The following is a 115,343-nucleotide window of genomic DNA, read 5'->3' as shown; positions in this document are numbered from 1 at the left end:
GCGTCAGATAACCGTCATAGCACAACACTTGCTGTAACTGACTGAGTATGGGCGTAGTGGGAATATGCGAGACTTGCCCGCGCACCGCAGACAGCGGCAGATGGCGAGTTTGTTCCCATTCGGTCAGGCGGTGACCTGTGGCCAGCACTACCGTGGCATGCATTCTGGCCTCTTGTGGTTGTTGGAAGATTAATTGCCAGCGCCCATCAATGCGCTCTAGCTGACAGAGCTCGTGCTGGTAGTGGCAGGTCATGCCTTGTTGTTGTGCTAACGCCATTAGCGCGGTGGTGAGGTCTGAGGGGCAAAGCCAACCGCCCGCAGGATAGTGAATACCATCGTGCGCGCAATCTAATCCTGCCAGCGCGCTGAGCTGTTCACGGCTCATGGCTTCGGCAAGCTGCACCGGCCAGCTTATTTGCAGCATTTTATCAATTTTGCCGCGGCTTTTATCGTCAAACGCCAATTGGCTAACGCCGCACCACTGATGATCAAATTGAATATCTTGCGCGATTAATTGGTCATATTGACGGCGAGCAAAAGTAAAAGCGCTGGTGAAGAAGGTTTCCAGGGCATCATTTTTACCATTAAGCAGCGGGTAGAGCGCCCCTTGCCGATTACCTGAGGCCCCTTGTGCGGGCTGCGCGTCGGCACAGTAAAGTGTGACTTTGGCACCACGGCGCAGCAGCGCCAATGCCGTCAATGCACTGGCAATCCCGCCGCCGATAATTGCGATGTCATCGCAGTGAGCTGCTGCCGGTCGGTGATACCAGGGCTCTGACTGGCTACCAAGACTTTGTGGCAAGGTGCCGGTCAGCATTTCACGTTTTTGTCCGAACCCTTTGACTTTCGCGACATCAAACCCTGCCTGTTGCAAACCACGGCGCACAAATCCGGCGGCGGTGAAAGTGGCAAATGTCCCTCCTGGTCTTGCCATTCGCGCCATCGCATTAAACAGCGTGTCATTCCACATGTCGGGATTTTTCGCGGGGGCAAAACCATCAAGAAACCAGGCATCCACTTGATTATTAAGGCTGGAATCTAACTGTGGTAGCAAGGTGTTGACATCACCAAACCACAAATCCAGGGTAATAGCGCCTTGCGCCAATAAAATCCGGTGGCACCCAGCAAGCGGTAATGGCCACTGCGCGCGCAGTTGTTCAGCAAAAGAGGCCAGTTCTGGCCAGCGGTCATGGGCCGCCGCTAAATCAGCAACCTGTAGCGGGTATTTTTCAAAGCTAATGTAATGCAATCGCTGGAGTTTGGCGGTGGGATGCTGTTGTCTAAATAGGGCGAAATCACGCCATAAGGTGAGGAAATTCAGTCCAGTACCAAAACCGGTCTCGGCAAAAATACAGTTTTCGCGCGGGTGTTGAGCAAAGCGCTCAGGAAAGCCATTGCCATTAAGAAAAACGTAGTGAGTTTCTTCCAGCCCATCTTCATTGGAAAAATAGATATCATCAAACTGTTCCGATACAGGTGTACCTTGTTCATTCCAGCTTAACTTTGCCGTTTGGATTGGGGGATTACTCACGTTTAAAGACTCGTATCTCAAGGGGTAGGGCGATTCTAACTATGTGACTCGCCGCGTGCAAATTGGAAAATTATCTGGGTATATTACGCTGATCGGACTTGTTCGGCGTACAACTGTACGCTAAAGTGCGTTGCAAAATCCCGAATGTAAAATAAGTGGAAGAGGTATTGAATGAAGCGTGCAGTAATTACTGGCTTGGGTATTGTCTCCAGCATTGGTAATAACCAGCAGGAAGTTCTGGCAGCTTTGCAGGAAGGCCGCTCTGGCATTACTTTCGCTCAGGAATTTAAAGACGCAGGAATGCGCAGCCATGTATGGGGCGATGTCAAACTTGCCTCAGAGCCGAAAGATCTCATTGACCGCAAAGTGCTGCGTTTTATGAGCGACGCCTCAATTTATGCTTACCTTGCAATGCAAGAAGCCATTGCAGACTCTGGCCTGGCTGAAGATCAGGTTTCTAACTTCCGTAGTGGGTTGGTGGTGGGTTCCGGTGGTGGTTCACCACGTAACCAGGTTGCCGGCTCCGATGCCATGCGCACCCCTCGTGGTTTGAAAGGCGTTGGCCCTTATATGGTGACCAAAGCTATGGCATCCGGTGTATCCGCATGTCTGGCAACGCCATTTAAAATCAAAGGCGTTAACTATTCTATCAGCTCCGCATGTGCAACTTCCGCGCACTGTATTGGCCATGCATTGGAATTGATCCAACTGGGCAAGCAAGACGTGGTCTTTGCGGGTGGCGGTGAAGAACTCTGTTGGGAAATGGCCTGTGAGTTCGACGCAATGGGCGCATTGTCTACCAAATACAATGAAACCCCAGCGAAAGCATCCCGTACTTACGACCAAGACCGCGATGGCTTTGTCATTGCTGGCGGCGGCGGTATGGTAGTGGTTGAAGAACTGGAACATGCTCTGGCCCGTGGTGCACATATCTATGCTGAAATTGTTGGCTACGGCGCAACTTCAGATGGTGCTGATATGGTTGCCCCATCAGGTGAAGGCGCGGTGCGTTGCATGCAGATGGCAATGGCCGGTGTTGATACTCCAATCGACTATATGAACGTACACGGCACTTCTACACCGGTTGGTGATGTGAAAGAGCTGGGCGCGATCCGTGAAGTCTTTGGTAATGACACGCCAGCTATCTCCTCAACTAAAGCCATGACCGGTCACTCTCTGGGGGCCGCAGGTGTGCACGAGGCTATCTTCAGCCTGTTAATGGTTGAGCACGGCTTTATTGCACCAAGTATCAATATTGATAATCTGGACGAGCAGGCTAAAGGGATGAATATCATCACTGAGCCAACCAAACGTGAACTGACCACTGTGATGTCTAACAGCTTCGGTTTCGGTGGCACTAACGCCACATTGGTGATGCGTAAATACCAGAAATAAAATCAGCCGCAGATTTTTCTGCTGATTGAGACTTAATGATTAGGCCCGCGAGTGATCGCGGGCTTTTTATGCGCTATAAAATAAAAACTAATCCCAGAGAAATAAGTGTAATTATCAGAAAAATAGCTCTTTTTTGTTAATTTCGTCTTTTTGTATAAAAGAGTGCTGGCGGATCACTTGTTTTTGATAAAAATATCTTATACTCAACAACTGAAGTTAATAACGGTACAGAATGTAGGTAATTGAATAATAACACATTGGTATAAGTCAGTTCTATTTCGTAGCCGTTATATTCTTTTAACGTTAAGTTTATAATTTAAAATTCCTTGCCGATCTAAAAGTGTTAATTCACAATATTAAAATAATAATTAAACCAGCTTATTTTGTTTTTTTAATTTATCTACACAGCAGGATAGTTCAATGAGCCATAATCAAAGTGATCAGAAATTTAAGATTGCCGATTTAAACGAGCGCGTTGTTCATGAAATTCTTGAAGTGATAAGTGATGGTATCTGGGATTGGAATGCAAACAGCGGTTTTGTTTATCGCAATACTGGTTGGTATGAAATGCTAGGTTATCCAGCCCATGCTTTTGAAAATACAGTACATGTCTGGGAGAAGATTATTCATCCAGAGGATTACGAAAGGGTCATGTTTCAGTTCGATGCCTATATTAATAATCAGGCTGAAAGATACCAGGTTGAATATCGTTGCCGAACTTATGGGGGCGCCTATATCTGGATTGAGGATCGCGGCAAGGTGGTTGAACGTAACCATGATGGCTCGGTATCAAGAATGATAGGAGCTCACCGTAATATCCATGATAGAAAGAATCGCCTGGAAAAATTGGAGCTAAAGAATAAGTCATTAGAAGCATTAGTTGAGGAGCGAACTGCCGAGTTACGTGAAACTAACTTTCAGCTCAAACAACAATTAGATATTAAAAAAGTTCTCTCAGAAACGGATGTATTAACCTCCGCTGCTAATCGATATTTGCTAGAAAAAGTACTCAAACATGAATATAACCGCTCAAAACGTTTTTGCCAGCCGCTATCATTACTCTCGTTGGATTTAGATAACTTTAAATCAATTAATGACAAATACGGCCATTCGGTTGGAGATTCAACATTGACACATATTGTTGATGTGATTAGGAATAATATTAGGGAGATTGACATTTTAGGCCGTTGGGGCGGGGATGAATTTATGATTGTTTTGCCCAATACGCAATTATCAGAAGCCAAAAGCATTGCTGAGAAAATCAGACAACGAATTGAGATAATGCCGGTAGATGGCACTATAAATGTGACAATGAGTTTAGGAGTGGTCGAGTTGGAGCCAAACGAAGCACAGGAGCAATTATTACTCCGTGCGGATAGAATGCTCTACAACTCAAAAGCAGCCGGTAAGAATATTATTAGCGGCTGATATTTTTGGTTTTTATGCGGCGAAAATGATTATTTATTGAATTTTAGTGCATATTCCGCGGCAGTTTTGGCGTGTATTGCCGTGGTATCAAACACCGGTACCTGGGCATCTTGTGCATTAACCAATAGGGTAATTTCAGTGCAACCAAAGATAATTCCCTGCACCCCTTGTTGCTCTAATTTGCCAATGATGCGGCGATATTCCTGGCGAGATGTTTCTGTGATAATGCCCAGACAAAGTTCTTCATAAATAATGCGGTTAATAATTTCACGGTCAATGCTGTCAGGTGTAATCACTTCAATATCATGTTGTTCCGCTAAGCGGCCACGATAGAAATCTTGCTCCATAGTATAGCGGGTGCCTAATAGACCGATTTTATTTATCCCTTGTTGCTTAATTTGCGCGGCCGTGGCGTCTGCAATATGTAATAAAGGTAATCCACAGGCGGCTTCAATATCATCTGCTACTTTGTGCATGGTATTGGTACACACCACAATGACCTCGGCACCGGCACGTTTTAATGACACCGCAGCATCAGACAGCACCTTTGCTGCGGTGTGCCAGTCACCTTTGGCCTGTAACTGTTCAATTTCATGGAAGTCCACACTGTAGAGAATAATTTTGGCGCTGTGCAATCCACCTAATTGCTCTTTAACCTGCTGATTAATCATTCGGTAATAGGGAATGGTTGATTCCCAACTCATGCCGCCAATCAGTCCTAAAATTTTCATTGTTATTCCTATCCAGTATCAGTGGCCGGTGAAGATATTATTTCATGTGAATATCAAGATAACAGCCAGATATGCAGTTAGACAACCAGGGCGTATAACTGTTGGATAGGATTTATTTGAGGTGATATTGCCTCAGGATAACCGCCAAAGCGGCTATCCTGAGCGAGCAAGATTAGAACCAGGCTTCCCACATGGCCCCAATGTTGAAGGAGTCCAGACGGGTATTTTCTGTGTCGGTAGTTGTGGCGGTATGTTTGTTGTCGACTTCACCACCGGTGACATAGAAGCGCAGCATTGGTCTGAATTCGGCACCCATATCAATAGAGATATTTTGAGACAGTGTCAGCTTCCAACCTTTGTTGTCGCCGCCAGTATCGTAATCTACCCGCTGATAACCCGCTTCAAGCCAGGTTGAATGGACACTGTTCCAGAAATGCATCGGGCGAATAATCAAACCATAGTTACGGCGGTTATCTTCGGTATGATTGCTGCGGTCGTAATCATGGAATGCCGCAAGATAGGTGACGGATGTCAGCGGAGTGAACTTATAGGTGCCCTCAAGGCTAGTATAAACTGTGCGGAGATCGCTGGTTTTGTTATAGACACTGTTATCTGAGTTGTCTGAATAACGGGTAACCCATTTGTTTTCACTATTTTCATCTTTATGACTTAGCACTACAGCAGTCTGCCAGGCTTTGAGTTTTTCATCACTCTCAATAGCTTTAGAATCAAAGCCATAGTTGGTATACAGCTCAAAATCTATCGGCCCCATCTTCACGCCGTGGATTTTTGATGTCAGAGCATAGTGGCCGCTATCACCCGTCCCAGAACCGCCAGTACAGGTAATGCGTGATGGGTTAGTTTGGTCTGCGACGACTTGCGGATTACAAGAACTTACTGAGGCAACCGTAGCGGCATCAAGTTTAAGGACACCAAGATCCAGGTCTTTAATCCCTGCGCCTTGCCCATCATGGGTCATCCAGAAGTAGTCGTTAATACCCTGTTGTGGGCGCTGATGGAAATCACGGCCAGCCCATAAATAGGCATTAGGCTGAGACTCAAACAGATTGGTGACACCGGCGTAAGCTTTTTTCAGGTTAACTTCATCGCCCCAATGGTCAAGCATGACCACCACGTCCCATAATGCGCCATTGTTGCCTTTAAACGCCTTAGAAAGCTGGAATTCCCCGCCGTTACCTTCGTTCCCCAGACGGCCAATGGCTGAAGAGCCATTATAGGAGCCATCCACACTAATATATTTTTGATCACCCGCCTGATAATGCGCGCCGTAGCGAGCATAAGCATTGAATTTTAGACCATAAGGAATTTCGGTCTCTGGCGAAGGTTTAATTGCTGAGGTATCAACAATATCGACATTTTTCTTTTTAACCAATGCTGCATCTATTTTATCCTGACGTTCTGCCAGTGCTTTTTCCACTGCCTGCGCAACAATCTTATTTAATTGTTCAGGTGTGATTAATTCCTGTGTTGTTTGGGTCTTTCCTTGAGCAAATACGGAAATTGGGCAAAGCGCAGCGATAACCGCCAATGTTAATGGGAGTTTTTTATATGTTTTCATTGCTATCTCATTTAATAATATAATATTTAAGCAATAACTATCCTGTTCGGATTTGACAGGATAATCATGCCATTACCAAAATAAATTTTTTATAATGAAATCGGAATTGGATTTATTTAAATTATCTGCGTAATAATTTCTCCGTTAAATATAAATAATATTGTTTTATTTTTGTGTGATATTAATTTTTATATATTCTAGAAATCATTGGGGCATGGCTAATGCCCCTGGAATTTCAAGCGCGAGAGTAAAGATGAATAATTTCTTCTGATAATTCACGTGCCAGTAACGAGGTCATTAAATGATCCTGAGCATGAACCATAATTAATGTCATGGGTTGTCTGGCTTCACCGGCATCCTGCTCAATCAGCTTGGTTTGCATATGGTGGGCTTGACGGGCGTAGCCATCAGCCTCTTGCAACAAACTTTTTGCGCGATCAAGCTCACCTTTGCGTGCTGCCTGTAATGCTTCAAAGCAGAGGCTACGTGACTGCCCAGCATTAACAATAATTTCCATTACTGCTTCTTCTAATTCAACCATTATTTATTCCCACATTGTTCATAGCTATTGGTGTTATTCAACGTCATTTTTCAATTAAATATCTTTAATAAAAACAGTTATTGCTAATCAAAATAATGATTGTTAATCAAAAACATTATTAGCTGAGGTAGTACCAAACCATTCTCCGCTTTTTTTGATTGTGCGTTTTTGACTGGCTAAATCTAATTGAACAAAACCATAGCGATTTTTATAACCATTACACCATGACCAGTTATCAATAAATGTCCACATATGGTAACCAAGGCAGTTGCAGCCCTCTGAAATACCTTTATGCAGCCATTTTAGATGGTCGGAAACAAAATCTATCCGATACTGGTCATTGATTTTTCCATCCTGTATAAAGCGCTCTTCATTTTCAACACCCATGCCATTCTCAGAAATAAAGCAGCGCGGGTTACCATAATTAAGGCGCAAATTAGTCAGGATGTCGTAAATGCCCGCTTCATATATTTCCCAGCCACGGTAAGGGTTCATTTTCCGGCCAGGCATTTCATAAGCATCAAACAACCATTCGGGCATAAAAGGTGACCGTGGATTTACCGCACTGTCACGACATTTTACTCGGCGCGGTTGATAGTAATTAATCCCCAACAGATCAATTTTACCTTCCGCAATCAGAGCCTTATCCCCTTGCTGACGTATTGGCATTTGGTCGTAATCACACAATAAATCAATCAGTTCCTGTGGATACTCACCGCGCAATGCCGGGTCAAGAAAACTGCGGTTAAACAGCAAATCTGCATACTCCGCGGCCTTCAAATCTGCTGGATTTTGCGAACGCGGGTAAGATGGCGTTAAATTAAGCACAATGCCAATCTCACCTTTATACTGGCCGGCACGATAGGCTTTCACAGCGGTCGCATGTGCTAATACGGTGTGATATGCCACTGTTGCCGCGCGTCTAAAATCCACCACATTGGGGTAATGAAAATCATATAGATAGCCGCCTTCTACCGGGACAATCGGCTCATTGAAAGTAAACCAATGCTTAACCCGATCGCCAAACAGTTCAAAGCACACTTGCGCGTAATGCTTCCAGGCATCAATGACTTCACGGTTTTCCCAGCCACCTATTTCCTGCATCGCCATCGGCATATCAAAGTGGAACAAGGTAATAAATGGTGTAATACCTTGGGCTAACAGTTCATCGATAACATTGTTATAGAAGGTCACAGCCTCTGGATTGACATCACCGACTCCATTAGGAATCAGGCGCGACCAACTTAACGAGGTACGAAAGCTGTTGTGATTGAGCTGCTTGAGCAACGCAATATCCTGACGCCAGTTGCGATAAAATGTTGATGTATCATTCGGGCCAATCTGCTGGTGAAAGCGCGAAGGTTGGCTGGCGTACCAGGCATCCCAAGTGGTGGGACTTTTGCCACCTTGCAGACTTTCACCTTCAGTTTGCAGCGCTGAACTGGCACTGCCCCACCAGAAGTTATCTGGAAATTGGTATTTCATCAGTCTGGTCTCTTATCGTTATCAGTTGCTACGAACGGTGCCTGCAAGTGCTGGCGCTTCATTAAGGTTCTTTTCCGCTTCGGTTTTTGACAGTGAATGCTCATAAGCACGCAGGAATGGCAGATAGATAAGAGCAGAAACAGCCATACATATCAGGCACATAACAACAGGGCTAAAGGCCCAGTTTGCCGCCCAGGAGGCACCAATAGGAGCTGGTGTTGTCCACGGTGTTAAGGAAACCACTTGCGCCAACCAGCCAAATTTGGTGGCGGTGTAAGCCAGAATGGCATTAATCATTGGCACCGTAATGAAAGGTATGAACATAATTGGGTTCATAATGATTGGTGCGCCAAACAAAATAGGTTCGTTGATATTAAAGAAGCTCGGCACAATACCCAATTTACCAATAGTCCGTAAGTGAGTAACTTTGCTACGTAGCAGCAGGAAAGCCAGTGGCAATGTAGAACCCACGCCGCCAATCAGCAAATAGTGATCCCAAAAACCTTGTAGATAGATATGTGGTAAGGCGGCCCCAGCAGCCAATGCTGCCTGATTTGCTGCCAGGTTGGTCATCCAGAATGGGCTCATAATACCAGTGACAATCATTGAGCCGTGAATACCTGAGAACCAGAAAATCTGGCACAGTAATACTGACAATAACATCGCAGGCAGAGAATCTGATGCTGATACCAGTGGTGCCAGTAAATGCATAATGGCTTCTGGAATAATCATGCCAGTTTGCGATTCAATAAATAAATTAAGTGGGTGCAGCGTGCCAATAATAACTAATACTGGGATCAGTATTTCAAAAGAGCGCGCCACGCCGGTAGGAACTTCTTTCGGCAGACGAATGGTAATATTGTGTTGTTTAAGTGCGGCATAAACACGGGTGGAATAGATAGCGGTAATCAGCGCAGTAAAGATCCCTTGGCCAGAAAGATACTGGGTAGATATTTTGCCATCAGCATAAGGCGCAGCGACGAGCATAAACGCCATGAATGCCAGAAGACCTGTCATCACGGGATCAAGATTAAACTGCCGCCCCAGACTCGCCCCAACCCCGACAGAAATGAATAATGTCATCACCCCCATACTCAGGTTAAAAGGCAGCATCAATTGTGCGCGATAGGTCTGAGAAAAATCCAGCCAGGCTCGGGCGAATCCTACTGTTGTGTCGGCAGAGAAAGGTGGGAAAATAAACACCAGCATAAATGAGCCGATTATCATGAAAGGCAGTGCAGCGGTAAAACCATCACGGATAGCAATAACATATTTTTGCTGTCCCAGACGTCCGGCTAACGGAGTAATAGATTGCTCAATCACAGCAACCATTGATTGATATAAAGAACTCATGTGGATACCTTATTAGTGGGTCGCGTTAATAAGCGACAGAGCATAGTCCAGGACTTTATCGGCACGCTGCATGCCGTAGTCCATCATATCGATGGGTTGAACGGGAATACCGTGAACCGCAGCCTTTTCTGAGAGCATACCTAACATGTATTTCACTTGCGGCCCGAGTAGAACGACCTGATAGCGCGGAAACTGAATATCAAATTCAGAGACACCAAACGCATCAATCTCTACAGGAATTCCTTTTTCTTCGGCAACAATCCGCATTTTCCTGACCAGCATGCTGGTGGACATACCGGCCGAGCAACACAACATAATCTTGAACATCTACCACCATCCTCAAAAGATAAAAATCATTGCGAATTACATTTTGCTACTTGATTAAGCATATACTGACATCTTATGGAAACCGTTTTCCATTTCGGTGCAGCAGATGTTTCGGCAATGATTGGATATCATACGGAAACCGTTTTCCATCCAAAGTGAATGGAAGTGTGATAGCCATCAAAGTCCAGTGGATATAGGGATTATTTATTTGATGGGCATCACAGGTTTAATGGTTTGGTGACTATTTTGGATAGTGACGGAAATTCGGTTTCCATGCCAAATGGAAACGACTATACTCAATGGATTGCAATAGGTGGGTTAGAGCTTTATTGCGTAATAACAGGCAAGGACTAAAGCCTGCAAGGAGAGAATCATGTCTACAATCAACGATGTATCGCGTTTAGCTGGGGTTTCTAAAGCCACAGTGTCACGGGTGTTGAGTGGTTCGCGCGGCGTTAAGGAAGCCAGCCGTCTTGCCGTACTAAAAGCGGCAGAGGAGCTAAGTTATCGGCCGAATGTTATCGCGCAATCATTATTAAGTCAGTCAACTGGCTGTATTGGCGTCATCTGTGCACAAGAAAATATTAACCAAACGACGGGTTATTTGTATGCACTTGAAAAACACCTCAGCCAGCATCAAAAGCATTTGTTATTGCGCTTTGCCAACAACAGAGCTGAAGTTATGCAGGCACTTGATGAATTGACTTGTGGGCTGTGTGATGACGTGCTGATTATTGGTGCCCGTTTTCCTCTTAATCTCTCGGATGAAAGCATCATCTTGGTTGACTGCATGGATGCAGATGCTATTAACAGTATCCAGTTTGACCATGCCTTTGCCGCAGAAACTGCCTGTAATTATTTGATTAAACAGGGCAGAAGAAAAATTGCTTTAATTAACCCGAATACCAGCGGTTATGTAGAAGATGTGCTGTTAGGTTATAAACGCGCCCTGGAAAATAACTTTTTGCCTTTTAACCGCGACCTGATTTTTATGGGCTCATCTTCATCATCGGTTGCGTTGCAAGAATTGCTTAATAACAGTGCTACGCTCAATTTTAATGCTTTGCTGGTAGCGGATGAACAGGAAGCCCAGAATGTTATTCCACAGCTACAAGCATTTAATAAATCTGTTCCCGATGACATTATGGTATTTAGTCTTGCCGGATCATTACATTATCCGGGGATCCCAACTATTCCGGCGATCGAATATTCTATGGATGCAATGGCGGCGAAAATAGTGACATGGCTTAATGAGAAAACCAAAGATGTGCTGGGATCCTATGCATTACGTGGGGATTTGATCATTCCTAATATGCCCGGCAGGAAGTAATTACTGAATTGTTTGGGTAGGGTTAATTTAATAAAACGCTACCCAACAGACAACCGCGTTAGCACTGAAAATGAGCCAGTGGCAACCAAGGTTGAATATCAAAATCTGCGTAATACCCAGATTAATCGACATAAAGTCAGTTAGCTTATATTAAGTAATAAGTGGAAATGTGATGGGCCTCCACTTTTATCTCTCCTCGCCGTCTATTATCTCTGTTGTAACAAATCTGTAGCAATTGAAAATCCACTGATTCTTATACCTAGAAATTGTTGGAGTTGCGGGTGGTAGCCAGCAAACATTATTCCGATAAGCACCGAATGGTTGGTGATTCGGGCCAGTGAATGCAGCTTATAATCCCACAGCTTCAAACTTGAAGGGTATATACCACCAACGGATGATGGAGTTTGGGATGATAAAAGTAAAGACGGCATATACCCTGACCTTATTAGCAATACTCCTGCCTGCTTCGGCCACTGTTTCGGCTCAAGATAAGGTAGTGGCTCAGGATAAAAACAATAATTATAAGCTTGAACAAGTTTTAGTGATGAGCCGTCATGGTATACGGGCTCCTCTGGTGAATTATGGTGATATGCTTTCCAGTGCAACGCCGGATAAATGGCCAGAATGGAGTACTCCAGGCGGGTATTTGACGCCCAAAGGTGCAGAGCTTGAGGCGATGATGGGCGGATATTTCCGCGAGTGGTTGGCAGAAACCAAGTTACTCAAATCTACAGGATGCCCGACACCTACTTCCGTATTTACCTATGCCAACAGTTTGCCAAGAACAATAGGCACTGCGCAGCATTTCTTATTTGGTGCTTTCCCTGGTTGTAATGTTGCGGTTACTCACCAAAAAGAAATCGGCAAGATGGACCCGGTGTTTAACCCAATTATTACCCTGGATGTCACCCCAGAATTTAAAGAAAAAGCCTTGGCTTCTATTAATCAACATGCCGGGCCGGGTGGGGTAGAGGGCTTGAATAAACGCCTACAGCCAAATTATGATCTACTGTCTAACGTGTTGGATTATAAAAATTCACCTGCTTGTCTGGTAGATAAAAAATGTGATTGGAGCACCCAGCCGACTGCGATTGTATTAGTGCAGAATAAAGAACCGGGTATTACCGGCCCACTAAAATTAGGGACAGGTGCATCGGATGCTTTCATGCTGCAATATTACGAGGGTTTCCCGGCCAAAGATGTTGCTTGGGGACGAATCCAGACCTCAGAAGAGTGGCGTAAATTAATCGATATTAAGAACCTCTACCATGAAACATTATTCGGCTCCCCTGCTATTGCCGATAATGCGGCCGAGAAATTAGTCGGTTTTATCAGCTCGGCTCTTTCACCTACGGGTGATAAAACACCGAATGAATTAGCGGCACAAAAAGCCAAACTGGCGGTATTGGTCGGTCATGACTCCAATATTGCGTCATTATTGGCCGCACTTAAGACCAAAGAATACCAACTACCCGATCAATATGAGAGAACGCCGATCAGCGGTAAAGTCGTCTTTGAGCGCTGGAAAGACATTAAACAGAACAAAGATATGATGAAGATTGAATATATCTATCTGTCGACCGAGCAAATTAGGAATAAAACACCGCTGTCACTACAGGCACCGCCTAAACGTGTGACACTGGAAATTGAAGGTTGCCCGATTGATACCAACGGGTTCTGTTCAATGGATGATTTTAGAAAGGCTGTAAAACAAAATACTCAGATGTAGTTAGATGTAGTTTGAAGCCGCTGAATCTGAGGTTGGGTGGCTAACGGATAATGGGGCTGGCATAAAATGATAGGCTGCGTTAACGTGACCTTTCTTTGTCAGCCCTTATTATTTGTAGATTTCCTGATGACACTATTCGCTACCACTCATCGCGCAGTAAAAACGGTTTTTAGACCTTTTTTGCAAGACCGCTTATTACATATTTTATTGATTCTTGGTATTGGCCTAACCGCATTGATGCCAGCAAAAATTGCTGCTTTTCCACAGTTTATTGACTGGACGACCATTGTTACTTTATTAGGATTAATGCTACTAACGAAGGGGGTTGAGGTCAGTGGCTATTTTGATTTTATTGGTCGGAAAATTATTAATACATTGCACACAGAGCGGCATTTAGCCCTGTTTTTAGTCTTGTCAGCTGCGCTGCTTTCGTCCTTTCTAACCAATGATGTGGCGTTGTTTATCATTGTCCCATTGATTTTGACATTGAAAAAAATATCGTCTTTACCGGTTTCTCGCCTGATTATTTTCTCCGCACTGGCAGTGAATGCTGGCTCACTCTTAACGCCAATCGGTAATCCGCAAAATATTTTGTTATGGAGCCGTTCTGAACTCTCCTTTATTGGTTTTACCCGCCAGATGGCTCCCCTGGCCGCGGTTATTTTATTCACCTTATTAGTGGTGACCTGGTGGCGCTTTCCTGCACGAAAAATCCAGAAGCAAGCCTCTAGCCCCATTTATCCCTATCAATTTCGGTTGCTACTCAGCTGTTTAGCGCTGTATGTGATTTTTATTATTTGTGTAGATTTAGGTTTGGCAAATTATGGCTTACTGATTGTTTTTTCAGGGTTATTACTATTGGCGCGGCGGGTTTTACTGGCAATAGATTGGAGCCTGATTGTAGTATTTATCGCGATGTTTATTGATGTTCGTTTACTGACGGAATTACCCGGTTTACAGTCGTTGTTTGCTGAAATCAAAACGTTATCTACTGGTGCTGCTTATCTCTTGGGTATTGGTTTATCCCAAATCATCAGTAATGTTCCTGCCACGATTTTATTGCTTAATTATCTTCCTTCCAGTGCCTTGGTTGCCTATGCCGTCAATATTGGTGGCTTTGGTTTTGCGCTGGGTTCTATGGCTAATTTAATTGCGCTCAGAATGGCCGGTGAACCGGCCATTTGGTTAAAATTCCATGCTTACTCGCTGCCATTTTTATTCTGGAGTGCATTGGTGGGCTGGGGATTATTGCGAGTCGTTAATTAAAGAAAAATCATCATTCAAAGGAAAATAGCCAATAAAAAAGCCATCACAATAATTAGTGCGACAAATGCCAGTGATGGTTTTTGCAACAAAGGCTGTAATGCTTGTGGTAGTGAAGCGATGAGCGGGTTAATTAATGGCTGAATAGTTTTTTGATCTTCAATCAGGCGCTGAGCTGCATTGGCTCGGTCTAATCGGGCGGTAAACAGGATATTAATGATGTCGTTCAACTGCGCTTGTGTTAGCGGCGTGGTGGGGCTGGCCTGAAAGCGATTCTGGCTGTAATCAATTAATAGCTGTTGTTCCTGTGCATCTGCGGGCTGCTTCAGTGCCGTTTGCAGATGAATCAGAGTCGGGGCGGTTTGCTGGCTAAGGGCGACTTTGGTCTGCAAAAATTGGCTGAGTATCTGGAAATGACGAGCGGGCAGCGGGTCATTACTTTTCACCCCCACTAAATCAAATAGAGCTTGCCAAATTTTAGCCGGTTGCTCGCCCGTTGCCGCACTGAGTTTCGCCACCAGTGATTGAATATTTTGATGTTCAGCCGGGAGCAATGGCCGGTCTGTTATTGTGGTCAATTGCGGCTGCGGAATAGTCAGTGTGCCGGATTGCAGCAGCACTAATACTTGTTGCAACTCGGCATGGCTTAACTGACTTAGCACCGTGTGACCAAATTGCTGGCGGATAAAGTCACTGACAGCTTGTCGGTTATTGCCCAAGGGCAGCAACTCGGTCAGTTGCTGACGCAATTGATGATTAGCATGATTTTCTTGGGCTTGTGACAAGCGGGTTTGCAGCAATTGCTCTGCCGGTTGGAAGTGGCGAGCCAATAAATCCTGGTTGCGGCTAAGGGTTAAATCATGGCGTAACCCAGCCCAGATTTCGGCGGATTTTATCGGGCTAAGGGCCATAATCCGCACAATCAACTTTTCCAGTGTAGTGCGCTGCGCAGGGGTAAGTGCCTTGTCATCCACTTGTCCCGGAGAGGGTATTTTGCTCGGTGCGACATTGCGATCATTGGCAATAGGGGCACCTGGGCCGTTCAAAGGTTGCATATAACCCGTCCTTCGCAGTGGGGCAATTGGGTGAAGATTCATCAGTGACCCGGTGCGAGACGCAGGCTGCGGGTATAATACCTGTAAATATCAGTAACCAATATATTCTTATTTGTTTTGGTTTATTTTAATGTTCTGACATCAGCATTGAGTGACAATTGGCAGTCAACCGAAGCTGATCATTAATAACCTTGACCAAATGTTTACGCACCAAACATTGATAATGATAATTATATGGTTAAGATGAAGCCCTATCACTGCATGGGATTATTAACTTACCGTCATGTTTAAACGACAACGCGCCGCAAAATGGTTTCTCTGTCTGGCTTGCCTGGTCATATTGGTTTGTATGACTCAACGCATTGCCAGCCTGCACGCGTTAGAACAAAACTTGATCCAGACATCTTCATCAGCGGTTGTTGCCGATAATAACGAATCGCCGACACCTTGTGAACTCAGTGCCAAATCCTTGCTGGCGTCACCGCCAGTGCTGTTCGAATTAGCCATTTTCTCTCTGGGCTTATTACTGCTGTTGCTTGCGCCCATGGTGCCAACCAGAATGCGGTTCCCGCCGCCCAGAGTCATCTCACCCAGTGGTTTAAGGGTGCATCTGCGATTGTGTATTTTCCGAGAATAACGCCATTCTTTGAATAACTGCATTTCGTGAATAGTTGTGTTTATAACTTATTATTTTAATGGGTAATGGTTCATAACAAACAGTTTTCACGAATAACCATAGCGACACAAAGTGCTGCTGTGATTAATTTATTCATGGAGAGATTAATGCGTAACTTAAGCAAGATAGCCTTGTGCTGTCTATTGCTGCTGTGGATGCCAACCCTTTGGGCGGCGGACAGCGGCTGGCTGGTGAGCCCGCAAAATGATCATGCCAAAGTTCGGATTCGTGCCGAGCAGTCAAATGGTGGCGAAACTCGCCTGCTACTTGACGTCCAGCTAGAAAAAGGCTGGAAAACCTATTGGCGTTCACCGGGGGAAGGCGGCATTGCTCCGGCCATAACCTGGAAATCACCGGTTGAGCGGGTGCAATGGTACTGGCCTGTACCGCAACGTTTTGATGTGTCTGGGATTTCTACTCAGGGCTATCATGAGCAAGTGGCGTTGCCGATAGTGATTTTCGGCAAAATACCCAACACATTGAGCGGCGTTCTGACGCTGTCGACCTGTAGCAATGTCTGTATTTTGACTGACTACCGGTTTAGTCTCGATCTGGCCGCTGCCGTCAGCGCTGAAAACCAGCAGCAATTCGAACATGACTTTGCACAGGCGATGGGGCAGGTGCCGATTGCCAACGCCTTAACCCAGCAAATTCAAGCCGGTTTTAGTCAAGGCGAGGTGCAAATTCTTGCCGAACGAGACAGCGGTTGGCAACGCCCGGAGCTATTTTTTGATACGCTGGAAGAGGTGGATCTCGGCAAGCCGGTTATAAATGTGCACGGCAATCAGTTATCGGTGCGAGTGCCGGCAACTGATGGCTGGGGAGAGGGCACGGCAGATCTGCGTGGCAAGCAGCTGAGCATGGTGATTACCGATGCCGGTTTGGCGCAAGACGTTTTGGTTACTCTCGGGCCAGCCTTGACGTTACCGCAATCTGCCACTCATTTCTGGTCTTGGTTATTAATTGCGCTGGCAGGGGGCTTGATTCTCAATCTGATGCCTTGTGTGCTGCCGGTGTTGGCGATGAAACTCAGCTCGATTTTGCAAACGGAGCATCAAACTCGTCGTCAGGTTCGATGGCAGTTTTTGGCTTCATCTGCCGGGATAATCACTTCATTTTGGTTATTGGCCTTGTTGATGACAGCCTTGCGCTTAGGCAACCATGCAGTGGGTTGGGGAATCCAGTTCCAAAGCCCGTGGTTTATCGGTTTTATGGTGTTGGTTACCGCACTCTTTACTGCCAATCTGTTCGGTTTGTTCGATATTCGGCTCTCTTCGTCACTTAATACTCGAATTGCGGCTCCTCGCATTGAAAAAACAGGTGCGCGTGGGCTGGCTGGCCACTTTGGGCAGGGCGCACTGGCGACCTTATTGGCAACGCCTTGCTCAGCCCCGTTCCTCGGCACTGCGGTGGCTTTTGCTCTGGTTGCGCCTTTGCCCGCACTGTGGGGGATTTTTACTGCCCTGGGAGTGGGGATGAGTTTGCCGTGGCTGGCCGTTGCCGCGTGGCCCAAATTGGCATTGTGTTTACCGCGCCCTGGCCGCTGGATGAACCTATTGCGCATTGGGATGGGCGTGCTGATGTTGGCGTCCAGTTTGTGGTTATTGAGTCTGATGGTCAGCCATCTTGGCCTGCAAATGGTAATGATAATTGCCGGAATATTATTGCTGGCACTGATACTGGCTATTGGCAGGCATTATGGTGTGCGGATTGCGGCTATTGTTATTTTAATCAGTGGGTTGCTCTTTGGCGGCATGTTGCTGGCAGGGGCACTGACGGCAGATATATGGCGCAAGCCGCTGCATGACAATATTGCGTGGCAGCCATTAACTGAATCCGCCATTACACAGGCACTGGCCGAGCATAAAATCGTATTTGTTGATGTTACCGCTGATTGGTGCGTGACCTGTAAAGTCAATAAAATCAATGTGCTGATGCGCGATGATGTGCAACAGGCTTTACAGGCACCAGACGTAGTTGCGCTGCGCGGTGACTGGACGCAACCTTCTGCTGAAATAACCCGCTTTCTGCGCCAACGCGGCAGTGCCGCCATTCCATTCAACCAAATTTATGGGCCACAACAGCCACAGGGCATCGTGCTTTCTCCCTTACTGGATCGCGATGTTTTATTGACTGTGTTGGCCGACGCTAGAGGAAATAAAAAATGAAAATATTAACTGTATGGTTTTTGATGCTGTTTTCGATGCCATTATGGGCTGCCGCACCTTTTACGCCACAACAAGAAGTGCGCATTAAAGAACTGATCCGCGAAACGTTGATAGCAAATCCGGATATTTTGGAGCAATCAGTTAATGCCTGGCAACAGCAAGCTAATGAAGCACAAGGGCAACAACTGAGCCAGTTTATTACCGCCAATCAGCAAGCGCTGTATCAGGATGCCGGTAGCCCAAGATTGGGTACCGCAAAACCGCAATTGACCCTGGTGTCATTTACGGATTACAACTGCCCATTCTGCAAAACCTTCGATCCGCTGCTGGAAAAATTAGTGAAAGATTATCCGCAGGTGGCAGTGGTGATAAAACCCTTGCCATTTAAAGGTGAAAGCTCAGTAACCAGTGCCCGTCTGGCACTGACTCTATGGCAACAGCATCCGGAGCAGTTTCTGGCTTTTCATCAGCGTTTAATGGCGAAAAAAGGCAATCTTGACGCCAACAGTATTGCTGCAGCGCAGGAAAAAACCGGTGTGACGCCGGTGGAGCCAAGTGCGCAAAGTTTGGATGTATTGCGCACTAACTTGAAACTGGCAGACCAACTGGGTATTCAGGGCACTCCCGCTACGTTAATTGGCGACCAATTAGTATCAGGGGCCATTACTTATCCGCAATTGGAGGAGATCGTAAAACAGCAATTGGCACAGGCGGGTAAATGAACCGCTTAAAGCGCTGGAGCAAAGAACTGGCGGTGTTATTGCTGCTGGTGGCGGTGGTTTCATTTACCCTGGATTGGCTGCGCAGCCCGCAGCCGCCCGCAGACTGGCCGGATACCGCATTGCAAACCCTGTCAGGGGAAAGGGTTTCCTTGCAGGAAATGAGTCAGGAAAAGCCGTTGCTGCTCTACTTCTGGGCGACATGGTGCGGGGTGTGTAAATTCACCACCCCCAGTGTCAATCAGCTGGTGGAGGAGGGGGAAAATGTCCTGACTCTGGCGCTGCGTTCTGGCGATGCTGCACAGGTAGAGCGCTGGTTGAGTAAAAGCGGCTATCAGTTGCCAGTCATTAATGATCCGCAAGGCCAAGTAGCCGGGCAATGGCAAGTCAATGTCACTCCCACGGTGGTGATTCTCTATCAGGGGAAAATGGTGCAGCACACCAGCGGATGGAGCAGTTATTGGGGCATGAAACTGCGTTTGTGGCTGGCATTCTTCTGATATAAAACGGTGTTATTTTTACAGCCCGGCGCAATTATGCCGGGCTTTTTTGTGTCTGACATTGGCGAATTGCTGCACTCAAGCGAGTGATTCCCAGGTTTATCAGCTCTGGCGAATTAGCGGCAAAATTCAAACGCAGGGTAAATTCGCCATAGGATTCTTGCGGGTAAAAACCACCGCCTTTGGCGAAAGTAACCCCCGCCTGCCAGGCCAGAGGCATTAACTGTGAGACGGGCACATTGTCGGGTAATTGCAACCAAATGAATAACCCGCCATCCGGTATTTCAAACTGGCAACCTAATGGCAAGGTTTGTTTGAGTGCTTCGGTCATCGCATCGCGGTGTTGGCGGTACAGGCGGCAGGCGCGGCGTAATTGTTTGTCATAACGCCCGACAGTGACAAACGCATCCAGCGCCCGTTGGATTAAATTCGAACTGGTAAAACTGTCGACATGCTTTAGCTGTGCCAATTGGGTGTAGTGGGGTTGGTCTGCCACCAGATAACCAATCCGCATGCTTGGCAGCAACATTTTGGAAAAAGTACTGACATAGATAACCTCGCCGGGTTTGGCCAGCGAACGCAACGACGGCAGTTTTTTGCCGCTGTAGCGCAGGTCGCCCACATAATCATCCTCAAGGATAACCACACCAGCGGTGCGGGCTATCTGCAACAGCTGATGGCGGCGGCTTTCACTCAAACAGCGGCCAGTGGGGTTATTGAAGTTGGGGATGCAATAAATAAGTTTGGGTTGATGCGCAGCCAACAGCGCGGGCAGCGTGGCCAGATTCATGCCCTGCTGGTCGCTGGGCAAAGCCACAACATTCACTTTATGCAGGCGAAACAGGGCCAGTGCTTCAGCATAAGTCGGTTCCTCCACCACCACCGTATCGCCGGGGGCCAACAGTGATTGGCTGACCAGACTGATAGCATGTTGCGAACCATTGGTTATCAATAATTGCTCTGGTCGCGTCAAAATACCTTGCGCGCACAGAATGCGGCTGAGGGTATCGCGCAGCGGATAATAGCCGCAGTAATCGCCGTAACTGAAGGCCTCTTCAGCATGACGTCGCAAAATAGATTGCAAGATATGGCGAAATTCATCCAGTGGGAAAATCTTCGGGCTGCCAATACCGGCGGCAAAATTAATGGTCTCTGGCGGTAATGGGATATCCGCAAAACCGTCTAACCGCGATGTCACTGTGGTAAAACGGTCGAGTGGAAATTCGCCGGGTAATAAAGGAAGTGGTTGGCTGGGCGGTGGCGGAAGGTGGCGCACATAAGCCCCACTGCCACGGCGCTGCTGTAACAAACCTTTGGCTGCCAGCTCGGCATAGGCGTTATCGACCGTCAGGCGACTCACTGACAATTCTGCTGCCAAGGTGCGAGTAGAGGGCAATTTGTCACCATCAGCAAACACACCACTGAGGATAGCCCGGCGCAGGGCTTCTTCAATTTGCAGATACAGCGGGATATGTTGTTGCCGGTCTAACGGAATATGCATGAGAAAATAGCCTAAAGTGGCTTGCTACAGAAGTATTCCTTTCACTATACCCAATGCTAACAAGGCTTCAAGTAAGAAAAAGTGGCCTGCATCAATCAGCAGGTAAGTGGCTCTGGTGGACAAAAAACCTTAGCGTAGAATTGCATCCTATTAATTGATGTTGTGAATCTAATGAGGTTGTGATGGCTATACCGGCGGGATTGCTCCCATCAATGATCCGCAGGCCACTGACGGGCAGTGGTTATTTTACCGGTAAACGGCAAGGCTATTTGCTGGCAATTATCAGCGCCATGCTATTAGGTTTCACTGGGATTATTATCCGCATTTTGACCGTGCATTATCATTTGCCAACCTCTGTTTTGGCTTTCTGGCGAGCTGCTCTGGTGGCTGCTGTATTATTGCCGATTTTATTAGTGACTAAGCCGCAGTGGGCTAAATTACGCCGTGACCAAGTCAAATTCTATCTGGCTTATGGTTTGTTACTGGCGGTATTCAATGGATTATGGACAGAATCTGTAGCATTAAATGGGGCGTCCATATCCACTATTTTATCTTATTGCTCAGTGGGTTTTACGGTTTTTCTGGGATGGGTTTTTTATAACGAATATATGGGCTGGCGGGAGTTACTGGTTATTATTATCAGTTTATTCGGTTGTTTTTTGGTCAGTAATGGCCTGAATATCGCGGCGGCAGATTTTAATTTTATTGGTTTGTTGATCGGATTAGCCTCCGGGGTTGGTTACAGCTTTTATACGTTGGCAGGGCGACTTGCCACTGATCGTCAATATCCAGTGTGGAATACCATTTTATATGTGTTTGGTTTTTCTGCGGTCTACCAATTGATATTTAATCAACTGATGTTGTGGTTCCCGGTGCAAGGAATGCAGCAAATGGTGGGGAATCTGTGGTTTTTATCTCACGGGGCTGAGGGCATTCAATGGTCTGGCTGGTGGTTATTACTGATTTTGGCGGCAGGCCCGACGCTACTGGGTTTTGGGCTGTTTAATCTCAGTTTGAAAACCCTGCCGCTGGCCGTCGCCAGTTTACTGTTAACACTGGAATTAGTGTTCACCGCCGTGATTGCTTATTTCTTGCTGGGGGAAACTTTGTCGGCTTCTCAATTGCTCGGCAGTGCCTTGGTGCTATTGGGCGTATTAATGCTGCACAGAAAAGATAATGCCCCGATGGGCAGAGAGATAGCGCCGAAAAATAACGCCACTCTCTCACCTTGATATTTTATTGCACCGTTTTTCGGCGCAGTGGTATACGCAGGCGTTGAGCCAGTATCACCCCTGCTAAAGTAATTCCGCCCCCAATCAGGTGATAACTGTGCAATTGCTCATGCAGGAAAGTTACGGCGATAATTGCAGTAAATACCGGTGTCAGATTCATAAATATCGAGGCGGTATTTGCCCCGAGGCGCATCACCCCGTGGATCCATAAATAAGGCGCAATAATGGATGCGGGAATACCGGCAAACAACACTAACGGGATATTTTGCGCAGTTAATTGTACATCCGGTGCCAGCAGGAAATTAGGCAGCAAGAGCACCACGCCGAAGGCGATTTGCATATAAAGAGATTGCCAATTGGGTAACTGAATCGACCAGCGTTTGGTCAATACCCCATATAGCGCATAAGATACCGAGGCGGCCAGCATCATTAATTCACCCTTACCAATCCCCTGATGCAGCAATTGCCCCGGATTACCCGCACTGACCAGCCACACTAAGCCGGCTAATGACAACAGGCTACCCAGCGCAATCCCGACGGTGGGTGCTACCCGTAACAGGAAAATGCTGATTATGACGGTTAGCAGTGGAATTAATGAGCTGAGGATCCCCATAAACAGGGCGCTGACACTGTGGGCCGCGTAATACGCCAGGCTTTGGTACAGCACCATGCCCAGTAACCCCAGAATCATCAATTTCCACCAATAGACGCGAATGGCTGACCAATTACGGATAACCCCCAGCAATAAAAAGGGCGTTAAGGTCAGAAAGGCCAGTACCCAGCGATAGAAAGAAATGGCCGCCGGATCAATAGCTGTGGCTGATATTTTGCTGACGACAGCATTGACCGACCAAATAATCACGGCAAATAAGGGGAATAACATATTCATGCTGATAATTCTCATTCATATACTAATGTGATGTAGTCTACAGTTGTCTGATTTATTCTATATACTGATAACCAGACAATAGTTGCAGTGATTAAGACAATAGTGACTGTGATTAAGACAATTTCAGCAGTTGGCTATCTGACTGGCGGAGGTCATTGACGATGAGTAAACCTGATTCCCCGGTGGTGGCGACCACTGCGCCACAGAATTTGTCTTTTCGCTGCGAGATATATAATGCTAATACTGAATTCCTGCCGCATACCCATGCTTACGGGCAATTGATATGTGTCAAATCAGGTGTGCTGGCAATGAATATCGGAGGGCAGCGCTTTTTGGCCCCCCCTGAGTTCAGTGTCTGGGTGCCTGCTGGGGTAGAGCATTCCAGCTATAACCGCAAACCCATGCACTTTCGTGCCATTGATATCGCGTTGGAATTTTGTCAGGAACTGCCGGATGCGGCTTGTTTGCTGCATGTCAGCCCGATTTTTAATGCCATTGTCGGGGATTGTTTCTCTCGTGGTTTATTGAGGCCGGAAACTGAACAAGATATGCGGTTAGCGCGCGTATTAATTGACCAGCTCAATAGCTCGCCGGTGCAGCGCACCTATCTACCCACCTCGCAAGATAAGTTATTGTCACCGGTATTGACGGCATTGGAGCGCTGCCCGTCGGATAACACCTCACTGGCACTCTGGGCTAAGCGAGTGTATACCACGGAAAGAACCCTCTCGCGCCGGTGTCAGCAAGAGCTGGGAATGGCCTTTAGTGAATGGCGGCAAAGGTTGCGATTTTTACATGCTATCTCTTTGTTAGAACAAGGAAAAACAGTCCAGAATGTGGCGCTGGATGTGGGGTATAGCTCGGCGTCTGCCTTTATTGCCATGTTCCAGCAGATTGCTGGCACCACACCTGAACGTTTTCGCAGAACCTGAGGCCGGCGAGTTAACTGCAACGCCTCATTTTTTGGGTATATACTAACGCCCTGTTTTGTAGGGCAGTGAGCTGGCGGAGAACAACGTGAAAATTCTGGTTGATGAGAATATGCCGTACGCGGAAACACTATTTCAGCGTTTAGGTCAGGTGCAAGCAGTACCGGGGCGGCCTATCCCTCTGGAAGCACTGGCGGGCGCAGATGCGCTGATGGTGCGCTCGGTGACCAAAGTGAATGAGGCGCTTTTGCAGGGCACCTCAATTGGTTTTGTGGGCACGGCGACCGCCGGAACGGATCATGTCGATGATAACTGGTTGAAGCAACAGGGTATTGGCTTCTCCGCAGCCCCCGGCTGTAATGCTATTGCCGTGGTGGAATATGTTTTTTCCGCCTTGCTAATGATGGCCGAACGCGATGGCTTCCAATTACGTGATAAAACGGTGGGAATCATCGGCGTCGGTAATGTCGGCTCACGGCTGAATGCCCGCTTGCAAGCGCTGGGCGTTCGCACTTTATTGTGTGACCCACCGCGTGCCGACAGTGGCGACAACGCGCCTTTCTGGCCACTGGAAAAACTGGTACGTGAGGCCGATATCCTCACCTTCCACACACCGCTGAATAAAACGGGCCCTTATCAAAGCTGGCATATGGCTGACGAAGAGTTATTGGCAGCCCTACCGGATGGCCGCATTTTAATTAATGCCTGCAGGGGAGCAGTGGTGGATAACGCCGCATTACTGCGCGCGCTGGAAAAAGGCAAGCAACTCAGTGTGGTGCTGGATGTGTGGGAGCCGGAACCCGAATTATCTTTACCGCTACTGGCCCGGGTTGATATTGGCACACCGCATATTGCCGGATATACCCTGGAAGGCAAAGCGCGTGGCACCACCCAAGTATTCGAAGCATTCAGCCAACATCTGGGCCAACCGCAATCGATAGAGCTTGCCACCTTATTGCCACAACCTGAATTCAGCCATTTACGGCTAAATGGCCCGTTGGATGAAGGCAAATTAAAACGATTGATACACTTAGTGTATGATGTGCGCCGCGATGATGCGCCGTTGCGCCGGGTTGCGGGTCAGCCAGGTGAGTTCGACCGCCTGCGCAAGCACTATCAAGAGCGGCGCGAATGGTCATCACTTTGTGTGCAGTGCGATGACGCGGCCAGTGCGGAGCTGTTGCAGAAATTAGGGTTTACCACCCAGCAACTCTAAACCCCTACATTAATAGTGAGTTTATTTACGGTCAGAGGCGGGATTTACCGCCTTTGTCTTTGAGGAAACTGGCTATTTGTATATATCCAATATTTGTATAAAAACGTATTTAAATCCTTGTAATTTAATGAATGAAAGTGGAGAAAACCAACATGTCTGACGGCTGGAATATTGCTCTATTAGGAGCAACGGGCGCAGTAGGTGAAGCCTTGCTGGAGCTGTTAAATGAGCGCCAGTTCCCGGTTGGTGAATTGTATCCTCTGGCCAGTGAGCGCAGTGCTGGTGCTACCGTGCGCTTTAACGGTAAAAGTATATTGGTTGAAAACGTGGCTGAATTTGACTGGTCACAGGCGCAGTTGGCTTTCTTTGTTGCAGGCCCTGAGGCCTCGGCACAATATGCTGAAGAAGCCGGGAATGCCGGTTGTCTGGTCATCGACAGCAGCGGCTTGTTCGCGATGGAGCCAGATGTGCCGCTGGTGGTGCCGAGTGTTAACCCGCAAGTGCTGGCAGATTACCGTAATCGTAATATTGTGGCAGTAGCCGATAGCCTGACCAGCCAACTGCTGACGGCGATTAAGCCCTTGACGGAGCAGGCCGGTTTATCTCGTCTGCATGTCACCGCATTGCTTTCTGCTTCTGCGCACGGTAAAGCTGCCGTAGATGACCTTGCCGGTCAAAGTGCTAAGTTGCTCAATGGTATTCCCGCCGAGCCGGGCGTATTCGCCAAACAACTGGCATTTAACGTCTTACCGCTGCTGGCTGATGACGAGGGCAGTGTGCGCGAAGAGCGCCGTTTGGTCGATCAGGTGCGTAAAGTCCTGCAAGACGAGGGTTTGCCTATTTCCGTGACCTGCATCCAATCACCGGTATTCTATGGCCAGGCTCAGGTGGTTCATCTGGAGGCTTTACGTCCAATGTCTGCCGATGAAGCCCGCAGCGAACTAGAAAATTGTGAAGATATTCAGCTGTCTGAAGAAGATGATTATCCAACTCAGGTGAGTGATGCCTCTGGCAGTGATGCATTGAGTATTGGTTGTGTCCGTAATGACTATGGCATTCCCGAAGTATTGCAGTTCTGGTCAGTGGCCGACAACATTCGGTTTGGTGGCGCATTGATGGCAATTGAAACGGCGGAGCGCCTGTTGCAGGAGCAACTTTACTGATGTCCGAACTTGAGTTAGCCCAGCAAGAAACCGTCGCAGCACCCGCTGCCGGGATAAAAATTGCGCTGGGTATTGAATACAACGGCAGCCGCTATTTTGGTTGGCAGCGCCAGCAAGAAGTTACCAGCGTTCAGGCTTGCCTTGAAGCGGCTGTATCGAAGGTCGCCAATGAACCCATTGGCGTATTTTGTGCTGGCCGGACAGATGCCGGTGTGCATGCCACCGGTCAGGTGGTGCATTTTCTCACCACCGCAGAGCGCAAAGATGCGGCATGGACGATGGGGGTTAACAGCCATTTACCCCCAGATATTGCCGTGCGTTGGGTAAAAACCGTTGATGAAGATTTTCATGCCCGCTTTAGCGCGACGGCCCGGCGCTACCGCTACATTATTTTTAACCATCGCTATCGCCCGGCGGTCTTGGCACAGGGGGTTACCCATTGCTATTTGCCGTTGGATGCCGAGAAAATGGAACAAGCAGCACAATGTTTACTTGGCGAGCATGATTTTACCTCGTTTCGTGCGGTACAGTGCCAATCCCGCACGCCTTGGCGAAATGTAAAACATGTCAAAGTTACCCGACATGGCGCGTATATCGTGGTAGATATCAAGGCCAATGCTTTTGTGCATCATATGGTGCGCAATATTGTCGGTAGCTTAATAGAGATTGGTTGCGGTAATCAGGATGTGACCTGGATGGCTGAATTGTTAGCGCTAAAAAACCGGGCACTGGCGGCGGCAACTGCGAAAGCGGAAGGGTTGTATTTGGTTTCGGTCGACTATCCTGAACGTTTTGCTCTACCACGGTTGCCGATGGGGCCACTTTTTTTAGCGGACGACTAATTTCAGATTGTTTTTCATACAATAATGTAAGTTTGGCAGCAGATTACTTAGGCTAAGGAATATCTAAGGAAGTTCAGCTAAACTCGCTCAATCAAAGATTAGGCTTATTTACCTCTCGAGAGTATTTATGGAATTTATACATTTCGTTATTGATTTTATTTTGCATATTGATGTCCATCTGGCGGAGCTGGTGGCACAGTATGGCGTCTGGGTTTATGGAATTTTATTCCTGATCTTGTTTTGCGAAACCGGTCTGGTGGTTACGCCATTCCTGCCTGGGGATTCCTTACTGTTTGTGGCGGGCGCATTAGCCTCATTGCCTTCCAATGATCTTAATGTCCATACCATGGTTGCTCTGATGGTGACGGCGGCTATTTTGGGCGACGCCATTAACTACACCATTGGCCGGGTGTTCGGTGAGAAGCTCTTCAGTAATCCCGATTCCAAAATTTTCCGTCGCAGTTATCTGGATAAAACCCATCAGTTTTATGAAAAACATGGTGGTAAAGCGATTATCCTGGCGCGATTTGTGCCGATAATTCGTACTTTTGCGCCTTTTGTCGCCGGTATGGGTAAAATGTCTTATCGTCATTTTGCTGCTTATAACGTGATTGGGGCGTTGATATGGGTGCTGTTATTCACCTATGCTGGCTACCTGTTTGGTAATGTGCCAATCGTGCAGAACAATCTGAAATTGCTGATTGTCATCATTATTGTGGTGTCAATTCTGCCCGGTGTATTTGAGGTTTGGCGGCATCGGCGGGCGCAAGCACGTCAAAAAAATCAGTAAAAACGTTACTCAAGCCAAGGGCCGACCAGTTTTTTATCTACACTGTCGAGCCAATATGGTTTAATGAGTGACATTTATGGTCTGTTCCTGCGGACAATCTGAATATTGGTGCCTTAGTTACGCTGTTCCAGTGTTTATCTTTGGCATTTTTTATTGGGGTGTTTTCAGGGAGATGGTTAAAGCATGAACAGCGGACTGGCAACAGCCAGGTTCAAACAGAAAGGTCATCGATGAGCTGGATTGAACGAATTCTTAACAAAAGCCATATCACACAAACCCGTAGAGCGAGTATTCCTGAAGGGGTGTGGACTAAATGTGACAGTTGCGGTCAGGTACTTTATCGTGCTGAGCTAGAACGCAATTTGGAAGTTTGTCCTAAGTGTGATCATCATATGCGTATGTCGGCCCGTGCGCGGTTGCATATGTTGCTGGATGCTGGCAGCGAAGTTGAATTGGGTAGCGAGCTGGAGCCGAAGGACATCCTGAAATTCAAGGATTCCAAGAAGTATAAAGACCGCATTTCTGCTGCACAAAAAGACACTGGCGAGAAAGACGCGCTGGTTGTTATGAAAGGCACCTTGCAAGGTATGCCTATTGTTGCGGCCTCATTTGAATTTGCCTTTATGGGCGGTTCAATGGCGTCAGTGGTCGGCGCTCGCTTTGTTCGTGCGGTAGAACAGGCACTGGAAGACAATTGCCCACTGGTGTGTTTCTCCTCTAGTGGCGGTGCCCGTATGCAGGAAGCCTTGATGTCTCTGATGCAGATGGCAAAAACCAGTGCTGCTTTGGCTAAAATGCAAGAGCGCGGTTTGCCTTATATCTCCGTGCTGACTGACCCCACTATGGGCGGTGTTTCCGCCAGTTTGGCCATGTTGGGCGACATCAATATTGCAGAACCAAAAGCATTGATTGGCTTTGCTGGCCCTCGGGTTATCGAGCAAACCGTGCGTGAGAAACTGCCGCCGGGCTTCCAGCGCAGTGAGTTCTTGATTGAAAAAGGCGCTATCGACATGATAGTTCGCCGGCCAGTTATGCGCCAAACACTGGCCAGTATCTTGTCTAAATTGACACATCAGCCGCAACCTAGTGTGGTTGAAGTTAAGACCGATGCTGCTACGACTGATAATCAGGTAGATGCCTGATTATCCCAACGGGCATCACCCTGATAAGGTGGTGCCCGGTTATAGCGCATAGTTTTAAGTAAGCAAAAAAAAGGCCAGTGACGGGACTCATGAACAATCATCTCATTCCCCAAGCCACGTCGCCTTTGGCCGCGTGGCTTTACTATCTTGAGCGTTTGCATTCTCAGCCCATTGAGCTGGGTCTGGAACGTATTAAACAGGTTGCTGAGCGTTTGGATTTGCTTAAACCTGCCCCTAAAGTATTTACCATTGCCGGCACCAATGGCAAAGGCACCACTTGTTGTACCCTTGAATCAATTCTGCTGGCCGCGGGTCTGCGGGTCGGGGTTTACAGCTCACCTCATCTATTGCGTTACACCGAGCGCGTGCGTATTCAGGGCCAGGAACTGCCTGAAGCTGCACACAGCCACTCTTTTGCTCAAATTGAAGCTGGTCGCGGTGATATCTCACTGACTTATTTCGAGTTTGGCACTTTATCTGCACTGCAACTCTTTAAGCAGGCTAATCTTGATGTGGTTATTCTGGAAGTCGGGCTGGGTGGGCGATTGGATGCAACCAATATTGTCGATTCTGATGTTGCGGCTATTACCAGTATTGCGATAGACCATACTGATTGGCTGGGATTCGACAGGGAAAGCATTGGCCGTGAGAAAGCCGGTGTATTTCGTGCAGGAAAACCGGCTGTTGTCGGTGAACCTGATATGCCTAAAACCATCGCCGAGGTTGCCACAACATTAGGCGCGCAGCTGTATCAGCGCAATGTCGCCTGGCAGTTTAGCCAGCATGAACACAGCTGGAACTGGCAGTGTGGTGAACATCAGTGGTGCAATTTACCGCTACCCAATGTGCCTTTGGCGAATGCTGCCACCGCCTTGGCGGTACTGCATTATTCCGGATTGCCATTGAGCGAAGAGGCGATTCACCAAGGGTTACAGACCGCCAGTTTACCTGGGCGTTTTCAAGTTGTGAGTGAACAGCCCTTGCTGATTTTAGATGTTGCCCATAACCCTCATGCCGCACGATATCTCACTGACAAACTAGCTCAATTACCAAAACAAGGTAAAGTGCGGGCGGTAGTCGGGATGCTATCAGATAAAGATATTGGCGGTACGCTGACCTGTTTATCTGAGCAAGTTGATGAGTGGTACTGTGCACCATTAGAGGGGCCTCGTGGGGCCAGTGCAGAGCAGTTAGCTGAGCATCTGGCATCATCACGCCAATTTAGTGATGTCACCACGGCCTGGCGTCAAGCCATGCAAGATGCAGCACCACAAGATGTGGTCATTGTGTGTGGCTCTTTCCACACAGTTGCTCATGTGATGGCGGCATTGAATCTGTGACAGCATGGGTTTTGCAAAGGAATTGAAGGAGAGCGAGTGGCAAGTAAGTTCCAGAACCGTTTAGTCGGAACCATCATTCTGGTGGCCTTGGGTGTGATTGTGCTGCCGGGGCTATTGGATGGTAAAAAGAAGCATTATGAGGATGAGTTTGCGGCCATCCCATTAGTGCCCAAACCCGGTGACAGCCAGGAGATTGATGCGGTTCCTCCGGCCAGTCAGCCTTTGCCTATTGCGCCACCGGAAGGTGCTGCGCAAGCCGCGGGCATCGCTGATGATGATTCTGTCTCTCAGGCGGCTAATGACGCCGGTAACTTGCCATCAGAACCCACCATAGTGGCACCGCCGGCAATACAGACTAAGCCGGTAGAGGTAAAACCTGTTGAGAAGAAACCGGTTGAACCTAAGCCTGTAATTGAATCTAAGCCAGTGGTTGAACCGAAACAAGTTGTTGAACCTAAAGCCATTCCGGTAGAGAAAAAACCGCAGGAAGCGACACCAAAACCTGAAGTTAAGCCGAATATTCAGCCAGAAAGCAAACCGGCTACCGAAGAGAAAGCACCGGTGGGGCAGGCTTATGTTGTCCAACTGGGGGCGCTGAAAAACGCGGCCAAAGTGAATGAAATTGTTGCGACACTGCGCCTGTCAGGGCATCGGGCATTTACGGTGCCTGCAACACCGGTTCAAGGCCAGATTACTCGGGTGTATGTCGGGCCGGATGCATCAAAACAAAAACTGCAATCGGCTTTGCCAGAGCTTAACTCGTTAAGTGGCTTAAGCGGGCAGGTCAAGCCCTATGGCACGTCGCGTTAAAGTTTAAAGCGCTAAGATATCAGGGCGTAGAGGATTTTTACGGCTAAGTTTGTGCGGCGATTGTTGTTTTTAAAATCGCCGCACTTTAATTTGTCACGGGCAAGAATTCCCCTACGCAAACGTTTTCTTTTTCTGTTAGAATTCGCCGCGAACAGGATGCAGCGGCGATTTCATCATTGGAATTGTCATGGTCTGGATTGATTACGTCATTATAGGGATTATCGGATTTTCTGCGTTAGTCAGCTTAATCCGAGGTTTTGTCCGTGAAGCATTGTCACTTGTAACTTGGGGGTGCGCATTTTTTGTTGCCAGCCATTTTTACACTTACCTTGCTGTCTACTTCACCCGCTTTGAGGATGAAGTTGTCCGTAACGGCATTGCCATTGGCATTTTGTTCATCGCGACATTGATCGTCGGGGCTATTGTTAACTATGTGATTGGTTCGCTGGTTGAACGTACTGGGTTATCAGGAACTGACAGGGTACTTGGGATCTGTTTTGGGGCGCTGAGAGGCGTGCTAATTGTCTCGGCCATGTTGTTCTTTCTGGATACATTCACGGGGTTCTCACAAAGTGTTGACTGGAAGCAGTCACAATTAATCCCGCAGTTCAGTTATATCATCAGGTGGTTCTTTGACTACCTGCAGAGCACGTCGAGTTTCTTACCGAATCAACTACCGATTCGGAGCGGCTTATGAGGAAAAGACAACATGTGCGGTATTGTCGGTATCGCCGGTTTTGCACCGGTAAACCAGTCGATTTATGATGCGCTAACGGTGCTTCAGCACCGGGGCCAGGATGCAGCGGGCATCGTCACCATTGATGCCCATAATGGGTTCCGGCTGCGTAAAGCAAATGGCTTGGTGAAGGATGTATTTGAAACCCGGCATATGCTGCGCTTACAGGGGAATATGGGAATTGGCCATGTTCGTTACCCGACAGCAGGCAGTTCTAGTGCTTCCGAGGCTCAGCCCTTCTACGTTAACTCGCCGTTTGGCATCACCTTGGCTCATAACGGTAATCTGACTAACGCTCACCAGCTGAGAAAGAAATTATTCGAAGTTTCTCGTCGTCATGTGAATACCACTTCTGACTCAGAAATTCTGCTGAATATTTTTGCCAGTGAATTGGACCGTTTCCAGCACTACCCGTTGGAATCTGACAATATTTTTGCCGCTGTTGCTGCAACGCATCAGTTGATTCGTGGCGCATATGCGTGTGTCGCGATGATTATCGGCCACGGCATGGTTGCTTTCCGTGATCCTAACGGCATTCGCCCGCTGGTGATTGGTAAACGCACTTTAGCTGATGGCCGTAATGAATATATGGTTGCATCTGAAAGTGTGGCGTTGGATACCCTTGGCTTTGAGTTCTTGCGCGATGTTGCGCCGGGCGAAGCGGTGTATATCACCGAAAAAGGCCAGTTATTCACCCGTCAGTGTGCTGAAAATCCAAAATATAACCCGTGCTTGTTTGAGTATGTTTATTTTGCTCGTCCGGACTCCTTTATGGACAAGATTTCTGTTTACAGTGCGCGGGTGCGCATGGGCCAGAAGTTGGGTGCAAAAATTGCCAAACAGTGGGAAGACCTGGATATTGATGTGGTTATTCCTATCCCAGAAACTTCCTGCGATATCGCGCTGGAAATCGCCCGCATTTTAGATAAACCGTACCGCCAAGGTTTTGTGAAAAACCGCTATGTTGGCCGCACCTTTATCATGCCGGGGCAGCAAGAGCGCCGTAAATCAGTTCGCCGTAAGCTGAACGCCAACCGTGCTGAATTCCGCGATAAGAATGTATTATTGGTGGATGACTCTATTGTTCGTGGTACTACGTCGGAACAAATTGTCGAAATGGCGCGTGAAGCAGGGGCAAAGAAAGTGTATTTCGCTTCAGCTGCTCCTGAAATTCGTTTTCCAAATGTGTACGGCATAGATATGCCAAGCGCTAATGAATTAATTGCACATGGCCGTGAAGTTGATGAGATTCGTCAGTTGATTGGTGCTGATGCACTAATTTTCCAGGATCTTACTGACCTTATCGAAGCGGTACGCGAAGATAACCCAGATATTGCGCAGTTTGAATGTTCGGTCTTTAATGGTGTTTACGTCACTAAAGATGTGGATCAAAGCTATCTGGAGTATCTGGAGTCGTTACGTAACGATGATGCGCAGGCATTACGTAATCATACCGAAGCAGAAAATTTAGAGATGCATAACGAGGGGTAATACCCTGCATTTTGAAATTTTTGGGTATCAATTACGCTAAAGATAAAGTGATTCAAAAAGGTGCAACCGGCGTTCACATGCGGTGCACCTTTTTTGTTATTAAGTAGGGCACAGCTATTCCTGGCGGTTAATTACCTAAGACAGCCAATTAGCCAACTTTCTGGTTATACTGTGGATAATTTGTTATTCGTCATTTGGTTGAGGCAGTTTCCATGAAACGACTTATTATCGGCATCAGTGGTGCCAGCGGTGCTATTTATGGTGTTCGGCTGTTACAGGTGTTGCAACAAGTCGAGGGGGTGGAAACCCATTTGATTATCAGTAATGCAGCGCGTCAGACATTGGCTCTTGAAACGGAGTTCAGTGTTAAGGATGTGCAGGCGTTAGCGGATGTGGTACATGATTCCCGTGATATCGCCGCGGGTATCTCCTCCGGGTCATTCAAAACCAGTGGCATGGTTATTTTACCTTGTTCAATCAAGACGTTATCTGGCATTGTTCATAGTTACACTGATGGTTTGTTGACCCGTGCTGCGGATGTCATCTTGAAAGAACGCCGCCCACTGGTGCTGTGTGTAAGAGAAACACCGCTGCATTTAGGGCACTTGCGCCTGATGGTACAAGCCGCTGAGTTGGGCGCTGTCATTATGCCGCCAATGCCTGCGTTTTATCATCAGCCAAAAACTATTCAAGATATTATCGATCAGACGGTTAACCGTATTATCGATCAATTCGATATTGAGCTGCCAAAAGATCTGTTTATTCGCTGGCAAGGTTAGGATTAACATTATCTCCCTCAATTGATACATTTGTGCAACATCGCACTGAAATGGGGCGAATCATGCACCATAATGATCTTGTTTCAGAACGCATACTGTTGCATAGCAGCGGTATTCAGTTTCTGCTTACGGCCAGATAGCGGTATTTAGTCGTGATCATGCTAATAAGGTGGCAATAGAATTTACTGCCCCTTACAGCAATTACTGGCACGATTACTGCAAATTGATTTATGAACACTCTGGGTTGTACAGAAAACTAACGCGCTTTGTGGCATTGAAAATCAATTTGAGGGTTATGTATGAATAAGAAGATTTTGGTTCTGCCTTTAGTATTAGCATTGGCTGCTGCCAGCAGTGCTTTTGCCGCCATTCCTAAAGATATCAAAATTGGTACAGATCCAACTTACGCTCCTTTCGAATCTAAAAATGCCAAAGGTGAGTTGGTAGGTTTTGATATTGATATAGCAAAAGAGTTATGCAACCGAATTGATACTAAATGTACTTTTGTTGAAAGTGACTTTGATGCATTAATTCCGTCACTGAAAGCTAAAAAAATCGATGCCATTATCTCCTCGCTCTCTATTACTGAAAAACGTCAAAAAGAAATTGCCTTCACCGATAAACTTTACGCCGCGAATGCCCGTTTAATTGCGCCGAAAGACAGCAAAATTGAACCAACATTAGTTGCGTTAAAAGGCAAACGTGTTGGGGTTTTACAAGGGTCTACTCAGGAGGCATTTGCTAATGCTGAGTGGCAGCCAAAAGGTATTGATGTTGTTGCCTATCAAAATCAGGATCTCATTTATGCTGATTTAGCATCTGGGCGTATTGATGCGGCCTTCCAGGATGAAGTCGCGGGCAGTGAAGGTTTTCTGAAACAAGAAGTAGGTAAAGATTATGGCTTCGCCGGCCCGTCAGTAAAAAATGATCAATTCTTTGGCATAGGCACCGGTATGGGCTTACGTAAAGATGATGCAGAATTAAAAGCAGCGCTGGATAAAGCTTTTGCTGAAATGCGTCAGGATGGTACTTACGACAAACTCGCGAAAAAATATTTCAACTTTGATGTTTACGGCGGGTAATTACGCCACCGTAATTATCCCTGCCTATGTGGGCGGGGATAATCAACCAGACTCCTTACTCAGTAAAACAGGATAACCCAGATGCTGGATGGATATTCGAAACTGATATTTGAGGGTGCGCTGGTGACACTGGAGTTGGCACTGTGCTCAGTGTTGCTATCAGTGATTATCGGCTTGATTGGTGCCGGTGGAAAGTTATCGTCAAACCGGCTGTTATCCGGCTTATTTGAATGCTACACCACGTTGATTCGCGGTGTCCCTGATTTAGTTTTGATGTTGCTTATTTTTTATGGTTTGCAGATAACCCTAAATAGCATTACTGAATCACTCGGTTTTTCACAAATCAATATTGACCCTCTTTCCGCTGGGATTATCACTCTCGGTTTTATCTATGGTGCTTATTTCACAGAAACTTTCCGTGGTGCCTATATGGCGGTTCCTATGGGGCAAATTGAAGCGGCAAAAGCATTTGGTTTCACTTCCAGCCAAATTTTCCGCAGGATTATGTTCCCTGCCATGATGCGCTATGCACTGCCGGGTATTGGAAATAACTGGCAAGTTATTCTTAAGGCGACGGCATTAGTCTCTATTTTGGGATTAAATGATGTGGTCAAAGCCACTCAATTAGCGGGAAAGGGAACTTATCAGCCATTTTTCTTCGCATTGGTCGCCGGTGTGGTTTATTTAATTTTTACCACTATCTCAAATGGTGTCTTGCTGTGGTTGGAACGGCGCTATTCCCATGGGGTGAAGAGGGCTGAACTATGATTGAGATTCTACATCAATATTGGCAAGCCCTGCTTTGGAGTGACGGCTATCGATTTACCGGGGTCGCTGTGACCCTATGGTTATTAATTACCTCCGTGGTGATGGGGGGCTTGCTGGCAATTCCCTTGGCTGTAGCGCGAGTGGCTGAACGGCGTTGGATTCGTTTACCGGTATGGATTTTCACTTATATCTTCCGTGGTACGCCGTTATATGTGCAATTATTGGTGTTCTATTCCGGGATGTATAGTTTGGAGATTGTCCGAGGTAATGATCTGCTTAATGCTTTTTTCCGCAGCGGCTTGAATTGCACTATTTTAGCGCTGACCTTGAACACCTGTGCTTATACCACGGAGATTTTCGCGGGGGCTATTCGTTCAGTACCTCATGGTGAAATAGAGGCGGCCAGGGCTTATGGTTTTTCGCGGTTTAAAATGTACCGCTGTATAATTTTACCTTCAGCACTGCGTATTGCTTTACCGGCCTACAGTAATGAAGTTATTTTAATGTTGCATTCCACCGCATTGGCTTTCACTGCTACAGTGCCGGATATACTAAAAATAGCGCGCGATATCAACGCAGCGACTTATCAGCCATTTTATGCTTTTGGTATTGCTGCCGTACTTTATCTGATTATCTCCTTTACGCTAATTAGCCTGTTCCGCCACGCGGAGAGACGTTGGCTGGCACATATAAAACCTCAGGCATCGCATTAAGTACGGAGAATCTATGACTGATACATTAGAAACTAAAATAGCTGAAACCAAACTTTCCGTAACGGAATTGCATAAACACTATGGTGAACATGAAGTCTTAAAAGGAGTATCACTTTCAGCTAAAGCTGGAGATGTTATTTCTATTATTGGATCTTCTGGTTCGGGGAAAAGTACTTTCTTACGTTGTATTAACTTTCTTGAAAAACCAAGCGAAGGGTCGATAAGTGTTAATAACCAAGATATTCGCCTGGTTCGCGATAAAGACGGGCAATTAAAAGTATTTGATAAAAAAGAACTGCAATTATTGCGCACCCGGTTGACGATGGTATTCCAGCATTTCAATCTGTGGAGCCATATGACGGTGTTGGAAAATGTAATGGAAGCGCCGGTTCAAGTCTTGGGATTGAGTAAATCCGTGGCTAAAGAACGGGCAATTCGATATTTGGATAAAGTCGGAATCGATGAACGGGCACGGGCTAAATATCCGGTACACCTTTCTGGTGGGCAACAACAACGAGTTTCTATTGCTCGGGCATTAGCGATGGAACCGGATGTATTACTGTTTGATGAGCCGACCTCTGCCCTGGACCCCGAGCTGGTTGGTGAAGTATTACGTATTATGCAAAAATTGGCAGAAGAGGGGAAAACCATGGTGGTGGTGACCCATGAAATGGAGTTCGCCCGCCATGTTTCCAGCCATGTTATTTTCTTGCATAAAGGCCTTATCGAAGAGGAAGGGCCGCCAGCCGAACTTTTTGGCAACCCCAAGAGTACCCGCCTGCAGCAGTTCCTTTCTGGTGCTTTGAAATAAGAAGGTAACGGGATAACTAACCATGTTGTTCCGTTATCTATGTTTTTCAGATGAAACCCTCCATGTTGTTATATTAAATAAAATATTACTTAATGTTTTCTTATGTCTGCTATAGAGAGTTGTATTTTAAACTGGCGTTCATCATAAAAGTTAAGAAAGAAAATAGTTATTGAATGCTAATGGATAAAAGTAATTAATGTATTTTATTTATTACCCATTGATATATTTTTTTATCTTCACTGTGTGAATGGTAATAGCTCTGGCGTGAAAAAATAAATATAAGATACTGTTCTTTATCGCATCTGATTAACTATTATTACTGGATGATTTCATCACCCTCAGGACATTCCTTTTTGAGGGAGTATCCAGAGGGTTAAAATATATCAATAAACAATTGTAAGGTTTTGGTTGTGGGGATAATTCACCCGACCGGTTTTTTTAACACATTTCGCAAGGCCTCTTCCAATTCGAAATAACGGAAGGCAAAACCTGCTTCTTCTAAACGTTTCGGCACTGCCCGTTGCCCTCCTAAGACCAATGCTGCAGATTCTCCCAGTAATAACCGAATAGCTGCAGCAGGGGTGCGGATCACGGCAGGGCGATCTAACACTTCGGCCAGAGTGGCAATAAATTTTTCGTTATGGGCAGGATAAGGAGAAACCATATTGAATGGGCCATTTAGGCCCTCTGTCGTCAGTAAATAATGGATACCATGAACCATATCATCAATATGTATCCACGGCAGATATTGGCGACCATCACCAATTGGGCCGCCTAACCCCAGGCGTATGAGTGGCACCATTTTAGCTAACGCGCCACCGTGAGGAGCTAAAACAATACCGGTGCGTAGCAGGCATACTCGGGTATGGTTGCTTTGGGCTGCCAGGGCGAGGCTTTCCCAGCGCTCACAGAGTTGATGGGTAAACTCCTCATGCGGTTCGTCATCTTCGGTGACCAATGCTTGCCCCTGATCACCGTAAAATCCAACGGCAGAACCTGAAATAAACACTGCAGGCGGCTGACTACTGGCTTTAATTAATGCTGTCAGCTTCTCGGTTAATTGCCAGCGACTTTGACACAGGATTTTCTTTTGCTGTGGTGTCCAGCGCTTGTCAGCAATAGGTTCACCCGCCAGATTAATCACGGCATCAAAATCATTAAGGTCATTTTTATCATCTAACGTTGACCAACAAGTAACTTGTGAACCGAGCACATCATTTGCTCGCTTTGGGTCGCGAGTCAGCGCGGTTATTTGATGGGCTTGCGACAAAAGAAAGGCGCTCAGACTACGCCCGATGAGTCCTGTAGCTCCAGTGATTAAAATACGCATAGCCAATCTCCGTTTATACCTTTCTTGCTTTTGTGTTGTCGGGGGTAGTGTTTGCTTATCGGCTTCTCTTTTAGCATAGGCGATTCTGTGCTCTTCTCCCACGATACGGCACACATCCTGAGTTAAATTTCTAACCGGGTAAAGTCGTACTAACAGAACAATAGTGGATGTGCCGAGTGCCCGTATGCCGCCAATATCATCATTTGAGAAAATAAAAAAATAATAACTAAATAAATCCGAGGTTTTGTCCGATTAATACTGTATTGAGTGCGGACATATTTTTTCTTAACTCACCCAGCTACAGGCTAACGTCCTTATTGTTCCTGGGCGAGACCCTGGCTATAAGGCATATGCAATGACTTTAAAATACGAAATTCATGATTTTCTGCTAGAGTAAAACATACTAATCTAAATAGAAAAGAGGCCGCCAGCCTTTTTCATCTTGCAATGTTGGATGTTTTATAAATAAATGTTGCGTATTTTATAAAAAACTCAGGATGCCTTATAGAGTTTCCAACAGAGGTCAGCTGTGATCTCACTGCTTTCCATAGACTTTTCAGGTGCGCATGAAGCTAAACATTGAAGTTAATTGTTCTTATGTGTGTGAACCTATACATAAGCAAGACGGTAGCTTATTAGCAGTAGAGCTATTAAGTCGATTTTCAGCAAGATCGGTTGATTTACCTATCGATATCGAATGTTTTATTAAAGAATTGTCTATCGACGAAAAGACTGATTTATTCAAAGACCAATTACAGGCGGTGAAAACCTGTAGGGATTGGTTTATTGCTAACAATGTTTTCCTTTCGATTAATATTGATTTTGATCTGGCTAGTGTGATTGTTACTGATGATTCAATCCGGCTGTTGTTGGATGGCATGCCTTTCTTAAGGCTAGAAATTATGGAGACCTTTTCCAATTTATCCGATGGGATGAATAACCCATTACTATGCGAGTTAGCTGCACACTATCCGCTATGGCTCGACGATCTGGGAAGTGGGGGAGCGACCTTAAATGCGGTTACCGCAAATATTTTTGAATATGTAAAGATTGATAAGCATTTCTTCTGGCAGCACAATAAGAATACTTTTCCGATCCTGATAAATAACCTTAAGAAATATTGTCTCGGGATCATCGTGGTTGGCGTAGAAAATCAAGATGAGTTAGAACAACTGAAGAGCAGTAATATTGATGCAATGCAAGGATATTTGTTCAATCAACTAACACTGAGTGAACTGGTATCTCAACCTTTATTTTAACAACTTTCCTCTACTTAAACCTACTCGGTGCTGACATTATTCTGCAATGTCAGCCTTCTGTTTTACGATAAAATTTTCTTATGGTAGATAGTGGTTTTTATCAGATTAATCCGAAGGATTGAATGATAGAATAACGCCACATTTAGTTCTCATTAAGTACTATGGCGGCCTGGATAGCCTTATTTACTGAGATAAAGAGAAGACGATATTATGAAGTTAATGTTTGCTTCTGATCTGCATGGGTCGCTACCGGCCACTGAACAGGTTTTGGCTATTTTTGAACGTAGCAAAGCTCAATGGCTGGTGTTATTGGGGGACTTGCTCAATCATGGGCCACGGAATGCCTTGCCCATAGGTTATCAACCTGCAGCGGTAGCAGAGCGCCTGAATCTTTATAAAAACCAGATTATTGCGGTACGCGGTAATTGCGACAGTGAAGTCGATCAGATGTTATTGCAATTCCCAATTATGGCTGGATGGCAGCAGATTATTATGCCAGAAACACGTTTATTTTTGACGCATGGTCATCTTTATCACCCGGCAGCACTTCCTCCGTTGCGCAAGGGGGATGTCTTAGTCTATGGTCATACTCATCTGCCGCAGGCAAAATGGCAAGATGAAGTGATTTGTTTTAACCCAGGCTCGGCCAGTATCCCAAAAGGGGGGTATCCGGCGAGTTATGGCATGTTGGATGCGGGTGTTTTACAGGTTCTGACCCTACAAAATGATGAACTTGTCACCCAATTGGCATTAAAAAACTAAATAATATAAACCTAAAGTATTAGAGTCGCGGATAGCTTTTTTACGACTTCAAGCACGAAGGGTAAACTGTTGATTAACAATTGCGCGCACCTACCGCGCTCAGATAGAAGGTTTCAGAGGATGGTGGAGCAAAATCCAGCAGCAGTCATCGAGTGGGTTGATATTGTTGATGAGCAAAATGAAGTTATTGCTCAATCCAGTCGTCAACAAATGAGAGCTCAACGACTACGCCACCGTGCTACCTATATTGTGGTGCACGATGGAATGGGCAAAATTCTGGTACAACGTCGTACTGAGAGCAAAGATTTCTATCCCGGGAAACTGGATGCGACAGCCGGTGGTGTAGTGCAAAGTGGTGAAAACTACCTTGAATCAGCGCGGCGCGAAGCAGAAGAGGAATTAGGGATTGCCGGGGTGCCTTTTGCCGAGCATGGGCTGTTTTACTTTGAAGAAGAGTGCTGCCGCGTGTGGGGCGCTTTGTTCAGCTGTGTATCTCATGGCCCATTCGCCTTACAGGCAGAAGAAATAGATGAAGTCCGTTGGATGCTGCCGGAGGAAATCACGGCTCGTTGTGATGAGTTCACGCCAGATTCCCTGAAAGCCTTATCATTGTGGCTAACACGCAATAATGAGCAGGATTACGGGAAGATAACTCCACGCGAAGATTAATCCAAACCCGCAATAAAAAAAGCCCCGGACAGGGGCTTTTATGTTTTCTGCATTTATCTTATTGATTATCTGACAATAATACCCAGCAAGATACCCAGAGCACCAAAGTCAGCATCACTGAATGTGGTATTGGCAAAACCGATATCGCCCAATACTGGCAGTAGGAATACTGGCAGGAAGGTAATTAACAAACCTTGAGCGAATGCACCTAAAATGGCGCCACGGCGTCCACCGGTCGCATTACCAAATACCCCAGCAGCAGCACCGACGAAGAAGTGCGGCACTACACCTGGAATAATCACTGTCATGTTCATCAAATACAGCGCGAACATACCGATTAGGCCAGCGGCAAAGCTGCTCAGGAAACCAACCAATACCGCATTTGGCGCGTAAGGGAAGACAACCGGGCAATCCAGTGCGGGTTTGGCGTTAGGGACTAACTTGTCGGAAATCCCTTTAAAAGCAGGGACAATCTCGGCAATAACCATACGCACACCTTGCAAGATGATGTATACACCAGCAGCAAAAGTAATGGATTGCATCAGTGAGAACATAAACCAGTTTTTACCACCGCTTAGACTTTTCACCACTTCCGGCCCAGCAAACAGGCAAGTTACGATGAAAATAATGCACATGGTAAAGGAGATGGCAACTGGCGTATCGCGCAAGAACAACAGGCTTTTTGGCACATTCATATCTTCAGTTGAATGTTCTTTATTACCAAACTTACTGCCGATAAAACCTGCTAAGACATAAGACAAAGTAGAGAAATGGCCAATTGCCACGTCATCAGACCCGGTCACCTTTTTCATATAAGGGTGAGCAATGGCTGGGAAAAATACCATGGCAACCCCAACAACCAGTGAACCGATAACAATCAGTGTTACCCCGGTAATTCCGGCAGTTGCCAGAATAACCGCCACCATCATCGACATAAACAGGGTGTGATGCCCGGTCAGGAAGATGAATTTCCACGGTGTAAAACGAGCAATCAGAATATTGATAACCATAGCGAAGAACATAATCATCGCCATTTCTTTACCAAAACTCTTCTGCGCCACTGAAACTATGGCTTCGTTATTTGGCACTACGCCCTGAATACCAAAGGCATGTTGGAAAATATTGGCGAAATCACCCAGAGATGAAACCACCAAGCCAGCACCTGCACCCAAAATCACAAAACCCATAATGGTTTTTACGGTGCCTTTAATACACTCCGTTACCGGTTTTTTCTGTGCAATCAGGCCGATTAAAGCAATCAGACCCACTAACACTGCCGGTTCGGAAAGAACATCACTCATTAAAAAGCGAAAGAAATCCATGCCAGCCTCCGGTTACAAAGCGCCTAATTCGGTTAATGCCACAGATAAACGTTCTTTCATGGCTTTCTTATCTATCATGTTATCCAGAGCAACAATTTTGCCTCCTACAGCCTGAGCAACCAGCTGTTCGGCAATATCTTTGGTGCCGATGAAAATGTCACTTGGTGTTCCTTTGGCAGAGCCCAGGTCAACATGATCAACTTCTGCACTGACCGCCAATTCTTTCAGAATATTTTTGATGCTAATTTCCATCATCAGGCTGGTACCTAAACCGTTACCGCAAACCACTGTAATTTTCATTTTCTTTCCCCTTGAAATTTATATCCGAACCTAATGTTTTGACTAATAACGCGCAATAACAGACAAGATATCCTGCTGTGTTTTAGCATTAAGTAAGGCGGTCACATCGTTATCGTTATCGAACAATTGAGCGAGTTGAGAAATAGCCTCGATATGGCTAGTACTGTCTGTCGCAGCTAACACTATGAGTAACTTAACCGGGTCGTTACCTTCTGCATTGAAAGTGACACCCTCGGTAATGACGGTTAATGCCAGAGCAAGTTTATTCGCACCTTCTTCCGGGCGGGCATGTGGCATTGCAATCCCCGGGCCGACAACATAGTAAGGGCCAATAGCCTCATGGGAGCGATAAATTGCCTCGACATAACGCGGCTCAACAGATCCATTATCAATCAATGGTTTGCAGGATATTGCAATGGCGTCGCGCCAATCTTTTGCCTGATGAACCACCTGAATTACGTCCGGCGTTAACAGTGTTTTTAACATGATATATATGACTCCCTATGACTGTTAACGCGAGAGTAGATATTTATGGCTATTTTTAATGTGACGAATGTCTCAATTGATAGCGCTACCTGATAGCGCTATCAAAAATTGTGATAGCGCTATCATTTGTCATGTCCTGGACTTTGGCTATCTCCAAATAAGCCATATACAATGCAATGTATTGTCGAAGCCAATTTGGAATGGCTGGTGGTAACCAGGTAACCAGACAAGAAATTTTAATTAGGCAGGAAATCAGCATGGAAAAAACGCGTAAGCGCCGTAATACCGGGCGGGTCACTCTATCGGACGTAGCGAATTACGCCGGGGTAGGGTCGATGACTGTTTCCAGAGCGCTGCGAACGCCGGAGCAGGTTTCAGATAAGTTACGAGAAAAATAGAACAAGCGGTTGAAACTCTTGGTTATATTCCTAACCGTGCTGCTGGTGCTTTAGCATCTGGCCACAGTGATACTGTCGCGGTGTTAATTCCTTCATTAACTGACACAGCCAGTTCCCGATTTATGCAGGCGTTGCAACAGATTCTGAATAAAAATGAATTCCAACTATTACTAGGTTGCCACGAATACAACCAGCGCAAAGAAGCTGAAATACTGATGACGTTGCTACAAAGCAATCCGGCCGCAGTGGTGATATTTGGCTCACAATTGGCGGATAAAACTTATCAATTACTTGAGCGGGCTAATATTCCAACCGTGAATGTGGTGGGTTCTTATTTTAAAGGGGCCAAAATCACTTTAGAGGCGGCGTTCTTTGAGTCAGCTTATGAATTAAGCCGTCATTTGTTGGCGCGTGGTTATCATAATATTGGGTTTATCGGCGCTCATATGGATAACCGTCTGCAACGCCAGCAACTGAACGGTTGGCATAGAGCGATGTTAGAACATTACAAAAATGCGGATCAATCTGTCACTACACCAGAGACTGCCAGCTTACAGTTTGGCCGCTATGCACTAACAGAAATACTCCAGCGGCAACCTGAATTGGATGCTGTGATATGCAGCCATGAAGATATTGCTCTTGGTGTGTTGTTTGAATGTCAAAGGCGGCTGTTGAAAATCCCAAGTGGTATTGCGGTGGCGTGTTTAGACGGTTCTGATAGCTGTGATCAAACCCACCCGACACTGACTTCAATGCGTATTGATTACAAAAAAATGGGTAAAGAAGCCGGTAAGATGTTGATTAATATGCTGGATGATAATGAAGAGGGCAAGCCAGAAGAGCCGGTGAGTCAAAGTTTTAGCTATAAGTTTGAACCTCGGCAAAGCACCTGAATATTCAGCAAACAAAAACGCCAGCTCGAGGCTGGCGTTTGTTTTGGAACCACTTTAGCAAGCTAATCCGAAGATTAAGATGCGTCAGCTTGCGCTGATTGAATTGCTGTCAGTGCCACGGTATAGACGATATCGTCAACCAGAGCACCACGAGACAAATCGTTCACAGGCTTGCGCATACCTTGCAGCATTGGCCCAATAGAGATTAGGTCAGCGGAGCGTTGTACGGCTTTATAGGTGGTGTTACCGGTGTTCAAGTCTGGGAAGATGAACACGGTAGCTTTACCTGCAACCGGTGAGTTAGGCGCTTTAGATTTAGCCACATCTGCCATGATTGCCGCATCATACTGTAATGGGCCATCAATGATAAGGTCAGGACGTTTTTCTTGGGCTAAACGAGTCGCTTCGCGTACTTTCTCTACATCACTACCTGCACCAGAATTACCGGTGGAGTAAGAGATCATGGCTACACGCGGTTCAATACCGAATGCCGCAGCAGAATCAGCAGACTGGATAGCAATTTCTGACAGTTGCTCAGCCGTTGGGTCTGGATTGATAGCGCAGTCACCGTAAACCAGAACCTGGTCAGGTAGCAACATGAAGAATACAGAAGAGACCAGTGAGCTGCCCGGTGCGGTTTTGATCAACTGCAACGGTGGGCGGATAGTGTTAGCGGTGGTATGAACTGCACCAGACACCAGGCCGTCAACTTCGCCTTTCTCCAGCATCAAGGTGCCGAGAACCACGTTGTCTTCCAATTGCTCACGAGCTACCACTTCGGTCATGCCTTTGCTCTTACGCAGCTCAACCAGACGAGGAACATATTGCTCACGCACAGCAACCGGATCGATGATTTCAACGCCTTTACCCAGCTCAATACCTTGAGCCGCAGCAACACGTTGGATCTCTTCTGGATTACCCAGCAGCACACAAGTGGCGATACCACGTTCAGCACAGATAGAAGCGGCTTTAACGGTACGTGGCTCATCACCTTCTGGCAGCACGATACGTTTGCCTGCTTTACGTGCCAGTTCCGTCAGCTCATAACGGAATGCCGGTGGGGACAGGCGACGTGAACGCTCAGATGTTGCGCTCAGAGAATCAATCCACTCACTGCTGATATGGCTGGCAACGTAGTTTTGCAGCTTCTCAACACGTTCATGGTCATCTGCTGGTACTTCCAGATTAAAGCTTTGCAGGCTCAGAGAGGTCTGCCAAGTGTTGGTATCAACCATAAATACTGGCAGGCCAGTTTGGAAGGCACGCTCACACAACTTTCTGATAGGTTCGTCAATGGCGTAGCCGCCGGTCAACAAGATAGCGCCGATTTCAACGCCATTCATTGCTGCCAGGCAAGCAGAAACCAACACGTCTGGACGGTCTGCAGAAGTTACCAACAGAGAGCCTGGGCGGAAGTGTTCCAGCATATGCGGGATACTACGAGCACAGAAAGTCACGGACTTAACGCGGCGAGTATTGATGTCACCTTCGTTAATAATGCGCGCATTCAGGTGCTTACACATGTCGATTGCGCGGGTTGCAATTAACTCGAAGCTCCAAGGCACACAACCGAGAACTGGCAGTGGGCTATTGGCGAACAGCTGTTTCGGATCGATATTTGCAACACTGGCCTTGGTTGAATCATCAAAAATTTCAGACAGGTCAGGGCGGGTGCGGCCTTGTTCATCAACCGGAGCATTCAGTTTGTTAATGATAACGCCAGTGATGTTTTTGTTTTTGCTGCCACCGAAGCTAGAACGAGCCAGTTCGATGCGTTCTTTCAGTTGATCTGGTGAATCATTACCCAATGAAATTACAAACACAATTTCCGCATTCAGGGTTTTGGCGATTTCATAGTTTAGCGCATTGGCAAACTGATGTTTGCGGGTTGGCACTAAGCCTTCAACCAGAACCACTTCAGCATCTTTTGTATTTTCGTGATAACGGGCAACAATTTCTTCCATCAACACGTCTTGCTGGTTAGAACTCAGCAAGGCTTCCACATGATTCATATTGAGCGGCTCAGCAGCAGTGATGCTGGAGTTTGCGCGAATGATAGTGGTGGTTTGGTCAGGTGCATCATTGCCAGCACGTGGTTGTGCGATTGGCTTGAATACGCTTAGGCGCACACCTTTTTGTTCCATGGAACGGATGACACCCAAGCTGACGCTGGTTAAACCAACGCTGGTGCCGGTAGGGATCAACATTATAGTACGGGACACGGCTAAACCTCTTTACGGTTGCTCGTTAGTCAAAAGCAACACCGCCAGCCTTGGCTGACGGTGTTAAGGATACTTACGCGGTAAGACGAGAGGCGTCTTGCGCGATGACCAATTCTTCATTGGTCGGGATAACCAGAGCCAGGCGGCTGCCATCTTTGGTGATGGTGCCAGACTTGCCAAAGCGTGCTGCCAGGTTGCGTTCGTGGTCAATTTCAAAACCTAGCAGGCCCAGTTTGTCCAAGGTTAATTCGCGTACCATTGCGGCGTTTTCACCAATACCGCCAGTGAATACAACTGCATCCAGACGGCCATCCATCAATGCAGTATAAGCACCGATGTATTTAGCCAGGCGGTGACAGAACACATCCATTGCGCGGCGTGCATCTGCTTTGGTGTCATAGTTGTCTTCAACATAACGGCAGTCACTGGTGACTTCAGTCAGACCTAACAGGCCAGATTCTTTGGTCAACATTTTGTTGATTTGATCAACACTCATCCCCATTGCATCATGCAGATGGAAAATGATTGCCGGGTCAATATCACCACTACGGGTGCCCATGACCAGACCTTCCAGTGGTGTCAGGCCCATAGAAGTATCAACACATTTACCGTTACGAACTGCAGTGACAGAACCACCATTGCCCAGATGGCAAGTGATTACGTTCAGCTCTTCCAGTGGTTTGTTCAGCGTTTTAGCGGCTTCCTGGCTCACGTAGAAGTGGCTGGTGCCGTGCGCGCCATAGCGACGGATACCGTGCTCTTTGTATAAATTGTACGGCAGGGCGTAAAGGTAAGACTCTTCCGGCATGGTCTGATGGAAGGCCGTGTCAAAGACGGCGACATTTTTATCAGCCAGATTCGGGAAGGATTTCAATGCCTCAGCAATACCGATCAGGTGAGCAGGGTTATGCAGTGGTGCAAACGGGATGGAATCTTTGATACCCTGAATAACTTCTTCGGTAACGATAGCTGACGCAGTGAATTTCTCGCCACCATGAACAATACGGTGACCAATAGCTGTCAGTTGAGCAGATAGCTCTGGTTTTTGTGCCAGAATAGTATTAACAATGAATTTCAGTGCTTCGCTGTGTGCGGCACCAGCACCCAATGCGGCTTCGTGTTTACCGCCATCCATTTTCCATTTGAGGCGTGCCTCTGGCAGGTGGAAGCATTCGGCTAAACCAGAGAGGTGTTCTTCACCATTGGTTGCGTCGATGATAGCGAATTTCAGGGAAGAGCTACCGCAGTTAAGAACCAGTACTAGCTTACTCGACATGGAAGTACCTATTTATAGTCGTGTTCGACACTTGTTTTGGCATGATTGATACAAATATTGTATCTGGAGGACCAAAATAGCGAGAAACACGTGGTTAATAAAACGTCAATCTGTCCAAAAGCGTAGCGCATATTGGCGTCGACATTAATGATTAACATCATGCGATAGCGAAAAAAGCATGATGATGGAAAAATCGCCGGTGAAACAGTAATGCCTGGTGGTAAAAACCGGTGCGATTTAACAAAATTAGTTTAAATGCTGCAAAAATTTGACATATTTATCGTCATCTTCTAGCGGCAAAAAGGCCGGTCTAGGATACCGATAGCGCCGCCTAAAAACAAAATATATTTAACAGACTAATTTTTAGTTTGTGGATTACAAAAAAAATTTTAATTTTTGCTTGTGAAGTTGAGGTGAGCCATGACAACAAAACCCTCTGATACCTTAAGTTGGTTTCAGGTACTCCAGCGCGGTCAGCACTACATGAAAACCTGGCCTGCGGATAAACGCTTGGCACCGGTGTTTCCAGAAAATCGTGTCGCGATCGCGACTCGTTTTGGCATCCGCTTTATGCCACCGCTGGCTATTTTCACTCTGACCTGGCAAATAGCGCTTGGCGGGCAATTAGGGCCGGCCATTGCGACTGCATTGTTTGCCTGTGGTTTACCATTACAAGGATTATGGTGGTTAGGTAAGCGGGCGATTACGCCGTTACCACCCACTTTATTGCAGTGGTTCCACGAGGTTCGTACCAAACTGGTTGACGCCGGGCAGGCAGTGGCACCAATTGAACAAACGCCAACTTACCAGTCTCTTGCCGATGTGCTGAAACGCGCTTTTAAACAACTGGATAAAACGTTTCTCGATGATTTGTAACCCTCAGCACGGCCTATGTGTTTGATGATGCCAATAGTGGAGTGGTAGATAAATACCTATTGGGGTTTTTTATGCATCTTGCGGGCAGCTGCGCAAATCCCCTGTCAAATCAAAGTATGGCCTAACTCGGTGTGCGATGATTTCCTCATTATTTATGTTTTAGGAGTATTAGTGATGGATATGACCAACGCCCAACGTCTTATTTTGTCTAATCAGTATAAAATGATGACCATGCTGGACCCGGAAAATGCTGAGCGCTATCGCCGCCAGCAAACTATTGTCGAACGCGGCTTTGGTTTGCAGATGCGCGAACTGGATCGTGACTTTGGCGAAATGAGTGAAGAGACGTGCCGCACTATTATTAATATCATGGAGATGCATCATGCTTTGCAAGTCTCCTGCGGCAATTTGAAAGACAAACAAGATTTGGATGAGCGCCGCATTGCATTCCTCGGTTTTGATGCTGCGACTGAATCTCGTTACCTGAGTTATGTACGCTTTATGGTCAATACAGAAGGGCGTTATACTCATTTTGACTCCGGAACTCATGGTTTTAATTCCCAAACACCCATGTGGGATAAATACCAACGTATGCTGGCCATTTGGCAATCATGCCCGCGCCAGTACCATTTGAGCGCTGTTGAGATTTCGCAAATTATTAATGCCTGATTGGTTGGTGTATTGGGTATTACGAATCTATTGATGAGGATGTGCTTGTGAAGTGTAAAGGTTTTCTTTTTGATTTGGACGGGACTTTAGTTGATTCATTACCGGCAGTCGAACGTGCCTGGATTGGCTGGGCGCAAAGTCAGGGTATTGACCCATCACAAGTACTAGAGTTTATCCATGGAAAACAAGCCATTACCTCTCTTCGTCATTTTATGCCGGGTGCCAGTGATGCTGAACTTCAGGCGGAATTTCTGGCATTAGAGCACATCGAGGCCAATGATACTGATGGCGTGACCGCATTGCCGGGTGCGGTATCATTGCTGGAGCGGCTTAACAGTCTGTCCATCCCTTGGGCTATTGTTACATCAGGTTCAGTTCCCGTGGCTTCAGCCCGTCGTGCTGCGGGGCATTTACCCGAGCCGAAGGTGTTTGTAACTGCGGAACAAGTAAAACATGGGAAGCCTCAACCTGATGCTTACCTGCTGGGGGCTGAGCGTTTAGGACTGGCACCGGCAGATTGTATTGTGGTTGAAGATGCTCCCGCCGGGATTTTGTCAGGGTTGGCGGCGGGCTGCCAGGTGATTGCCGTGAATGCACCAGCAGATACCCCAAAACTGGATCAGGTAGATTTAGTCCTCAGTTCACTTGAGCAAATTGCAGTTGAAAGTACCGCTGATGGCGCAGTTGTGCGAGTTATCCGCGAATAATTTTTTGTCGGAATATATTGATTGAGAGCGCCTAATGGCGCTCTTTTGCTATTCTAGTTCTGGCCAGAAAATGATTGCATTGAAAGGGGAGGCAAACTGTCTTCCAAACTATGAAGATTTTGTGGTATGACCCGAATAATCCCACCGCGCGGGCTATCAATGTCTGCTATCAATGTTAAAGAGAATGAAATAATTAAAGGTAAGATTAAGGTCATAATCTTGCCATTTTTACCCTGTTTTGAGCCATAACCAACTAAAGCACAACTGCAAACTGCAATAATTAGCATCAATAACCAGGCAGCATGCGGGATTCTATTCCACCATGCGGATTGTGTGTAACTCGCTGAATTTAAAACATCATTCATCCCCGCGACCACTAAGGCTCTTACCGGATCAGGGTGTTGATTCACCGGTTCCAATAATGTGACCCAAAGTGCAGTTTCCAGTTGATTGGTCTTATCGTTTATCTCTGCCAAATGCGTGTCATCGCGTGTGGTATAAAAAAGTACCCGTTGATTCAGATAGCGCATTAACAGTGCTTTGGTGGCGACACTGGATGCGGCGGGCAGATAATCGACACGTAAATATTCAGTACCAATGGCATTGGCTTCTGCCTCTTCGTAATTTTTACGCAAATCATAGCGACTGATGGCCATCGAAAAACTAAAACCAATAATCAGGCCCAGTAAGGTCAGTGTCGCTCCTTGAATGACAGTGAAGTTTTCACGAATGTTATCATCCAGATCCCGCCCTCGGCGGAAAAAGGCCTGACCGATATAAGCGGAGCTATACAACAGGGCAAGTGAGAGCAGAAAAAGTATAATCGGATAATCCGTGATATTGCTCATTCAGTACTCCAATCGAGATAATTCCAATGGCCGCCTGCTATTGACTATTATCAGTATAGTCATGTGGTTAAACACGAGTGAGGATCTGAAGATTTCAGCTAAATTTATTAACTGACGAAGATGGCATCTCATCTAGATGTTTTTTGCAGGAAAACATAATTAGTGCCATTGTGGGATGGTAACCGCATAAATTTACAGCCATTATTGATCTCAAACAGCGGTATTGACTTAAATTAATGTTTTACTACCAAAGCCGGATACTCCTTTTCACTTTTTGCCAATGAGGCCATTTTGAACAGCGAACTATTGTGGGTGTTGACGCTACTTCTGATAGCTATTGTGCTGTTTACTACTAATAAGCTGCGCATGGATGTCGTGGCATTGTTGGTGATTATTGCCTTTGTGATGAGTGGCACCTTGTCATTAGAGGAGGCGACCAGCGGATTTAGCGACCCCAATGTGATATTGATCGCGGCCTTGTTTGTGATTGGTGACGGGTTAGTGCGAACCGGGGTTGCCTACCAGGTGGGGGATTGGCTGGTGAAAGTGGCCGGTCACAGTGAAACCAAAATGTTGGCGTTGTTGATGGTGACCGTGGCGGGGTTAGGGGCATTTATGAGTTCGACCGGCGTGGTGGCCATTTTTATCCCAGTGGTGCTGAGTGTTGCCAGCCGGATGAAAATTTCCCCTGGGCGGTTGATGATGCCGCTGAGTTTTGCCGGGCTAATCAGTGGGATGATGACCCTGGTTGCGACTCCGCCCAATATGGTGGTTAACAGTGAGTTGTTGCGCGAAGGTATTAAAGGATTTGGTTTTTTCGGCGTCACGCCGATTGGCCTGATTATTTTGCTGATGGGGGTCGGCTATATGTTAGTTGCCCGGCGTTGGTTGGGTGGCAAGCAAGAAAGCACAGAAAAAGATCAGCAATGGAAGCGCCGCACTTTTCGTGATCTTATTCGCGATTATAAACTGAATGGCCGCGCCCGCCGTTTGGCTATTCGCCATGATTCCCCTTTAATTGGCCGCTCCCTTGATGAGCTGCATTTGCGTGCCCGCTATGGTGCCAATGTGGTGGGGATCGAGCGCTGGAAACGCTTTCGGCGGGTAATGGTGAGTGCGACTGGCTCATCTGAATTGCGCGAAAATGATGTGTTGCTGATTGATATGTCTGATTGTGATATCGATTTACGTGAGTTTTGCGCCGACCAAATGTTGGAACCTATGGTGCTGCGTGGCGAGTATTTCTCTGAACAGGCCCGAAACGTTGGGATGGCAGAAGTTTCTCTTATTCCTGACTCGGCCCTGTTGGGCAAGAGTTTGCGCGAGGTCACTTTTCGCACCCGATATGGCCTCAATGTAGTCGGTATTCGCCGTAATGGTAAGGCATTGGAAGGTAAACTGGTCGATGAAAAATTACAGTTTGGCGACATCTTATTGGTCATTGGTGACTGGAAACTGATCCGTCAATTACAGCAGAAAACCCGTGATTTTATTGTTCTGAATCTGCCGGCTGAAGTTGACGAAGTGGCTCCGGCTATCTCACAAGCCCCTCATGCTTTGTTTTGTTTGGCATTGATGGTTGCCATGATGTTGACCGACGAAGTCCCGAATGTGATTGCGGCGCTGGTGGCGTGTTTACTGATGGGGCAGTTTCGGTGCATTGATATGGAAAGTGCTTACCGCTCAATTCATTGGCCAAGCTTGATCCTCATTATCGGGATGATGCCCTTTGCGCAAGCACTACAAAAAACCGGTGGGGTGGATTTAATCGTCCGCGGGTTAATGGATGTTGCCGGTGGCATGGGGCCGCGAGTTATGTTGCTGTGTTTATTTGTCTTATGCGCCACTATTGGGCTGTTTATCTCCAATACGGCCACTGCGGTTTTGATGGCACCTATTGCGATTGCGGCGGCCCGTGAAATGTCAGTTTCTCCCTATCCTTTTGCGATGATTATTGGTATTGCGGCATCAGCGGCCTTTATGACACCGGTTTCTTCCCCGGTTAATACCTTGGTTTTAGGCCCCGGTGGCTATAAGTTTGGTGATTTTGTCCGGATGGGCGTGCCCTTTACTCTCTTAGTGATGGTGGTGAGTGTGATGGTGGTGCCGTTACTCTTCCCGTTCTGATTATCGGAAGATAATTGACTCGGCAGTCAGGTTCGGTTGTTAAGGTGATTGCGTTTGCTTAGCTTCATGTGTCTCAACCCTCAAAGGGGCCATAAGCGTGGCCCCTAAAATGTGCTGCTAACGTCAAACATCCCAATCTGACTCAAGGTAGTGCGACTCAATCCAGCGAATCAAGACTGATTTCATCTAAAGACAGGCTGAAACTGGGTACGAAAACTTGCATAAAGTAATCCATTTCAGGGCTTTGGCGCATGGAGAGAGTTTTCTCCAACCGCGCTTTCGCTTGGATGAATTCATTATTGCCGGCCGATAACTCCTCCAGACATTTCAGATAAGCACACAGGGCATCTGCCTGTTTAACCAGGGCTTTTTCCTCTTCGCTGTAATAATGTTCATCCAGTAAACAACGAAAATCATGTTGTAACTCTTTTGGCAGCATTTCGATCAATTTTTGCTGCGCGACTTTTTCTATCTTTTTGTATTCATGTGCAATTTGTGGATTGTAATATTTGATTGGTGTTGGTAAATCGCCGGTTATCACTTCACTGGCATCGTGATACATCGCCAATAGCGCGATACGATCGGCATTAAGATTGCCATTAAATTTACGATTCTTAATGATAGCCAGTGCATGAGCGACAAACGCCACCTGCAAACTGTGCTCGGACACATTCTCTGTGCGAACATTGCGCATCAACGGCCAGCGGTTGATCAGTTTTAAGCGGGATAGGTGAGCGAAGAAATGACTCATAGTTTTCTCTCTTTTTCTTTCTGAATACAGATATGGGGTAGTTTATCAGAGTGGTTATTGAGTTTGGTTGATATTAGTTCGGGTGAATAAGTTCAGTTACTGAATGTTGAATATTCAACATGGGATCTGATTGCGCGTAACATCAAAAGCCAATTCAAAACCCTGGTTTTGATGTTAAAAGCACATTTGAGCAGCCGAGTGAAGAGTGTAGCCAGGGAAATCCGGCTTGGACGCCGGGTTTAGGTGTCACGCGCAGGGAGCCGCGTAAAGCTGCCCCGTTAGCGAAATGATGAGTCGAGGGCATCCACGAAGTGGGCTGGCAATACGTGCGAAGCGCGGGGTTGCACAAGGGAGCCGCTGCCCCCTTGCCGGTTGAGGTGGTTAGGTAAACTATAAAACTTTAACAACCGAACTCACCTCCTAGCCGAATTCACCATCAAATCGAACTCGCCAACCTGCCGACAGAACATCCAATAAAATAATTACTGATGGTATGTCTCTAAGAACCGCCCTAACTTTCTAACAGCCATTTCCAACTCATCCACTCGCGGTAATGTCACAATCCGCACATGATCCGGGTACGGCCAGTTAAAGGCACTGCCTTGCACCAGTAATACTTTTTCCTGCAACAGCAGATCCAATACCAGTTTCTGATCGTCGTGCAAGTTAAACTTTTTGGCATCAATGCGCGGAAACATATATAACGCACCCTGAGGTTTCACGCAGGAAACACCCGGAATCTGATTGATTAGCTCCCAGGCGCGGTCACGTTGTTCATACAAACGCCCGCCAGGTTGGATAAACTCACTGATGCTTTGATAGCCACCCAGTGCCGTTTGAATGGCATGTTGCATTGGCACGTTGGCGCACAACCGCATGGATGCCAACATTTCCAACCCTTCAATATATCCTTTGGCATGTTTTTTCGGCCCATTCAATACCATCCAGCCCTGACGGAAACCGGCTACACGGTAAGTTTTGGACAAACCGTTGAATGTCACCGTCAGTAAATCTGGTGCCAGAGCAGCAATTGAATGATGCTGAGCTTCATCATATAAAATCTTATCGTAGATCTCATCGGCGAAAATAATCAGGTCATTTTGACGGGCAATTTCGACAATCTCCAGCAACAGCTCTTTGCTGTATACCGCGCCAGTCGGGTTGTTTGGGTTGATAATCACTATCCCACGAGTCCGCGGGGTGATTTTACTGCGGATATCATCCAAATCAGGGAACCAACCTGACTCTTCATCACACATATAATGCACAGCTTTGCCGCTTGAAAGCGACACTGCCGCCGTCCATAAAGGGTAATCTGGGGCTGGCACCAGCATTTCATCACCAAGATTCAGCAATGCTTGCATGGATTGCACTATTAACTCAGAAACGCCATTCCCAATGTAGATATCCTCAACCGTCAGGTCGCGCATATCGCGGGCCTGATAGTGCTGCATAATGGCTTTGCGCGCCGAAAACAGGCCTTTGGAATCGCAATAGCCCTGTGCGGTCGGCAAATTACGGATAACATCTACCAGAATTTCATCCGGTGCATCGAAACCAAACGGGGCAGGGTTGCCGATGTTGAGTTTCAGAACCTTGTTACCTTCTTCTTCAAGACGCTTAGCTTCTTTTAGCACTGGGCCACGAATGTCGTAGCAGACGTTGTCCAGTTTGCTGGATTTCTCAATGGGGGACATAAAAAATTGAGCCTTTTGCTGGTAAAAGCGTGTCCTCAGCGTGGAACACTGCAAGGTGTCCAATGTACTCCGACGCCGCTAATTTTTGAAGTTATACCCGTCATTTTTCAAACTTCAGCTGTGTTGACTGTTTCCGCTTATGTTCTCACCTGGATTGTTATGTCCAATTGATGAGTTTTTCTGAAGTTTTATCCAGGCTGGTTTTAATATAAATAACCATTAATAAAAATAGTTCTCATTAAGGTTGAGATCCCTTTTTTAGAGGTGACCATTTTATGGTCTCTCGGGTATTGGTGTCCAACTATGCTGTATTGCAGCCTTAAATATCTCAATTCAACAGTTTATTTCATCATACATATTTGGTTATGCAAAAAAATGGAATTATGTAAATAGGAAAACTATTAAGAATGTCTAATGTTACCCTTAAAGTTCATTATCAAACACCTAGTGTTAATAGTTGAATTTTCTCAGTTAGATAAAAAAAGCATAGAGAGATACATTGATATTTTTTAATATTTATTAACTAGTTAACTTTGATTTTTTAATTAAAATGGCGTCAACAGCTTTTATATAGGCCTGATAACAGCCGGTTTTATAAAGAAAAAAAATCTTCATTATCGAAAATTTAGCCATTTTGTATGACCGGTTTTACAAACAAATACCGAGTTCTACCAATAGTTTTTTATAAAAAGAGATAGCGGTAACGAAATATAAGTAAATTTTTTGCCCTACTCTAATGAGTGGGGTACTGTCATACTTAGCATTGTTCCTTATTGATGATGCTGATACTTAAACACCAGGGTAGTTTGTAATTAGAATTCAAAAAAGTGAAGAATACACTATGACAACCGCAAATCGTCCGATAATTAATCTCGACCTCGATCTGCTTAGAACCTTTGTAGCTGTTGCTGACTTAAATACTTTCGCCTCTGCTGCGGCAGCGGTTTGTCGAACTCAGTCGGCAGTTAGCCAACAAATGCAACGGTTAGAACAGTTAGTTGGTAAGGAGTTATTTGCCCGCCATGGGCGTAACAAGTTACTTACTGAACATGGTCTCCAGTTACTTGGCTATGCCAGAAAAATATTACGTTTCAATGATGAAGCTTGTACGTCACTTATGTACAGCAATATAGAAGGGTCGCTTATTATTGGCGCATCTGATGATACTGCCGATACATTACTGCCTTTCTTGCTAAACCGAGTGGCGACGCTCTATCCTCGACTGGCAATAGATGTGCGGGTAAAACGCAGCCCACTTATTGCAGATATGTTGAGCCAGGGCGAAGTGGATTTGGCTATTACTACAGCCAAGGTCGATACTCATCCTCATGTTTTCTTAAGGACATCACCGACTCTTTGGTACTGTTCCGCCGATTATCAGTTCCAGTCTGGCGAATCAGTGCCTTTAGTGGTGATGGATGAGCCAAGCCCCTTTCGCGATATGGCAATAGAGCATTTAACTCGAGCGGGAATTGCGTGGCGCATTGCTTATGTTGCCTCTTCACTTTCTGCCATTCGAGCGGCAGTCAGAGCTGGGTTGGGTGTGACCGCCAGACCCATTGAGATGATGAGCCCTGACTTACGCGTGTTGGGTGAAGCAGAAGGGCTGCCGCGTCTGCCGGAAACAAATTACTCGCTATGTAAAGGCAATCAGTGTGGTAACGAATTGGCATCTGCTATTTTCGATGCCATGCAGGCCGGCCATCAACATAGCTTACCGCTGGGTTCGGATTTAATCCTAGGCTCTGATTATTTAACAGACGATAAAAACTAGCGTTCATCTCAGGAATTTATCATAAGCCCCTTATTTTAGGGGCTTTTTTTTTGTTTTTTTAGTAAGACATTCTTTTTTGTTCACTTAAGTTTAATTTAACCTCTTAAAGGTCGCTTTACTGAGCTTATGGGTATTTTACAGTCTTGGATTTCAGCTAATAAAGCTGATTAGCTTAGGATTTGATGCAGATTTTATTAATTACTACTTATTAAAACACTGTTTCATTATTAATGAATACCAAATGGTCACTTTTAATGCTGAATATTTATGAAATAACACTCAAAACGTGTTCTGGATCAAAAAAATACCCCTAGCTAGTGAGTGGAAGAACCGGTTATTCCTGAGACAATGGTATAGTTAAACAGAATTATTCATGTTGGTTTATATGTGTATGTTCTGACTTAACTAATTACTGACTCGATTTAGCTTACCGAGTCGCACCAAATGTTAAGTTAGATCGTGCGTTTGTAAATTAATCTGTAGTTACTTTTGTCAAAGTTGACAAAAGGTTACTGAAAGGAGTAAAAAGCCCACAGTAAAACACTGGCTAAACAGTTGTAATAACAGTGTGTTTTGTGTGGTTTTTTATCCTTCCCTTTGAATCGATGTGGTGCACTAACTGCCAATACAAGAGCAGGATGTTCGACACCACTTTTGATGAGTAAGCAATGAGTATGTCAACAACCACTGAAGTTATCGCTCATCATTGGGCGTTTGCTGTATTCCTGATCGGCGCTATCGGGCTGTGCGGTTTGATGCTCTTGGGGGCATTCTTCCTGGGCGGCAGAGCTCGTGCCCGGGCCAAACACGTCCCCTATGAGTCTGGTATTGACTCAGTAGGCTCTGCGCGTATGCGCCTGTCTGCTAAGTTCTACCTGGTCGCCATGTTCTTCGTTATTTTCGATGTTGAAGCCCTGTACTTGTATGCATGGTCAATCTCTATCCGTGAGAGTGGCTGGGTCGGCTTTATCGAAGCAACCATTTTTATTTTGGTGCTCTTGGCTGGTTTGGTTTATCTGGTGCGCATTGGCGCTCTGGATTGGACTCCTGCGCGCTCTAATCGCCGCGTGAGCAAACCGAGCATCGTCAAGTACGCCAGCAGTCATCCGCAAGATAGTGGTCAATAAATACAGCGAGGCATTAACATGGACTATACGCTCACCCGCATAGACCCTAACGGTGAGAACGACCGTTACCCCCTGCAAACTCAGGAAACCGTCAGCGGCGATCCTCTCGAGCAACATGTCCACCGTAGTGTTTACATGGGTAAACTTGAGAACGCCATGCATGACATGGTGAACTGGGGGCGTAAAAACTCTCTTTGGCCGTATAACTTCGGCCTTTCTTGCTGTTATGTAGAGATGGTGACGTCGTTCACCGCCGTGCATGACGTCGCCCGTTTCGGTGCAGAAGTATTGCGTGCTTCGCCGCGTCAGGCCGATTTTATGGTGGTGGCGGGTACTTGCTTTACCAAAATGGCCCCCGTCATTCAGCGTTTGTATGAACAAATGCTGGAACCTAAATGGGTTATTTCTATGGGCGCCTGTGCTAACTCTGGTGGCATGTACGATATTTATTCTGTAGTCCAGGGCGTAGATAAATTCCTACCAGTCGATGTCTATATTCCAGGTTGTCCACCGCGCCCGGAAGCTTATATGCAAGCACTGCTGTTGCTACAGGAATCTATCGGTAAAGAGCGCCGTCCTCTTTCTTGGGTTGTTGGTGATCAAGGGGTTTACCGCGCCAATATGCAGCCAGAAAGAGAACGTAAGCATGCTGAACGAATTGCAGTAACTAACCTGCGTACCCCTGACGAGATCTAAACCTGTTATTTTTGAAAGAAAATAGTAGGTAAGAACTTGGTACGTAAGTGATTTGTTCTTGGGTGGAACTGTTTTTCTTCCAGAACATGTGTGCGGCAAATGACCACAAATGACACATTCAGTGTGGTGAAAAAACAGTGTGGTGAATAAATAATGACCGATTTAACGACGTCCGATAGCACCCAGCCGGCATGGCAGACCCGTGATCATCTTGATGATCCGGTGATTGGTGAACTGTCGAACCGTTTTGGGCCAGAGGCCTTTGTTGTTCAAGCCACCCGTACCGGTATGCCCGTGGTATGGGTCAAACGTGAACAATTACTGGAAGTAATGACGTTCCTAAGAAAACAACCGAAGCCGTATGTCATGCTGTTCGACTTGCATGGTGTGGATGAGCGCCTTCGAACTCACCGCCAGGGCCTCCCTGAAGCGGATTTTTCTGTTTTCTATCATTTGCTTTCCATCGAACGCAACCGCGACATTATGCTGAAAGTGGCACTGTCTGAAAAAGACCTGCACCTGTCCACAGCAACCAAGATTTTCCCTAATGCCAACTGGTATGAGCGCGAAACCTGGGAAATGTTCGGTATTACTTTTGATGGTCACCCGCATCTGACGCGCATCATGATGCCGCAGAGTTGGGAAGGTCACCCGCTGCGTAAAGATTACCCAGCCCGTGCTACCGAGTTCGACCCTTATGTGCTGACCAAGCAGAAAGAAGATCTGGAAATGGAGTCTTTGACTTTCAAACCAGAAGACTGGGGCATGAAACGTGGAACCGAAAACGAGGACTTTATGTTCCTCAACCTCGGCCCGAACCATCCCTCGTCACACGGTGCATTCCGTATCGTGTTACAGCTTGATGGCGAAGAAATTGTCGACTGCGTGCCAGATGTGGGTTACCACCATCGTGGCGCGGAGAAGATGGGCGAACGCCAGTCTTGGCACAGCTACATTCCTTACACCGACCGCATCGAATATTTGGGTGGTTGCGTTAACGAAATGCCTTACGTGCTGGCAGTTGAAAAACTGGCGGGCATTGAGGTACCGGATCGCGTTAAAACCATCCGCGTCATGCTGTCTGAACTCTTCCGCATCAACAGCCATTTACTCTATATCAGTACCTTTATCCAAGACGTTGGCGCAATGACGCCGGTGTTCTTCGCCTTTACCGACCGGCAGAAAGTGTATGACTTGGTTGAAGCCATCACCGGTTTTCGTATGCACCCGGCCTGGTTCCGTATTGGTGGCGTAGCCCACGACCTGCCGCGTGGCTGGGAACGTCTGCTGCGTGATTTCCTTGACTGGATGCCAAAACGTCTGGATTCCTACGTCAAAGCCGCTTTACAGAACAGCATCCTCAAAGGGCGTTCTGTTGGCGTTGCCGCCTATAATGCTAAAGAGGCTTTGGAATGGGGGGTGACCGGCGCTGGCCTGCGCGCTACGGGCGTCGAGTTTGACGTGCGTAAATGGCGTCCATATTCCGGTTATGAGAACTTTGATTTTGAGGTTCCAGTCGGTAATAACGGCGACTGCTATGACCGCGTGATGCTGAAAGTGGAAGAATTACGTCAAAGCCTGCGCATTCTGGAGCAATGTTATAAAAACATGCCAGAAGGGCCGTTTAAGGCTGACCATCCATTGACCACACCGCCACCGAAAGAGCGTACGCTGCAACACATCGAAACGCTGATTACTCACTTCCTGCAAGTTTCATGGGGCCCAGTGATGCCAGCTAACGAATCATTCCAAATGGTTGAAGCGACCAAAGGGATCAACAGCTACTATCTGACCAGTGACGCGAGCACCATGAGCTATCGCACTCGGATACGTACCCCAAGTTATGCCCATTTGCAGCAGATCCCATCGGTTATCCGTGGCAGCCTGGTATCTGACTTGATCGTCTATCTGGGCAGTATCGATTTTGTAATGTCTGATGTGGACCGCTAATTATGAGCAACCAAAAAGAGACTCAGGTAACTAACGAAAACCAAAATGTGGCGGCCCTGGCAGTCAATGCGGCTGAGCCTGCGACCACAGCTGAAGTTTTCGAATTGAGTGCTGAAGAACGTGATGCTATCGAACATGAAAAGCACCATTACGAGGATGCCCGCGCTGCGTCAATTGAAGCACTGAAAATCGTGCAGAAAAAACGTGGTTGGGTGCCAGATGGGGCGATTTATGCCATTGCTGATGTGCTGGGTATCCCGGCCAGTGATGTTGAAGGTGTCGCGACATTCTACAGCCAGATCTTCCGCCAACCTGTTGGCCGTCATGTGATTCGTTACTGTGACAGCGTGGTGTGCCACATCACCGGCTATCAGGGGATCCAAGCGGCAATTTCGAAAAAACTCAGTATTCAGCCGGGTCAGACCACTTTTGACGGCCGCTTTACCTTGCTGCCAACCTGCTGTCTGGGTAACTGCGATCGTGGCCCTACCATGATGATCGACGACGATACTCACAGTTACCTGAAACCTGAAGATATTGAGAAGTTACTGGAGCAATATCCATGACCGCCAATTCAGGTTTTACTAAAAACGTTATCCGGACACCGGAAATGCACCCGCTGACCTGGCGCTTGCGCGATGACAAACAGCCGGTATGGCTGGATGAATATCGCAGCAAAACAGGGTATTTGGGCGCAGAAAAAGCCTTAAAAGGCATGGCACCTCCTGATGTTGTTAGCTTAGTCAAAGACGCGGGCCTGAAAGGGCGTGGCGGCGCGGGCTTCTCCACCGGTTTGAAGTGGAGCCTGATGCCAAAAGACGAAAGCATGAATATTCGGTATCTGCTGTGTAATGCCGATGAGATGGAGCCGGGCACCTACAAAGACCGTCTGCTGATGGAGCAATTGCCTCATTTGCTGGTGGAAGGGATGCTAATCAGTGCCTTTGCCCTGAAAGCTTACCGCGGCTATATCTTCCTGCGTGGCGAATATATTGAAGCTGCCGTTAACTTGCGCCGTGCTATTGCCGAGGCCACCGAAGCTGGTTTGCTGGGCAAAAATATCATGGGCAGCGGCTTTGATTTTGAGCTGATCGTCCATACCGGCGCTGGCCGCTATATTTGTGGTGAAGAAACGGCGTTGATTAACTCGCTGGAAGGCCGTCGCGCTAACCCGCGTTCCAAGCCGCCTTTCCCTGCATCTTCAGGGGTTTGGGGTAAGCCAACTTGCGTAAATAACGTTGAGACGCTGTGTAACGTTCCGGCCATTCTTGAGCATGGTGTGGAGTGGTACCAGGGGATTACCGCCGGTAAAAGTAATGATGCCGGTACCAAATTGATGGGCTTCTCTGGTCGGGTGAAAAATCCGGGCCTGTGGGAATTGCCTTTTGGTATCACGGCCCGTGAAATTCTGGAAGATTATGCCGGTGGCATGCGCGATGGCTTGAAATTCAAAGCCTGGCAGCCGGGCGGCGCAGGGACTGACTTCCTGACCGCTGACCATCTTGACTTGCCGATGGATTTTGAAAATATCGCTAAAGCTGGCAGCCGTTTGGGCACGGCATTGGCGATGGCGGTAGACCACGAAATTGGCATGGTTCCGCTGGTGCGTAATCTGGAAGAATTCTTTGCCCGCGAATCCTGCGGCTGGTGTACCCCGTGCCGTGACGGCCTGCCGTGGAGTGTGAAAATTCTGCGCGCGCTGGAACGTGGCGAAGGTCAACCAGGCGACATTGAGACGCTGGAACAGCTTTGCCGCTTCTTGGGCCCGGGCAAAACCTTCTGTGCTCATGCGCCGGGTGCGGTTGAACCACTACAAAGTGCGATTAAATATTTCCGGGAAGAATTCGAAGCCGGGATCGCCACTAAAGACTATGGCAATACCCGAGCCATAGCCGGTATTCAGCCTAACCTGTTAAAAGCGCGCTGGTAGCAGCATTGATGCCCTTGCTGTTTTCAGTAAGGGCCAGATTTTTTGATTAACGCTTGTAAACGAACCGTTTAAAGTCGTCGTGAGCGCCGGTCAGACGAGGAAAAAATCAGAAAGAAAGCAGAGTTTACTCTGGTAAATGAGCATTTCGGGCTGATTTTTGACGAAGTATCACCGAGCGCAACAGACATTAAACGTGTTCACGCACAGGCCACTTGGAAGCATGCATATGGCTACGATTCATGTAGACGGCAAAGAATACGACGTAAATGGGGCCGACAACCTGTTACAAGCTTGTCTCTCCCTGGGACTCGATATTCCTTATTTTTGCTGGCATCCGGCGCTGGGAAGCGTCGGCGCTTGCCGCCAATGTGCGGTAAAGCAATACCAAAACGCCGATGATACCCGTGGGCGTTTGGTTATGTCCTGTATGACCCCGGCCACCGATGGAACTTTTATTTCCATCGATGACGGCGAAGCCAAAGCATTCCGTGAGAGTGTGGTTGAATGGTTGATGACAAACCATCCGCACGATTGCCCGGTCTGTGAAGAAGGGGGTAACTGTCATTTGCAAGATATGACAGTGATGACCGGCCACAGCTTCCGTCGCTATCGCTTTAGCAAACGGACACACCAAAATCAGGATCTCGGGCCGTTTATCTCTCACGAAATGAACCGCTGTATCGCCTGTTATCGCTGTGTGCGTTACTACAAAGATTATGCTGATGGCACAGACTTTGGTGTCTACGGTGCGCACGATAACGTCTACTTTGGTCGTACTGAGAGTGGCACGCTGGAAAGCGAGTTCTCCGGTAACCTGGTAGAAGTGTGCCCAACCGGTGTGTTCACCGATAAAACCCATTCCGAGCGCTATAACCGGAAATGGGATATGCAGTTTGCGCCAAGTATCTGCCAACAATGCAGTGTGGGTTGCAACACCAGCCCCGGTGAACGTTATGGTGAATTGCGCCGTATCGAAAACCGCTACAACGGCAGCGTAAACCACTACTTTATGTGTGACCGCGGCCGCTTTGGTTATGGCTACGTCAACCGCAAAGACCGCCCACGTCAACCACAGCAATTACGGGGTAATGACTGGATCCACCTGAACGCCGAACAGGCGATGCAAGGTGCGGCAGATATTTTGCGTCAGGCGAAGAAAACCATCGGTATCGGTTCACCGCGCGCCAGTCTGGAAAGCAACTTTGCTTTGCGTGAACTGGTGGGTGCGGAAAACTATTACACCGGCATCGCCACTGGTGAGCAACAACGCCTGCAATTGATGCTGAAAGTATTACGTGACGGCGGTATCTACACCCCGGCACTGCGCGAAATTGAAAGCTACGATGCGGTGCTGATTCTGGGTGAAGATTTGACTCAGACTGGCGCACGTATCGCGTTGTCTGTTCGTCAGGCAGTGAAAGGCAAAGCGCGCGAAATGGCAGCAGCACAGAAAGTGGCTGACTGGCAAATCGCCGCCATCATGAATATCGGTCAGCATGCTAAACATCCGCTGTTTATCACTAACGTTGATAACACCCGCATGGATGATATTGCGGCATGGAATTACCGTGCGCCAGTGGATGACCAAGCCCGTTTAGGTTTTGCTATTGCGCATGCGCTGGATGAGTCAGCCCCGGCGGTTGATGATTTGGCGAAAGAGTTGAAAGGCAAAGTGGATATCATCGTGCAGGCGTTGGCCGGTGCGAAAAAACCATTGATTATCAGCGGTAGCAGTGCGGGCAGCGATGCCATCATTGAAGCGGCAGCGAACGTGGCGAAAGCCCTGAAAGGTCGCGGTGCTGATGTCGGTATCACTTTTGTTGCCAGTGCTGCAAACAGCATGGGCTTGGCAATGATAGGCGGTGGTTCACTGGATCAGGCCCTCGAATTGCTGAGCCAAGGTGATGCAGACAGCGTTATCGTGATGGAAAATGATCTGTATCGCCATGCAGCGAAAGATAAAGTCGATGCTGCGCTGGAGAAAGTCGCTAATCTGATCGTGGTCGATCATCAGCGCACTGAGATAATGGATAAGGCAGATTTGATTCTGTCGGCTGCCAGCTTTGCTGAAAGCGACGGTACGTTGGTCAATCAGGAAGGCCGTGCTCAGCGCTTCTTCCAGGTTTATGACCCAACGTATTACGATGACCCGAAAAAACCAGAAAGCCGCAGTATCATGCTGGAAAGCTGGCGTTGGTTGCATTCCCTGCACTCAACTTATACCAGCCGCCATGTAGACTGGACTCAGCTTGATCACGTGATCCAAGCTTGTGTGGCTGCATTGCCGCAGTTGGAAGGCATTGTTGAAGCCGCGCCGGATGCGACATTCCGTATCCGTGGTCAGAAACTGGCGCGTTCGCCGATTCGTTACAGTGGCCGTACTGCCATGCGCGCAGATATCAGTGTGCATGAACCACGTCAGCCGCAGGATATCGATACCCCGTTTGCCTTCTCAATGGAGGGGAACAACAGCCCACTGGCCGACCGTCAGCAGATTCCATTTGCCTGGGCACCAGGTTGGAACTCACCGCAAGCATGGAACAAGTTCCAGGCAGAAGTGGGTGGCAAACTGCGCTTTGGTGATCCAGGTGTGCGTCTGATTGAAGCCGGGGAGGGGACGCTCGGTTACTTTGATTCCGTACCGGCAGCCTTTAGCGCGAACTCGGGTAGCTGGCAGATTGCACCTTACTATCACCTGTTTGGTAGTGAAGAAATGTCGCAGCGCTCAGATGTTATTATGCAGCGGATGCCAGCACCTTACGTGATGGTCAATCCGGCAGATGCTGCCACTCTTGGGGTTAACCTCGGTACGTTAGTGGAATTCAACTGCGCCGGACAGACACTGCGTCTGCCAGTGCGTCTGAGTGAAACCTTGGCTCAGGGTCAGGTTGGCTTGCCGCTTGGCTTACCGGGTATTTCGCCGATTATGGTGGGTGCGCGAGTTGAGAATCTGCGGGAGGCAGTGCTATGAGCTGGTTTACCCCTGAATTGATTGAGATTTTAATCTCTGTCCTGAAAGCGGTAGTGATTCTGTTGGTGGTAGTGACCTGCGGCGCATTTATGAGCTTTGGCGAGCGCCGCCTGCTGGGTCTGTTCCAAAACCGCTACGGGCCAAACCGGGTGGGTTGGGGCGGGTCATTGCAGCTGGTTGCTGACATGATCAAAATGTTCTTCAAAGAAGACTGGGTTCCGCGCTTCACCGACCGGGCTATTTTTACCCTGGCCCCGGTGATTGCCTTTACCTCACTGCTGCTGTCTTTTGCCATCGTCCCGGTCAGCCCGACCTGGGCGGTTGCAGACCTTAATATCGGCATTTTGTTCTTCCTGATGATGGCGGGGCTGGCGGTTTACGCCGTGTTGTTCGCCGGTTGGTCGAGTAATAACAAATATTCTCTGTTAGGGGCGATGCGCGCATCGGCACAAACCCTGAGCTACGAAGTGTTCCTTGGCCTATCTTTGATGGGCGTAGTGGCACAGGCGGGCTCATTCAACATGCAAGATATTGTTAACTCTCAGGAACATGTCTGGAATGTTATCCCGCAATTCTTTGGTTTCTTGACCTTTGCTATTGCGGGTGTGGCAGTTTGTCACCGTCATCCCTTTGACCAGCCAGAAGCTGAACAAGAACTGGCCGATGGTTACCACATTGAATATTCCGGTATGAAATTCGGTTTGTTCTTCGTCGGTGAATACATTGGTATCGTGACTGTCTCTGCACTGATAGTCACCTTGTTCTTTGGTGGTTGGCAAGGCCCGTTCTTGCCGCCATTTATCTGGTTTGCGCTGAAAACGGCTTTCTTCATGGTGATGTTCATTCTGATCCGTGCATCCTTGCCGCGCCCACGTTATGACCAAGTGATGTCATTCGGCTGGAAAGTTTGCCTGCCGTTGACCCTGCTGAATCTGCTGGCGACTGCCGCGGTCATTTTGTACAACGCTCAATAAGGGGTGAATGAACCATGACGTTGAAAGAGTTAGTGGTTGGTTTCGGCACCCAAGTGCGCAGCCTGTGGATGATTGGCTCCCATGCCTTCCACAAGCGCGAAACCCTAATGTATCCGGAAGAACCGGTTTACCTGCCGCCGCGCTACCGTGGCCGAATTGTGCTGACGCGCGATCCGGATGGCGAAGAGCGCTGTGTTGCCTGTAACCTGTGCGCCGTGGCTTGCCCGGTTGGCTGTATTTCATTGCAGAAAGCCGAGCACAAAGACGGTCGCTGGTATCCGGAGTTTTTCCGTATCAACTTCTCCCGCTGCATTTTCTGTGGTTTGTGTGAAGAAGCTTGCCCGACTACCGCAATCCAGCTGACGCCGGATTTCGAAATGGGTGAGTTCAAACGCCAAGACTTGGTGTATGAGAAAGAAGACTTGTTGATCTCGGGGCCGGGTAAATATCCGGAATACAACTTCTACCGGATGTCCGGTATGGCGATTGATGGCAAGCCGAAAGGCGAAGCCGAAAATGAAGCCAAACCGATCGACGTTAAAGGTCTGATGCCTTAGGAGCCAGCTTCCATGGAATTTGCATTTTATATTGCAGCATTGGTGGCAGTGGTGGCGACTATTCGCGTTATCACTCATACCAACCCGGTACATGCGCTGCTGTACCTGATTATCTCTTTGCTGGCTATTTCAGCCGTGTTCTTCTCACTGGGCGCATATTTTGCCGGTGCGTTGGAAATCATCGTGTATGCCGGTGCCATTATGGTGCTGTTCGTGTTCGTGGTGATGATGTTGAACCTTGGCAAGGTTGAAGAACAAGAACGCGAATGGCTAAAACCGAGCGTATGGATTGGCCCCGGTTTACTGGCTCTGGTGCTGTTGTCGGTACTGATTTATGCCATTAGTTCGGTAACGGATTCTGGTATTAGCGGTGAAATGGTGGATGCCAAAGCCGTCGGTATCAGCTTGTTCGGCCCTTACGTACTGGCAGTGGAACTGGCTTCAATGCTGTTGCTGGCCGGTCTGGTGGTTGCCTTCCATATCGGGCGTGAACATAAGCCGGGTGAAGTCATGGGCGCCAGTGATTCAGCGAAAAGAAAAACGGAGGAACAAGCATGATCCCTCTACAACATGGCCTGATTTTGGCGGCCATCCTGTTTGTGCTGGGGCTGACGGGGTTGCTGATTCGTCGCAACCTGCTGTTTATGCTGATAAGCCTTGAAGTGATGATCAACGCAGCGGCGCTCGCCTTTGTGGTGGCGGGCAGTTATTGGGGTCAGGCTGACGGTCAGGTGATGTATATCCTGGCTATCACGCTGGCGGCAGCGGAGGCCAGTATTGGTCTGGCATTGCTGCTACAGCTGTATCGTCGCCGTCATACTCTGAATATCGATACAGTCAGTGAGATGCGCGGATGAACCTATTATATTTAACAATTCTGCTGCCACTGCTGGGCTTCTTGCTGTTGGCATTCTCCCGTGGGCGTTGGTCTGAAAATACCTCCGCTATTGTCGGGGTTGGCTCTATTGGTCTGACTGCGCTGGTGACCTTGTATGTTGCTGTCGATTTCCTCAGCCAGAAAGCGACCGGTGTTCAGGTCTTTGATCAGCACCTGTGGAACTGGATGTCTGTCGGCACCTTTAACATTCCACTTACCCTGACGTTGGACGGCTTGTCGCTGACCATGCTGTCGGTGGTGACGGGCGTTGGCTTCCTTATCCACATGTATGCCTCTTGGTATATGCGTGGGGAAGAGGGTTACTCCCGTTTCTTTGCTTACACCAACTTGTTTATCGCCAGTATGGTGGTGTTGGTGTTGGCAGATAACCTGATGCTGATGTATCTGGGTTGGGAAGGGGTGGGATTGTGCAGTTACCTGCTGATTGGTTTCTATTATACCAACCCAGCTAATGGCGCTGCGGCGATGAAAGCCTTTATCGTGACCCGTGTGGGTGATGTGTTCTTGGCCATCGCGCTGTTTATCCTGTATCAGGAATTGGGCACGTTAAATATTCGCGAGCTAATGGTATTAGCACCACAGAAACTGGAAATGGGCTCTACCGCCATTACCTGGGCGACGCTGATGCTGTTGGGTGGCGCGGTCGGTAAATCGGCGCAGTTGCCATTACAGACATGGTTGGCTGATGCGATGGCTGGCCCGACACCGGTTTCCGCACTTATCCATGCGGCAACCATGGTCACCGCCGGTGTGTATCTGATTGCTCGTACGCATGGCTTGTTCCTGATGGCACCAGAAGTTCTGCATCTGGTGGGGATTATTGGGGCGGTTACCTTGGTGTTAGCCGGTTTTGCCGCACTGGTACAAACCGACATCAAACGGGTCTTGGCCTATTCCACCATGAGCCAGATTGGCTACATGTTCCTGGCGCTCGGCGTTCAGGCGTGGGATGCGGCTATCTTCCACCTGATGACCCATGCCTTCTTTAAAGCCTTACTGTTCCTCTCCTCTGGTTCAGTGATTTTGGCCTGTCACCACGAGCAAAATATTTTCAAAATGGGCGGTTTGCGCAAGACTATCCCATTGGTTTATATCTGCTTCCTGGTGGGTGGTGCGGCGCTGGCAGCATTGCCAATCGTCACCGCGGGCTTCTACAGTAAAGACGAAATTCTGTGGGGCGCATTGGCCAGTGGCCATATCAACCTGATGGTTGCAGGGCTGGTTGGGGCATTCCTGACTGCGTTGTATACCTTCCGCATGATATTTATCGTGTTCCACGGTGAGCCAAAAACCAAAGCACATCCTGTTAAAGGGATAACTCATAGCTTGCCGCTGGTCGTGTTGCTGGTGTTGTCGACATTTGTTGGCGCGCTAATAACACCCCCACTGGCAGGTGTATTGCCAGAGCTTCACTTTGGTGACGAGGGCAAAATGCCACTGGAAATCTTCTCTGGTGTGCTGGTGGTTATCGGTATTGCATTGGCAGCGGTTCTGTATCTGGGCAAACGTCAGTTGGTAAACAGCATCGCGCAAAGTGCGCTGGGCCGCTTCTTTACGGTCTGGTGGTTCCACGCGTGGGGCTTCGACTGGCTGTACCATAACCTGTTTGTTCGCCCGTATCTGTGGATCGCAAGATTGTTGCAACGCGATCCGCTGAACTCACTGATGAATACCCCGGCGGTACTTTCGCGCTGGAGTAATCGTGGTTTGACTCTCAGTGAAAATGGACAGGTGCGTTGGTATGTCGCGTCTATGGGTTTGGGTGCAGTCGTTGTACTGGCTCTGTTGCTTTTCGTTTAATTAGGGACACAAAACGCCATGCTATTACCTTGGCTAATTCTTATCCCCTTTATCGGCGGCTTACTGTCTTGGCAGTGTGAACGCTTCGGTACCAGAGTACCGCGCTGGATAGCGCTACTCGCGATGGGGCTGACATTGGTGCTCTCCCTGCAACTGTGGGTGCAGGGCAACTATTCACTGATTAATCCAGCGGGTATTCCGCAGTGGCAGTCAGAATTCATCTTGCCGTGGATCCCACGGTTTGGTATTGAATTCCATCTGGCACTGGATGGTTTATCACTGCTGATGGTGGTGCTGACGGGCCTGTTAGGGGTGCTGGCTATCCTCTGTTCATGGCGCGAAATTCAGCGCAACCAGGGCTTCTTCTACCTGAATCTGTTGTGGATTCTGGGTGGGGTAATCGGCGTGTTCCTCGCCATCGACATGTTCCTGTTCTTCTTCTTCTGGGAAATGATGTTGGTGCCGATGTACTTCCTGATTGCGCTGTGGGGCCACAAAGCATCAGACGGTAAAACTCGCATCGCGGCGGCGACCAAGTTCTTCATTTATACCCAAGCCAGTGGCCTTATCATGCTGATAGCCATTCTTGGGCTGGTGTTTGTCCATTACAAAGCCACTGGCGTTTGGACTTTCAACTACGAAAACTTGCTGAAAACGCCGATGTCCCACCATGTCGAATATCTGCTGATGCTGGGCTTCTTTATCGCCTTCGCGGTAAAAATGCCGGTGGTGCCATTGCACGGTTGGTTGCCAGATGCACACAGTCAGGCACCGACGGCGGGTTCTGTCGACTTGGCGGGGATTTTGCTGAAAACCGCGGCCTATGGTTTGCTGCGTTTCAGCTTGCCATTGTTCCCGAACGCATCGGCTGAATTTGCCCCTATCGCCATGTGGTTAGGTGTTATCGGCATCTTCTACGGCGCGTGGATGGCATTCTGCCAGACGGATATCAAACGCCTGATTGCTTACACCAGTGTGTCACATATGGGCTTCGTGCTAATTGCTATCTATACTGGCAGCCAGTTGGCCTACCAAGGTGCGGTTATCCAGATGATTGCTCACGGTCTTTCTGCTGCGGGGATGTTCATCATCTGCGGTCAGTTATATGAGCGCCTGCATACACGTGATATGCGCCAAATGGGCGGCCTGTGGGGAAGAATCAAATACTTGCCGGCGCTGTCGCTGTTCTTTGCGGTGGCAACATTGGGGATGCCGGGTACCGGTAACTTCGTTGGCGAATTTATGATCCTGTTCGGCAGCTTCCAAGTGGTTCCGGTGATTACCGTGATTGCTACTTTTGGGCTGGTTTTTGCTTCGGTTTACTCGCTGATTATGATGCAGCGTGCTTATTACGGCGCGCCAAAATCACAAGAAGCATTACCGGGCATGAGTGCCAGGGAACTGTCCATCATCCTGCTGTTAGTGGTGTTGTTAGTCTTGCTGGGGGTTTATCCGCAGCCAATTCTTGACACCTCCCATGCTGCGATGAGTAATGTACAGCAGTGGTTCTCAGCTTCACTTCTTACAACAACAAGGCCGTAATTCGCCATGACAATAACTCCTCAACAACTGATCGCAATGCTACCGCTGTTGATCGTCGGATTGACGGTGGTGGTTGTGATGCTGTCCATTGCGTGGCGACGCGATCATTTCCTGAACGCCACTCTGACGGTTATCGGGCTTAACATAGCGCTGTTGTCACTTTACTTTGTTGGCCAAGTCGGGCCGATGGATGTCACGCCGCTGATGCGGGTTGACGGCTATGCGATGTTCTACACCGGGCTGGTGATTGTTGCCAGTCTGGCGACCAGCACCTTTGCTTATCCGTGGCTCAGTGGCTATCCGGATAACCGCGAAGAATTCTACCTGCTGGTGCTGATTGCCACCTTGGGGGGCATTCTGTTAGCCAGTGCTAATCATCTGGCTTCGCTGTTCCTCGGTATTGAGCTGATTTCCTTGCCGCTGTTTGGTCTGATTGGTTATGCCTATCGCCAAAAGCGCTCACTGGAAGCCAGTATCAAATATATGTTGCTGTCTGCGGCGGCATCGTCATTCCTGCTGTTCGGTATGGCGCTGTTGTATGCTGAATCCGGTAGCTTGTCTTTCGCCGGTCTTGGTAAAAGTCTGAGTGACTCGGTGATTCACCAGCCACTGATTTTGGCAGGGCTCGGGATGATGATTGTGGGCCTCGGCTTTAAATTGTCACTGGTGCCATTCCAACTGTGGACGCCGGATGTGTATCAGGGCGCGCCTGCTCCGGTATCTACCTTCCTGGCAACTGCCAGTAAGATTGCTATCTTTGCCGTAGTGATGCGCCTGTTCCTGTATGCTCCTGCCGCTGACAGTGAAGCCATTCGTCTGGTGCTGTCACTGATTGCGGTGGCATCGATTCTGTTCGGTAACCTGATGGCTATCAGCCAGACCAACATTAAGCGTCTGCTGGGTTATTCCTCTATCGCGCATCTTGGCTACCTGCTGATTGCGTTGGTGGCGGTACAAACCCATCAGTTGGCATTGGAAACTGTGGGTGTCTATCTGGCCGGTTATCTGTTTAGCAGCTTGGGTGCCTTCGGTGTGGTCAGCTTGATGTCCAGCCCGTACAAAGGCCCGGATGCAGAATCTCTGTTCTCCTACCGTGGGTTGTTCTGGCATAAGCCGATTCTTTCTGCGGTGATGACAGTGATGATGCTATCACTGGCTGGGATCCCAATGACACTGGGCTTTATCGGTAAATTCTTTGTCGTGGCAATGGGTGTCAGTGCTAACTTGTGGTGGTTGACCGGTGCTGTCGTATTGGGCAGTGCTATTGGCCTGTATTACTATCTGCGAGTCACTGTCAGCCTGTTCCTTAGCGCGCCTGAAACCTTGGTTCGTGACACCCCCAATAACTGGGCATTGACTGCCGGTGGTGTGGTGGTGCTGATTTCTGCGATTCTGGTGCTGTTCTTGGGTGTCTACCCGCAGCCGTTGATTTCACTGGTTCAATTGGCGCAACCCTTGATGTAATGAACCGTTAGCTCGGTACTTCCAACCCCCTGCCAGTTTCTGCTGACAGGGGGTTTTGTTTTATGGGGATTCGCTGGATACAGTGGTTATAGTTTTTCATTAAGGTTATTTAAGTTCAATCTAGGGTAAAGCATGGAGGAGCAAGTTTAATTCATTTGAGTATCCTGATACGTGAATTTAAACATTATTACTAAGGATATTTATGTGGAGTTGTGGAATTCAAACTCATTCACCTGAGAGTCATAGCTATTATATCAAAGGCGATAGCGTCGATGATGTTATATCGACGCCAAATGCAGATGAGTTGGTTAAAAACGGTAATTTTTTCAAAGATAAAACAGCAATTAATTTCGCGCTTAATGAAGCAAAAGAAAACGAAATCTTTAATGCAATCATTATCGAGAACGCTTACCACTCAATTAATGGGAATTATTGCTATATAAATAATCCTATCGTTAATCAATTAGATATGGCGAATATCATTGCCAGAAAAGCATCTAAACTCTTGCAGGAAGAAATAGATAAAGGAAATCCGTACTATGTGACAGCAGGATCAATACTAGACCAACTTATTGTAGCTGAGGTAAGTGGCGTCAACGCGATTGACATCAATAATAGTGATTGGGTAGCTAATAACCCATTAACCAAGGCAATGAAACTTTGCATCGGAGATAATCATGACCAAGCCGATATTAATGCGGTTATCTCAGATAGAGTCATCCAGTATTACCAGTATAAAATGGGAGAGCAAGATTCTTTAGATTTAGATAACCATGTTAAAAAATTGACTGGAACCATGCTTTTCACTATTTCCGGCAGCCAAAAAAATAACAGCATGGTTACTGACCAAGATAATTTTATTAGAGATCTCATTGAACTTGGTAACAAACCGGCCAGTAATAAACGTGATGCGGTATATATTTCAAGTTATGCATAGTTTTTTGTGTGACATAAGTCACATTAAAAATGATGGTAAAAATATGCTTACATTATTTTTGTGACTAAAATCGATAAAATCACACCTTAATTCAGGTAAACTGCGCGAATTTCACCCTATACAAATTGCATCTAACACTTTTGCGCAGGTAAATGCTGATGAACATTATTCTGATGATTGCCATTACGACGGGTATTCTCTCGGGTATCTGGGGTTGGGTAGCGGTCAGTTTGGGGCTTCTTAGTTGGGCGGGTTTTCTTGGCTGTACTGCGTATTTTGCCTGCCCGCAAGGCGGCTTGAAAGGGTTGCTTATCACGTTGCTCACCTGCGCGAGCGGGGTATTTTGGGCGATAGTGATTATTCAGGGCAGCGCATTACAACCGGAGTGGGCCATCCTTGGGTATGTGCTCACCGGCGTTGTTGCATTTTTGATGTGTATCCAGGCTTGCCAGCAATGGCTGTCATTTGTCCCCGGCACCTTTATTGGTGCCTGTGCCACTTTCGCCGGTAATGGTGATTGGAAATTGGTTTCGGTCTCTTTGCTGGTTGGGTTGATATTTGGTTATGCGATGAAAAACAGTGGGTTATGGTTGGCTGCAAGGCGGAATAGCCAAAAGAGCATGGCTCCTTTGCAGCCCTCTGTAGATTCAGATTAGTGGGGATTTGGTTTGGTCATTAAGAGTCCGGTGGCAACTTACCTGAGTAAATACAGGATGTTATCCACCGGATTTATCATAAAATCACAGCAGATGATTCGCAACCTTAACCACTATCTTGCGCAGTGGGGCGACTTCAGCCAATGTGCCCATGGGGCGATGTAATTCGCCAGGGAATAACAGCACGATATCACCGGGGCTGAGGGTTAACAGGGTTTCAGTCGTTATCCCTTCAAACAGACCATAATCCCGCTCAATATCAAAATCCATTGTCGGGCGCTGGCCCTGAGTTGAAGGGGAAGCCCCAATCACCTCACTGCCTTCCAACAAAATATGAATATCAATGTAATAACGATGTAATTCAGGGAGTTGTTCATATAATGGCTTTGTCGTAGCGATAATATGATTCAAGTAAATCTCGCGGCCTTCAATTTCTTGCTCACCGGCGGGTAGATTGACCAAATCCATCTTGCTAATCGCCGCCAATGTGCGACGGATGGCATCTGGGTACAGTGGGTTATTCACCGCATTTTTCAGTTCATCAAGTATCATAACTATTCCTATATGCCTGCGGGTCTATTTCGCCGCGGGATTTAAGCACAATGGCTCAGGTTATCTTCCTGCGCCAGTGCAGCAATACAGTGTTCTACAACACTGACCACGTCGGGTGATATATCGATTTCAATCACATCCGGCTCATTGGTATCAGGGGCTTCCAGTGTTGCGAACTGGCTCTTTAACAGGCTCTCTGGCATAAAATGCCCGGCTCGTTGCTGCATTCTGTGTAACACCAAATCGTAATTGCCGGTCAACCACAAAAAACGTATTCCTTGATTACCGGCGCGTAGGCGATCGCGATATTGTTTTTTTAGTGCGGAACAGACTAAAAAGCCCACTTCGTTTTTCTGTTGCAAGCTATACGCCACATCACTTAAGCGCTCCAGCCAAGGGGCGCGGTCTTGATCATTTAGGGGCTGACCTGATGCCATTTTTTGAATATTGGCGCGCGGATGCAAATCGTCGCCATCAATAAACTTGGCATCCAGTGCCTGTGCCAGCAGCTGGCCGACACAGGATTTTCCGGTGCCGGAGACGCCCATGACGATAATGCATTTACCTGTCATAACTTCCCTCGGTTACTTATTAATGAGCTATCTAACCAAAGCCATTGGGGGATTAAACCGCCACCACCATGCCACCATCGACAAACAGTAAATGCCCATTAACAAAATCGGACGCCTTGGACGACAAGTATACTGCCGCGCCAATTAACTCTTCTGGGTCACCCCAGCGGGCAGCCGGAGTGCGTTTGCACAACCAATCAGTGAAGGCTTTATCGTCGACCAGCGCTTTTGTCATCTCTGTTTTGAAATAGCCAGGAGCGATACCATTGACCTGAATGTTGTATCTGGCCAATTCGACACACATCCCGCGGGTCAACATTTTGACCGCACCTTTAGATGCAGCATAGGGGGTGATAGTGTCGCGACCCAATTCACTTTGCATTGAGCAAATATTAATAATTTTGCCGCGTTGACGTTTAACCATATAGCGAGAGACTGCTTGTGAAACCAGAAATACAGATTTTTGGTTTACCGCAATCACGTCATCCCAATCTTTTTCCGGAAATTCGGTAAAGGCGTGGCGGCGTTGAATTCCTGCATTATTAATTAAAATATCAATAGCACCAATATTACTTTCTATTTGTTCGATAGCAGCATTAACAGCATCATGGTCAGTGACATTAAAGGCTGCGGCATGAGCAATAAAACCGTTAGCACGTAATTCAGTCACTGCTTTTTCAGCGCGTTCTGCGGTAATATCATTAATAATTATTTCAGCACCAAATTCAGCCAAACCTTTTGCTAATAAAAAACCAATACCCTGAGCTGACCCGGTGATTAATACTTTACGTTTTTCTAACGAAAATAAATTCTTCATAATAAATTCCTGATGGCGCTCATTAGGCGACACATAAAGTAAATGTTAATTCCTGATTACTGATTTACGGGCACAGTGAAAACTTAATGTCCAACAATATGAAAAAACACAATTATTTTTTCTACAGCTTATTAGCTTATTTTAATCGCGAACGAAATTATATTAATGCTGGTGGCATTCACATTGATTCAGTCGACTGAAAACATGTGCCTATCAAACCGTTTTTTGCTTGGTTAAACTGTGATGAAGATCACTTTAAATCATGTTACAGCAAGCTGTTACCTCTTACGTGAGCAACATCGCTCTGAGGATGAGGAAACAGGGTTTTCAGGGCTGACTTTACTCATTTTAGTAAGTGAGTTAGTAACAACCTATTGATAATAAACTAACTTAATAAGAAATAGCATGATTGTTATTGTATTTAAAACCCGTAACATGCTTTTCATTATTGATGCTAACAGTGCATAATCATGCCAGTCTTTCCACACTCTTGTTCCAGGTATATGCCATGAAAAACCAGCGTGTTACGTTACAGGATATCGCGTTACTTGCCGGCGTGACCAAAATGACAGTCAGCCGTTACTTACGCACGCCGGAAAAAGTGGCCCCAGAAACGGGGGAGCGAATTGCTCAAGTCATGGTTGAAGTCAATTACAGTGCGGACCCTGATGGGGAAAACAGTATTAATCAAAAAATCCCGCGTATTGGCATCTTAATTCCTTCCTTTAATAACCAGATTTTCTCCGATTTACTGGCAGGCATTGAATCTGTGACCGCTGCCAGTGGTTACCAGACATTAGTGGTGAATTATAACTACAGTAAAGAACGCGAGGAAGAACAGATAGTTAATCTGCTATCCTGCCAGATTTCCGGGCTTATTCTTACCGACTCTGAACATACCTTACGCGCTGATAAATATTTGAATGCTGCAGAACTTCCGGTGGCGCAGGTGATGGATCTGGAGCCTCAGTTCAACCGCATTACGGTGGGTTTTAATAATTATCAGGCGGCCTATGACATGACGGCGACATTGCTGGCCAGTGGGAAGCAGAATATTGTCTATTTTGGCTCGATGTCTGATGCACGAGATCGCAAACGATATCAAGGATATAGCCAGGCTATTAGTGATGCTGGTTTTGTGCCTTTGCATATTACCCCGAACAAAGTCTCTTCTGTTTCTATCGGTGCTGGCATGTTGGCATTGGCACGACAAATGTATCCACAGCTCGATGCTATTTTTTGTACTAATGATGATATGGCCGTGGGCGTGTTACAAGAATGCTTGAAACTGGGAATCGGGGTGCCTGCTGATATGGCTATTTCCGGTTTTCATGGGTTGGATATTGGCCAGGCCACCACTCCGGTACTTGCCAGTGTCACGACCCCACGTTTTGAAATGGGCAAAGTTGCCGCTGAAATTTTGATTAAGAAAATCAAAAAAATCCCGACAATTGAACAGGTTGACCTTCATTATCGTATTTCACTTGGTGGCACAATTTAACCTTGTATTGATTAACCCTAATTAGGGTTACCCCCCAAATCTGCCATTGTGGTTATCGATGGCAGTACCGAACGCTCCTCACCCCGCTCTGTTTTGCGTCTTCCTGTCCATAACAACTCATGCCAGTTGATAACATTTTCATTGATTCACAACCTAAATTATTAACGCACATTTGATTGGCTGAAACAATTCAGCTGATGCAATGATAGGTTGGTCACGTTACCGGTAACATCTTTTCTTAACATGATTTACAGTGAGCTGAGTCACAAAATAAAACATTGAAAACAGGTCTTATAACGACATTCGCTGAATGGCTCAATCATCTGAAGATTATCTGTTGCCATTCTGGTTTTTGATTTATTGACATGATCAGGTACTCGTAATGAAAAACAGCAAACAAGCCGTATTGATTATCGCCCCGGTAATGGATTATTTGACTGAGAAGCTGGAACAAAATTTCAGTGTTCATAAACTCTTCCAGCTTACTGATCCTGCTGCATTTTTGGCAGAGCAGGGTAAGAATATTAAAGGTATTGTGACTCGCGGTGATATTGGTGTGACCAACGAGGTGCTGGCGTTATTACCAGAATTGCAGATTATCTCAATATTCGGTGTGGGCACGGATGCTGTGGATCTGGATATGACCCGTGAACGCAATATCATTGTTACCACAACGCCGGGCGTGCTGACAGATGATGTGGCTGACACCGCGCTTGGTCTGATTATTGCCACCTCTCGTCGTTTATGTCAGGCCGATAAATTCCTGCGCGCCGGGCAGTGGCCACACAGTAGCATGCCATTATCTTCTAAAGTTACCGGCAAACGTCTGGGGATTTTTGGTATGGGGCGCATTGGCCAAGCGATAGCGCGCCGCGCCACGGGTTTTGATATGCAAATTTCCTATACCGATACCACGCACATTGAACGTCTGCCATACCAATATCTACCTGATTTAATTAGCCTTGCCCAGCAAAGCGATATTTTGGTAGTGGCTATCTCGGGTGGGAAAGACAGTGTCGGTCTGGTGAATAAAGCTATTTTTGCGGCGATGCCAAATCATGCCCTGCTGATTAATATTGCGCGCGGCAGCATGATTAATCAGGATGATTTAATCCATGCATTACAACAGCAAGAAATTGGTGGTGCCGGTTTGGATGTATTTGCAGAAGAACCTAATGTGCCGCAGGCTTTAATTGAAATGGAAAATGTGGTGTTACTGCCGCATATCGCCAGCGCCACAATCGAAACCAGAATTCAAATGAGCGATATTGTATTTTCAAATATTCTGGCACATTTTTCTGGTGAAAAAGCACCGACCGCTATTAATTATTAATTTTTTAAAGATTATTAATAATAAAAGTTCGTAAGATTTAATTAATTTAAGTAAACGCACTTATTTCATCCGACACACTCTGCACGCTTATTTAGTGTGCAGAGTAATACTTTGCTATTATCATAAGGCGTATTTATATGGACAGTAAGATCCCTAATGCCCGTTGGTTCCGCGTTATTGTTCCAATAATGATTGCTTGTATTATTTCTTTTATGGACAGAGTAAATATAAGTTTTGCTCTGCCCGGTGGTATGGAAAGTGATTTAGCAATTACCAGCCAAATGGCCGGTTTAGCGGGCGGTATTTTCTTTATTGGTTATTTATTTTTACAAGTGCCGGGGGGCCGAATTGCTGTTCATGGTAGCGGCAGAAAATTCATTGCTTATTCTCTGGCAGTCTGGGCAATAGTTTCTATTTTGACTGGTTTTGTCACTAACCATTATCAATTATTATTCCTGCGTTTTGTTCTGGGTGTTTCTGAAGGCGGTATGTTGCCCGTGGTTTTGACTATGGTCAGCAACTGGTTCCCTGAACGTGAGATTGGCCGCGCCAATGCTTTCGTTATGATGTTTGCCCCCATCGGTGGCATGTTCACCGCCCCTCTTTCCGGTTTTATCATTAATGCGCTCGACTGGCGCTGGTTATTCTTTCTGGAAGGTTCGCTCTCCGCCGTGGTGTTAGTGATGTGGTGGTTTGTTATCAGTGATCGGCCAGAAGAAGCAAAATGGCTATCAGCAAAAGAGCGCGATTATCTGGTAACTGAACTGGCGCGGGAACGTGCTGAGCGGATGCTGGATGCGCCAGTGACCAACGCCCCACTCAAAGCGGTATTCCTTAATAAAGGGTTGATGAAGCTGGTCGCGCTGAATTTCTTTTATCAAACCGGGGATTACGGCTACACCTTATGGTTGCCGACCATCTTGAAAAATCTGACTGGCGGCAATATGGCCTCTGTCGGGGTTCTGGCCATTCTGCCATTTATTGCCACCACTGCGGGTATCTATGTCATTTCTTCTTTATCGGATAAAACCGGTAAGCGCCGTCTGTTGATCATGATTTCACTGTTCTGCTTTGCCGCAGGGTTGGTGACGTCGGTTATTTTCCGTCACAACGTGTTGGTGTCTTATCTGGCTCTGGTGGTATGCGGCTTCTTCCTTAAAGCAGCCACCAGCCCATTCTGGTCAATTCCCGGACGTATTGCCGTGCCGGAAGTGGCGGGTGGGGCGCGCGGTGTCATTAATGGTTTAGGTAATTTGGGCGGGTTCTGTGGCCCATATCTGGTCGGTGTAATGATTTTCCTCTACGGCCAAAGTGCCGCCGTCTGCATGTTGGCGGGCTCATTAATTATTGCCGGACTGATTACCCTGACTCTGCCGAAAGAGTGTGATGTTGAAGTCGACACAAAGAAAACGGCCAAAGGTTTAGCCAGGGTAAAACGCGCATAAAGCCCGGTCGCTGGCATTCGCCGACATAGCAATGCCAGCGCCCTTGATAACCGGAGTGTCTCATGAATTTACAGCAGCAACTTATCCGCTGTCAGCAGCAGCAACAGCGCCTGCAACTCACTAATTTCAATCACGAAATGGCCTGGCAGCTAGGTGAGAAAATCAAGCAGCAAGCCGAGCAACAGGCAGTGGCGCTGGCGATTAATATTACTCTGAATGGGCAAACTTTATTCAGCTACGCCATGTCTGGCACCAGTGCAGAAAATCATGATTGGCTGCGGCGTAAGCGCAATGTCGTAGAGTTACTGGGCACCAGCTCCTATGCCGCCGGGCTGATGTTACAGCAGCGCCAGACCTCACTTGAGGCGCGTTATGGTGTCAGTCTGCGCGATTATGCTGCATTGGGTGGCGGGTTCCCGCTACAGGTTCAGCAGGTGGGTATTATTGGAAGCGTGAATGTTTCCGGCGCACCACATCTAGATGACCACAATTTGCTACTGCAGGTGCTGGCGGATTTTATTGGCCTCCCTGCGGGCAGCATTGAACTTTTGACTCCCCTAAGCGAATAAGGAATGGCGATGAACCCGACTCTCACCCGTGTCACGCAGCGTATTGCGGCGCGATCTGCGGCTACTCGTTCGGCTTATCTGCAACGTATCAGTGCGGCGCAGGAAAATACGGTTCACCGCTCGCAGTTGGCTTGTGGCAATCTGGCCCACGGTTTTGCCGCCTGCCAACCAGAGGATAAAGCTGCGCTAAAAAATATGGTGCGCAGTGATATTGCCATTATCACCTCTTATAACGACATGTTGTCCGCCCATCAGCCTTATGAACATTATCCGCAGCAACTGAAAGCTGCGCTACATGAAGTCGGCGCGGTCGGGCAGGTTGCCGGTGGGGTTCCCGCTATGTGCGACGGGGTGACTCAAGGACAAGATGGCATGGAGCTGTCGCTGATGAGCCGCGATATTATTGCCATGTCAGCCGCTATTGGTTTATCACACAATATGTTTGATGGCGCTTTGTACCTCGGCGTTTGCGACAAAATCGTGCCCGGTTTATTGATAGCCGCCTTGTCATTCGGTCACTTACCGGCAGTTTTTGTCCCGGCAGGGCCAATGGCCAGCGGCCTGTCCAATAAAGAAAAAGTGCGGGTGCGCCAACTGTATGCCGAGGGGAAAGTCGACCGACACGCCTTATTAGACGCCGAAGCGGCCTCTTATCACAGCGCCGGTACCTGTACATTTTATGGCACGGCCAACTCTAATCAGATGGTGATGGAAGTGATGGGATTGCACTTGCCTGGCGCGTCTTTTATCCAGCCCAATACGCCATTGCGCGATGCTCTGACGGCGGCGGCGGCGCGCCAGGTCACCCGCTTGACACAAACCAGTGGCAATTATCTGCCCGTCGGCCAATTGGTGGATGAAAAAGTGGTGGTGAATGGCATTGTGGCCCTGCTGGCAACTGGCGGCTCAACCAATCACACTTTGCATCTGGTGGCGATGGCCCGTGCGGCGGGGATTATCATTGATTGGGATGACTTTTCTGAGCTGTCTGATGTGGTACCGCAATTATGTCGCATTTACCCCAATGGCCCGGCGGATATCAACTATTTCCAGGCGGCTGGCGGGGTGTCACTGTTAGTCAAAGAATTGCTGCAAGGAGGATTATTGCATGGCGATGTGCACACGGTAGCTGGGTTTGGCTTGCAACATTATACCCAAGAGCCGTATCTGGAAAACGGCCAACTGCAATGGCGCAATGGGCCAGAGCAGTCACTGGATAATCAAGTTATTGCCAGTGTGGCCAACCCCTTTTCACCACAAGGTGGCACCAAGGTATTGAGTGGCAATTTGGGACGTGCCGTGATGAAGACCTCGGCAGTTCCTCATGAACATCAGATTATTGAAGGGCCGGCGGTGGTGTTTGAAAGCCAGCATGATGTCGAGTCAGCATTTGAGTCGGGTGCATTGGACAAAGATTGTGTGGTGGTGGTGCGTTATCAAGGGCCGCGCGCTATTGGGATGCCAGAGTTGCATAAATTAATGCCGCCATTGGGGGTGTTATTGGATCGTGGTTTTAAGGTGGCATTGGTGACTGATGGCCGCTTATCCGGGGCCTCTGGGAAGGTGCCTTCGGCAATCCATGTAACACCAGAAGCCTATTGTGGTGGTTTGTTGGCAAAAATCCGTAATGGTGACCGCGTCCGGGTGGATGGTGTTAGCGGCGAACTTTCACTGCTGGTGGATGACGCCGAATTGGCCGCGCGCCAGCCGCAGATGCCGGATATTGCCGCTTTCCATGTGGGGAGTGGGCGCGAGCTATTTGGGGCCTTACGTGAGCAAATGACTGGGGCCGAGCAGGGCGCCAGTTGTTTTTATCGTTAACGCCAATCAAAATCCAATTTCACGACGATAGGCTATGCTTAGAGATGCCCTTTTTTCACTCATGGAGAATGCACATGAACCGAGATAAAGACCAGCAAACCTCATTGGATGACGATTTAATGATGCTGACGGATACGCTAGAGGAGGTACTGCGGGCCTCGGGCGATGCAGCGGATGAAAGTTATCAGGAAATTAAAGCACGGGCGGAGAAAGCACTAAAGGAGGTTCAGTACCGTTTGAGTGGCCGCAGTGAATGCTATATCAAACGGGCAAAAGCGCTGGCCTGCTGTACTGATGACTATGTTCGTGACAAACCCTGGTGCAGTGTGGGGATTGGCGCGACTGTCGGGTTGGTCATTGGCTTATTGTTGGCGCGACGCTAACCTTTTTTAATGAGACAGGTATTCTAGTGAGGTTGACGACAAATCCGCACTTTCAGTTCTATGTCAGTCACCTATGGGCGCTTACGATGTGGCCCATTTCCTCGCCAATCAACTTTGTCCGCAGTTTTAACGGCTCTTAAAGGGGCCGTTTCTATTTGGCACTCTTGCTCGTTGGCCAGTAGCAAGTGGGCCTGAGTTGAGAATATTAATCTCATATAATGCTAAGGCGGAGGAAATTTGCTCTTTTGCCCCTCTTAAGAGGTATAGGTTGGTACCAATATCAAATATTAGTGTGATAACGAACAATAACTTTTCAATCTGACTTTTCTTATTATTCATGGCCCGTATAATCCCACTCTTTCTGTTGATTTGCCGAGGTGGTCGTGAAGCAACTTTCTGGTTTGTTAGGCGAATTACGGCAAAAGTTACGTGCCGGCTTCCCTGAGCAGGCCGGTATTCGGCAAATTATTTTGCCCGCGCCGGGTCTGGTGGGGAGCCAATTACTGGAATGGTTGGCGGTGCAGTGCCATTTTCCACAATTTTACTGGCAGCATCGTGAAGGCCATGAAGAAACCGCCGTCTGTGGTCAAATTCGCCAATTTAATGATGTGGCCTCGGCCGAACGCTTTATTCAGCAGCACAGTGCGGTCGCCGGGCTACGGGTGTGGGGGCTGAATGCGTTTGAACCGGTGAGTATCACTGACCCCAGTGCCAGCAGCCCGCCGCAACTCCAGACCAGTTTCCTGTTTTTACCGCGTATTGAAATTTCGCGTCGTGGTCACCATACCCATCTGACCCTTAATTTAGTAAGTGATTTTTCCTTGCAGCAAGATGCTGCGCTGGCCATCACCTTTATTGACCAACTGGTTGCCGCCAAACCCCTACCAGCGCTGGATGCGGTTGTCGAACATGCCAGCCATATGCCGGAATATCCGCAGTGGAGTGGCTTAATTCAGCGCGCGTTAGGCAATATCGAACAACAAAAAATGGAAAAAGTGGTACTGGCGCGGGCGACCCGACTCATGCTGGACAAACCGCTTTCCTGTACCGCTTTTATGGCTGCGAGCCGCCAGGTTAACCATCATTGTTACCACTATATGTTGCGCTTTGATGCGGTGCGGGCTTTTCTGGGCTCCAGCCCGGAGCGCCTGTTCCAGCGCCAATTGTTGCATTTGGAAACCGAAGCCTTGGCCGGCACAGTATCAAATGATGAAAACAGTGTGCAGGCGACTGAACTGGCCAACTGGCTGATGCATGATGAAAAAAATCAACGCGAAAATTTACTGGTCGTTGATGACATTTGCCAGCGTTTGCAAGGTGGGGTTGAGGCAGTGGATGTGATGCCGCCGGAAGTGATTCGGTTACGTAAAGTCCAGCATTTGCGCCGTCGCATTCATGCCAGGCTTAATCTGGCCAGTGATACTGATTGCTTGCAAAGATTGCAACCGACGGCCGCCGTGGCGGGGTTGCCGCGCAATATTGCCCGGCAGTTTATTGCCGAAAACGAACCTTTTTCTCGCGGTTGGTATGCCGGTTCGGCGGGCTATCTTTCCCTAAAACAAACTGAATTCAGTGTGACACTGCGCTCTGCATGGGTGGAGGACAGCCAAATCCATCTGTATGCCGGGGCCGGTATTGTCGCCGGTTCTGATCCACAACAAGAGTGGCAAGAAATTAACAATAAATCAGCAGGGTTACGGACTTTGCTGACGAATCAACAGCAAGATAATAAAGCATAAAATGCACTAATTAACCGCACTCGTTATGTGGGTGTGTTGTGGCTCTCCGGTTGCAAGTGTAAACTGTCAAACGGGGTCACAACGCCATTTACCCTTGGCGATGAGTGGTAAAATTTTAACCATTATTCAGTCACTTCGGGCTTTTACAGAGGATGATTTTTTGTTCCTCACGCTGATTATCGCGGTCGCGGTGTCTGTTAACTGACTTTTGGGCAAACCATGTCGACAAGCGTTTTTAACCGTCGTTGGGCGGCATTGCTACTGGAGGCGTTGACTCGCCACGGTGTGCGTCATATCTGTATTGCTCCTGGCTCCCGTTCAACACCTTTGACCTTAGCGGCAGCGGCGAACCCGTCGCTGGTTTGCCACACCCATTTTGATGAGCGCGGCTTGGGGCATTTGGCATTAGGGCTGGCAAAAGCTTCGGCAGAACCCGTGGCGGTGATTGTCACCTCTGGCACTGCCGCTGCCAATCTTTACCCGGCCCTGATTGAAGCCGGGCTGACGGGGGAGAAATTGATCCTGCTGACCGCCGACCGCCCGCCGGAGTTAATTGACTGCGGGGCCAATCAGGCGATTCGCCAGCAAGGGCTATTTGCCAGCCATCCTACCGTGAGCTTGAATATGCCGCGACCCACGCCAGATATCCCGGCCAGCTGGTTGGTGTCGGCCATTGATGGCGCTATGGCGCAATTGCATCAGGGCGCTCTGCATGTTAACTGCCCCTTTGCGGAACCCCTGTATGGCGGTGACGCTCAACTCTATGCTGACTGGTCTGCCACCTTGGGTGACTGGTGGCAAGATTGCCACCCGTGGCTACGCCAATCCGGCAATTTACCGGCCATACAACAAACTGACTGGTTCTCCTGGCGGCAAAAACGCGGCGTAATCATTGCCGGGCGCATGACCGCCGCCGAGGGCGAGCAACTGGCCGAATGGGCACAATTGCTGGGGTGGCCATTGCTGGGCGATGTGCTCTCACAGACCGGCCAACCGCTGCCCTGTGCTGATTTGTGGCTGGCCCATCCTCAGGCGCAGCAGGTGCTTGCTCAGGCACAAATCGTGTTGCAATTTGGCAGTAGCTTGACCGGCAAGCGCCTGTTGCAGTGGCAAGCACAATGCCAACCGCAGGAATATTGGCTGATAGATACCTTGCCCGGTCGCCTTGACCCGGCCAATCATCGTGGGCGTAGAATTATTTCGCCAGTGAATGAGTGGTTGGCACAGCATCCAGCGCAGTACCGCAGCCCGTGGGCGGCTGAACTCAGCCTGTGGGCAGAAAATGCTCAAGCCCATGTCGCCCAAGTACTGAACGAGCAATTTAGTGAGGCCGCAGTCGCCCATCAGCTGGCTGAATTGTTACCGGAAAATGGCCAACTTTTTGTTGGTAACAGTTTGATTGTGCGCTTGATTGATGCTTTGGGGCAATTACCCGCAGGCTACCCGGTGTTCAGTAACCGTGGCGCGAGTGGTATTGATGGTTTGCTGTCCACCGCCGCCGGCGTCCAGCGCGCGACAGCCAAACCGACACTGGCTATCCTCGGGGATTTATCGGCGTTATATGACCTCAATGCACTGGCATTATTGCGCCAAAGTTCGGCTCCCACCGTGCTGTTAGTGGTGAACAATAATGGCGGGCAGATTTTCTCGCTGCTGCCCACGCCAGAAGCCGATCGCCAACGTTTTTATTGCATGCCGCAGGATGTCAATTTTGAACATGCTGCCGCTATGTTTGGTTTAGGTTATGGCCGCCCAGAGAGTTGGCTGATGCTCCAACAGCAGGTTGAGCAGTGCTGGCTACGGGGCGGTGTCACCTTGATTGAGATTGTCGTGCCGCCCAGCCAAGGAGCCGAAACCTTACAACAATTGGTACAGCAGGTGGCCCAGCTATGACACTGGCTTGCCGCAAACTCGAACCACATCCTCAATCCGCGGTACATCAACATGCCGGGCCTTGGTTAGTATGGCTGCATGGCTTATTGGGGAGCGGCGAGGATTGGTTACCGGTGGCCCAATTGTGTGGCGATTATCCTTCGCTACTCATTGATTTACCGGGGCACGGGAAATCAGTGGCGCTCACCACCCGTGGATTGGCTGATATCAGCCAGCAATTAACGGCAACATTGCAGGCTAATGGCATTCGCGAATATTGGCTGGCAGGCTATTCTTTAGGCGGCAGAATTGCGATGTATCACGCCGGCTATAGCAACCCTCATGGTTTACAGGGGCTGTTAGTGGAAGGGGGAAACCTCGGGCTGGAAAACGACGCACTGCGGCACGCACGGTTACAACATGACCGCCGCTGGGCGCAGCGTTTCCGTCAGGAACCTTTGCCACAGGTTCTCATTGATTGGTATCAGCAAGATGTCTTTGCTGATTTAAATGCGCAACAGCGGCACCAATTGGTGACATTGCGGGCAGAAAACTGTGGCCCGGCGGTGGCAGAAATGCTGGAAGCCACCTCACTGGGGCATCAGCCTTGGCTATTACCGGCCCTGCAACAACTTCGCGTCCCTTTCACTTATCTATGTGGCGAGCGCGATCAAAAATTCCAGCAAGTGGCGCGCGAATATCAGTTGCCATTACGCACTCTGGCCCGCGCTGGCCACAATGCTCACCGGGCGAACCCCGGCGCTTTTGCCGCGCAGGTATTGTCATTTTTATCAAGTTCATCATCTTTACCCAATTCATCATTTTTATCCTAATCCCGTTAAAGGAATGCTAATTATGCTTTATCCGAGCGAAGAACAGCTGTATGCCGCCATTGATTGGCAGGATTGCTCTGCTGGGTTTGAAGATATTCGTTATCACAAATCCAGCGATGGGATCGCCAAGATCACCATTAACCGCCCACAGGTGCGTAATGCATTTCGCCCATTAACCGTTAAAGAGATGATCCAGGCGCTGGCCGACGCGCGCTATGACGACAATATTGGCGTGATAATCCTGACCGGTGAAGGTGACCAAGCCTTCTGTTCTGGTGGTGATCAGAAAGTCCGTGGCGACTACGGCGGTTATAAAGACAACAGTGGTGTTCACCACCTGAATGTTTTGGATTTCCAGCGCCAGATCCGCACGTGCCCGAAACCGGTTGTTGCAATGGTTGCCGGTTATTCAATTGGTGGCGGGCATGTATTGCATATGATGTGCGATCTTACCGTTGCGGCTGATAACGCCATTTTTGGGCAAACGGGGCCAAAAGTCGGCTCATTCGACGGCGGTTGGGGGGCGGCTTATATGGCGCGCATTGTCGGCCAGAAAAAAGCCCGCGAAATCTGGTTCTTGTGCCGCCAATATGATGCTAAAAAAGCATTGGATATGGGGCTGGTCAATACCGTGGTGCCGCTCGCCGAGTTAGAAAAAGAAACCGTGCGCTGGTGTCGTGAAATGCTACAAAACAGCCCAATGGCACTGCGCTGTCTGAAAGCCGCGCTGAATGCCGACTGCGATGGGCAAGCGGGTCTGCAGGAGTTGGCGGGTAACGCCACTATGCTGTTCTATATGACAGATGAAGGCCAGGAAGGGCGTAATGCATTTAATGAAAAACGCCAACCGGACTTCAGCAAATTCAAGCGTAATCCGTAATGCGCGCGGCGACGCTTTACCGCTATAGCATCCCAATGGAAGCCGGGGTGATATTGCGCCATCAACGACTAAAAAGCCGTGATGGATTATTGGTGAAGTTGCAGCAAGGCGAGCAGACGGGCTGGGGTGAAATTGCCCCGTTACCGGAGTTCAGTCAGGAAAATTTAGCACAGGCAGAAGCGGCGGCCCTGAGTTGGTTGCAATGCTGGGTTAAGGGCGAAAATCCGTTACTTAACCCGCTGCCATCCGTTGCTTTTGGCCTAAGTTGTGCACAAGCGGAGCTGGATAACGGCTTGCCGATGACGGCAGATTATCGTAAAGCGCCACTTTGTACCGGTGACCCTGACGAGCTGTTTGCGGTGCTACAGGCCCTGCCCGGCGAGAAAGTCGCCAAGGTGAAAGTCGGGTTATATGAGGCCGTGCGCGACGGCATGATAGTCAATGTGTTGCTGGAAGCCTTACCTGATTTGACCTTACGTCTGGATGCCAATCGCAGTTGGACACGGGCGAAAGCCGATGGGTTTGCGAAATATGTCAATCCTGAACTGCGTTCTCGCATCGCCTTTCTGGAAGAGCCTTGTAAAACTCGGGCAGAATCCCGTGAGTTTGCCCGTGATACGGGGATTGCCATCGCATGGGATGAAAGTGTGCGCGAGGCTGATTTTAAGGTCGAAGCAGAGCCGGGCGTGGCCGCCATTGTCATTAAACCGACCTTGGTGGGCAGCATTGCGCGTTGCCAGCAATTGGTGCAGCAAGCGCATCAGGCGGGGCTGGTGGCGGTTATCAGTTCCAGTATTGAGTCCAGTCTGGGGCTGACCCAATTGGCGCGCTTGGCAAACTGGCTGACGCCCGCCACAATCCCAGGGTTAGATACCTTGGATTTGATGCAGGCGCAATTGGTACGCCGCTGGCCTGATAGCCTTTTGCCCGTCGTGGCGGCTGAACAGCTGGATGTGTTATGGCACAGCTGAGTGCCGGGGCGGGGCAAGCTTCAGGTTATCGCCAAGATAGGTATGATTGCCAAGAAACGTTCCCTTGGAAATATTGGGCCAGACTGCGACCTCAGACAATAGCGATACGTTCGGGGTCGCAGCTGATCAGCTGGCAGCAACTGGCCACTGATATTGATAATCTGGCATCCGGTTTTCAGCAGCAAGGTGTGATGCCCGGCAGTGGCGTGGTGCTGCGGGGCAAAAACAGTTATTCGCAACTATTGGCTTATCTGGCCGCCTTGCAGTGCGCCGCCCGGGTGTTACCCCTTAATCCACAATTGCCAGAGGCGCTGCTGGTGCCTCTCTTGGCTCCGCTAGATATTGATTTTATCTTGAATCTGGCCGACCCATTACCCGCGTCATTCACCTTTACCCCGCTGACGCTCTGCACCCATCCTCCGGCGGCAGAGATACCCGCATGGGAGAGTCAACGGCTGGCGACCATGACGCTAACCTCAGGTTCTTCGGGCTTGCCCAAGGCGGCGGTGCATACCATTGCTGCCCATTTGGCCAGCGCTGACGGCGTAGTCAAGCTGATGAACTTCACGGCGGCCGACAGTTGGTTACTGTCATTGCCACTATTTCATGTTTCAGGGCAGGGGATTGTTTGGCGCTGGTTGAGTGTCGGGGCCACTTTGGTGGTGCAAACCGGTGTAGCGTTATCTGATGCTCTTGCCGGATGCAGCCATGCTTCGCTGGTGCCAACCCAGCTCTGGCGCTTACTGGAAAAAACCAACAACCCGCTTAGCTTGAAAGATGTTTTACTGGGCGGCGCGGCTATCCCAACCACCTTGACCGAACAAGCTGAAGCCCGTGGTATCCGCTGCTGGTGCGGTTATGGTTTGACTGAAGCGGCCTCTACCGTCTGTGCCAAACGTGCTGACGGCCAGCCCGGTGTCGGGGCGGCATTGGCGGGGCGGCAGGTGAAACTGGTCGAAGACGAAGTATGGGTGAAAGCCGATTGTCTGGCGGCCGGTTACTGGCAACAGGGCCAGTTACAGCCGCTGGCGGATGCTGATGGCTGGTTCCACACCCGTGATCGTGGGGTATGGCAGCAAGGTGAACTGCATATTCTCGGGCGGTTGGATAACTTGTTTTTTAGTGGCGGCGAGGGTATTCAGCCTGAGGCTATTGAGCGGGTTTTGCTGCAATATCCAGCAATACAGCAAGCTTTTGTTATTCCTGTCGCTGATACCGAATTCGGCCATCGGCCCGTCGCGGTAATTGATGCTGAGGTGGCGGTGGATGAGATGACATTAGCCGATTGGTTAGCGCCGCAGTTGGCGGTGTTCCAACGCCCGGTGGCTTTTTATCGCCTACCTGAGGAGCTTAAAACCGGGGGGATAAAGATTTCTCGGCGGTTAGTGGCACAGTTTGTTGAGAAAACTTACCGGCCAACAGAGCAAAATAGAAAAACCTAAAATAAGTGATTGATATTAATCCAATACTTTCAGTGACGAGTTAGCCAGCAATCTAATCCCCCTCATTGAGGGGGATTAATGGCAAGGATTAATTTAATCCCAGCGCCTTCTTCACACCATTACCGTAATCAGGATGAACCTGCATAAACAGGGCGACCTGACGGCGTTGGATCTCTTCAGGAATCTGAGACAACTCGCCAGCAATGCGGGCAAACATACGCTGATGCTCTTCTGCACTGAGCAAATTGAACAGCGCCCGCGGTTGTGTGAAGTAATCTTCATCTTCACGATGATTCCAATGATCAGCAGCACCTTCCAGTGTTAATGGTGGCTCGCTGAAGTCAGGTTGTTCCTGGAACAAACCAAAACTGTTGGGTTCGTAAGTCGCAGTATTGCCGCTGTTACCATCAACCCGCATTGCGCCGTCGCGATGATAATTATGGAACGGACATTTAGCACTGTTCACTGGGATCTGATGATGGTTAACCCCTAAACGATAACGCGCTGCATCGCCGTAGGAGAACAGGCGGCCTTGTAGCATGCGGTCAGGAGAGAAACTGACCCCAGGAACCACGTTGGCTGGGTTGAAAGAGGCTTGTTCCACTTCGGCGAAATAGTTTTCCGGGTTGCGGTTCAACTCGAAGAAACCGACATCAATTAAAGGATAATCGCCGTGCGGCCATACTTTGGTGAGATCAAATGGGTTGTAAGGTGTTTGTGATGCTTCGTGCTCTGGCATTACCTGAATTTGTAGATTCCAACGTGGGAAATCACCCTGTTCAATGGCATCGTACAGGTCACGCTGAGAGCTTTCTCTGTCCATGCCAACCAGTTTTTCAGCTTCGTCATCCATAAGGTTTTCAATGCCTTGCTGGCAGCGGAAGTGGAATTTAACCCAAAAACGCTCATTGTTAGCATTGATAAAACTGAAGGTATGGCTGCCGAACCCGTGCATATGGCGATAAGATTTTGGCAGGCCACGGTCACTGAAATCGATAGTGAGCTGGTGCAGTGATTCAGGGAGCTGAGAGAAGAAATCCCATTTATAAGTCGGATTGCGCAAGTTGGTGCGCGGATCGCGTTTCACGACGTGGTTAAGGTCGGGGAATTTCAGTGGGTCGCGTAAATAGAACACCGGTGTGTCATTGCCGACTAAATCCCAGTTGCCTTCCTCGGTATAATATTTCATGGCAAAGCCACGGATATCACGTTCAGCATCGGCAGCACCACGTTCGCCAGCAACTGTTGAGAAGCGAACAAACATTTCGGTTTGTTTACCCATCTCAGAGAAAATTTTTGCGCGAGTGTATTGGGTAATGTCGTGGGTGACGGTAAAGGTACCATAGGCACCGGAACCTTTAGCATGCATGCGGCGCTCGGGGATCACTTCGCGATCAAAATGAGCCAATTTTTCCAAGAACCATACATCTTGCAGCAACATTGGGCCGCGTCGACCCGCAGTGACAACATTATTATTATCAACAACAGGTGCACCTGCTGCTGTCGTTAATCCTTTCTTTTTGCTCATCATTTTCTCCAGAATGGCTATTGGATTGATTGCGAACTCGGGCGTTTTACTACTTACAGCAAGTCAAAAGTTGGATTGACAAGGTAATAATCTAAATAACATCAGAAGGTTATTCTGTGATCTCCACACTAGTTGTAGCCTTATTACGACCTTTCAGCAAATAGGCCTAGCTTATCGTTATCATTACTAACATACGGTATAGGTATGAAGGGAGTATTTACAATTCTTTGAAATACTAGGGGTATTTGATCGGTTATTCCGTGTGTTCATGCTTTTTTTTTCAGTTAAACTCGATGCGGGAAAACCCGTTAGCTAACGGTTGCTTATGGGTAACATCAAGAATAACGAGAGAAAAATATGAATAAGTACTTAATCGCTGGTGCTGCTGGCCTGTTGTTGGTAGCAGGTTCAGCCAGTGCAGTGGGTTTTAATGCCGAAGCAGGGCGTGATTACACCAATTTAGGATTTGGTTTTGGCACTAACACCGGTGGCCTGGCTATCAGCGGTAACTGGGCACGTAGTGACCATGATGGCGATATCTACAGCATGGGGCTGGGTTTTAACATCCCAATTGGCCCAATGATGGCAACCGTCGGCGGGAAAGGCATTTACATGTCACCGGAAGATGGCAGCAATGGTGGCGCAGTCGCCATTGGCGGTGGTTTAACTTATCCAATCAACAAGTCATTTACCTTATATGGCGAAGGCTATTTTGCGCCAGAAGAATTGACCAGCGGAATGAAGTCCTATAGCGAAGCCAATGGTGGCCTACGTTGGAATGTATTCCGCCCACTCACCGTAGATGTCGGCTATCGCTACATCAATATGGAAGGTAAAGATGGCCACCGGGATAACCGAGTTGCTGATGGGGTGTATATTGGCGCCGGCCTGAACTTCTAATTCCCTGGTGTTAAATTAACGGCTACTGCGCGTCGTCACTCTGAGATTGCGCAGTGCTCGGCCTCCTCGTGTACGACGTGTACACTTCAGGGCACTCCGCGCTGGGCGCACTCAGATTGACTTAGCTCGCTACACCTCACGGGGTGTGCTTACTGGGGAAAGGTTACCCAACCGCGGGTAATACACCCGTAACAATTCCTACCTGAATGCCAATAACCATTATCCCACAGGCAAATACTGCGGCTAATGCCGGTTTTCCGCCCCAGACACGGTAACTTCCTTGATGGATTTTACGTGCTTTCCACGCCAGCATCGCCGGTAGGATTAATGCCAATATTGATAAGGCTACTGCGGCAAACCCCAACGCCATAATAAAACCGCGTGGGTAAAACAGTGCGAATAACAGCGGTGGAACAAAAGTAATAACACCGGTTTGCAGACGGCCCCGTACCGAATTGCGGCGTTTAAATAAATCCGCCAGATAATCAAATAACCCCAACGCGACGCCCAGGAATGAGGTCGCCAGCGCTAAATCTGCAAACAAGTGTACCGCCAGCTCAACATGGGGTGAGGCGACAACATCGCGCACCGCTTGTAATAAGCCATTCAGCCCAGCTTGCTGTGCCAAAATACCGACGAAGGTGTGGGATGAAATAGCCCCCAAGGTGGTCAACTGCCAGAAAATATAAGCAATTAGCGGGATGGCACTGCCGATAATAAATACCCAGCGCAGCTTACGAATATTGCCACCCATATAATTGACAATGCTGGGCACGCTACCGTGAAAGCCAAATGAGGTGAAAATCACCGGAATAGCGGAAAGTGCCAGCCCCTGTTCCAAAGGTAACGTCAATAAGTTAGTTTTTTCGATATGCGGCATCATCAATACCAGCATCACAATCAGGAAAATAATTTTGGCGCTAAACAGGATACGGTTAAATAAATCGACCGAGTGGGTACCAATACAGACCACGCCACCGGCAACCCCGGTAAACAGCAGTACACCGAGTGAGGTTGGAAATGATTGCTGAGTCCATTGGCTAATACTGGTTGCCAGCAACTCGCCCGCGCCACTGATATAGGCGGCTGTCAGCGCATACATCAGAAACATCATGCTGAAACCGGTGAGCCATTGCCCACGATTGCCAAGATAGCGTTTCGCCAAGGTGCCAAGCCCAGTATCCGCGGCCTCATGTTGATAAACCTCAACCAAGAGCAGCGCGGTGTAACACATTAATACCCAAAGGGAAATTAACAATGCAAGGGTAACACCAAAGCCTACACCTGCGGCGGCCAGTGGCATAGCCAGCATACCAGCACCAATGGTGGTGCCAGCAACGATAAATATACTGCCCAGAGTGCGATTCTTCACGCTTTCCTCTACTACATGACAATTTATATCCAATTTAATTGGTGGTGCGGCAAGGCAGAAAACGAATCAATCCCGCAAAGCTGACACAGGTCAGTGATTCGGGTCGGTGAGTGCCGCTAATGCCGCTGCCACGTCAAGTAAGCAGGATGATTGGATTTATTGAGTGCAGCAGGGTAGTAGATTGGCTTATTTGTGTCAAATCGACGTTACGTGCGGTGTAATGTTATGTTTACATTAATAAAAATATGAAAGCAGCTAATAATTATTATGCTTATTTTTTTCTCTCGATGGGAAATGATTGTGTTTAGCTGCTGAGATTCATAAAGTGAATGGCATAAGGTGGCATGGAGAACAAAATGATCAGAGTTGAGATGTTGAGTACCGGAGATGAAGTCCTTCATGGGCAGATTATTGATACCAATGCTGCATGGTTGGCTGATTATTTATTTAATCAGGGATTGCCCATCAGCAGCAGAGAAACTGTCGGTGATTCACTTTCGGCTCTTATCGAGGTATTAAGGGAACGCAGCCAGGTTGCTGATGTATTGATTGTTAATGGGGGGCTTGGGCCTACCAGTGATGATCTGAGTGCATTAGCTGCTGCGCGTGCTGCCGGAACTGAGCTGATTGAACACCCAGAATGGATTGCGCGCATGGAAGCTTTCTTTCATGAACGCGGCAGGGTGATGTCGTCCACTAACCGGAAACAAGCGCATATTCCAGCCAATGCAGAAATGTTAGATAACCCGGTCGGCACCGCCTGCGGTTTTGCATTAAGGCTTAATAAGTGCCTTATGTTTTTCACTCCCGGTGTGCCGTCAGAATTTAAAGTCATGGTTGAGCAGCAAATTATGCCGCGGTTACGCCAACATTTTGATGTGGCCGAACCCCCATTATGTTTACGAATGACCACCTTTGGGCGCTCAGAAAGTGACTTGGCGTTGGAGTTAGACCCATTGCCACTGCCGAAAGGTGCCGTGCTCGGTTACCGCTCATCAGCCCCGATTATTGAATTGAAATTAACAGGGCCGGCTTCAGAGCGTTTGGCAATGGAACAGGTGTGGCAACAGGTCAGGGCGGTGACTGGCGATAGCACAATTTTTGAAGGCACGCAGGGTTTACCGGCATTATTGACCGAACAATTGGTGCAGCGCGGGCTATTGGTGGCGGTCAGTGAGCAATTTACTGGCGGGTTATTGCACTGGCAGTTGCAGAGCGCAGGGGCACCACTGGCGGGGGGCGAATTGTTGCCGGCCCATTGTCAGGAATCCTTAGCGGAAGTTGCCAGCCGCGCCCAGTCATTATCGATGCTGTGTGGTGCACAAGTGGTGCTGGCGGTAAGTGCGATGCAAAATGATCAACTGAGTGTCGCGCTACATACTCCCGAAGGGGTGTTTGCCCAACAAGTACGTTATCAGGCCAGCCGACATGGTTTGCGTATCCGTCAGGAAAGCAGCGCCATGCTGGCATTGGATATGCTGCGCCGCTGGCTTAACGGTCGTTCTGTCTGCGGCCAGCACGGCTGGTTGGATGTGGTTGAGATTTTATAATTAAATGTATGGTTAATTGCAGTAGCTTGAGACGAAAATAAAAATACCCGCTCAGTTGACGGGTATTTTCGGCTATCTTCAATAATATTCAGGTGATTACTTCACCGTGGCACTGCTTACTTGCTTGTCAGCTTGCCAAATCCGGTATTTCACTTCTACCCCCTTGGGCACATACACCACAATCGGCAGGCGGCTGTTGTAACGTTGCATGGCGGCATCACCCACATTGGCGGCAATAAATTGTGGGCGGCGTGGGGTATCGCTATCCTGGCAGGCCATTAAAGTCGTGGCCGGTTCTGAGATTTTATCCATCACCAGATAGTCAAAACCCCAGCCCGACAGGGTTCTGGTCTCCAGATTGCCACTGAGCATATGGCGGTTGCAGTCAATTTCAAGAGTTTTACCTATGAGTAATTCTACTTTGAAACGGCTTTCATCTTCTTGTGGCTCAAGGAAAATGACTTGGCGAGTCATACCTTTTTCAGCGGCGGGATAGGGCGCAATCTTTTCTAGCGGTTGCTGTTGATTGAGCGGCTGTTCTTTAGCAGCAAGGGCACTGGTCGATGCTGCCATTAACAGACTGGTTATCGCGATTAACAGTATTTTCATCTTTTGTCCCTATGATTTATCAGGTAATTCCGGATGCCAAATGCCATCCAATCAGAAGCTGATTATAGGTGAAAGCTAAATTTTTCCCTAGGGGATATAAGCCAAGCTTATGTTTTGAGAGCACAATATTTATGCAGAACGACTTTGCAGCGAATAAGTGGCAAGCGGGGGGCTTGCCACTAGAGTTCAATTTCAATATCACCTTTGGGCTGGCAGCAGCAGGGCAGGATCTCCCCTTTCTGAATAAAGGCCAAAGGCGGTTGTTGATAACAAACCTCGCCTTTCAGTAAGCGCAGGCGACAAGAACCGCAATAGCCGGAACGGCATTGGTATTCGATGGCAACTTGATGGTGCTCAAGTGTTTCCAGCAAATTGCGGCTATTGGCAGGGTGGCTTAGTTGAGCACCCGTGGTGCTCAAGGTCACAATATCGCCACTCTCTTTCAAAACCTTAGGTTGTTGGTGACTATCACTTACCCAAGCCATTAAATTACCTTAACTCCAGGGCGGGATTCAGCTGCCAGCAACCGGTAACGCAACATCTGTTAAGTAAAGATTTCATGGATTACAGCTCGAAATCACTCAAGTCGTCAGCACTGATTTCTGAATCAATCTGACCGACCAGATAAGAACTGACTTCCACTTCCTGTGGTGCAACCTGCACATTATCTGAAACCAACCAAGAGTTGATCCACGGAATTGGGTTGGTGCGGGTTTTAAACGGCGTACCTAGCCCGACGGCCTGCATGCGAATATTAGTAATATATTCAACATATTGGCACAAGATTTCTTTGTTTAGGCCAATCATGGAACCGTCACGGAACAGATATTCGGCCCATTCTTTCTCTTGCTCTGCCGCCAGCACGAACAGGTCATAACATTGTTGCTGACATTCTACGGCGATTTCCGCCATTTCAGGGTCGTCCTCACCGGAACGCATCAGGTTCAGAATGTGCTGAGTACCGGTCAGATGCAGGGCTTCATCGCGGGCAATCATCTTGATGATTTTCGCATTGCCTTCCATCAGTTCGCGCTCGGCAAAGGCAAAAGAACACGCAAAGCTGACATAAAAACGGATGGCTTCCAGCGCGTTGACACTCATCAAACACAGATACAGCTGTTTCTTCAGCGCGTGCAAGTTAACCACGACTGTTTTGCCATTAACCTGATGGGTGCCTTCGCCCAGCAGATGGTAGTAGCTGGTCATCTCAATCAGATCGTCATAATACGCCGAGATATCTTTAGCGCGTTTGAGGATCTCTTCGTTGGTCACGATATCATCGAAAACAACCGACGGGTCGTTAACAATATTGCGGATGATATGGGTATAAGAACGTGAATGGATAGTTTCTGAAAATGACCAAGTTTCTACCCAGGTTTCCAGCTCAGGGATGGAAATTAACGGCAACAGGGCAACGTTAGGACTGCGGCCTTGAATGGAATCCAGCAGAGTTTGGTATTTCAGGTTACTGATAAAAATGTGTTTTTCGTGTTCCGGCAAGGCTTGGTAATCAATGCGATCGCGGGAAACGTCAATTTCTTCCGGACGCCAGAAGAAAGACAATTGTTTTTCAATCAGTTTCTCGAAGATTGCGTGTTTCTGCTGGTCGAAGCGCGCCACGTTAACGGATTGGCCCAGAAACATGGGTTCGAGTAGCTGGTTATTTTTATTCTGCGAAAAAGTGGTATAGGCCATGATGTCCTCGGGGATATCGAAAAGAAGCAGCCCCCACGATTGCTCGATTTTGCGCGGGCCAGCGGCCATAACACAAAATAATCATCCGCCGGACAAACGCTAATGGGTTTATCCGGCGGGAGAGGGCCTTAACTAAATATTAAATCTTACACGCGCCGCCTTCACAGTCGTCGTCACCCGGCTGACTTTGAATATCTTCCTGTACATCATCAGCACCATCACGGGTGTTTTGATAGTAAAGGGTTTTTATGCCAAATTTATAGGTGGTCAGCAAATCTTTCAGCAACTGCTTCATTGGCACTTTGCCAGATGGGAAGCGGGTTGGGTCGTAATTGGTATTGGCCGAAATCGCCTGGTCGACGAATTTTTGCATCAAACCGACCAGTTGCAGATAACCATCATTATTTGGCATATCCCACAACAGTTCGTAGGCTTCTTTCAGACGTTCATATTCAGGAACAACCTGGCGCAGAATACCATCTTTCGATGCTTTGATACTGACATACCCACGCGGCGGCTCAATACCATTGGTGGCATTGGAAATTTGTGAAGATGTTTCAGAAGGCATCAGCGCTGATAATGTGGAGTTGCGCAGACCAAATTCCTGAATATCTTTACGCAGGGTTTCCCAATCGTAATGCAGCGGCTCATCGCTGATGGCATCCAAATCTTTCTTATAGGTATCTATCGGCAAAATACCCTGAGAATAGGTGGTTTCATTGAACCACTGGCAGGCACCTTGTTCACGGGCCAGCGCATTAGAGGCTTTCAATAAATAGTATTGAATAGCTTCAAAGGTGCGGTGTGTCAGGTTGTTGGCACTGCCATCGGAGTAACGAACCCCATTTTTCGCCAGATAATAAGCAAAGTTAATCACGCCAATACCCAGCGTGCGGCGGCCCATAGCACCGCGTTTTGCCGCAGCAATAGGGTAATCTTGATAATCCAGTAAGGCGTCCAGCGCACGTACGGCCAGCACGGCCAAGTCTTCTAAATCATCAAGGCTGTCAATGGCACCCAAGTTGAACGCCGACAAGGTGCAAAGTGCGATTTCACCATTTTCATCGTTGATATCATTCAAGGGTTTGGTTGGCAGTGCAATTTCCAAACACAGGTTTGACTGGCGCACTGGGGCAATTTTCGGGTCAAACGGGCTGTGGGTGTTGCAGTGATCCACGTTCTGAATATAGATACGGCCAGTAGAGGCGCGCTCTTGCATCATCAGAGAGAATAACTCAACCGCTTTCACACGTTGCTTACGGATGCTGTCGTCTTGCTCGTATTGGGTGTAAAGGCGCTCAAATTCGTCTTGGTCGGCGAAGAACGCGTCATATAACCCCGGAACATCCGATGGGCTGAACAGGGTGATATCGTCACCTTTTAGCAGGCGTTGATACATCAGTTTGTTGATTTGGACGCCGTAATCCATATGGCGAACGCGGTTGCCTTCAACGCCACGGTTGTTTTTCAGTACCAGCAGGCTTTCAACTTCCATATGCCACATTGGGTAGAACAAGGTAGCAGCACCGCCCCGCACGCCGCCCTGTGAGCAAGATTTTACCGCAGTCTGGAAGTGTTTGTAGAACGGAATACACCCAGTGTGGAAAGCCTCACCGCCACGAATTGGGCTACCCAAAGCACGAATGCGGCCGGCATTAATACCAATACCGGCACGTTGTGACACATATTTCACAATGGCGCTGGAGGTGGCATTGATGGAATCCAGGCTATCGCCGCATTCAATCAACACGCAAGAACTGAACTGGCGAGTCGGGGTACGGACACCGGACATAATCGGGGTCGGCAGCGAAATTTTAAAGGTTGAAATTGCATCATAAAAACGTTTGATGTAATCCAGCCGAGTTTCGCGCGGGTAGTTTGAGAACAAGCAGGCGGAAACCAAGATGTACAGGAATTGGGCACTTTCATAGATCTCGCCGCTGACGCGGTTCTGCACTAAATATTTACCTTCCAATTGCTTAACTGCAGCATAAGAGAAGTTCATATCGCGCCAATGGTCGATGAAAGTGTCCATCTGTTCGAATTCTTCTGCGGTGTAATCTTCCAGCAGATGTTTGTCGTATTTACCCATGTCCACCATTTTCGTCACATGGGCGAATAATTTTGGTGGCTCAAACTGGCCGTAGGCTTTTTTACGCAGATGGAAAATGGCCAGACGGGCAGCCAGATACTGATAATCCGGCGCATCGCGCGAAATCAGGTCTGCGGCAGCTTTGATGATAGTTTCATGGATGTCAGCAGTCTTGATGCCATCATAAAACTGAATGTGTGAGCGCAATTCTACTTGAGATACTGAGACGTTATGTAAACCTTCCGCGGCCCAGTCGATGACCCGGTGGATTTTATCCAGATTGATGCGTTCTTTGCTGCCATCGCGTTTAGTAACAAGTAGACTTTGGTTCATGTGTTCGTGACCTTTGTTCCCCTTACTCTGGGCTTACATAACACAAATTTACGCACTCCATGATTGCAGTAATCATTGAGGCCGTAGTGTATTGTTCAGTATGTAAACACAATATGTAGGGGGTGGGTAGTAGATGGATAACAAGATAGTGAGTATTGAGGCTTTTGGCAAGTGAACAAAACCGATGAATTGTGTGGATAACTTGGGGGCGAATTGTTACGAAAGCCTCACAGGCTGCGTCATTACTGGGGCTTAGCTTGGGTGAGTCTGGGGGATAAGATTTTACTTAAAATACTAAAAATTTGATCGTTTGCCGGTTTATTAAACATTAGAAAAAAACGGCATAACTTATCGTTTTTATTGTTCAAAAAAACAGTTTCTGCCCGATTTTACGATTGACGGCGTATAAAGCGACAAATTGGTGCATTAAGCCACAAAAAATGCCCTCATTAAGGGCAATTAATCTGCCAGGGAGTGGCCGATATACTCACCCCCTGGGTAATATTATGACCGCGTTATTTGTCATCCTGTTGAGTATGTACCATATAATTCACATCAACGTTACGGCCGAGCTTAAAACGGTCTGTTATCGGATTGTAATGCAGCCCAATAATATGGCGTTCGCGCAGCGAGGTTTGATCAACCCAGCCGATAAGCTCTGACGGGCGGATGAATTTTTTTGAGTCATGGGTGCCTTTGGGTACCATTTTCAAAACATATTCCGCGCCAACTACGGCCATCAGCCAGGATTTGGTGTTGCGATTAATGGTTGAAAAGAAAACATGACCGCCGGGTTTGACCAATTGTGCACAAGCGCGAATCACAGAGGCGGGGTCAGGAACGTGCTCGAGCATTTCCATACAGGTGACAACATCATAATGTTGCGGGTGTTTTTGCGCGTGGCTCTCAACTGTTTCCTGAACATAATCCAGCTGAGTGCCAGTTTCAAGCGCATGCAGGCGGGCAACTTGTAACGGCTCATAACCCATATCCAGCCCGGTAACCAGCGCCCCTTCACGGGCCATGCTTTCTGCCAGAATGCCGCCACCACACCCAACATCCAGTACTGTTTTCTCAAAAAGACCGCCGGAGCGCTGCAAAATATAATCAAGCCGCAGCGGGTTGATGCGGTGGAGTGGCTTAAATTCGCCCTCCAAATCCCACCACCGGGAGGCAACTGCCTCAAATTTAGCGATTTCTTGTTCATCAACATTATGGTGTGGGGCTGGGGTATCTGCGCGCATGACGGGTTCTCACTGTTGTGTTTCTTTGCGCGGATTATACATGTTCCCCATCAATTGGCGCAGTTTTGTGTCTAAGACTTAAGCGCAATGCCGTTTTATCTGACAGTAATGTAGTTTCGCCAAAATCAGGGTTTTGTGATATAGTTTCGTACCTTTAAATCCGGTAATTAGTAGAGGGATAGCGGCTCAATGAGCGACCTTGCCAGAGAAATAACACCGGTCAACATCGAGGAAGAGCTGAAAAGCTCCTATCTGGATTATGCGATGTCCGTTATTGTCGGACGTGCTTTACCAGATGTCCGGGATGGACTGAAACCGGTTCACCGTCGCGTACTGTTTGCGATGAATGTACTGGGTAATGACTGGAATAAACCATATAAAAAATCGGCCCGTGTAGTCGGGGACGTTATCGGTAAATATCACCCGCATGGTGACAGCGCGGTCTACGACACAATAGTGCGTATGGCCCAGCCGTTTTCACTGCGCTATATGCTGGTGGATGGGCAGGGTAACTTCGGTTCCGTTGATGGCGACTCCGCCGCGGCGATGCGTTATACCGAAATCCGTATGTCTAAAATTGCTCACGAGTTGTTAGCGGATTTAGAAAAAGACACCGTTGACTTCGTGCCTAACTATGATGGTACGGAACAAATCCCTGCGGTGATGCCGACCCGAATCCCTAACCTATTGGTTAACGGTTCGTCTGGTATTGCTGTCGGGATGGCAACCAATATTCCGCCACATAACCTTTCTGAGGTTATTGATGGCTGCCTGGCCTATATTGAAGATGAAAACATCACCATCGAAGGATTGATGGAATATATTCCGGGGCCAGATTTCCCAACCGCAGCGATTATCAATGGTCGCCGTGGTATTGAAGAAGCTTATCGCACTGGTCGTGGCAAGGTGTATATCCGTGCCCGGGCTGAAGTCGAAGCTGATGCTAAAACCGGTCGCGAGACTATTATTGTTCACGAGATCCCGTATCAAGTGAACAAGGCGCGGTTGATTGAAAAAATCGCCGAGCTGGTAAAAGAAAAACGTGTAGAAGGCATCAGTGCGTTGCGCGATGAGTCTGATAAAGACGGCATGCGCATCGTGATTGAAATCAAACGTGATGCGGTCGGGGAAGTGGTGCTAAATAACCTCTATTCTCTGACACAATTGCAGGTGACTTTCGGTATCAATATGGTGGCTCTGTCTCAAGGGCAGCCTAAATTGCTTAACCTGAAAGACATTCTGGTTGCCTTTGTTCGTCACCGCCGTGAAGTCGTCACGCGCCGTACTATCTTTGAGTTGCGCAAAGCACGTGACCGCGCGCATATCCTTGAAGCGCTGGCGATTGCATTGGCTAATATCGATCCGATTATCGAATTGATTCGCCGTGCAGCAACACCTGCGGAAGCAAAAGCAGGGCTAATTGCTAACCCGTGGGAATTAGGTAACGTTGCTTCAATGTTGGAACGTGCCGGTGATGATGCTGCCCGCCCTGAATGGCTGGAAGCAGAGTTCGGTATTCGTGACGGCAAATATTACCTCACCGAGCAGCAAGCTCAGGCAATTTTGGATCTGCGTTTGCAGAAACTGACCGGCCTGGAGCATGAAAAACTGCTGGATGAGTATAAAGAGCTGCTGACCATCATTGGTGAGTTGATCTTTATTCTGGAAAACCCAGAGCGCTTAATGGAAGTAATCCGCGAAGAGTTAATGGCAATTAAAGAGCAATATAACGATCCGCGTCGTACTGAAATTACTGCGAACACCTCTGACATCAATATTGAAGACCTGATTAATCAGGAAGATGTGGTTGTGACACTGTCCCATCAGGGTTATGTCAAATATCAACCGCTGACTGATTACGAAGCTCAACGTCGTGGTGGTAAGGGTAAATCAGCTGCACGTATCAAAGAAGAAGACTTCATTGATCGCCTGCTGGTGGCCAACACCCACGATACTATCTTGTGCTTCTCAAGCCGTGGTCGTCTCTATTGGATGAAGGTTTACCAGTTACCGGAAGCCAGCCGTGGTGCCCGTGGTCGCCCAATCGTCAACTTATTGCCTCTTGAGCCAAATGAGCGTATTACCGCCATTCTGCCAGTGCGTGAATATGAAGAAGGGCGTCACATCTTTATGGCAACCGCCAGCGGTACCGTGAAGAAAACTGCATTAACCGAGTTTAGCCGCCCACGCAGTGCCGGTATTATTGCCGTCAATCTGAATGAGGGTGATGAACTGATTGGTGTGGATCTGACGGATGGCAGCAATGAAGTCATGCTGTTCTCTGCATTAGGTAAAGTGGTGCGCTTCCCTGAAGGTCAGGTGCGCTCTATGGGCCGTACTGCGACCGGTGTGCGCGGTATTAACCTCAATGGTGATGACAAAGTTGTTTCTCTGATTATTCCTCGTGGTGATGGCGATATTCTGACAGTGACTGAAAACGGCTACGGAAAACGTACCGAAGTGACTGAATATCCAACCAAATCTCGTGCGACTCAGGGGGTTATCTCCATTAAAGTCAGTGAGCGTAATGGTAAAGTTGTTGGTGCTGTCCAAGTGGCCACCACCGACCAAATCATGATGATTACTGATGCCGGTACTCTGGTGCGCACCCGCGTATCTGAAGTGAGTATCGTGGGCCGTAATACTCAGGGTGTGACACTGATCCGTACTGCTGAAGATGAGCATGTGGTCGGGTTGCAACGCGTCGCTGAGCCGGAAGAAGATGATGACATCCTTGATGGCGAATCATTGGAAGGTGAAGAGGGCGCTGATGAAGCGGTTCGTGCTGCACCGGAAGATGATGCTGTTGAAGATGACGCTGACGATGCGGACGAAGCAACCGACGACGAAGCATAATGTGTGGCTAGGTGTGGTTTGCCGCACTTGCCCTCTATTCATGCAGTGAAATGAAAGCCAGCTTACAAGCTGGCTTTTTTATGGGTTATGGGTAGTGTATTCTGTTGCTCATAACGCCGGCCCGGCGAGACTTTCATGATGGTATCAGATTGAAATATCTTTCTTCATTTCGCACGACACTGAAAATATCCCGTTATCTGTTTCGGGTATTAGCCGTCATGTTATGGTCACTTGGCGCACTGCTGACGACTTTTTATATCCTGAATATCCTAAATGAGAAAAAATCAGATATTCGTCAGGAATATAATACCAACTTTGAGCAAGCTCAGAGCTACATCCGGCATTCGGCAGATATTATCCGCGATATCAAATATATGGCGGAAAACCGATTAAATCAGCACTCAATAAGTAATGATATTGTTGCTGGCGCTGTGATTAAAAATAAGACTGAGCCCAAATATCATCCGCTCAACCCGCAAGCTGATTGTGCTGCGCTTGACTCATCTCATCACTCGTCATTAGATTCTCTCAGTAATCTTATTTTGTACTGGAAAGAGAATTTTGCCGCGGCTTATGATCTTAACCGGATATTTTTCATTGGTAGCGATACCCTGTGCATGGTGGATTTTGATATTCGCAATGTACCGCTGGATCAGGAAAATTTACTCAAGTCACTGAATGAACATATATTAAAATATCGTGAAGCCAATAATCAGGATAAAGACAGCACTTTGTATTGGATAGTCCCAGGTGTGCGCCCTGAAATTGGCACTTTATATGTTCTAAGCCCACTTTATGTAGGCAATAAATTAGAAGCTTTAATCGGCACTGAGCAAACTATCCGCTTGGAGGATTTTATTTCCACCGGGCCGCTGCCGGTAGGGGTGACTTTACTGAATCAGAATAATGAACCGGTACTGCGATTAGCGACCGGCGAGCGCTCTGCTGCAATGCTGAATAGCTATCCAGATTCTGCGTCTTATTTTGGTTATGTTGATGACTATAATTATCTGGTTCTGAAAAAGAATTTGCTGCCATCCCCTCTCAGTATTGCTTATTCGTTACCAGTCAAAACGATTATTGAGATATTCAAACTATTAATTTTTAACGCATTATTGTTAAATGCGCTCTCTGCTGTGGTGATATTCACCTTGGCCTGGTTATTTGAACGAAAAATGTTCCATCCAGCTGAAGATAATGCGTTGAGGCTGGAAGAGCATGAACAGTTTAACCGTAAAATTGTAGCTTCTGCGCCAGTGGGGATTTCTATACTACGTATCAGAGACGGGACCAATATCCTCAGTAATGAATTAGCACATAATTATATTAACTTGCTTACGAATGAAGATCGCGAGCGAATTACCCGTATTATTTGTGAGCAGCAGGCGAATTTTGTCGATGTGATGACCAGTAATAATAATAATCTGCAAATCAGCTTTGTTCATTCGCGTTATCGTAATGAAGATGTGGCTATTTGTGTGCTGGTGGATATCAGCTCACGGGTAAAAATGGAGGAATCGCTGCAAGAAATGGCGGCGGCGGCAGAGCAAGCCAGCCAATCGAAATCCATGTTTTTGGCAACCGTCAGTCATGAGTTGCGTACCCCACTGTATGGCATAATTGGTAACCTCGATTTATTGCAAACCAAAGAGTTGCCTCAAGGGGTTGACCGCTTGGTCACCGCGATGAATAACTCCTCCGATTTATTACTGAAAATTATCAGCGACATCCTCGATTTTTCCAAAATAGAGTCTGAGCAACTGAAAATCGAACCGAGTGAGTTTTCTACTGTGGAGGTCATCACCCATATCACGGCGAACTATTTACCCCTAGTGGTGAAAAAACGCTTAGGTTTGTACTGCTTTATTGAGCCAGATGTCCCTCGGTTGATGTTGGGGGATGCGGTTCGGTTACAACAAGTGATTTCTAACTTGTTGAATAATGCTATTAAATTTACCGATACGGGCTGCATAATTTTGCAGGTTCGCGTCCGTGGTTATTATCTGGAATTCCGGGTACGAGATACCGGCGTAGGAATTAATGCACGCGAAATAAACCAGTTATTTGACCCCTTCTTCCAGGTGGGGACGGGGGTGCAGCGCCATTTTCAAGGAACTGGCTTAGGTTTGGCTATCTGTGAGAAGTTGGTCAACTTAATGGACGGGGATGTTGAAGTGGATTCGGAATTGGGGATGGGCAGTATTTTTGCCATTCGCATTCCCTTGTATCAGGCTAAAAATCCGGTGTTGCCACAAAGTGATCGTTGGCAAGGAAAAATCGTGTGGCTGGATATTCGCAATGCTCACCTTGAAAGCTATCTATTTGATCTATTGAGTCATTTTGGTGCCACAATTCGACGTTACAGCAATGAAGAAACCTTGCAAGATCAGGTGGTTATTTGTGATTACCTACCACAAATAAACGTGCCATTATCAATAAGAATTCAGTTATCCATTGAACATATTGGTTTGCCACAAGAAACTCGGCCCAAATATTGGTTGTTGAGCACCTCGACATTATTGGAAATCATCCCATTATTGGACCGAGTATTGCTGGAAAAACCTGTGGTCGAGGATGCGCCATTGACCTTGCCTGCACCAAAAGCAAATCAGGATGATAATGCTGACTTGCAAATATTGGTGGTAGATGACCACCCAATAAACCGCCGATTATTAGCGGATCAGCTGACGACATTGGGCTTCCGGGTGATTACGGCAAATGATGGACTGGATGCCTTGGCGGTGCTGAATGCCAATAGTGTTGATATTGTATTGACTGATGTAAACATGCCCAATATGGATGGTTATCGTTTAACACAGCGTTTACGCCAACAGAATAATAATTTCCCAATTATTGGTGTCACAGCGAATGCATTGGCCGAAGGTAAACAGCGCTGTATAGAGGCGGGGATGGATAACTGTTTATCTAAACCGGTTACCTTGGGTACTTTGCGGCAAATGTTGCAGTATTACAGTGATAAGGTGCGGCGATCACGTTAAACCCTTTGTCCTTGATGCTGCGGGCGAGTGGTTTGCTTAACCAAATCACTTGGCTGTATAAGTTCATCGGGATGAATACACTTGCTGATAACCAGTAGCCTTACGCGTATTTTGGGGTAAGGGTGGCTAATACCTGGATGATGCGAATGAAAGAGAGGATAAACCCGGTACAGCTATATGACACCGGGTTTAGGGAAGCGAGTTATTCTTTGTCTTGGCCAATAGTGACGGACGAAAGATAATTTAACAGAGCGATATCATTATCAACGCCCAGTTTCAGCATCGCCGATTTTTTCTGGCTACTGATGGTTTTAATGCTGCGGTTAAGTTTTCTGGCTATCTCTGTAACCAGGAAACCCTCAGCAAACAACCGCAAAACTTCACTTTCTTTCGGTGATAAACGTTTATCGCCGTAACCATTAGCACTGATTTTTTCTAACAGTTTAGCCACACTTTCAGGGGTGAATTTTTTCCCTTTCTGCAATGCAGCCAATGCCTTAGGTAAGTCAGCTGGCGCGCCTTGCTTTAATACAATCCCGTCAATATCCAAGTCCAACACTGAACTGAGAATTGCGGGGTTATTATTCATTGTTAGTACAATTATGGCTAAGTCTGGGTAATGCCGTTTTATATATTTTATCAATGTGATGCCGTCACCGTACTTATCCCCTGGCATGGATAGGTCGGTAATTAACACATTGGCATCAAGCTTAGATAAATTGTTAATAAGCGCTGTGGAGTCTTCGAACTCTCCGACAACGTTTACCCAGTCAATTTGCTCTAGTGACTTTCGGATGCCAAACAAAACAATTGGATGGTCATCAGCAATAATTACATTAAGGTTGTTCATGGTTATGGGTTACCTTGCTGCAACAGTCTGGTGATGAAAGAATCAATTTGACTGATGCTAGTTTCGATCTTCAACCGATCGCCATCTGCGATATGCTGTTCTAATATTTCACATAGCTGTTTGCCGAGAAGTAAATTCAACATAGCAAATACGCCTTTCAATCGATGTGCGGTCTGCGAAAGCGATATGAAATCACGTTGCTGAAGTTCAGTATACAGTTTCTTCAGATCTATCGGTACTGTCTCAACAAATAAGGAATAATAGTCACTGGACTTTAGTTGTTGCTCGTATGCTCTTATATCATCATCAGCAATGAATTCAGATAGTCCAGAGGATTCCTCTGATAAAATTCGCTGTTCGATTAATAATAATATTGCATCAATGACCACACTTCCTAAATTATAATTTACCCGAATATAATTATCCTGCAATTGCTGCAATCCAATTTCGTCAGGAGCCAGTAATAAGGTAAATTTATCATAGTGTTGCGGGTTATCCGTTACTGTTACATCATAGTCTCTTCCTGGTAAACGGTCATCGACGATAATGCAGTTGGCCCCGAATGAATTCAATAATGTGGTGATGATAGAGCGTACTTCTTCTGATGCTATATCTAATAATGCCGTGACACCGTCCAATAGTTTCTCTTGTTCCTCTTGTTGGGCATTTTGCACAGCAATTGTGGCTCGGATTGTATAACGAGTGCCTATATCAACTTTGCTTCGAATCTCTAATTGTCCGTTTAATTTCTTACATAATTGGTTACATAAAAAGAATGTTAGCCCTGAGCTGTGATTGTATCTGTCGACCAATGTTTGGCTGAGGAAAGGATAATTAAGATTGCTGATCTCCTCATCAGAAATACCTACGCCGGTATCGGTTATCTGAATGAGGAGTTGTTCTGGATGACCCGGTTCGTGGCCAACATTTAGTGTGATTTTACCGTAAGCGGTCGTAATAACTGAATAATGCAGCAGTAGAGAAAGTATTTTACGTAATATCTTTTCATCACCCAGGTAATTCTGGTCGATATTGACGTGATAGTGATTAAACAGAGTTAAACCTTTCTGATTAATTGCAGGGAGAATCTCCAGTAAAAGATTATCAATTAATGCAGATAAGGAGAAACTAACCTGTTCAGGTTGCCAGTCCTGTGTTTCCAAACGAGTTAGCAGGGTAATGTTATCAATCAATTCATTGATAGCTTCTGATTGTTCGACCAATTTGGTCGTCAATTCATGCTGCAATGCGGCATCGGTGGTGTTTTGTAGTTCTTTAGTTATTTGAGTCAGGTGGCTGACGGGTTGATTTAGTTCAATACCCAAATTATGCAACATCAGTTTCCGTGCTTGCAGACTTTTATCATATTCACGTCTTGCTTGTTGCAGCCTTTTATTCACCAATACTTCTTTGTCCTGATCATGGAGCAGGAACAGGTAGGTTTCCGGTGAAATGTTGCTGCGAAACATTCTGATTTCGTATACTTCATTATTCACGGTAGCCTGAATCACACCCTGGTGCTCTCCTGCCATATGCGCAATCTTTTGTAGATTAAGGTGCGGCATCAGGTTGTCTGCTATCTGATTGCTGGCGACCAAGGTATTATTGCTGAAGTTATAAACTAATAATCCTTGCGGTACGCGGGTAATGATTTCCTGACTCAGTGATTTCTGTGTGTCTAATTGTTCGACCAAATCCGCACTTGGGCGAACAAATTGGCGACGAATAAAATAGATACCTAAAATCGCCAATGACAATAGCAATATGTTGGTCAGGATTAACCAGAAGTTATTCCTCAGTAAATCAATGGCCAACACATTAATAGGAACACGATAAACGATTTTTAGTGCGGCGTTCGCCAGTGGGGCTGAGAACTCAACCCAATAGCCATTTAGCGTAACATTGACGGTGGCAATGTCGTCCGGTGTCGTCCCTTCATTAATTGGCGTTTTATCTTGCTGTAACAAGAAGTTAGAACGCGCCATATTCGGTGGAATCAAGTCATTAATGGGTAAATCAAAAGCTATTACAGTTGCCAGATGGCCGGGATGGTTAAATGTGGTTCTCAACGTAAAATAGTAGGCGTTTTGAAAGCGAAATTTTCGCAAGGGAGAGAAACTCTCGCGCTCATCTAAGGTATTGGCCTGCTGGAGCATTTCTGCCCGGCGGGATTCAGCGGCGACAGTCAAATAACTCTCTTTAAAACGCGAAGCCACTTCTTTTAAGGCCTGAGTCGTGATGAGCGCCAGGCTATTATCTTGGCCATTAAGATAATACATTGAGTAGGTATCATTTTGTGATCCCCAGTGGCTGTCGAGATAGTCAGACAATCGCAATGTCATCGGCAGTGTCACGGGTTCGTGATTACCAAAAATGACCGCATCAGTCTTGCTACGCGGCTTTTCTATGTAGTAAATATCTGGGCGCAGTCGGACTTCTTGGGCATTAAGAATATGCCCCTCAGACATGCTTGGATTATTAGCTAAATCATAGATTTGGTAAGTATGATAACGATAATCATCGATACGCTGCTGCAACCCACTGGCAATATAGGTTAATGCGTGTTTTTTTTCTGTTAGGTAAGCATTAGTATAGTTGTAGCCATACAGCCCAACAGTAATGAGCAGCAATAGGATAAACAACCAGAAGCAGCGGGTAATGTTAACCGCGCTGCTAGATAACGAATTATTTTGCATAAAGATAATGCATATTCCTTGGTTAGCGCGTCACAGCTCTGGCGCTGGCAGTCACGGTCAATAACAACAGTGCCACACAGCCGAAAGCGACTGATAAATTACTGAGTTGGGCAATAAAACCAATTACCGCAGGGCCGGCCAAAATCCCAGCGTAGCCAATGGTGGTAATGGATGCCACGGCCAGATTGGCTGGCATCACGGTTTGGTTACCCGCCGCGGTAAACAAAATAGGTACCACATTTGATGCGCCCAATCCCACGAGCATAAAGCCAATAATAGCGGCAATTGAGCTATCAACACTGATTGCGATAATAATCCCGATGGCGGCGCACAGACTTCCCCCTAATAATACCTTGTATCGGCCCAGCGCGTTGACAATCCGGTCACCATTTAAGCGGCCCAAGGTCATGGCAATAGCGAAGACAGCATAACCCATCCCCGCCTGCGCTGGGCTCATGCCACGTAATGTCGACAGGAACACGGCACTCCAGTCAAGCATTGAGCCTTCCGCCAGGAACATCACAAAACATAAAAATCCAATGAACATGACCCAGCCGCGAGGCAACACAAATAGTGGGCCATCATGGGGTTCACCGCTGCCTTGCAACAGGTTTTTATTGGCGGTCAGCAGTAAGATAATCATCAAAACGACGGCGGCAATAACCGCGGCCAGTGGGCTTAGCCCCAGCCACAATAACGCGCTCACCCCCCCTGCGCCGACAATTCCTCCGACACTGAATAGCCCATGAAAACCTGACATCATCGCCCGGCCGCTGGCTTTTTCGACAATAACCGCCTGGATGTTCATCGCCACATCTATTACACCCATGGCAGCCCCAAATACTAACATGGCGAGCGCCATCGTAACCGGGGTGTTCATCAGGGCGAGTAAGGGGAGGTCAAGGCAGAGTATGGCGCCTGCCAATAAAATGACTGCCCGGCATCCCCATTTTGCTGTCAGTACCCCGGTCAGGGGCATGGCGAGCATTGAGCCAACACCAATACACAGCAACAGCAAACCCAGCGATGCATCATTGAGGCCAATACGTTCTTTGGCAAAAGGCACCAATGGTGCCCAAGCGGCCATCCCCAATCCGGCGATAAAAAAAGCTAGCCGAGTCGAGACTTGTTGTGCAACACCGGGTGGTAATGTTTGTTGGCGTATTTCGGTCATCATGAGGTATCAGGTCTGCGATTAATAAGAATGTGAAATATAGACAGATGTTTCTATCACAAAGCGAAATGCGGGTCGAAGAGATTTGTCCGGATTAGCAGAATAGTTAGCACCTCGCTCTGCTCAGCTAAGAAAAAATAATCATGCTATTGAATAAACTGAAGGGTTCACTTTGTCATGAGCAATATTATTGCCTAATTATTGCTCATTATTGGCATGTTACTGCCGATGCTGGACGCCATTTATTGGCTGATAAATATAAATGTATGAGAATAAATAGCAGGGTTATAGTTGACTTGGCGGGTTGGTTATTACTCTTGATTTTTAAGCTATTCGTGCTTATCTGGAAAATGAAACTATATCATTAGGGTATTATTTGTTTTTGCAAACATACCCAACAGTATAAATATACCGCGCTAAATATATGACAGGCAATAAAAAAGCCGGTCAAAGACCGGCCGTAACACTAACGAATTATCTGGCTGCGAAAGCCACAATGAAGGTAATAATAAAATAATGATGATAGCGGAATTATTATAGTTCTAAGGCTGTACATATTACTTGTCAATTTGTGCGGTATTATAAATATTAGTATCTTGTTGTTTTTAATGAATAAATATTAATTCTTGATTATGAGTGCTATATTTTTGGCTATTTTCTTTTTTTGCTAAAGTTCGCCGTCATTTACATTTAGAAATACTTTATGGCTATATGAAACATTATCCGAGACTTAGTAGCATTTTCTGTATAGATTAATCCTATTCTTATTACGACAATAGCATCACCCCATTGGGATTATATGC

General features: G+C 47.5%; 96 protein-coding genes and 1 pseudogene (1 of these 97 running past the window's edge). 65 read left to right on the top strand and 32 right to left on the bottom strand.

Annotated elements, in window-relative coordinates:
• On the bottom strand, nt 1-1,531 hold part of the coding region annotated (mnmC, locus tag YROHD0001_RS08125) for a bifunctional tRNA (5-methylaminomethyl-2-thiouridine)(34)-methyltransferase MnmC2/FAD-dependent 5-carboxymethylaminomethyl-2-thiouridine(34) oxidoreductase MnmC1 (RefSeq protein WP_004714880.1) (this coding region is incomplete at its 3' end). Its footprint begins 525 nt before the window's first position; 1,531 of 2,056 annotated nt are visible.
• A gap of 171 nt (nt 1,532-1,702) precedes the next feature.
• Between mnmC and fabB the strand changes: the two genes are divergently transcribed.
• Complete coding sequence (fabB, locus tag YROHD0001_RS08130) at nt 1,703-2,926, top strand: beta-ketoacyl-ACP synthase I (protein ID WP_004714879.1); 1,224 nt, start codon at nt 1,703-1,705, stop codon at nt 2,924-2,926.
• A 420-nt stretch (nt 2,927-3,346) separates the two neighbouring features.
• Nucleotides 3,347-4,354, top strand: a complete 1,008-nt coding sequence (locus YROHD0001_RS08135) for a sensor domain-containing diguanylate cyclase (protein ID WP_004714878.1) — start codon at nt 3,347-3,349, stop codon at nt 4,352-4,354.
• Between the two features lie 29 nt (nt 4,355-4,383).
• Here the strand turns inward: YROHD0001_RS08135 and YROHD0001_RS08140 are convergent, their stop codons facing one another.
• The 6 genes from YROHD0001_RS08140 to YROHD0001_RS08165 form a co-directional block, all read right to left on the bottom strand.
• Nucleotides 4,384-5,085, bottom strand: a complete 702-nt coding sequence (locus YROHD0001_RS08140) for an aspartate/glutamate racemase family protein (RefSeq protein ID WP_004714877.1) — start codon at nt 5,083-5,085, stop codon at nt 4,384-4,386.
• Nucleotides 5,086-5,257: 172 nt separating this feature from the next.
• The gene (locus tag YROHD0001_RS08145; RefSeq protein ID WP_004714876.1) at nt 5,258-6,664 is read right to left on the bottom strand and encodes a carbohydrate porin; all 1,407 of its coding nucleotides are present in this window, start codon (nt 6,662-6,664) and stop codon (nt 5,258-5,260) included.
• A gap of 235 nt (nt 6,665-6,899) precedes the next feature.
• On the bottom strand, nt 6,900-7,205 hold the full coding sequence (locus YROHD0001_RS08150) for a PTS lactose/cellobiose transporter subunit IIA (RefSeq protein ID WP_004714875.1): 306 nt from the start codon (nt 7,203-7,205) through the stop codon (nt 6,900-6,902).
• Nucleotides 7,206-7,307: 102 nt separating this feature from the next.
• The gene (locus tag YROHD0001_RS08155; RefSeq protein WP_004714874.1) at nt 7,308-8,690 is read right to left on the bottom strand and encodes a glycoside hydrolase family 1 protein; all 1,383 of its coding nucleotides are present in this window, start codon (nt 8,688-8,690) and stop codon (nt 7,308-7,310) included.
• 21 nt (nt 8,691-8,711) lie between these two features.
• Complete coding sequence (locus tag YROHD0001_RS08160; RefSeq protein ID WP_004714873.1) at nt 8,712-10,043, bottom strand: PTS cellobiose transporter subunit IIC; 1,332 nt, start codon at nt 10,041-10,043, stop codon at nt 8,712-8,714.
• A gap of 12 nt (nt 10,044-10,055) precedes the next feature.
• Nucleotides 10,056-10,370, bottom strand: coding sequence for a PTS sugar transporter subunit IIB (locus YROHD0001_RS08165; RefSeq protein WP_032816979.1), 315 nt, complete (start codon nt 10,368-10,370; stop codon nt 10,056-10,058).
• Nucleotides 10,371-10,743: 373 nt separating this feature from the next.
• Here YROHD0001_RS08165 and YROHD0001_RS08170 point away from each other — a divergent pair, with 373 nt between their 5' ends.
• The 3 genes from YROHD0001_RS08170 to YROHD0001_RS08180 all read left to right on the top strand — a co-directional run bounded on the left by YROHD0001_RS08170 (nt 10,744) and on the right by YROHD0001_RS08180 (nt 14,695).
• Nucleotides 10,744-11,700: a LacI family DNA-binding transcriptional regulator gene (locus YROHD0001_RS08170; protein WP_004714871.1), complete on the top strand. Its 957-nt coding sequence runs from the start codon at nt 10,744-10,746 to the stop codon at nt 11,698-11,700.
• Nucleotides 11,701-12,109: 409 nt separating this feature from the next.
• Nucleotides 12,110-13,429: a bifunctional glucose-1-phosphatase/inositol phosphatase gene (gene agp, locus YROHD0001_RS08175; protein ID WP_032816978.1), complete on the top strand. Its 1,320-nt coding sequence runs from the start codon at nt 12,110-12,112 to the stop codon at nt 13,427-13,429.
• Nucleotides 13,430-13,555: 126 nt separating this feature from the next.
• Complete coding sequence (locus YROHD0001_RS08180) at nt 13,556-14,695, top strand: SLC13 family permease (RefSeq protein ID WP_032816977.1); 1,140 nt, start codon at nt 13,556-13,558, stop codon at nt 14,693-14,695.
• A gap of 14 nt (nt 14,696-14,709) precedes the next feature.
• Here YROHD0001_RS08180 and flk read toward each other — a convergent pair whose 3' ends face one another.
• Nucleotides 14,710-15,747: a flagella biosynthesis regulator Flk gene (flk, locus tag YROHD0001_RS08185; RefSeq protein ID WP_004714867.1), complete on the bottom strand. Its 1,038-nt coding sequence runs from the start codon at nt 15,745-15,747 to the stop codon at nt 14,710-14,712.
• 283 nt (nt 15,748-16,030) lie between these two features.
• On the opposite strand from flk, the gene YROHD0001_RS08190 reads away from it, so the two are divergent.
• From YROHD0001_RS08190 to YROHD0001_RS08205, 4 genes are all read left to right on the top strand, one after another.
• A complete protein-coding gene (locus YROHD0001_RS08190; RefSeq protein ID WP_004714865.1) occupies nt 16,031-16,384 on the top strand; it encodes a hypothetical protein in 354 nt (117 codons plus the stop codon).
• A 146-nt stretch (nt 16,385-16,530) separates the two neighbouring features.
• A complete protein-coding gene (locus YROHD0001_RS08195) occupies nt 16,531-18,591 on the top strand; it encodes a protein-disulfide reductase DsbD family protein (protein ID WP_004714864.1) in 2,061 nt (686 codons plus the stop codon).
• Nucleotides 18,588-19,313, top strand: a complete 726-nt coding sequence (locus tag YROHD0001_RS08200; RefSeq protein ID WP_032816976.1) for a DsbA family protein — start codon at nt 18,588-18,590, stop codon at nt 19,311-19,313. The genes YROHD0001_RS08195 and YROHD0001_RS08200 overlap by 4 nt, the downstream gene beginning before the upstream one ends.
• Nucleotides 19,310-19,810 carry a protein disulfide oxidoreductase gene (locus YROHD0001_RS08205; RefSeq protein WP_032816975.1) on the top strand — a complete coding sequence of 167 codons (501 nt, stop codon included), beginning with the start codon at nt 19,310-19,312 and terminating at the stop codon, nt 19,808-19,810. The genes YROHD0001_RS08200 and YROHD0001_RS08205 overlap by 4 nt, the downstream gene beginning before the upstream one ends.
• Before the next feature lie 34 nt (nt 19,811-19,844).
• Here the strand turns inward: YROHD0001_RS08205 and pdxR are convergent, their stop codons facing one another.
• Complete coding sequence (gene pdxR, locus YROHD0001_RS08210; protein ID WP_004714861.1) at nt 19,845-21,311, bottom strand: MocR-like pyridoxine biosynthesis transcription factor PdxR; 1,467 nt, start codon at nt 21,309-21,311, stop codon at nt 19,845-19,847.
• 182 nt (nt 21,312-21,493) lie between these two features.
• Here pdxR and YROHD0001_RS08215 point away from each other — a divergent pair, with 182 nt between their 5' ends.
• Complete coding sequence (locus YROHD0001_RS08215) at nt 21,494-22,543, top strand: DMT family transporter (protein WP_004714860.1); 1,050 nt, start codon at nt 21,494-21,496, stop codon at nt 22,541-22,543.
• Between the two features lie 4 nt (nt 22,544-22,547).
• Here YROHD0001_RS08215 and YROHD0001_RS08220 read toward each other — a convergent pair whose 3' ends face one another.
• Nucleotides 22,548-23,432: a DMT family transporter gene (locus YROHD0001_RS08220; RefSeq protein ID WP_032816973.1), complete on the bottom strand. Its 885-nt coding sequence runs from the start codon at nt 23,430-23,432 to the stop codon at nt 22,548-22,550.
• 161 nt (nt 23,433-23,593) lie between these two features.
• Between YROHD0001_RS08220 and YROHD0001_RS08225 the strand changes: the two genes are divergently transcribed.
• From YROHD0001_RS08225 to hisP, 15 genes are all read left to right on the top strand, one after another.
• Nucleotides 23,594-24,364: an AraC family transcriptional regulator gene (locus YROHD0001_RS08225; RefSeq protein WP_004714858.1), complete on the top strand. Its 771-nt coding sequence runs from the start codon at nt 23,594-23,596 to the stop codon at nt 24,362-24,364.
• 85 nt (nt 24,365-24,449) lie between these two features.
• Nucleotides 24,450-25,577, top strand: a complete 1,128-nt coding sequence (pdxB, locus tag YROHD0001_RS08230; protein ID WP_004714857.1) for a 4-phosphoerythronate dehydrogenase PdxB — start codon at nt 24,450-24,452, stop codon at nt 25,575-25,577.
• A gap of 152 nt (nt 25,578-25,729) precedes the next feature.
• Nucleotides 25,730-26,740 (top strand): aspartate-semialdehyde dehydrogenase, encoded by a 1,011-nt coding sequence (locus YROHD0001_RS08235; RefSeq protein WP_032816972.1) that lies wholly within the window; start codon nt 25,730-25,732, stop codon nt 26,738-26,740.
• Nucleotides 26,740-27,582 carry a tRNA pseudouridine(38-40) synthase TruA gene (gene truA, locus YROHD0001_RS0117935; protein WP_032816970.1) on the top strand — a complete coding sequence of 281 codons (843 nt, stop codon included), beginning with the start codon at nt 26,740-26,742 and terminating at the stop codon, nt 27,580-27,582. Before YROHD0001_RS08235 ends, truA begins: the two co-directional genes overlap by 1 nt.
• Nucleotides 27,583-27,709: 127 nt before the next feature.
• On the top strand, nt 27,710-28,372 hold the full coding sequence (locus tag YROHD0001_RS08240; RefSeq protein ID WP_004714855.1) for a DedA family protein: 663 nt from the start codon (nt 27,710-27,712) through the stop codon (nt 28,370-28,372).
• 230 nt (nt 28,373-28,602) lie between these two features.
• On the top strand, nt 28,603-29,514 hold the full coding sequence (gene accD / locus YROHD0001_RS08245; RefSeq protein WP_004714854.1) for an acetyl-CoA carboxylase, carboxyltransferase subunit beta: 912 nt from the start codon (nt 28,603-28,605) through the stop codon (nt 29,512-29,514).
• Nucleotides 29,515-29,603: 89 nt separating this feature from the next.
• On the top strand, nt 29,604-30,854 hold the full coding sequence (gene folC / locus YROHD0001_RS08250) for a bifunctional tetrahydrofolate synthase/dihydrofolate synthase (RefSeq protein ID WP_032816969.1): 1,251 nt from the start codon (nt 29,604-29,606) through the stop codon (nt 30,852-30,854).
• 36 nt (nt 30,855-30,890) lie between these two features.
• Nucleotides 30,891-31,664, top strand: a complete 774-nt coding sequence (gene dedD / locus YROHD0001_RS08255; protein ID WP_004714852.1) for a cell division protein DedD — start codon at nt 30,891-30,893, stop codon at nt 31,662-31,664.
• A gap of 187 nt (nt 31,665-31,851) precedes the next feature.
• Nucleotides 31,852-32,361: a colicin V production protein gene (gene cvpA, locus YROHD0001_RS08260; RefSeq protein WP_004708846.1), complete on the top strand. Its 510-nt coding sequence runs from the start codon at nt 31,852-31,854 to the stop codon at nt 32,359-32,361.
• Between the two features lie 12 nt (nt 32,362-32,373).
• Nucleotides 32,374-33,891, top strand: coding sequence for an amidophosphoribosyltransferase (purF, locus tag YROHD0001_RS08265; protein WP_004714851.1), 1,518 nt, complete (start codon nt 32,374-32,376; stop codon nt 33,889-33,891).
• Between the two features lie 212 nt (nt 33,892-34,103).
• Nucleotides 34,104-34,670: a UbiX family flavin prenyltransferase gene (locus YROHD0001_RS08270; RefSeq protein WP_004714850.1), complete on the top strand. Its 567-nt coding sequence runs from the start codon at nt 34,104-34,106 to the stop codon at nt 34,668-34,670.
• Between the two features lie 299 nt (nt 34,671-34,969).
• Complete coding sequence (hisJ, locus tag YROHD0001_RS08275; RefSeq protein ID WP_004714849.1) at nt 34,970-35,752, top strand: histidine ABC transporter substrate-binding protein HisJ; 783 nt, start codon at nt 34,970-34,972, stop codon at nt 35,750-35,752.
• An 81-nt stretch (nt 35,753-35,833) separates the two neighbouring features.
• Nucleotides 35,834-36,520 carry a histidine ABC transporter permease HisQ gene (locus tag YROHD0001_RS08280; RefSeq protein WP_004714848.1) on the top strand — a complete coding sequence of 229 codons (687 nt, stop codon included), beginning with the start codon at nt 35,834-35,836 and terminating at the stop codon, nt 36,518-36,520.
• Complete coding sequence (locus YROHD0001_RS08285) at nt 36,517-37,233, top strand: ABC transporter permease (RefSeq protein ID WP_032816968.1); 717 nt, start codon at nt 36,517-36,519, stop codon at nt 37,231-37,233. Before YROHD0001_RS08280 ends, YROHD0001_RS08285 begins: the two co-directional genes overlap by 4 nt.
• Nucleotides 37,234-37,246: 13 nt before the next feature.
• Nucleotides 37,247-38,044, top strand: a complete 798-nt coding sequence (gene hisP, locus YROHD0001_RS08290; protein WP_004714846.1) for a histidine ABC transporter ATP-binding protein HisP — start codon at nt 37,247-37,249, stop codon at nt 38,042-38,044.
• Nucleotides 38,045-38,465: 421 nt separating this feature from the next.
• On the opposite strand, the gene YROHD0001_RS08295 is transcribed toward hisP, so the two are convergent.
• Nucleotides 38,466-39,374 carry a TIGR01777 family oxidoreductase gene (locus tag YROHD0001_RS08295; RefSeq protein ID WP_032816967.1) on the bottom strand — a complete coding sequence of 303 codons (909 nt, stop codon included), beginning with the start codon at nt 39,372-39,374 and terminating at the stop codon, nt 38,466-38,468.
• Nucleotides 39,375-39,940: 566 nt separating this feature from the next.
• Between YROHD0001_RS08295 and YROHD0001_RS08300 the strand changes: the two genes are divergently transcribed.
• The 3 genes from YROHD0001_RS08300 (at nt 39,941) to yfcD (ending at nt 42,064) form a co-directional block, all read left to right on the top strand.
• On the top strand, nt 39,941-40,633 hold the full coding sequence (locus YROHD0001_RS08300; protein ID WP_032816966.1) for an EAL domain-containing protein: 693 nt from the start codon (nt 39,941-39,943) through the stop codon (nt 40,631-40,633).
• Nucleotides 40,634-40,843: 210 nt separating this feature from the next.
• Nucleotides 40,844-41,395 (top strand): phosphodiesterase, encoded by a 552-nt coding sequence (gene yfcE, locus YROHD0001_RS08305; protein ID WP_004714843.1) that lies wholly within the window; start codon nt 40,844-40,846, stop codon nt 41,393-41,395.
• Nucleotides 41,396-41,515: 120 nt separating this feature from the next.
• Nucleotides 41,516-42,064: an NUDIX hydrolase YfcD gene (yfcD, locus tag YROHD0001_RS08310; RefSeq protein WP_004714842.1), complete on the top strand. Its 549-nt coding sequence runs from the start codon at nt 41,516-41,518 to the stop codon at nt 42,062-42,064.
• A 65-nt stretch (nt 42,065-42,129) separates the two neighbouring features.
• On the opposite strand, the gene ulaA is transcribed toward yfcD, so the two are convergent.
• From ulaA to YROHD0001_RS08325, 3 genes are read right to left on the bottom strand one after another with little or no spacing between them, the layout of a single operon-like run.
• Nucleotides 42,130-43,386, bottom strand: coding sequence for a PTS ascorbate transporter subunit IIC (ulaA, locus tag YROHD0001_RS08315; RefSeq protein WP_004714841.1), 1,257 nt, complete (start codon nt 43,384-43,386; stop codon nt 42,130-42,132).
• A gap of 12 nt (nt 43,387-43,398) precedes the next feature.
• Nucleotides 43,399-43,686: a PTS sugar transporter subunit IIB gene (locus YROHD0001_RS08320; protein WP_004714840.1), complete on the bottom strand. Its 288-nt coding sequence runs from the start codon at nt 43,684-43,686 to the stop codon at nt 43,399-43,401.
• A 42-nt stretch (nt 43,687-43,728) separates the two neighbouring features.
• Nucleotides 43,729-44,172, bottom strand: coding sequence for a PTS sugar transporter subunit IIA (locus YROHD0001_RS08325; RefSeq protein ID WP_004714839.1), 444 nt, complete (start codon nt 44,170-44,172; stop codon nt 43,729-43,731).
• A gap of 257 nt (nt 44,173-44,429) precedes the next feature.
• Here YROHD0001_RS08325 and YROHD0001_RS19315 point away from each other — a divergent pair.
• Nucleotides 44,430-45,463, top strand: a pseudogene (locus YROHD0001_RS19315) (LacI family DNA-binding transcriptional regulator).
• 74 nt (nt 45,464-45,537) lie between these two features.
• Here YROHD0001_RS19315 and pta read toward each other — a convergent pair.
• Nucleotides 45,538-47,670, bottom strand: coding sequence for a phosphate acetyltransferase (gene pta / locus YROHD0001_RS08330; protein ID WP_004714836.1), 2,133 nt, complete (start codon nt 47,668-47,670; stop codon nt 45,538-45,540).
• Nucleotides 47,671-47,758: 88 nt separating this feature from the next.
• Nucleotides 47,759-48,961 (bottom strand): acetate kinase, encoded by a 1,203-nt coding sequence (ackA, locus tag YROHD0001_RS08335; RefSeq protein ID WP_032816964.1) that lies wholly within the window; start codon nt 48,959-48,961, stop codon nt 47,759-47,761.
• A gap of 420 nt (nt 48,962-49,381) precedes the next feature.
• On the opposite strand from ackA, the gene yfbV reads away from it, so the two are divergent.
• The 3 genes from yfbV (at nt 49,382) to YROHD0001_RS08350 (ending at nt 51,213) form a co-directional block, all read left to right on the top strand.
• Nucleotides 49,382-49,837 carry a terminus macrodomain insulation protein YfbV gene (gene yfbV, locus YROHD0001_RS08340; RefSeq protein WP_004714834.1) on the top strand — a complete coding sequence of 152 codons (456 nt, stop codon included), beginning with the start codon at nt 49,382-49,384 and terminating at the stop codon, nt 49,835-49,837.
• A gap of 174 nt (nt 49,838-50,011) precedes the next feature.
• Nucleotides 50,012-50,506 (top strand): YfbU family protein, encoded by a 495-nt coding sequence (locus tag YROHD0001_RS08345; protein WP_004708806.1) that lies wholly within the window; start codon nt 50,012-50,014, stop codon nt 50,504-50,506.
• Between the two features lie 47 nt (nt 50,507-50,553).
• Nucleotides 50,554-51,213 (top strand): sugar phosphatase, encoded by a 660-nt coding sequence (locus YROHD0001_RS08350; protein ID WP_004714832.1) that lies wholly within the window; start codon nt 50,554-50,556, stop codon nt 51,211-51,213.
• Nucleotides 51,214-51,266: 53 nt separating this feature from the next.
• On the opposite strand, the gene YROHD0001_RS08355 is transcribed toward YROHD0001_RS08350, so the two are convergent.
• Nucleotides 51,267-52,061 (bottom strand): bestrophin-like domain, encoded by a 795-nt coding sequence (locus YROHD0001_RS08355; protein ID WP_004714831.1) that lies wholly within the window; start codon nt 52,059-52,061, stop codon nt 51,267-51,269.
• A 291-nt stretch (nt 52,062-52,352) separates the two neighbouring features.
• Between YROHD0001_RS08355 and YROHD0001_RS08360 the strand changes: the two genes are divergently transcribed.
• Entirely contained in the window at nt 52,353-54,188 is a 1,836-nt protein-coding gene (locus tag YROHD0001_RS08360; protein ID WP_032816962.1) for an SLC13 family permease, read from the top strand.
• Between the two features lie 157 nt (nt 54,189-54,345).
• On the opposite strand, the gene yfbR is transcribed toward YROHD0001_RS08360, so the two are convergent.
• Both yfbR and YROHD0001_RS08370 read right to left on the bottom strand, forming a co-directional pair.
• The gene (gene yfbR / locus YROHD0001_RS08365; RefSeq protein ID WP_004714829.1) at nt 54,346-54,939 is read right to left on the bottom strand and encodes a 5'-deoxynucleotidase; all 594 of its coding nucleotides are present in this window, start codon (nt 54,937-54,939) and stop codon (nt 54,346-54,348) included.
• Between the two features lie 482 nt (nt 54,940-55,421).
• Nucleotides 55,422-56,636, bottom strand: coding sequence for a pyridoxal phosphate-dependent aminotransferase (locus YROHD0001_RS08370; RefSeq protein ID WP_004714828.1), 1,215 nt, complete (start codon nt 56,634-56,636; stop codon nt 55,422-55,424).
• 841 nt (nt 56,637-57,477) lie between these two features.
• Here YROHD0001_RS08370 and rovM point away from each other — a divergent pair.
• The 16 genes from rovM to YROHD0001_RS08445 all read left to right on the top strand — a co-directional run bounded on the left by rovM (nt 57,478) and on the right by YROHD0001_RS08445 (nt 75,912).
• A complete protein-coding gene (gene rovM / locus YROHD0001_RS08375) occupies nt 57,478-58,410 on the top strand; it encodes a virulence transcriptional regulator RovM (protein WP_004714826.1) in 933 nt (310 codons plus the stop codon).
• Nucleotides 58,411-59,078: 668 nt separating this feature from the next.
• Nucleotides 59,079-59,537 carry an NADH-quinone oxidoreductase subunit NuoA gene (gene nuoA, locus YROHD0001_RS08380; protein WP_032816960.1) on the top strand — a complete coding sequence of 153 codons (459 nt, stop codon included), beginning with the start codon at nt 59,079-59,081 and terminating at the stop codon, nt 59,535-59,537.
• Between the two features lie 18 nt (nt 59,538-59,555).
• A complete protein-coding gene (locus YROHD0001_RS08385) occupies nt 59,556-60,233 on the top strand; it encodes a NuoB/complex I 20 kDa subunit family protein (RefSeq protein ID WP_002210278.1) in 678 nt (225 codons plus the stop codon).
• Between the two features lie 153 nt (nt 60,234-60,386).
• On the top strand, nt 60,387-62,183 hold the full coding sequence (nuoC, locus tag YROHD0001_RS08390; protein ID WP_004714824.1) for an NADH-quinone oxidoreductase subunit C/D: 1,797 nt from the start codon (nt 60,387-60,389) through the stop codon (nt 62,181-62,183).
• Nucleotides 62,184-62,185: 2 nt separating this feature from the next.
• Nucleotides 62,186-62,749, top strand: coding sequence for an NADH-quinone oxidoreductase subunit NuoE (gene nuoE, locus YROHD0001_RS08395; RefSeq protein ID WP_004714823.1), 564 nt, complete (start codon nt 62,186-62,188; stop codon nt 62,747-62,749).
• Nucleotides 62,746-64,113 carry an NADH-quinone oxidoreductase subunit NuoF gene (gene nuoF, locus YROHD0001_RS08400; protein WP_032816959.1) on the top strand — a complete coding sequence of 456 codons (1,368 nt, stop codon included), beginning with the start codon at nt 62,746-62,748 and terminating at the stop codon, nt 64,111-64,113. Before nuoE ends, nuoF begins: the two co-directional genes overlap by 4 nt.
• 226 nt (nt 64,114-64,339) lie before the next feature.
• Complete coding sequence (gene nuoG, locus YROHD0001_RS08405) at nt 64,340-67,084, top strand: NADH-quinone oxidoreductase subunit NuoG (protein WP_032816958.1); 2,745 nt, start codon at nt 64,340-64,342, stop codon at nt 67,082-67,084.
• Nucleotides 67,081-68,058, top strand: coding sequence for an NADH-quinone oxidoreductase subunit NuoH (gene nuoH, locus YROHD0001_RS08410; RefSeq protein WP_032816957.1), 978 nt, complete (start codon nt 67,081-67,083; stop codon nt 68,056-68,058). The genes nuoG and nuoH overlap by 4 nt, the downstream gene beginning before the upstream one ends.
• A gap of 14 nt (nt 68,059-68,072) precedes the next feature.
• Entirely contained in the window at nt 68,073-68,615 is a 543-nt protein-coding gene (gene nuoI, locus YROHD0001_RS08415) for an NADH-quinone oxidoreductase subunit NuoI (protein WP_004714819.1), read from the top strand.
• Between the two features lie 12 nt (nt 68,616-68,627).
• Entirely contained in the window at nt 68,628-69,173 is a 546-nt protein-coding gene (gene nuoJ, locus YROHD0001_RS08420; protein ID WP_004714818.1) for an NADH-quinone oxidoreductase subunit J, read from the top strand.
• Nucleotides 69,170-69,472, top strand: a complete 303-nt coding sequence (gene nuoK / locus YROHD0001_RS08425; protein WP_032815102.1) for an NADH-quinone oxidoreductase subunit NuoK — start codon at nt 69,170-69,172, stop codon at nt 69,470-69,472. Before nuoJ ends, nuoK begins: the two co-directional genes overlap by 4 nt.
• Nucleotides 69,469-71,313: an NADH-quinone oxidoreductase subunit L gene (nuoL, locus tag YROHD0001_RS20320; protein ID WP_032816956.1), complete on the top strand. Its 1,845-nt coding sequence runs from the start codon at nt 69,469-69,471 to the stop codon at nt 71,311-71,313. Before nuoK ends, nuoL begins: the two co-directional genes overlap by 4 nt.
• Nucleotides 71,314-71,331: 18 nt before the next feature.
• Nucleotides 71,332-72,855: an NADH-quinone oxidoreductase subunit M gene (gene nuoM, locus YROHD0001_RS20315; RefSeq protein WP_004714815.1), complete on the top strand. Its 1,524-nt coding sequence runs from the start codon at nt 71,332-71,334 to the stop codon at nt 72,853-72,855.
• A 6-nt stretch (nt 72,856-72,861) separates the two neighbouring features.
• Complete coding sequence (nuoN, locus tag YROHD0001_RS08440) at nt 72,862-74,319, top strand: NADH-quinone oxidoreductase subunit NuoN (protein ID WP_032816955.1); 1,458 nt, start codon at nt 72,862-72,864, stop codon at nt 74,317-74,319.
• A gap of 202 nt (nt 74,320-74,521) precedes the next feature.
• Nucleotides 74,522-75,256 (top strand): hypothetical protein, encoded by a 735-nt coding sequence (locus YROHD0001_RS19455; protein WP_004714813.1) that lies wholly within the window; start codon nt 74,522-74,524, stop codon nt 75,254-75,256.
• 158 nt (nt 75,257-75,414) lie between these two features.
• Complete coding sequence (locus YROHD0001_RS08445) at nt 75,415-75,912, top strand: DUF1097 domain-containing protein (RefSeq protein ID WP_032816954.1); 498 nt, start codon at nt 75,415-75,417, stop codon at nt 75,910-75,912.
• A gap of 84 nt (nt 75,913-75,996) precedes the next feature.
• Here YROHD0001_RS08445 and YROHD0001_RS08450 read toward each other — a convergent pair whose 3' ends face one another.
• The 3 genes from YROHD0001_RS08450 to idnO are packed head-to-tail and all read right to left on the bottom strand — an operon-like array spanning nt 75,997 to nt 77,853.
• Nucleotides 75,997-76,464, bottom strand: a complete 468-nt coding sequence (locus tag YROHD0001_RS08450) for a NanQ anomerase/TabA/YiaL family protein (RefSeq protein WP_004714811.1) — start codon at nt 76,462-76,464, stop codon at nt 75,997-75,999.
• Between the two features lie 41 nt (nt 76,465-76,505).
• Complete coding sequence (locus tag YROHD0001_RS08455; RefSeq protein WP_004714810.1) at nt 76,506-77,036, bottom strand: gluconokinase; 531 nt, start codon at nt 77,034-77,036, stop codon at nt 76,506-76,508.
• A 52-nt stretch (nt 77,037-77,088) separates the two neighbouring features.
• A complete protein-coding gene (idnO, locus tag YROHD0001_RS08460) occupies nt 77,089-77,853 on the bottom strand; it encodes a gluconate 5-dehydrogenase (RefSeq protein WP_032816952.1) in 765 nt (254 codons plus the stop codon).
• Between the two features lie 508 nt (nt 77,854-78,361).
• On the opposite strand from idnO, the gene YROHD0001_RS08465 reads away from it, so the two are divergent.
• The 12 genes from YROHD0001_RS08465 (at nt 78,362) to menE (ending at nt 92,642) form a co-directional block, all read left to right on the top strand.
• Nucleotides 78,362-79,354, top strand: a complete 993-nt coding sequence (locus tag YROHD0001_RS08465; protein WP_032816951.1) for a substrate-binding domain-containing protein — start codon at nt 78,362-78,364, stop codon at nt 79,352-79,354.
• A gap of 382 nt (nt 79,355-79,736) precedes the next feature.
• Nucleotides 79,737-80,687, top strand: coding sequence for a 2-hydroxyacid dehydrogenase (locus tag YROHD0001_RS08470; protein ID WP_004714805.1), 951 nt, complete (start codon nt 79,737-79,739; stop codon nt 80,685-80,687).
• Nucleotides 80,688-80,824: 137 nt separating this feature from the next.
• Complete coding sequence (locus tag YROHD0001_RS08475) at nt 80,825-82,132, top strand: MFS transporter (RefSeq protein WP_004714804.1); 1,308 nt, start codon at nt 80,825-80,827, stop codon at nt 82,130-82,132.
• A 62-nt stretch (nt 82,133-82,194) separates the two neighbouring features.
• Nucleotides 82,195-82,701 (top strand): heme-degrading domain-containing protein, encoded by a 507-nt coding sequence (locus YROHD0001_RS08480; protein ID WP_004714803.1) that lies wholly within the window; start codon nt 82,195-82,197, stop codon nt 82,699-82,701.
• Nucleotides 82,702-82,710: 9 nt separating this feature from the next.
• On the top strand, nt 82,711-84,522 hold the full coding sequence (edd, locus tag YROHD0001_RS08485; RefSeq protein ID WP_032816949.1) for a phosphogluconate dehydratase: 1,812 nt from the start codon (nt 82,711-82,713) through the stop codon (nt 84,520-84,522).
• A gap of 74 nt (nt 84,523-84,596) precedes the next feature.
• Nucleotides 84,597-84,905, top strand: a complete 309-nt coding sequence (locus YROHD0001_RS08490; protein WP_004714801.1) for an ElaB/YgaM/YqjD family protein — start codon at nt 84,597-84,599, stop codon at nt 84,903-84,905.
• Between the two features lie 383 nt (nt 84,906-85,288).
• A complete protein-coding gene (gene menF / locus YROHD0001_RS08495; RefSeq protein WP_004714800.1) occupies nt 85,289-86,644 on the top strand; it encodes an isochorismate synthase MenF in 1,356 nt (451 codons plus the stop codon).
• 219 nt (nt 86,645-86,863) lie between these two features.
• Nucleotides 86,864-88,537: a 2-succinyl-5-enolpyruvyl-6-hydroxy-3-cyclohexene-1-carboxylic-acid synthase gene (gene menD / locus YROHD0001_RS08500; protein WP_004714799.1), complete on the top strand. Its 1,674-nt coding sequence runs from the start codon at nt 86,864-86,866 to the stop codon at nt 88,535-88,537.
• A complete protein-coding gene (gene menH, locus YROHD0001_RS08505; RefSeq protein ID WP_032816945.1) occupies nt 88,534-89,349 on the top strand; it encodes a 2-succinyl-6-hydroxy-2,4-cyclohexadiene-1-carboxylate synthase in 816 nt (271 codons plus the stop codon). Before menD ends, menH begins: the two co-directional genes overlap by 4 nt.
• Before the next feature lie 22 nt (nt 89,350-89,371).
• Nucleotides 89,372-90,229 (top strand): 1,4-dihydroxy-2-naphthoyl-CoA synthase, encoded by an 858-nt coding sequence (gene menB / locus YROHD0001_RS0117915; RefSeq protein ID WP_032816944.1) that lies wholly within the window; start codon nt 89,372-89,374, stop codon nt 90,227-90,229.
• Nucleotides 90,229-91,200: an o-succinylbenzoate synthase gene (gene menC / locus YROHD0001_RS08510; protein ID WP_004714797.1), complete on the top strand. Its 972-nt coding sequence runs from the start codon at nt 90,229-90,231 to the stop codon at nt 91,198-91,200. The genes menB and menC overlap by 1 nt, the downstream gene beginning before the upstream one ends.
• A complete protein-coding gene (gene menE, locus YROHD0001_RS08515) occupies nt 91,188-92,642 on the top strand; it encodes an o-succinylbenzoate--CoA ligase (protein WP_042542286.1) in 1,455 nt (484 codons plus the stop codon). Before menC ends, menE begins: the two co-directional genes overlap by 13 nt.
• Nucleotides 92,643-92,730: 88 nt before the next feature.
• On the opposite strand, the gene YROHD0001_RS08520 is transcribed toward menE, so the two are convergent.
• Nucleotides 92,731-94,170 carry a catalase gene (locus tag YROHD0001_RS08520; protein ID WP_186373556.1) on the bottom strand — a complete coding sequence of 480 codons (1,440 nt, stop codon included), beginning with the start codon at nt 94,168-94,170 and terminating at the stop codon, nt 92,731-92,733.
• A 357-nt stretch (nt 94,171-94,527) separates the two neighbouring features.
• On the opposite strand from YROHD0001_RS08520, the gene YROHD0001_RS08525 reads away from it, so the two are divergent.
• A complete protein-coding gene (locus YROHD0001_RS08525; RefSeq protein WP_004714794.1) occupies nt 94,528-95,070 on the top strand; it encodes a YfaZ family outer membrane protein in 543 nt (180 codons plus the stop codon).
• Nucleotides 95,071-95,233: 163 nt separating this feature from the next.
• On the opposite strand, the gene tyrP is transcribed toward YROHD0001_RS08525, so the two are convergent.
• On the bottom strand, nt 95,234-96,442 hold the full coding sequence (tyrP, locus tag YROHD0001_RS08530; RefSeq protein WP_004714793.1) for a tyrosine transporter TyrP: 1,209 nt from the start codon (nt 96,440-96,442) through the stop codon (nt 95,234-95,236).
• A 356-nt stretch (nt 96,443-96,798) separates the two neighbouring features.
• On the opposite strand from tyrP, the gene YROHD0001_RS08535 reads away from it, so the two are divergent.
• Entirely contained in the window at nt 96,799-97,992 is a 1,194-nt protein-coding gene (locus YROHD0001_RS08535; protein ID WP_032816943.1) for a nicotinamide mononucleotide deamidase-related protein YfaY, read from the top strand.
• Between the two features lie 96 nt (nt 97,993-98,088).
• On the opposite strand, the gene eco is transcribed toward YROHD0001_RS08535, so the two are convergent.
• From eco to ubiG, 5 genes are all read right to left on the bottom strand, one after another.
• Nucleotides 98,089-98,601 carry a serine protease inhibitor ecotin gene (eco, locus tag YROHD0001_RS08540; protein WP_004714791.1) on the bottom strand — a complete coding sequence of 171 codons (513 nt, stop codon included), beginning with the start codon at nt 98,599-98,601 and terminating at the stop codon, nt 98,089-98,091.
• A 179-nt stretch (nt 98,602-98,780) separates the two neighbouring features.
• On the bottom strand, nt 98,781-99,086 hold the full coding sequence (yfaE, locus tag YROHD0001_RS08545) for a class I ribonucleotide reductase maintenance protein YfaE (RefSeq protein ID WP_004714790.1): 306 nt from the start codon (nt 99,084-99,086) through the stop codon (nt 98,781-98,783).
• A gap of 79 nt (nt 99,087-99,165) precedes the next feature.
• Nucleotides 99,166-100,296: a class Ia ribonucleoside-diphosphate reductase subunit beta gene (gene nrdB / locus YROHD0001_RS08550; protein ID WP_032816980.1), complete on the bottom strand. Its 1,131-nt coding sequence runs from the start codon at nt 100,294-100,296 to the stop codon at nt 99,166-99,168.
• A gap of 139 nt (nt 100,297-100,435) precedes the next feature.
• A complete protein-coding gene (nrdA, locus tag YROHD0001_RS08555) occupies nt 100,436-102,721 on the bottom strand; it encodes a class 1a ribonucleoside-diphosphate reductase subunit alpha (protein WP_004714788.1) in 2,286 nt (761 codons plus the stop codon).
• Between the two features lie 515 nt (nt 102,722-103,236).
• The gene (gene ubiG, locus YROHD0001_RS08560; RefSeq protein WP_004714787.1) at nt 103,237-103,965 is read right to left on the bottom strand and encodes a bifunctional 2-polyprenyl-6-hydroxyphenol methylase/3-demethylubiquinol 3-O-methyltransferase UbiG; all 729 of its coding nucleotides are present in this window, start codon (nt 103,963-103,965) and stop codon (nt 103,237-103,239) included.
• Nucleotides 103,966-104,154: 189 nt separating this feature from the next.
• On the opposite strand from ubiG, the gene gyrA reads away from it, so the two are divergent.
• Together gyrA and rcsC are read left to right on the top strand one after the other, a co-directional pair.
• Nucleotides 104,155-106,821, top strand: a complete 2,667-nt coding sequence (gyrA, locus tag YROHD0001_RS08565) for a DNA topoisomerase (ATP-hydrolyzing) subunit A (RefSeq protein WP_004714786.1) — start codon at nt 104,155-104,157, stop codon at nt 106,819-106,821.
• Between the two features lie 149 nt (nt 106,822-106,970).
• Entirely contained in the window at nt 106,971-109,820 is a 2,850-nt protein-coding gene (gene rcsC / locus YROHD0001_RS08570; protein ID WP_004714785.1) for a two-component system sensor histidine kinase RcsC, read from the top strand.
• 202 nt (nt 109,821-110,022) lie between these two features.
• On the opposite strand, the gene rcsB is transcribed toward rcsC, so the two are convergent.
• The 3 genes from rcsB to YROHD0001_RS08585 are packed head-to-tail and all read right to left on the bottom strand — an operon-like array spanning nt 110,023 to nt 114,543.
• A complete protein-coding gene (gene rcsB / locus YROHD0001_RS08575) occupies nt 110,023-110,670 on the bottom strand; it encodes a response regulator transcription factor RcsB (protein ID WP_004714784.1) in 648 nt (215 codons plus the stop codon).
• 2 nt (nt 110,671-110,672) lie between these two features.
• Nucleotides 110,673-113,366, bottom strand: coding sequence for a phosphotransferase RcsD (rcsD, locus tag YROHD0001_RS08580; protein WP_004714783.1), 2,694 nt, complete (start codon nt 113,364-113,366; stop codon nt 110,673-110,675).
• A gap of 22 nt (nt 113,367-113,388) precedes the next feature.
• Nucleotides 113,389-114,543 carry an MFS transporter gene (locus tag YROHD0001_RS08585; protein WP_004714782.1) on the bottom strand — a complete coding sequence of 385 codons (1,155 nt, stop codon included), beginning with the start codon at nt 114,541-114,543 and terminating at the stop codon, nt 113,389-113,391.
• Between the last annotated feature and the right edge of the window lie 800 nt (nt 114,544-115,343).

The organism is Yersinia rohdei ATCC 43380, assembly GCF_000173775.1.
Lineage (GTDB): Bacteria > Pseudomonadota > Gammaproteobacteria > Enterobacterales > Enterobacteriaceae > Yersinia > Yersinia rohdei.
This window is presented reverse-complemented; position numbering and strand designations above follow the sequence as displayed.

Coding starts and splice junctions, on each gene's coding strand:
- fabB (WP_004714879.1), top strand. CDS start 1,703: ATGAAGCGTGCAGTAATTACTGGCTTGGGTATTGTCTCCAGCATTGGT.
- YROHD0001_RS08135 (WP_004714878.1), top strand. CDS start 3,347: ATGAGCCATAATCAAAGTGATCAGAAATTTAAGATTGCCGATTTAAAC.
- YROHD0001_RS08140 (WP_004714877.1), bottom strand. CDS start 5,085: ATGAAAATTTTAGGACTGATTGGCGGCATGAGTTGGGAATCAACCATT.
- YROHD0001_RS08145 (WP_004714876.1), bottom strand. CDS start 6,664: ATGAAAACATATAAAAAACTCCCATTAACATTGGCGGTTATCGCTGCG.
- YROHD0001_RS08150 (WP_004714875.1), bottom strand. CDS start 7,205: ATGGTTGAATTAGAAGAAGCAGTAATGGAAATTATTGTTAATGCTGGG.
- YROHD0001_RS08155 (WP_004714874.1), bottom strand. CDS start 8,690: ATGAAATACCAATTTCCAGATAACTTCTGGTGGGGCAGTGCCAGTTCA.
- YROHD0001_RS08160 (WP_004714873.1), bottom strand. CDS start 10,043: ATGAGTTCTTTATATCAATCAATGGTTGCTGTGATTGAGCAATCTATT.
- YROHD0001_RS08165 (WP_032816979.1), bottom strand. CDS start 10,370: ATGTTCAAGATTATGTTGTGTTGCTCGGCCGGTATGTCCACCAGCATG.
- YROHD0001_RS08170 (WP_004714871.1), top strand. CDS start 10,744: ATGTCTACAATCAACGATGTATCGCGTTTAGCTGGGGTTTCTAAAGCC.
- agp (WP_032816978.1), top strand. CDS start 12,110: ATGATAAAAGTAAAGACGGCATATACCCTGACCTTATTAGCAATACTC.
- YROHD0001_RS08180 (WP_032816977.1), top strand. CDS start 13,556: ATGACACTATTCGCTACCACTCATCGCGCAGTAAAAACGGTTTTTAGA.
- flk (WP_004714867.1), bottom strand. CDS start 15,747: ATGCAACCTTTGAACGGCCCAGGTGCCCCTATTGCCAATGATCGCAAT.
- YROHD0001_RS08190 (WP_004714865.1), top strand. CDS start 16,031: ATGTTTAAACGACAACGCGCCGCAAAATGGTTTCTCTGTCTGGCTTGC.
- YROHD0001_RS08195 (WP_004714864.1), top strand. CDS start 16,531: ATGCGTAACTTAAGCAAGATAGCCTTGTGCTGTCTATTGCTGCTGTGG.
- YROHD0001_RS08200 (WP_032816976.1), top strand. CDS start 18,588: ATGAAAATATTAACTGTATGGTTTTTGATGCTGTTTTCGATGCCATTA.
- YROHD0001_RS08205 (WP_032816975.1), top strand. CDS start 19,310: ATGAACCGCTTAAAGCGCTGGAGCAAAGAACTGGCGGTGTTATTGCTG.
- pdxR (WP_004714861.1), bottom strand. CDS start 21,311: ATGCATATTCCGTTAGACCGGCAACAACATATCCCGCTGTATCTGCAA.
- YROHD0001_RS08215 (WP_004714860.1), top strand. CDS start 21,494: ATGGCTATACCGGCGGGATTGCTCCCATCAATGATCCGCAGGCCACTG.
- YROHD0001_RS08220 (WP_032816973.1), bottom strand. CDS start 23,432: ATGAATATGTTATTCCCCTTATTTGCCGTGATTATTTGGTCGGTCAAT.
- YROHD0001_RS08225 (WP_004714858.1), top strand. CDS start 23,594: ATGAGTAAACCTGATTCCCCGGTGGTGGCGACCACTGCGCCACAGAAT.
- YROHD0001_RS08235 (WP_032816972.1), top strand. CDS start 25,730: ATGTCTGACGGCTGGAATATTGCTCTATTAGGAGCAACGGGCGCAGTA.
- truA (WP_032816970.1), top strand. CDS start 26,740: ATGTCCGAACTTGAGTTAGCCCAGCAAGAAACCGTCGCAGCACCCGCT.
- YROHD0001_RS08240 (WP_004714855.1), top strand. CDS start 27,710: ATGGAATTTATACATTTCGTTATTGATTTTATTTTGCATATTGATGTC.
- accD (WP_004714854.1), top strand. CDS start 28,603: ATGAGCTGGATTGAACGAATTCTTAACAAAAGCCATATCACACAAACC.
- folC (WP_032816969.1), top strand. CDS start 29,604: ATGAACAATCATCTCATTCCCCAAGCCACGTCGCCTTTGGCCGCGTGG.
- cvpA (WP_004708846.1), top strand. CDS start 31,852: ATGGTCTGGATTGATTACGTCATTATAGGGATTATCGGATTTTCTGCG.
- purF (WP_004714851.1), top strand. CDS start 32,374: ATGTGCGGTATTGTCGGTATCGCCGGTTTTGCACCGGTAAACCAGTCG.
- YROHD0001_RS08270 (WP_004714850.1), top strand. CDS start 34,104: ATGAAACGACTTATTATCGGCATCAGTGGTGCCAGCGGTGCTATTTAT.
- hisJ (WP_004714849.1), top strand. CDS start 34,970: ATGAATAAGAAGATTTTGGTTCTGCCTTTAGTATTAGCATTGGCTGCT.
- YROHD0001_RS08280 (WP_004714848.1), top strand. CDS start 35,834: ATGCTGGATGGATATTCGAAACTGATATTTGAGGGTGCGCTGGTGACA.
- YROHD0001_RS08285 (WP_032816968.1), top strand. CDS start 36,517: ATGATTGAGATTCTACATCAATATTGGCAAGCCCTGCTTTGGAGTGAC.
- hisP (WP_004714846.1), top strand. CDS start 37,247: ATGACTGATACATTAGAAACTAAAATAGCTGAAACCAAACTTTCCGTA.
- YROHD0001_RS08295 (WP_032816967.1), bottom strand. CDS start 39,374: ATGCGTATTTTAATCACTGGAGCTACAGGACTCATCGGGCGTAGTCTG.
- YROHD0001_RS08300 (WP_032816966.1), top strand. CDS start 39,941: ATGAAGCTAAACATTGAAGTTAATTGTTCTTATGTGTGTGAACCTATA.
- yfcE (WP_004714843.1), top strand. CDS start 40,844: ATGAAGTTAATGTTTGCTTCTGATCTGCATGGGTCGCTACCGGCCACT.
- yfcD (WP_004714842.1), top strand. CDS start 41,516: ATGGTGGAGCAAAATCCAGCAGCAGTCATCGAGTGGGTTGATATTGTT.
- ulaA (WP_004714841.1), bottom strand. CDS start 43,386: ATGGATTTCTTTCGCTTTTTAATGAGTGATGTTCTTTCCGAACCGGCA.
- YROHD0001_RS08320 (WP_004714840.1), bottom strand. CDS start 43,686: ATGAAAATTACAGTGGTTTGCGGTAACGGTTTAGGTACCAGCCTGATG.
- YROHD0001_RS08325 (WP_004714839.1), bottom strand. CDS start 44,172: ATGTTAAAAACACTGTTAACGCCGGACGTAATTCAGGTGGTTCATCAG.
- pta (WP_004714836.1), bottom strand. CDS start 47,670: ATGTTGATCCCTACCGGCACCAGCGTTGGTTTAACCAGCGTCAGCTTG.
- ackA (WP_032816964.1), bottom strand. CDS start 48,961: ATGTCGAGTAAGCTAGTACTGGTTCTTAACTGCGGTAGCTCTTCCCTG.
- yfbV (WP_004714834.1), top strand. CDS start 49,382: ATGACAACAAAACCCTCTGATACCTTAAGTTGGTTTCAGGTACTCCAG.
- YROHD0001_RS08345 (WP_004708806.1), top strand. CDS start 50,012: ATGGATATGACCAACGCCCAACGTCTTATTTTGTCTAATCAGTATAAA.
- YROHD0001_RS08355 (WP_004714831.1), bottom strand. CDS start 52,061: ATGAGCAATATCACGGATTATCCGATTATACTTTTTCTGCTCTCACTT.
- yfbR (WP_004714829.1), bottom strand. CDS start 54,939: ATGAGTCATTTCTTCGCTCACCTATCCCGCTTAAAACTGATCAACCGC.
- YROHD0001_RS08370 (WP_004714828.1), bottom strand. CDS start 56,636: ATGTCCCCCATTGAGAAATCCAGCAAACTGGACAACGTCTGCTACGAC.
- rovM (WP_004714826.1), top strand. CDS start 57,478: ATGACAACCGCAAATCGTCCGATAATTAATCTCGACCTCGATCTGCTT.
- nuoA (WP_032816960.1), top strand. CDS start 59,079: ATGAGTATGTCAACAACCACTGAAGTTATCGCTCATCATTGGGCGTTT.
- YROHD0001_RS08385 (WP_002210278.1), top strand. CDS start 59,556: ATGGACTATACGCTCACCCGCATAGACCCTAACGGTGAGAACGACCGT.
- nuoC (WP_004714824.1), top strand. CDS start 60,387: ATGACCGATTTAACGACGTCCGATAGCACCCAGCCGGCATGGCAGACC.
- nuoE (WP_004714823.1), top strand. CDS start 62,186: ATGAGCAACCAAAAAGAGACTCAGGTAACTAACGAAAACCAAAATGTG.
- nuoF (WP_032816959.1), top strand. CDS start 62,746: ATGACCGCCAATTCAGGTTTTACTAAAAACGTTATCCGGACACCGGAA.
- nuoG (WP_032816958.1), top strand. CDS start 64,340: ATGGCTACGATTCATGTAGACGGCAAAGAATACGACGTAAATGGGGCC.
- nuoH (WP_032816957.1), top strand. CDS start 67,081: ATGAGCTGGTTTACCCCTGAATTGATTGAGATTTTAATCTCTGTCCTG.
- nuoI (WP_004714819.1), top strand. CDS start 68,073: ATGACGTTGAAAGAGTTAGTGGTTGGTTTCGGCACCCAAGTGCGCAGC.
- nuoJ (WP_004714818.1), top strand. CDS start 68,628: ATGGAATTTGCATTTTATATTGCAGCATTGGTGGCAGTGGTGGCGACT.
- nuoK (WP_032815102.1), top strand. CDS start 69,170: ATGATCCCTCTACAACATGGCCTGATTTTGGCGGCCATCCTGTTTGTG.
- nuoL (WP_032816956.1), top strand. CDS start 69,469: ATGAACCTATTATATTTAACAATTCTGCTGCCACTGCTGGGCTTCTTG.
- nuoM (WP_004714815.1), top strand. CDS start 71,332: ATGCTATTACCTTGGCTAATTCTTATCCCCTTTATCGGCGGCTTACTG.
- nuoN (WP_032816955.1), top strand. CDS start 72,862: ATGACAATAACTCCTCAACAACTGATCGCAATGCTACCGCTGTTGATC.
- YROHD0001_RS19455 (WP_004714813.1), top strand. CDS start 74,522: ATGTGGAGTTGTGGAATTCAAACTCATTCACCTGAGAGTCATAGCTAT.
- YROHD0001_RS08445 (WP_032816954.1), top strand. CDS start 75,415: ATGAACATTATTCTGATGATTGCCATTACGACGGGTATTCTCTCGGGT.
- YROHD0001_RS08450 (WP_004714811.1), bottom strand. CDS start 76,464: ATGATACTTGATGAACTGAAAAATGCGGTGAATAACCCACTGTACCCA.
- YROHD0001_RS08455 (WP_004714810.1), bottom strand. CDS start 77,036: ATGACAGGTAAATGCATTATCGTCATGGGCGTCTCCGGCACCGGAAAA.
- idnO (WP_032816952.1), bottom strand. CDS start 77,853: ATGAAGAATTTATTTTCGTTAGAAAAACGTAAAGTATTAATCACCGGG.
- YROHD0001_RS08465 (WP_032816951.1), top strand. CDS start 78,362: ATGAAAAACCAGCGTGTTACGTTACAGGATATCGCGTTACTTGCCGGC.
- YROHD0001_RS08470 (WP_004714805.1), top strand. CDS start 79,737: ATGAAAAACAGCAAACAAGCCGTATTGATTATCGCCCCGGTAATGGAT.
- YROHD0001_RS08475 (WP_004714804.1), top strand. CDS start 80,825: ATGGACAGTAAGATCCCTAATGCCCGTTGGTTCCGCGTTATTGTTCCA.
- YROHD0001_RS08480 (WP_004714803.1), top strand. CDS start 82,195: ATGAATTTACAGCAGCAACTTATCCGCTGTCAGCAGCAGCAACAGCGC.
- edd (WP_032816949.1), top strand. CDS start 82,711: ATGAACCCGACTCTCACCCGTGTCACGCAGCGTATTGCGGCGCGATCT.
- YROHD0001_RS08490 (WP_004714801.1), top strand. CDS start 84,597: ATGAACCGAGATAAAGACCAGCAAACCTCATTGGATGACGATTTAATG.
- menD (WP_004714799.1), top strand. CDS start 86,864: ATGTCGACAAGCGTTTTTAACCGTCGTTGGGCGGCATTGCTACTGGAG.
- menH (WP_032816945.1), top strand. CDS start 88,534: ATGACACTGGCTTGCCGCAAACTCGAACCACATCCTCAATCCGCGGTA.
- menB (WP_032816944.1), top strand. CDS start 89,372: ATGCTTTATCCGAGCGAAGAACAGCTGTATGCCGCCATTGATTGGCAG.
- menC (WP_004714797.1), top strand. CDS start 90,229: ATGCGCGCGGCGACGCTTTACCGCTATAGCATCCCAATGGAAGCCGGG.
- menE (WP_042542286.1), top strand. CDS start 91,188: ATGGCACAGCTGAGTGCCGGGGCGGGGCAAGCTTCAGGTTATCGCCAA.
- YROHD0001_RS08520 (WP_186373556.1), bottom strand. CDS start 94,170: ATGAGCAAAAAGAAAGGATTAACGACAGCAGCAGGTGCACCTGTTGTT.
- YROHD0001_RS08525 (WP_004714794.1), top strand. CDS start 94,528: ATGAATAAGTACTTAATCGCTGGTGCTGCTGGCCTGTTGTTGGTAGCA.
- YROHD0001_RS08535 (WP_032816943.1), top strand. CDS start 96,799: ATGATCAGAGTTGAGATGTTGAGTACCGGAGATGAAGTCCTTCATGGG.
- eco (WP_004714791.1), bottom strand. CDS start 98,601: ATGAAAATACTGTTAATCGCGATAACCAGTCTGTTAATGGCAGCATCG.
- yfaE (WP_004714790.1), bottom strand. CDS start 99,086: ATGGCTTGGGTAAGTGATAGTCACCAACAACCTAAGGTTTTGAAAGAG.
- nrdB (WP_032816980.1), bottom strand. CDS start 100,296: ATGGCCTATACCACTTTTTCGCAGAATAAAAATAACCAGCTACTCGAA.
- nrdA (WP_004714788.1), bottom strand. CDS start 102,721: ATGAACCAAAGTCTACTTGTTACTAAACGCGATGGCAGCAAAGAACGC.
- ubiG (WP_004714787.1), bottom strand. CDS start 103,965: ATGCGCGCAGATACCCCAGCCCCACACCATAATGTTGATGAACAAGAA.
- gyrA (WP_004714786.1), top strand. CDS start 104,155: ATGAGCGACCTTGCCAGAGAAATAACACCGGTCAACATCGAGGAAGAG.
- rcsB (WP_004714784.1), bottom strand. CDS start 110,670: ATGAACAACCTTAATGTAATTATTGCTGATGACCATCCAATTGTTTTG.
- rcsD (WP_004714783.1), bottom strand. CDS start 113,366: ATGCAAAATAATTCGTTATCTAGCAGCGCGGTTAACATTACCCGCTGC.
- YROHD0001_RS08585 (WP_004714782.1), bottom strand. CDS start 114,543: ATGATGACCGAAATACGCCAACAAACATTACCACCCGGTGTTGCACAA.